The following is a 115,343-nucleotide window of genomic DNA, read 5'->3' as shown; positions in this document are numbered from 1 at the left end:
AGTGTCGAGGTGATCGAGCGGTTGAAGTTGAGTTGTGATTACCGATACGGTTAAATCGTCACCGTTATCTGCTTGAACACTGCTAATCGCAACCGTTAGCACCAAGCTTCCATCAGGCAAACGCGCTTCCAGCAAACCGCTGGCTTCATCAAATGTGACTGCCAATGGTTCACCAGCCGAACTCAGTACCGCTTGCAAATCAGCTATCACACCGGCAAGTTGAGCTGGGTCTATGGATATAGAATCTGGATCGAGACGATCAGAGCCAGCGACAATACCCAAGGTTGCCTCGATACTTTCCGGATAGTTACTGGGCTCAAGATCTGGCTCCACCATAGCAGCCACGGCACTTTCTCCGCCCGCGGGATCTGAGCCATCATTTAAGGTCAGGACAATTTGACTATCGTCAGTATCGCCATCATCATCCGTTGCTAGCACATTGATAGTCAGTTGGAGTTGATTGCTATCTAAAGGCTGATCAAGAGCATCACTTTGTTCAAGTGTATAGGTGCCATCATTGGCGATGGTTACGCTAAGAATAGCCTCACCTTGGCTATTGAGGAGCACCAACAGATTCTGATCAATTTGATAGCTAACCGGCGCGCCGTTACTGGTAAAGCCAGCAACCACACTCGCAAGTTCGGGGGTATCAACAAACACCACACTGGCTATAGCGTCACTGCCTACATCCAGCTCAATCGCGCCAGTTGCCGTATCCACCTGATCCGGAGGGGTGTTGTCAGGGTCGCTAATTTCAGCCCCAGAATCAGCGCCGAAGGAAGGAAAGTCCCCATCAATAATGGTGGTGGTTAATATTGCTGGGGTATCAAGGAAATCACCGTCAGTATCATTGGCTTGGATCGGCACCGTTACTACAATTTGTTCACCGCTTACAGACACGAACCCATCACTGTTTCCACTGGTAAGGTGATCGAGCGGCAGCAATTGGACTAAGTCAGCAGTAATAGTGATCCCCAACCCATCGGCGCTTTGCACGGAAGTCAGTGTTAACGTCATGGCGACTTCGCCATCAGGCCTTACGCCAGACAGCACATCGGTCGCATCGTCATAAGTAAAAGTAAGCGCTTCACCGCCCGAGCTTATCTCTTGCTCTAGTTCATTGATAAAATCTGCCAACACCCGTTCATCAATGGTGACAGTATCGGGATCTAACCTATCGACGCCTGGTGTCAGCTCAATGGTATCTTGCCCTGCTTCCGGATAATTGTTTGGAGCCAAGTCAGGCTCAACAAAAGTGATCTCACCTGTTTCCCCGCCAGGAGGGCTGTTACCATCAATACTGATCAGCACCACTAAACCATCGGTACTATCGCCATCAAAATCGGTTGCCGTTACTGCTAATTGCAATACCAAATCAGCACGGTCAAGCTCATCAAATGGCTGCATTTGATTGACTACATAGCTACCATCAGTGCTTATTGAAATAGTTAGTACTAACTCTCCACGACTATCCACCAGCTCCAGTTGGTTACCGTTTACTGATACGGTTGTCTCAAAGCCGTTGCTGGTAATACCGTCCAAATCAGGTTGAAGAGTGTCAAACACCAGAGTGTTGATTTCATCACTGCCCACATCCAAGGGGATTGCCCCTTCGATATCAATGCCAAGTGAATCTGCTTCATCAATGACGGTACCTGCATCGGTGCCAAACAATGGATTCTCGCCGTCAAAAATAACCGAGTTGACCTGCAGTGGAGCATCCAAAGGGTTACCAGCCAAGTCAGCCCCTTGCAATGGCAATAGCACCGATAGCGCATCATCAATATTGGTGACTCGGCCACCACTACCCTCCCCATCTGGAAGGTGGTCAACCGGTCGCTCCAACAAAGTCGTGACGGTTACAGTGACATCCCTTCCCCCGGTTTCGGCTGAAATCTGGAAAGTCACCACGGTATTACCGTTGCTCATGCCGATAATCGCATTACTGGCGGGATCAAACGTAAAGACAACAGGTAGTCCGCTAGACGTCACCTCGGTACTGAGCTCTGCCAACAAGTCAGCTAGCTGCGCTTGATCGAACGTAAATGAATCAGGATTTAACGGGAGTGAGCCGGCACTTACGATCACTTGGGTTGAGGACTCGGAAGGATAAGTATTGGGCGAGAAATCAGCTTCAGTTAACTGCATCTCACCAATTTCACCACCAGAGGGGGAAAACAACGGCGGAGTCTCATCCTCGGCAGCAATCTCGCCACGTTCAAACTGGGTATCAAAACCCGCTTCTGCCAACGTTGCATCGCCGTTGTAGTTGATAACAACAAAACCACCATTGGCCGTCTCGCCACTGCTGCCAACGCTTCCCGAACCACTAGCCCCTCCAGAAGAGCCAGCAGCTGGCGGTGCCAGAATATCGGTTGGATCGGCACCTGCCAGTATTTGTTCCTGTATAGCTTCCAGCTCTTGCTCGCTTAGCCCAAGCAGAGCAAAAGAAGCCTCATCCGTAAATTGCCCCAAAGGTTGAATAACCAAACCTTCGGGGAATATTTCCAAACTACGGTCAGTATCACTAGAAAGGGAGGCACTTCGAGAAGGAGCGACCAGAACGCAAGTTGGGCAGGGCCAATCAACTAAAACCGGCTCACCATTTTGCATGACCATGTAGTTCGCATTGCTATCAGCTAAAAGCATTTGGCCAGATGCTATCTTAATGGTTTCACTGGCACCAACTCGCTGGGTTGCTCCACCGGGTTGAACGATATAAACAACCCCCTGATTCACCGTCACTTCAATGCTATCAATAGCTTTTGTTCCACTGGGTTCTACACGCTTTGAAGACACATCTGATGAAGTGTTAAACGACGATGATTCAGCCATACGCACTACTCTTGACTGGTAATTTTGGGAGGTTAAGTCCTAATTCTAGTCTCGTATTGAAGTCAACCTTCACAAACCCTAAACGGTTCTCAGGTTTTAGAATTCCCAAACTCGTTACGACAGGGGGCTTGGTCGTGCCCTATGCTTTCATGATTCAGCGCCTGCCGATTTGAACGAAGAAACAACGAGCAGGTAAATTATTGTTTTCGTTACCACTATATGGATATGGGTTGGCTAACGTGTCTGTCAGTACGAGGTTAAGTACGAAGGCATGACAAATGAAAATCAGCGGATCAAACCACAACATCTCGACTATGTCCGAGAGTCTCATTATGCCTCATTGCTTGAGGCCTCTGGCCGCTCACGCCTGTTGCTGTGGCTTATCGCACTGTTCTTTGTCGCAGCCATAATATGGGCCGCCTATGCCCCGATAGAGCAAGTGACCCGTGGCGAAGGTAAGGTTATTCCGTCTTCGCAGCGGCAAATTGTCCAAAACCTCGAAGGTGGTATTGTCGAAGCCATTTTGGTGCGAGAAGGAGAGCAGGTTACCGTTGGCCAACCACTCATCCAGCTCGATGACACCCGTTTCAAAGCCGATTTTGATGAAAAAAATCAGGATTTACTTGGCATCAAAGCCGATAGTATTCGCTTGAATGCCTTACTAAACAGCATCACAACATCTCCACCGGACAAGTCACCCAGTCAGTTGTGGCGACAATCCGTGACGATCTCACCAGCCGAGCTCACTTTTCCAGATCACTTTCACCAGCAAAATGCTGGCTTAGTGAAAAGGCAACAAAACGAATACCGTGATCAACTGGCCAGTTTAGATAATCAACTCACCCTGATGGCCCAGCAAATTCAGCAAAAGCTCCGAGAACTGGAAGAAGCACGAGCGAGGCTTAAAAACCAGAAACAGAGCTATTACTTGGCCAATGAAGAATACCGAATCACCAAACCACTGGCCGATGAGGGAGTCGTACCCAAGATTGAGTTGCTCAAGCTACAACGGCAGGTCAATGAAACCCGTAAAGATATGACATCGACTGAATTGCAGATCCCGACGATGAAAGCGGCATTGAGCGAAGCGATATTCAAACGGCTCGATATTGCCCTTAATTTCCGATCCGAAACTCAGTCTGAACTCAACCAAACGTCCGATAAGCTCGATGCGTTAAGTCAATCCCATCTTGGCTTGCAAGACAAAGTCGTGCGCACCCTTGTCACCTCACCCGTTAACGGTACGGTGCAGAAAATTCATATTAATACCCTTGGTGGCGTTATCCAGCCCGGCATGGATCTCATCGAGGTGATCCCCACCGAAGATAGCTTATTAGTGGAGGCGCAGATATCGCCCAAGGATATAGGCTTTCTAAGGCCGGGATTAGCCGCAGTGGTGAAGTTTACCGCCTATGAGTTCACCCAGTATGGCGGTTTGACCGGCACGTTAGAACATATCAGCGCCGATACTCAGATTGATGAAGAGGGGCATAGCTACTATCAAATCCGGATACGAACCAATGAAACGGAATTTACCGATCCGGCAGGAAATAGACTGCCCATTATTCCAGGGATGAATGCGGTCGCCGACATTATTACAGGCGAGAAAACCGTCTTGCAGTATTTACTCAATCCAGTGCTGAAAGCACAGCAAACGGCACTCAGAGAGTGATTATTTTAGGGGCTGCTTTCTATGATTCTTTTACATAAACGATTCTTACAATCTTTTCGTCGACGCAGGATGAAGCTCACGCTGATAGCGAGTCTACTTTATGCTCCCTTAGCAACAGGACAATCGTTAGAGCAGGCGGTAGCTGATACATTGGCGACCAATCCTGAAATCAAGCGGGCTTACAATGAGTTCATGAGCCGAAACGAGTCTACCCGCTCTTCTGTCGGCGATTACTTACCGTCTGTCGATCTAGAAGCCACTGCGGGGTACGAGGACTACGACAACACAACCAACAGTACTGGGGACTATGAACCGCTCGATGCCACCATCAGTTTGCGCCAACTTATTTGGGATGGATCCATTACCTATCATGATATCCAGCGCAACAAAGCTGAAGCCGAAGCGCAACGCTACCAACTTCTGGCGGATGCCCAAGACAAAGCCCTTCGGGTCACTGAAATTTATCTCGACACCCTTGAAGCCCAGGAAGTACTGGCTTTGTCGCAAACAAACTTCGCAGTCCACCAGCGAATCTTTACCGACATCAAAAAGCGAACGGACTCTGGTATTGGCTCCACCGCCGACTTAGCCCAGATAGAAGGGCGACTAGCCCGGTCACGATCCAACCTCATTGCGGCTGAGAACAACCTGCAAGATAAGATCACCGAGTTCTATCGCGAGGTCGGCAGCCCCCCAGTAAATCTAGAAAAGCCAGAGGTTGATCAAAACTATATTCCTACCTCACTTGAAAATGCAATCAGCGAAGCCAAAGATAAAAACCCTGTATTGTACGTTGCCCGAAATGATATCGATGCGGCGAATTACCAATACAAACAAGCCAAAGGGGGTTTTTATCCCACCTTCTCTATCGAAGCGTCCCAAGAATGGGGAGAGGATATCGATGGAACACCGGGCCATACCGATGAATTCAAGGCCATGCTAAAGATGGAGTACAACCTGTACAACGGCGGCTCGGATTTGGCCGAAAGTCGCCGTGCCGCCTACCAGTTGAGCCAATCGAAAGATGTACGCGACCGTGCATACAGTTTACTGGAAGAAAGCACTCGGCTGGCCTGGAGCGGAATGGAGCTAGCATTAAACCAGATCCTTTACCTGCAAAAGCATGTCGATGCCTCGGCTCGCACAGTTATTGCCTATGAAAAACAATTCAGGATCGGTAAACGTACCCTGCTGGATGTCCTCAATACTGAAAATGAGTTATTTGAGGCGAGAAAGGCATACCTAGACGCACACTATGCCGGGATCCTAGCCAAATACCGGGTACTGAATTCAACCGGGCTGTTACTGGAAGAAATGCGGGTCGATGTACCTAATCAGTGGTCGGAATCGGTACGCTAGGGGGAACCATGATAAAACTCTGCACCAAACCGCTGTTGTGGTTACCGCTAGCCTGGGTGCTTGCATTGCTCACGTTATCAGGCTGCTCAACAGAAGCCGATGCACCTCCAATTGCCGACCAATCACGGGACTTATTAGATGATGATGCTGACGGCGTAATCAACGCCCGTGACAAATGTCCAGGCACCCCATATTCCGCCATTGTCGATAACAACGGCTGCCCAAGCTTTGTTGAGCGGTCTGAATCAAATGATTTGCATATCTTGTTCGCCAATGATTCCACCGTGATTCCTGATAACTTTTTATCGCAAATAAAACGCATGGCTGACTTTCTGGCGACTTACGCAGAGGCAAGGATCGAGCTTAAAGGCTACGCCAGCCAAGTAGGGGCATCTGAATACAACCTCGACTTATCAAAGCGCCGAGCCAAAGTGGTCCGCCAACAGCTTATCGACTACGGTGTCAGCCCGAGCCGAATTAAAACCCTTGGTTTTGGTGACACTGAACCTGTCGCAGCCAGCACAAAAGAGCAATCGAACGCATTAAGCCGACGGGTTACTGCCCGAGTACGGGGAGAAAAGGGGAACGTTTTGGAAGAGTGGACCATTTTTTCGCTACGCGCCGACTAGCTGTCTATGACACTTTCAACGAAGGAGATTCGGATGCTATTGATCTCGCTATTGCTTAGCACTGGTTGGTTTAACCCGCCAGATGTCGCTGCCGAGCAGTACCATATCGGTTCAGATCCGTTGAGTGCCGAAGAAAAAGAGATCGTGAAACGCATCGAACGTACATACAGCAAACAAGCGGCAATGAGAGTTACGGCTTGGTGGCAACTGTTGAAAATCCTTAAGCAACAAGACGAGCTTACCCAACTCAAACAAGTTAATGATTTCCTTAACCAAATGCAGTTTCTCGATGATATCGAGATCTGGGGAAAAGACGATTACTGGGCGACCCCCTTAGAATTCTTGGGAGCCGGAGCAGGTGACTGCGAAGAGTTCAGCATTGCCAAGTATATGTCGTTACGCGAGCTAGGGGTGAATGATGAAAAACTGCGCCTGATTTATGTCAAAGCGCTTACCCTGAACCAGTTCCACATGGTATTGGCTTATTATCCCACGCCCAATGCTGTGCCCTTATTGCTCGACAACCTCAGCCCAGACATTTTACAAGCTAGCCAACGGCCTGATCTCCAGCCTATCTATAGCTTTAACGGTAACAAACTATGGCTGATGAAACAGCGAGGACAAGGTCAACTGGTCGGTGATACCAGCCAAATCAAACACTGGCAGTCCTTGCAGCAGCGAGTACTGCACCATCAGTTTGCCAAGCCCGTTTTGCGGCTAGATGGCGAATAGGAGGCAATGAATGAATATGTCACTCTATCGCCAATTGTTTTTAGGGTTAAGCCTGTTGTTCTTGCTGTTGCTAGCAGGTACGGCCTTCAGCCAATTTACCACCACGCACGATTACTTGGTTGAACAACAGACCATAGAAATAGACAACGCTATCCATGCTGTCGGCCTGGCTATTTCCCCTTACGTTGAACAAGACGATACTGTCGCCATCGAGTCGGTGATCAACGCCATGTTCGACGGCAGCCTGTATCAAAAAGTCTCCCTGCAACTGCTGGAAAACAATACTCTCATTGAACGGGCCTACCCTGTCCAGCTAAGCGATGCTCCACACTGGTTTCAACATTGGGTCAATATCTCTCCCGTCACCCGTCAGGATACGTTGACGAGTGGCTGGCTACAGTATGGAAAAATCACGGTAACCAGTTCTCCGGCGTTGGCCTATAGCAAACTTTGGCAAAGCAGCTGGCAGCTACTGACAACCTTCATCATCGGCTTTGTTGTTGGTGTATTGACATTGAAGCTCTTGCTTGATCATTTGGTCAAAAAGCCTCTGAGTCAATTTCAGCAAAAAGCCCATGCCATTGCAGACAAACATTTTGGTCAGCCACTGCCAACGCCATCAACCAAGGAGTTCGTTCCTTTAGCCCATGCTTTCAACCAAATGTCGGCCAAAATAGAACAGCACTTCAATCAGCAAGCCCAGGAAGCCGACCTGCTACGAAAAAGAGCCTATCAAGATCCAGAGTCCGGACTCAATAATCGAAAGCGACTGCTGCTGCACATGGAAGATTGGCTGGAACAAGAGACTACTGGCGCTATTGTCATTGTTAAATTGGAAGCAATCAGCTGGTTAAGGGGAAAAAAAGAGTACCAACGGGCAGCCCAGTTAGCCGAAAAAGTGGGCCACCACTTAAAAAGTTCGGCTTCAGAATCAGAAAGGCTGGGGCGGTTGAGCCACAGTGAATTTATTATTATTCAGACAGAAAATGCGGCCCCTATCGATCAGGATCAAAGCAGCAGCGCAATGCGGAATCTACTTGATCAGCTTAACCACATCCAAGCCGGTTGCTCTCCTGACGGCCGCCACCCCGTCTATGGCGGCGTTATTATCAAACACGTCCAAAGTTCATTGAATGTATCCGCTCTATTGGCACAGTGTGATAACGTACTGTCCAAAGCCCAACACAACCCCTATCGGTTTACGGTTATTCACCATCAAAATGGCCAGTTGCACAAAGGTGCTCTCCTGCCTGATGCAGAACAGCAGCAACAAATGCATCAACCCGAACATCTACTGTGGGGAAAGCAACAATGGCGAGATCTTTGCCTGTCCGCGATTGAAAATGACAATATTACCTTGTCCTTTCAAATGGTCAGAGACAACCTGCAACACCCAGTTCACCAAGAAGTGTTCGCAGTACTCAAGCACCATGAGCATTGCTATTCAGCTCACCTGTTTATTCCAGCACTGAATGCCCTGAAGCAGACGGCAAAATTGGATCGCCATATTATCCAAAAAGCCGTTCACTATCTGTCATTGCACCAGACTTTTCTGGCGATCAATATCGCCCCAACCTCGATCGCCGATACTGAATTCATCCAATGGCTAGATAGCTTCTTGGCCGAACACCCGGTCGTCAGCCAGCAGCTGATCTTCGAACTACCAGAGATCGCCTTTATCGACAACAATGCACAAACTCGATTGCTGTGCATGGTTCTCGACAAACACTGTTTTACTTATGGCATTGATCATTTTGGCCACCATTTCGACTCAGTGGGCTATTTACGCCAATTCCAGCCCCTGTACGTCAAAATCGACACCGATTTTACCCGCCAGCCAGCCGATGATATCCAGCAAGATGCACTCCGCGCGCTGCTCCAAACAGCCCATCACCGCTCTATCAAAACCATTGCCACCCGGGTGGAGCATCAACCTCAATATCAGGCACTAAAAACGTTGGGAATTATGGGTTTCCAAGGGCACTACATTACCAATCAGAAGGAGGTAAACCATGGCTGATCCGCTTCTTAATGCCTTACACTACCTCTGCCAACATTACGGCCACCCCCGTTCAGTGAAAAGCCTGTTGGAGGGACTGCCGTTGCAAGACGGTCTGCTTTCACCACACTTACTACCAAGAGCGGCACACAATGCAGGTTTTCAAGCTGAAGAAGCGACCCTTAGCCTGCCCCAACTCTCGCCGCTTCTATTACCGGTAATAGCCCTGCTCGACAGCAATCAGGCCTGTGTGTTGCTCGATATCGATCAGGAGAAGCAACGGGCTGAAATTGCCCTTCCCTGCAATTTGATGAAAGATGCTAGCGCTACTGAGACTGAAACGACAGTCGCTGAAAGCACCGAAGCGGATAAAACCTGGGTCAGTTTTGATGAACTGGAGCAACAGTTTCTTAACCGAGTGTTTTTACTAAAACTCCCGTTTCAATTCGACGCCCGAAGCCAGCAAGCGGCAACGTCGGCCAGTGCGAACCCCAGCCAAACTTCAGGTCCAATCCCCCCCCGCAGTGTATCGGGTGCTAGCCAGGCATGGTTCTGGCAAACACTGTGGCAATCTAAATCCCTGTACCGTGACGTACTTATCGCCTCAGCCTTACTCAACATCTTTGCGTTGGCCATTCCGCTTTTTACGCGGCTGATTTACGACAAAGTCGTTCCCAATCAGGCTTTTGATACCTTGTGGGTGCTCACCAGCGGTATGGTCATTATTTTTGGCTTTGACGTAGTGCTGAAATACCTGCGCAGCTATTTTATCGATATCGCCAGCAAGAAATCAGACGTCCTGCTGTCTGCTGATATTTACCGCAAGGTCATGGGGCTGAAGCTCGCCGCACGACCGCCGTCTGTAGGCGCATTCACCCGCCACTTGCAGGAGTTTGAGTCGGTCAGGGAGTTCTTTACCTCCGCCACCATCGCTTCCTTGATTGATCTCCCCTTTGCACTGCTGTTTTTATTGGTGATCTACACCATTGCTGGCCCACTGGTCACCATTCCACTCATAGCCATAACCCTGCTAATACTCTACAGCTTACTGATACAACGACCACTGCGAAAAGCGATTGAGGAAGGCTCACAACTCGCGGCACAAAAACACGCTAACTTGGTCGAAAGTGTCGCAGGACTTGAGACCGTCAAACTGTTCAACAGCCAGCCTCAATATCAGCACCGTTGGGAGCAAGCCGTCGCCCATATGGCCAACTGGGGTGTTAAATCACGCCGCCTAACCGACTCGGTACATAATCTTGCTGGACTGACCCAACAGTGCGTATCGGTGGGGGTGATTATCTTCGGTGTTTACTTGATTGCGGCAGGACAGTTGACGGTCGGTGGCTTGATCGCCGTCTCCATGTTGACTAGCCGAGCTATCGGGCCAATGATCCAGTTGTCACAATTGTCCACCCGCTACCACCAGGCCAAATCAGCCATTGCTATCTTGAGTGATATTATGGCGATGCCAGATGAGACTCGGCCAAGCCAGCAAACAGATAATACCCAGCCTTTAAGTGGCAATATCACGTGTGACAACCTCACGTTCAGTTACCCAAATGCCGAGACGGCTGCACTGAAGTCCGTCTCCCTCACCATCAAGCCTGGGGAAAAAGTGGCGATTATCGGAAAAATAGGCTCGGGGAAAACCACGCTCCTACGCCTATTAATGGGATTATATCAACCTAGCTCGGGATCCATCCGCTTTGATAACACCAATATCAATCAATATCACCCCCATACGCTGCGCCAGCAAATCGGCTGTGTTCCTCAAGACAATGCCTTGTTTTTCGGTTCTATTCGCGACAACATAACTCTCGGTTCGCCACAGGCTAGCGACGATGAAATTAACCTCGCCTGCCACCAAGCCGGTGTCCACCTGTTTACCCAACAGGAGGCCTCAGGGCTTAACCGCCAAGTAGGGGAAGGAGGGCAATACTTATCAGATGGGCAAAAACAAACGATCACCATTGCCCGTGCACTGCTCAACCAACCCAAGCTACTTATCTTCGATGAGCCCACCAGCCAGATGGACAACCGCTCGGAGCAACATCTCAAGCAAACCCTAAAGTCATTAAATGACCAACATACTCTGATTTTGTTTACCCACAAAACCAGCATGCTGGAATGTATTGACCGGCTAATTGTGCTGGAGCATGGACATGTGATTGCCGATGGGGATAAAGAAGCGGTCTTGAACAAACTTAAGAGTGGGGGCGAATAGCATGTACCCCATTGATAACAATTTATATTGGCTCGGTCGAGATCCACCAAAGGCCGTTCACTTCAAAAATGTAAAACAAGTTCACTGCGTAGATGACCTGCCCGACATCTGGGGAGGTATATTGTGCGTCAATCTAGATGTTCCCGAAGAACAGAACCATACGTTAGTCTCTATATTCTCTCATCAAAAAGTATGGTCTTGGGCAATGTATGTCACCCACACCAACCACTATTCTGACTGTCTCTGCGATGGTGTTTTCAATGAACAGACAGCCTATAACTATTGGCTTGAAATTAACCACAAACTCAACAAACTCTCTAACATCGAGCAAATTGACCCGCTCACAGGTTGGTTGGGCATTCAACGCACACGACGAGTGACACCTTTTAAACAACTCAATTATTTGGGCATCTACCAATACCCTATTATCGAAGCCTTATACCCAGAACTTTACTCAACCTACCGTTATGTGCTTTCCGAAGTAAACCGAGAAATGCTTGAACCAGAAAAACTGGTTGACCGTATTCGGGTTTGTAAACAATGCAATAGCGGGCACCTCAACTACGTAGAAGTATGTCCAAACTGCAAAAGCATCGATATCGACGTACAAACCTCATTGCACTGCTTTACTTGTGGACACGTTGGCGACCAACAAAGCTTCCTGCGCAAAGGGAAACTAGAATGCCCTAATTGTTTAACCCAGCTACGGCATATTGGTGTGGACTACGATCGGCCATTAGAAACACACGTATGTCGCTCCTGCTTCCATTTGTTTGTTGAGCCAGAAACAATAAGCAACTGTTTGAATTGTGAAACGCAAACTGAAACGGCAGAGCTTATTGTCCAAAAAATTCACCAGCTTAAACTGGGGCAGCTCGGAGAGTATGTTTACCAGCATGGAAAAGTATTACAAGCACCAGAGTTATCCATCAAAGGAAAAGTCGATGCCGGCTATTTTGAAAACATCTTACTGTGGCTCAACAAGGTCGCACTGAGACACGATGAAGAGCACCTACTGCTAAGCATGTACCTGCCTAGGCTAGAGGAGTACAGCAGCCTGTATGGTGATAGCAAAATGTTTGCCTTACTCGACCAAATCACAGTCCGGCTTAACGGCCTATTTCGCGATACCGATATCTGCTGTCAATACAAACAAGATGTCCTACTGGTACTCATGCCCAAAACGAAAATGACCAGCATCTCCGTACTGCAAAAGAAAATAAAACAGCTCAGCAGCCTGATTGAAGAAGAACAATTCGTATTACATGTCTCTGCGGTAAAAATACCAAACCCAACCATCAACGAAGGCGTTAAGGTATGGCTGGCTGATACAATCGGTGACATTTATGCTTCAAGATAGCCTCGCCGTACTCGGCCAACTCTACTTGGTGATCATCCACAACCACGCAATATGGTTGCTCCTGTTCCCTATGCTGCTAATTTTCGAGTTGCCGTTATATCTTGTTGTGCTGACAGGAATATTCCGCTGGTCTTACCCAGCATCAGAAACACCGTTACATCACTACCCTTACCTCAGTTTTGTCATTACTTGCTACAGCGAAGGGGACGATATTGAAATCACCATCAATACCCTCATAGAGCAAGTTTACCCAGGACAAATAGAAATACTGGTGATCATCGATGGGGCAAGCCAAAACAGAGCGACTTACCTCGCAGCTCTACGCAGTAAACAGCAACATCAGGCAGCAAGACGACGGAAAGTTATTGTCGTTCCTAAATGGCAACGAGGAGGGCGGGTATCCAGCTGCAACGCCGGGCTATCGATGGCCAAAGGAGAGATCGTTTTTAGCCTTGATGGTGATACCTCGTTCGACAACGATATGGCATTCAATATGGCCAAACACTTTGCTGATCCCAACACTATGGCCTGCGGCGGTGCATTACGAGTTCGGAATCATGAAACCAATATCATCACCCAGATGCAAGCCATGGAATATATGTTGTCGATGCAGGCGGGGAAAACCGGCATGGCAAATTGGGGAGTACTCAATAACATTTCCGGCGCTTTTGGGGCATTTCGCACCGCCATTATCAGACAGGCTGGAGGATGGGATACCCATACCGCAGAAGATCTCGACATTACGATACGGCTCAAGCAATACAAAGGAAGATATTCCTCTTCCCATCTAGCATTTGCACCTCACGCTGTTGGCCATACCGATGTCCCTGATACGCTCAAAGACCTCGTTATGCAAAGGCTTAGGTGGGATGGTGATTTATATTTTCTCTTTCTACGCAAACACCGTAAAGGTTTAACCCCTGCCTTACTCGGCTGGGGGAATTTCGTGTTTACCTTGGCCTACGGTGTTATACAAAACATCCTCCTTCCTATTGTTGTGGCCGGGTACACATTTTATCTCTTTACCATGCTTCCGTTGAATCTCGCCTTTGCCTTAATGATGCTGCTTTATGTGGTTTACCTGTTTTTTTCTTTACTTCTATTCTTTGTGTATTACTTCCTTGTTTCTGAAAGAAAAGAGGATTGGAGAGCAGTAATCTGGCTACCGCTGTATCCGATGTACCAATACTTCATGCGCCTCGTGACTGCGTTTGCCATGATCAATGAAGTGGTCCGACGCAGCCATGAAGAGTCCAGTATGGCGCCTTGGTGGGTACTAAAACGGGGGAAAAAGTTCTAAACGATGAAGGTTAAATTTCACCTCGACAAGCAACAAAAACCGCAATCAGAAGGTGGCGTTAAAGTCGTCTACGGGCAGGCCAAACGTAGCGGCTATAAACTACGTTGGTATCTGATCCTTGCCTTGGTGATCAGCCCACTGCTCATCATGGGGTATTATCTGTTCCGCACCCAAGTATTGGTTATCGCTCCAGCAATTATTACGTCATACCCCGTCACTATCACCTCTGCTGAAAGTAGTCTCGTCGCGCCACTACCGACAGTGGTTGGCAATAGGGTTACTAAAGGCCAAGCTATCATTTTGCTATCTGATCCGGCGCTTGATGAAGAAACCCGTTTTATTGAACAAGAGTTACTTAAACTCTCCCCACCCACCCCAAAAATAGACAAGCTCTATCAGGCTGCTATTGCACAATCAGAGCAAAACTTGCAAAAATTCCAGAAAATTCAGCGAAACTACGACACCTTTAGAGCAAAAGGCCATGTCTCTGAAGTTGACTACGCTGCAATAATCAATATCAGCAGCTCACTCAACAATCAGCTAAATAACCAAAAATTGGCCTATATTGAGGCTCAACGCCATTTAAATGAAATAGCATTGGCAGGCCCTGTAAGCCAAGCCTATCGGGCGTTGATGCAGGAGTTGGTCGTCAAACGCGCCCAGCAAGATAACCTCACCATTCGTAGCCCCATTAATGGTCGAGTCATCGATATCCACGTACTGGAAGGCGAGAGGGTTACAGCCGATACGCCACTGATCACGGTGGCACGAAACACTACCCCAGACATTATCGCCTTCCTCAACCCCAAGTACCTGAAATACAGCGACATAGATACCAATGCAACAATCACCTTTCCTGATGGCAAAAAAATGAGTGCCACAGTAAGCAAACCGGTCGAAATCGTTAATAAATTACCGCAGGAGCTTCAGCGCCCGTTTGAGGGGCAGCCAGCTTACTTAAAAGTCACCCTACATTTCGAAGGAGCACTTGAGCAAAAATATTGGATAGAAGGAATGGAAGTAGAAGTGCAATTCTAGTCACTTATACCAACCTACATAAATATTTGATCAACGACTTATCCAGATTGGTATTAGTTACGTCGTTCTAACGTATTGAAATATTTCTGCAAACAAACAAGGGTAGCTTTTGCTTTCACTTTTAGGAAATAGATAGGGACATTACCGTGAAGCTCTCACCTCTCGTTGCAGCCATTCTCGTTTCAGTCAGTTCAACTAGCTACGCTTTCGACTTGCAACAACCGGCCAACAACAGTACAGATAATTTGGTCTGGACTGGACACCTCAGCCCTGATACCGACACCGTCGTTTCAGCCATGCTAGCGGCCCATATCTATGGTGGCACTGCTACCGTACCTGAGAAAATTAACCCTGAGTCAGAGTTTGTACTCAATTACTGTAACGCTGAAGCGCCACGCATCGAGTCTAATTATGCCGATTTCCAGGTAGGTCTTGTCGACTTTAACCAAGTAACTCAATTAGCCCCAACCATTGATCAAGGCTCTATTGTTGCTGTGATTGATCACCACGCCATTGGCGGTTCGCCTATCAACACACCACAACTTGTTGCGATGGATATCCGTGGCTGGGGCTCAGCAGCAACGATTTTGGCAGACAATGCCGAGAAGCTTGATGTTACCTTACCCAAACACCTGGCTTGTGCCGGTCTAGGTGCCATCCTGTCTGATACCGTGGTTTTCCAATCATCGACCACTACAGACTATGATCATCACTATGCTGAAAAGCTCGCAGCCATTGCTGGTATCAGCGATATAGAAGACTTCGGCCAGCAGATGCTAATTGCCAAATCTGATCTTAGCCACCTTTCTGCTGACACCATTTTGACCATGGACTACAAAAACTTTGAATATGGCGGCAAGAAAGTAGGTATTGGTGTGGCAGAAACGCTGACCGCCCAACAGTTGATTGACCGTAAGGAAGACTTGCTGGCAGCAATGAAAGCGCACAAGCAAGCCAATGAACTTGACCACTTGTTCTTCTCTATCACCGACACCAAAGATAAAAAAGCCAACTTACTGTGGGTGGATAACAACGACTTTACCGTCATTAAAGCCGCTTTCAATACTGACGTAGAGGGCGATATGCTAACGCTGGAAGGTGTCACTTCACGCAAGCGCCAGATTGGCCCTGCGATTCAAAGTGCGATTGAAAGCTTGTAACTATTCATACCAATCTGGATAAGTCGTTGATCAAGTATTTGCACTGGAAAAATCGTTGTTATCAAGGCAGAGATTGCAGTAACTAGTGGCTCTAATTACAAAATATCTAACGCAGAGAACAGCGATTTTAACCTGCAATACTGATCAAATATTTATGTAGGTTGGTATCACTAGTCATATAAAAAAGCCGCTGAATTCTCAGCGGCTACCAAGCTATAGATGCAAAAAAGCCAGCAATTAAGCTGGCTTTCTAAATTTGGCGGAGAGATAGGGATTTGAACCCTAGATACGCTACAAACGTATGCCGGTTTTCAAGACCGGTGCTTTCAACCACTCAGCCATCTCTCCTTTGTGCGGCGAATAATACGCAGTTCGATATTAGGTGTAAAGCAAAAATATCACTCAAATCGCCAAGCGCTCACTATCCAAGCAGTCCGCTCAAATACTCCACTTTCACCACAAGATATCAAGCAAACCGTGAGGATAATAAAGCAAATTTAGCTTTAGCATCATCTTCAATAATGTTTCCGTGTGTCACGATAATCTTGTCGAAGTCCCACTCTTGCACACTTTGGAGGAATCGATTAAAAGCCGGTTTATCTTTTAGTGTGAACCCCATTTTCAACGGCGGTGCGACGCAACACCCTTTGAAACCAATCGGTTCGAAGACGTACTTGGCCATCGCTCCTGCAAAACCCGCTTTATTCGGGTTTTCAGGGTAGTTTTGCACCAAGTCCGTCACAATCAACGAACTAGAGTGGCGATGATAGAAAACTGTTTCATTAAACAAAGGTACTGACGGCATGGTGTACCATTCCAAATCACCTTGCCAAACATTCTCCATTCCTCGCTGCAAAATATGATAACTCGATAGCGGTACTTTGCGGGGAATACCTGCACTGACATACACCTCAGCATCAGGATAAGCATCGATCCAATCTTGAAGCCATCGACTGTGATGGTTATTGGCTGCAACCAAATAGCTAACAGGACCTAACTCATTGATCGCTTGCTGCAGAGAGGATGACATGGCTGTCGGTGAATGTACCCACAGGCGACCATCCTGTAACCGGACAACCGTCATCCTCAGCCCAAGCTTTGTCCCCAGCATTTTCATTGAGTCTTCATGAACCCAAATGTCATCACCTATTTGTCGCATGCAATCCCCGCTCGTTATCTGTGTCCATTAAACCTCTGTTTCCACTCAAGTATAGTGCCAGAGGCTATAGCAATGACATGCTTTTAGATCACAGAATAGCCAATTAGCGATTCGCTGAAATTTAGAGGTATGACTTAACTTCCAGCAATGACTCACCAATTAATGCTGCTCTTGACACAACATCGCTCGCAGGCACTAACAAATCAGGGATCATAATCGCTTGGCAGCCCGCATCTAGCCCAGAGCGCATACCATTGTTTGAGTCTTCCAAAACTAAACAATTGACAGGAGCGATATCCAGTTGGGCGCTAGCCATCAGGTAGCAATCGGGTGCTGGCTTACCGTTTTTCACATCTTCAGCCGTGACAACAACGTCAAATTGCGAGAGATAATCGGTGCCGGCAAAGTGGTGTGCCACTTTCTTACGTGGGGATGAAGTTACAAGCGCACATTTCAGCCCTTTCCGTTTAATATCTGCAAACAACTCGCTGAACCCCGGCATGAATGGGATCCCTTTATCTTGCTCGGCATGAAACATCGCATCCCTGACTTGGCAAAAACGCTCAAGATCCAACGCCTCACCAAACTTAACGGTAATGCGACGCTCACACTCGACATCCTGAACCCCAATAAAGCACTGATAGTCTTCATCCGTTAAGTCTAATCCTTGCTCTTCAGCTGCATATTGCCAACAGGTCTTGTACAAACCTTCGGTATCAAAGATCAGGCCATCCATATCAAACAATACCGCTTTTACTTCTGTCATATCTTCCTCAACTTTGGGTTGTAAACGCTCGCTGGCGCTAAAGTTACCTTTTGGGCCTAAGACAATGCTTTCATAGTAACCATCACCAGTACGTCTTGGACCACCACCAAGTTATACCCGTCATTAGCTAAACGGGCGGTTAACGCATCAATAAGGCTGTTTGATGGCGAGTGTAAACCATTGATATATATTTTTTAGAAAGTGGAGAAATCGTTCAATCAAAGTCGATATGACTGAAGTGCGGATTATCTATTTGAACTTCGAGCTTGGAGACCACTTCTAGCAACACCAACTCAATAGTGTCACCTGTTTGGATCTCAATACACTCTTCTTTGCTTGTATTCCACTTGGTATCAAGTGCAGTTCCAAACACCTCTTGCCCTGACTTCAAGGTCAGCTTGACGGGATAGCGATACATACAAGCAATTTCGACATAATCAGTTTGATGACAAGAGACCATTTGGCGTTCCTTTAAGGAGATTACATCACTGATACTGGGCTGAGGTAATAAATTGACCGAAGGTTTCACACCACACAATTACCGTATTGTATCGGGCTATCTCAACGCTTTCGTCCAGCGGCAACATAAACTGATCGAACGTTTTAATATCGCCTATCCTCACCATAGACGATTTAAGGCGATTGAAATCAGCTTCTGTTTCAACAAATTCAGGTGATAGATAGAGCTTATAATCAGGTCCCGGCGCTAGCTCGCCGATAAAGCTGATACTATCTGCAGCCAGTGCAACGTTACCTTCACCCCAGTGAAGGAAATCACTGTCTTGGCGCTCTTTATCAAACGTGGCAGTAAACTGCGCTTTCGCCTCGACCAATTGAATGGTTGATACAGATGGTGCATCTGGCGCTATCAATATCGGCAGGGCATAAATGCCAAGAGCAAAGCCAATCCCTACCGCAATAATGTGAGTGAATATCAGTCCAATAATTCGTTTCATGTCAGCCTCCTTGCTAACGCTGAGTAAGTTCAAACCCGTACACTTGAACTATAGCAAAAACAGTGAGGTAGCTTAGATTTATAGCGCCGAAACTTACAGCCTCTGTTTGGAAGCGAGAGCCTTTTCTAAAATATGCAGTAAAGCTTGGCGTACTGGGCCCTCGGTATGACGGCGGGTTTGGATCACATCAACCGTTGTCAGCCAACCATCCGGTTCGAAAGCGAGATCCAATATATTCAATTTACCTTGTTCAACATAAGGTGCAGCCAAACGTTCAGGAACGATCACCCAGCCAAGCCCTTGAGCAGCCAATTCCAGTAAAAGCTGATGATTGTTGGCGTACCATACTTGAGTACTGATGGCATAACTAAACCACAACTCCTTGCCACTGGACGAACGCTGCACAACTTGTCGGTAGTTGCGCAAATCACTATCTTTTAGTGATGCCCTGCCAGCTAATGGATGCTGAGGCGCTGCAAGGGTCAAAAAACGGTTATACCCTACCGTTGCAAACTCGGTATCTTCCAGCATTTTTCCATCGGAATACACCACGCCTACATGCGCCCTTCCCTCACTGACCATTGCTTTGATATCGAAAGTTGATGCGGAGATTAACTCAATATTGGTCATCGGATGCTGCTCGCCAATAGCGACAATTTGGCTAAGCAATTCAGGTTCAAGCAGGCTTTCCTCAATCGCAACCACCAACTCATGCTCTTCATCGGCATCCAGAGCCATTACCTTTTGGTCCAGACGTTGCTGCTGTAACAGGATTGAGCGAGCAATGGGTAACAGCGCCTCACCTTGGGCTGTTAATCTCGGCATATTGCTCGAACGGTCAAACAAGGTTTGATTCAACGCGATTTCCAAATTCGACACCGATTGGCTGACCCCTGACTGTGCCCGTTTATACTTTCTTGCAGCAGCCGAAAATGACCCACACTCACAAACGGCGACAAACATTTTCAATTGCTCAAAGCTGTACATAACGGATTGCTCACTTCCAAATCATTAACCACAAACAAGCTATCACACATTGTGATAGCTGCTAACTTTCACCTGAAACATTCTTTGATACGCTGAGGCATCAATTAGCGCGGCGGAATGTTAGTACACCGAGCTACGAATTGACACCATCTCAACAATCAGAGTATCAGAATAAATGATAGATAAGCTCTGAACTTAACGACTAACGGAGCGACTATGAATATTGACCAAGCCCTTGCTCTCATTCACCGAGGAACAGAGCAAGTTACCCCAGAATCAGCTTTGATTGATAAATTAAAAAAAGACCGACCGCTCGTGGTCAAACTTGGTGCTGATCCTACGGCGCCGGATATTCACCTTGGTCACACAGTTATTCTTAATAAATTACGACAGTTTCAAGACTTGGGTCATAAAGTTGTCTTCTTGATCGGCGACTTTACCGGTAAAATCGGTGATCCAAGCGGAAAGAACACCACGCGTCCACCACTAACGACAGAGCAGGTTCTCGCCAATGCCGAGACCTACCAGCAGCAAGTATTCAAGATCCTCGACCCTAGCAAAACCGAGATCGTCTTTAACTCCCATTGGCTATCTCAACTGGGTGCCGAGGGCATATTAAAACTCACCGCCAGCCAGACAGTGGCCAGAATGCTTGAACGAGAGGATTTCAAAAAGCGTTTCGCCGAGCAACAATCGATTGGCATCCATGAATTCATCTACCCGCTGCTTCAGGGCTACGATTCTGTTGAACTAAAAGCCGATATTGAATTGGGTGGTACGGATCAGACCTTCAACCTGCTAATGGGCCGAGAGTTACAAAAGCAACACAACATGGAGCCACAGGTAGTGATCACCATGCCATTGCTGGTTGGCCTCGATGGCAGCAAGAAAATGTCAAAATCAGCGGCAAACTACATTGGTATCACTGAATCTTCTGAGGAAATGTTCGGCAAGCTGATGTCGATTTCTGACGAGTTGATGTGGAACTACTTTGAGCTATTATCGTTTCGCAGCATGGATGACATTGAACAGTTTAAGCGGGATATCAACACGGGACGTAACCCTAAAGAGATCAAGGTGCTGCTGGCCAAAGAGATCGTCGCCCGCTTCCATTCTGATGAAGCGGCCAATAGCGCCGAGTCGATGTTCAACCAACGTTTCGCGGCAAAGGTCCTGCCAGATAATCTAGAGACTATTGAAATGCAACACGGGTTAACCATCAGTCAGGTACTTAAACAAGCTGAACTAACCGCATCGACTTCTGAGGCGATTCGTTTGATCAAGCAAGGCGCCGTCAAAATTGATGGGATCAAGGTTGAGGAGACTTCATTTGAGCTTCCGGTAGGCGAAAGTATTTACCAAGTGGGTAAGCGGCGCGTTGCCAAGATCAATATCGTCTAATATAAAGACTATTATTCAAGATCATAGGGCCCTATTGGTGCCCTATCTTCCAACAACACATGACGGATATACTATACAGTCAAAGCCAGCTTAACCGCCGCCTCCGCATGGATGCTTGCCGTATCATAAAGCGGAACATCGGTATCTTTGGGCGAAATCAACAACGCAATTTCCGTACAACCTAGAATTACGGCTTCAGCGCCTTGTTCAGCCAGTTTTTCGGTAATTCGAACATATTCTGCCCGTGACTCTTCTTTGAGTACGCCTTTACAAAGCTCGTCATAAATAACCCGATGAATAATGTCCCTATCAGGTAAATCTGGCACCACTACCTCAATACCAAACTGCTCAGTTAAATGGCTGATATAAAAGTCTTGCTCTATGGTAAAACGCGTTCCCAATAGCCCCACTTTTTTGATGCCGTCGGATTTAAGTTGTTGTGCTGTTGCATCGGCAATGTGCAGCAAGGGGATTGACACAGCCTGCTCAATATCTTTAGCGACTTTGTGCATGGTATTAGTACAAATCAATAGAAAATCTGCACCAGCAACTTCCACCGATTTGGCTGCTTGTGACAAGATATTTGCGGTTGCAGTCCAGTCACCGGCATGCTGCAGCTTCTCAATTTCGTCGAAGTTTACACTGTAAAGAGCGATTTTGGCCGAATGTAGACCTCCGAGCTCGTGCTTAACCCCTTCATTAATTGCCTTGTAATAACTTGCTGTTGATTCCCAGCTCATACCGCCTAGCAAGCCAATGGTTTTCATGGTGTGCCTATCCGTGATTCTTCGCCAAACATTGTAAATTATTACCATTGTTAGACAGAAAAATACAGATAACACGCTAAGATATAAAACTTAACGCGAGCAAGGACAAGGAAGCAATAAAGTGATCCAACAAGCGACGTTTAGGGATACCGCTGACATTATTGCGGTTATAGGGCTAGCAATTAGGACCTGTATTGATGAGCCAGCTGATATCCAAGATGGGATTATTGCCAGCTGTGCCGACAGCGTGCTGTGGTGGCGACGTTACCCAGACAGCTCCGTGCATTATGTCTATCGCATTGACGGCAACATCGTCGGTACCATTCTGGTTAAGGAATATTGGAACCTATCCAATTTATTTGTAGACCCTCGGTTTCACCATCAAGGCATTGCTCGCCAGTTGATAACCAAAGCGCTCGAGGTTTGCAAAGAACGCTCGCCCAAACAAGCCGTTCACCTTAACGCTTCAGAATACGCCGTTAACTTTTATCAGAAACTGGGGTTTGTCCCGAATGGCGAGCCGAAGGACTTACCAGGTGGGTGCTTTCCTTTCATTTATATGTTCAATCAAACACCTTGAAGTATTAGAATCACAGACAACAGGGTTATTGAACTGTCCATTTTTAATCATCGACCACAGCTCTATGCCAGCGAGTGTGGCTTTAGCGCCTTCATCAGATTTCCATCCCAGACACTGATGCATCTTACCTTCACTTTCCGGTGGCTTTGTTCGACTAGGTAGTTTAAATACTTAACTTGAAGCACTTCAATCAAGTAGAGCACCCTCCCCATAAGCCAGAGTTGGACGTTAATATTATGCAGCGCTAACGCATTGGCACCACTCTTATCGAGCACCACCTTTTCAGGTAATCCGTTATGGCCTATTGCCTTAATGAAAAAGGCGCGAGCAGCTTTCTCATAACGGTGAGCGCAAAGTAAAAAATCAATGACCTTGCCGTACTTATCAACGGCTCGGTAGTAATATTTCCACTGACCTTTGACATTGATGTATGTCGCTTCCATCCGCCACAAAGAAGCGATTTGTGTCTATTTTTTTCAGTGATAGTTAACGCCGTGTGATCTTGTTCACGTTTTAGGTGGAAAGATGGGAAACGTTTGCTATTAACATAAATGCAGAATGTAATCGATAACTTGACGATATATATATCTTTATGTTTAAAAATAAACCACACCAATAATCTAAGCACTTGATGAAAGGTGTTTATTTAACAGTTAAGTAACTCCGGACAGGTATTATCCAACCGTGACATTATTTATCCTGCAACTTATAATTTTATTTCATTCTGTTTCATTTGATTTCGTTTGATTTCATTTGATTTCATTTTTTATACCGAATTTCCCTGGAAGTTAAATGAGTTTAAAAACGAAAAAATTGCTGCTGGCATCTTCAGTCGTAATATTGTTGGGCGGTTGTAATAGCGATAGTGGCAGTAATAATTATATTAGTATGGACCTACGTCTCATGGAGACCACGGATATTCATACGAATGTCATGCCTTATAACTATTTTGTCAACGCAGATGTTAATGCCAATTCAATGCCTGAGTGGGGTTTGGCTCGTACATCGCTCGTGATTCAAGAAACACGAGAAGAAGTTGACAACAGTATGTTGTTTGATAATGGTGATCTGGTTCAAGGTAGTCCAATGGGGGATTACATGGCAAATCTCGGAGTTGAACACCTTAAAAGGGATCTACACCCTGTTTACAAGGCAATGAATCATCTTAAATACGATGCAGCAAACTTAGGAAATCATGAGTTTAACTATGGCCTTGAGTATCTAGAAGAAGCACTGAAAGGTTCTGATTTCCCTTATGTATCTGCTAACATTTGGAAAGCTGACGACAGTCTTGAAAAAGTGAGCACTGACGCGGAAGAGTGTGAAATTCAGATTACTGAAGATTTCTATGAACAAGCAGAAAGCATGCACTCCCCATATGTTATCCTTGATCGAGATTTTCTTGGTGATGATGGTCAATACCACACCGTTAAAGTGGGTGTTATAGGCTTCACTCCACCTCAGATTATGGGGTGGGATAGTTCTCACTTGAAGTGTAATGTTCTAGTCTCTGATATTAAAAAAACTGCTGAACATTATGTTCCAATGATGAAGGCTGAAGGTGCTGATGTTATTGTTGCTATTCCGCACTCAGGGTTGGCTGACGAAGATGGTGAGTTTGCTGAAAATGCGACGCTTCAACTGGCTTATGTTGATGATGTTGATGCTATCATGTTTGGTCATGACCACCGTGAATTCCCAAATTCTACGGGTGAATATAGTGAAATCGAAGGGGTAAAATCAGAGAAAGGGCTTATTAATGGTATTCCGGCGGTTATGCCTGGCTTCTGGGGTGCTAAGTTGGGCGTCATTGATATCAAATTGAATTCTAAAGATGGTGGTGAGACTTGGCATGTTGATCATAGTCAGTCCACAGCTAAACTACGGTCATTGCTCCCAGAACAGTCTGATACTGTTATCGAAGCTCTTGTAGCAGAAGAGCATAAGGGTACAGTTGAGTATATGGCTGATACAATTGCAGAAATTGATGTTAACGTAAACAGCTTTTTCCCTCAGCTTGTACCAGATCTATCGATTCAAATTGTTAATGAAGCGCAGCTTCATCAATTGATGAAATGGAAAGATGAGGGGCAATTCCCTGATGCATCAGCCGATGCTTTCTTCTTGTCTGTTTCTGCACCATTTAAGTCTGGCCGTAACGGCGGTGAAGATTTTACTAATATCCAAGACGGTGAGTTTACTAATGCATCTGTTGCAGATATCTATGTATTTGACAACAATACACCCGCTGTTTTGAAAATGACTGGCGCAGATATGAAGCGCTGGATTGAGTGGGTTAACTCAAATGCTTACAACAACTTACCACTTCAAGATGGGGAAACATTCTTAGTCGAAGGGTTCCCTGGCTACAACTTTGATGCGTTTTATGGTGGTGTTGATAATGGCGGTGAAGGCCTTTTAAAATATGAAGTGAATGTTGTAAACAAGCCTCGTTTTACAAATATTAACGGCTTTAATTATGATGAAACAGCCAGCAATCAACAACTAACATCTTTGACATTTAAAGGTGAAGAAATTGATGATGATGCGGAAATTTATGTGATTACCAATAATTACCGAGCATCGAACGTTGATATGCCAGGAATTGATAAGGCTGAGCTTATTAAAGAAGAAGCTGCATTTAATAACCGTAATTTAGTACAGTACTACTTGAATGATCGTCTAGAAGAGCAAGATGATGATTTGAAGCTAGAATTTAAGAATGCTGAAGTGTTTACTCTAGTTGCGCCAGGCACAGATAAGGTTACATTTGCATCGGCGAAGCTTGAAGAGGCCTATCGTTGTGCGGATGAGTTAACCGGCCTTTCTACGACGCGTGTTGAGACGACAAAAGAAGGCTCTGAAGGGTTCGTTGAGTACTACTTTGATTTTGATTACAGTGGTGAATTTAACTGTTCGTTCAAAGGTCATTAATTCATTAGCTTAGATGAGTTAATCATAGAAGAACGCCCAGACCCACGCTATTACGTTACGTGATGCTAGTCGGTTAGACTGATAAATTAAGGCTAGATATCTAAAGATATTTAGCCTTTTTTCGTTACCCTGATAAACATTCGGTTATGTCGCAAAATTATGCCGAAGTACAACCGTACTGATTTCCATCCCAGACACTGATGCATCTTACCTTCACTTTTCGGTGGCTTTGTTCGACTAGGTAGTTTAAATACTTAACTCGAAGCACTTCAATCAAGTAGAGCACCCTCCCCGTCAGCCAGAGTTAGACGTTGATATTATGCAGCGCTAACACATTGGCACCACTCATATCGAGCACCACCTTTTCAGGTAATCCGTTATGGCCTATTGCCTTAATGAAGAAGGCGCGAGCAGCTTTCTCATCACGGTGAGCGCACAGTAAAAAATCAATGACCTTGCCGTACTTATCAACGGCTCGGTAGTAATATTTCCACTGATCTTTGACATTGATGTATGTCTCTTCCATCCGCCACAAAGAAGCGACAGGCTTCTTTCTTCGACGAGCCTGATGTTCCAGGAAGGGAGCATATTTGATGACCCACCGATTGATGGTTGAGTTATCAGCATGGATACCCCGCTCAGCCATAATCTCTTCGATTTCACGGTAGCTAATTTTTTATAAGAAACGTAATAGCGAACAACCTGAAGGATGATGCTGGAAGGAAAGTGGCGACCGGAAAAGTTGATAGTCATAATGCTAAAGGTAATGAGTACTATCAGGGATCTTAACTAAGCACCACTGTTTGCGACACAACTCCAAAGTGGATGATAACCCCCTATATCGCCACAGGAGAGCTGATCCATGTACTAACAGACTACCAACAGCAAACTGTTCCGCTCTATGCCGTTTACAAAGAAAGCCACAGCCAGCCAGTCAGGGTAAGAGCTTTTATAGATTTTATTGCTGAAAGGTTGAGTCAGTCCCAATAATAAACACGGTTGTAAAATGCTATTGAACACCGTATTAATAATGTGTGGTATAAGAACTGTTTTGGTTTAAAAGTCATTTGGTTTAAGAGGTGTGAGATGTTCAGATTTAGCCAGTTCTTCAAGCGAAGAGCTATCCGCCGATACATTAAGGTACTCGGCCCAATGCTGCTCAAGTCTTATGGCCCAAGAGAGAGCTACACAAACGGCCAGATTTCAGCAGTGCTGGATAGCTCGGCCTTAAACCAACGCTATCAGAAATATGCGTATGCACTCTTTGGAGAGTTATATCCTGACCAACACCAGGAATTATCCCAGGGCTTGTTTAATGGCAATGCCTTTAACGCCCTTCAGGTTATCGCCATTGCCAAACCAACGGGCTGGAAAGGAGGCACGAACACCGACAACCTGTCTAACCACTATGGACAAAACAGCAGGTACTAAGTAAAAATGGAACCGATAGCAAAATACCGCCTTATTGATCGCCCCTAACCTGAAACACACCGTTACCCTGGCGGGTCGCAAAATGCATAAGTATCAGCCCTAAAATACTCGCCACCAACGCAGCCACCACGATACCCAATTTATAGTGATCATTCCCCAAACCGGACAGTTCACCGATAAACAAAGAGAGTGTTAATCCGATACTGCAAAAAATGGACAGGGCGAATAACATACGCAAATTCGTCGCTTCAGGTAATTCAAAGATCTTCATCCGCACCCCCAGCCAGACTGAGCCGAATACACCCAATGGTTTACCAATGAGCATCGCTATAGCGATGTAAGCAGCAACAGGGTCGATAACATTTTCTAAGGTAAAAGTACCAGCGAGCGACACGCCAGCGTTTGACAAAGCAAACATAGGCAGTACCAGCAAAGTCACCCCCCACTGCAACCCAGACTCTGTCCGGTGGCTAAGTGCACAGCCGCTTTGACTCAATGCGAACCCGATAACCACACCAGCTAAAACGGGATGAATACCCGCTTTGAGAAGTACAAACCACAAAATTGTACCCAAGGCCAAATACAGCGACAAGCTCTTAGCCTGCCGGCGAGTCAACCAAAATATCAATACGGTAATGCCCACAGACAAGCACAGGTACAGCACCTCAAACGTCGTTGTATAGAAAACAGCAATGGTGATAATGGCTAGCATGTCATCAAAAATGGCGACAGCAAGCAAAAACATTTTTAAGCTCACAGGGACGCGACTGCACAGCGACAGCAAACCAAGCGCAAGGGCGATATCTGTAGCAGTAACAATTGCCCATCCGCTACTCATTGGCGAGGCAAATCCGCCGATAAGAGCAAGGTAGATAACCGCTGGACAGATAAAGCCCGCACAGGCAGAAATCAAAGGCAGGACAATTGCCCGTTTGGTCCTAAACACGCCATGCTTGGCTTCATTACTTAGCTCTAGACCAACCATCAAGAAGAAAAGGACCATAAGCAAATCATTGACAAAAAGTTGCCATGATATGCCCTCGGCAAGTGGGTAGAGTTTGAATGCAGAATAAGAGGTTGGGTGAAGCGTTGCCCATACAAAAGCGAGTAAGCAGCAGGCAACCAGCAGCAGGCCACCTAGCCGATCTTTGGCCATTACAATTGCAGCTTTTGGCTTTAGAGAAGGCATCATCCTTGCTCCCAATATCAACTGGGTGAATAAACAATATTTATGTATTTAACGTAACCGACTTTGCCATTTTAAACAACGAGATAGATCGGTTTTCAAGTAATAACTAAAATGTAAATCTTCGGGATATAGGCGACTACCGCTCGGCAAGCCCCGACCACCATAACCTTTACCGTCACGTAGGCACAGAAATGCCAGTAAACGTGATTTCCAGCCCAGATATTCACATAATCAATGAATTGGCATCACCTCTCGCTTATTGCCTGCTAATACTCACACTATCGTCTAACAAAGGAGGCAACGATGCGACTTTTCAAAGTGAGCCGGTGGTTATGGATTACCGTTCCCATCGCCCTATCAGCACCAAGCTACGCAACGCTAGAAATTCCCTCTGATATTCAACCTCCACGGGGCACCGTCGGCGACAAATACCGCTGGATAATACCTATAGACTACGACGGCGAAGGCTCCCTAACATGGTCAAGTGAAAACTTACCGGACTTCATTTGGGTCAATGCTAATGGTGTGTTCTGGGCAAAACCTAACGTAGATCGTATGCCGCCACTAGGATCTGAAGGCTATTACCCAGACGTCACCTTCACCGTGACTGATGGTATAGAGACCAGCACATTTGGCCCCTTTACCTGGGTAGTCGAACCCAGCGGAAATGTTTCTGGAGATCTCATTTACCCGCGAATAGATGTACAAACCTCGGCCCCAGACATTCCCGAGGTTGTCCTCGCTACCGAGCAGGCTGCAGCATCTTTGTTATTCCAAGCGACATTTGGTCCCTCCCCCTCAGATCCTGGCCAACTGAAATCACAAGGGTTTGAATCTTGGTTTTACGAGCAGGTCAACGCTGCACCGAGCTACCACTTACCCCGTTATGATGATTACCTGGCCTACGGCGAAGAAGATTCAGCCACAACCCGTTATCGGGTCTGGTGGGACCGAAGCATCAATGCGCCAGATCAGCTCCGTCAGCGTATGGCCTTTGCCCTCAGTCAGATCCTAGTTGTATCGGAGAAAGATGCCACCCTTAGCCTTCATCCCAAGCTTCTTACTGACTACTACGATCTTCTCATCAAGTATGCGCTGGGGAACTACCGGGACTTACTCCTCGATGTATCACGCCATCCGGCAATGGGGTACTACCTAACATCAATCGGCAGTCAGCAAGAAAACCCCTTCGAGGGGATCCGCCCCAATGAAAACTACCCAAGGGAATTGATGCAGTTATTCACCATCGGGCTCGATGAACTTAAACCAGATGGTTCGCCATTCTTGAATGCATCAGGCGACCCAATCGCCACCTACACCGAAGCCGATATCGGTGAATTTTCGCGGGCGCTGACCGGCTGGCACCTGGCAAACAATACTGACTGGGACGATCTGAGCAACGGTGAACTTTTTGCGTCGATGCAGCCCAATGAAAGCCGCCATGATAGTGGCAGTAAGCAAGTGATGGGTATCACTTTTTTCAGTGGGAAATCAGCAGAGCAAGACTTAAACCTTGCTATCGATATCTTGTTCAATCATCCCAACACCCCGGCTTTTGTTAGCCGAATCCTTATTCAACGCTTGGTGACGTCGAACCCTTCACCTGACTACATCACGCGGGTCGCTAATGTCTTTCGCAACAACGGGCAAGGAGTACGGGGGGATCTCGCCATGGTCGCAAAAGCCATCTTGAGTGATGAAGAAGCCCGAAATGGTGAAGCATTCAAAGTCAAAGAGCCACTGATTGTCATGACCAATCTGGCCCGGGCGATGTCGATGCGAGGAAACATCGATGGTATTTACCAGGATCTCGATACCGCCGACGCCTACGGCCAAATTCCTCTCGGTTCCCCATCGGTCTTCAATTATTACCGCCCCGAAGACGTACCTGACGGTAGCTTGAAAGATGAAGGCTTAGTCGCACCAGAGCTAACCGTACTTAATGCTTCATCTTTCAAGGTCTTAAGTAACATCCTACATTCGGTGATTAGCCAGAATAAAAACTTCGAAACACCAGAAATAAATGAAAAAAATAAAGTCGATATTTCCGGTTGCTATAACATCAGCCACGTTTCCAACTTCGAAGAACAAATGGCCTACCTCGAGCAGACCTTCTACCACCAACCTATCAGTAATACCATGCTTGCCACCTACCGCCAGTTCACCGATTCAATAGGCGCTAGCAACGGCCGTATTCGCTGCAAGGGGATGATCTGGCAAACTGTCACCTCGCCTGAATACCTGATCCAGGAGTAACGATAATGAAAAGACGTGAATTTCTCAAAAAATCCCTCGCGACCGCAGGCATGCTTTCATTATCGACCGGTATTGGCATGCGCAATTTGGCCATGGCCGCTGGCGGTGACTACAAGGCGTTAGTGTGTGTATTTCTTGCCGGTGGCAACGATTCACACAATATGCTTATCCCAACATTCTCTACTCGTTATGATGAATACAGCGCTGCCAAAGGTGCACTGGCAATCGACAAAAGCCAGCTAGTGAACTTAGCGATGGACGGGGAGCTTGCCTTGGGTGCCCACCCAGCACTTAGCCCCCTGTCTGATTTATTTAACCAAGGGAAAATGACTGCCATCATCAATACAGGCAACTTGATCGCCGCCGGAGACAGGTCAGCGTTCGAGGCCAAGAGCGTACCGTCAATTTCCCGCCTTGGTTCTCATGCTGATATGCAGGCAGCCAAACGCAGTGGGTTTGTTGGCGGGGAGATAGACACGGGATGGGCAGGACGCCTACTCGATACTCTGGCAAGTCCTGTCTATGATTTCAGTCCGGGCTACAGTACCGGCGAGGAAACCAACTTCCTGCTGTCAAACAGCTACCAGCAAATATTGTTGTCGGAAAGTGCCAATATCAACGCCTTTGGATTGGCTGAAGGCCTTGAGCAAGCTTTCAAAGATGATATGGTCGTGGAGCGTACCAATCTGTTCAGGCAACAAATTAATCTCATAAAACAGCAGATGTTGTCATCGGGGGCTCAGCTAGACCCATTGCTGGAAGCAGAACTGTCGACGAGTTTTCCAAAATCATCACTGGCTAATAACTTGTCTTTGGTCGCAAAAGTACTCAAAGGCAATGCCGCTCTAAACCAACAAAGACAAGTTTTCTATGTCGTTCAAGGCGGCTATGACACCCATAACAACCAACTGGTAGCCCAAGATCGTTTGTACCAAGAGCTCGCTGAAGCATTAGCGGCATTCCAGGGCGAGCTTGATGCTTCTGGTCTAGGTAGCAACGTGACCACCTTCACCATGTCGGATTTCGGGCGCTCGCAGCTCACCAACGGAACAGGAACCGCCCACGGCTGGGCAGGCCATGAGCTGGTCATGGGTGATGCCGTTATTGGCGGTCGGTATTACGGCGACATGCCCGACTTGATCCATGATGGCAACTGGTCAATCAACAATAATGGTCGCATGATCCCGACAACCTCCGCCGATCAAGTCGCCGCAACGCTTGCCCATTGGTTTGGGACACCGACAGACTCACTTGATAACCTCTTCCCAAATCTAGCAAACTTCAACCAGAAAACACTGGGATTTTTGAGCTAAGCCACCGATATTGCCGCTCCAAACGGGGCGGTAATACACCGAACTTAACAACCTAGTTCGTTTGGAGATAAGCCGTATTGCAAAAGAAGCTGAGGGCGATGTAATACCAATCTGGATAAGTCGTTGTTCAAATATTTATGTAGGTTGGTATAAGAACGCGTAAAGCGCTGCATTCTTTCTGAACGAAAAAACGGCCCAAATCAAGGACCGTTCATATGAGTAAGACTCATTATCCAGCTCGCTCCAAACACCTTAAGTGATAGGAGTTAGCTCATTGAGCAGGCTTTTCGTGTAAAGCGTGATTAAAACAATCGGTTTACTGCGACCAATCGTTAATACCCAAAGGCTAACCGGTCACGTTTTCAATAAACGTCGCCAGCTCATTTACCGCTTGCTGGTTAGTTGATTGCACGGTTACTTGCGTCCCCTGAACAAGCGCTAACGTCTGTAACTTGAATAGGTTTTTAGCTGTTGCTGTTTTGCCGTTAGAAACGATTTCAATTTCTTCAGCATACTTTTTAGCCGCTTTCACGAACTTGGCTGCTGGTCGGGTATGGAGGCCACTTTCTGCTGAAATCAGGACGTTTTTCTTAAACATATAACACTCTCCGTAGTTATCTATTTGTTTTTGTACCGATTATTTCTGACAGATTCTGGGATATCCACTCAAGATAGGAATAAAAAAGCCATGGAGATCTCCAAAGTGGGATCTAACCATGGCTCTATCATGCAAAAGCGGTAAATACGTTAATTATCGCTTGATAGCGCGCACGCGGAACGAACGGCCTTTCATCTTACCGTTTTCCAACTTCTTCAGTGCCACGCGAGCAACATCGCTTTTCACTGCAACATAGGCAACCATATCGAAGACATTGATCTTACCAACTTGATCACCACGGATACCGTTATCGCCCGTTAGTGCACCAAGAATGTCACCAGGACGAACTTTCTGCTTCTTACCACCAAGAATTTGTAACGTCGTCATCGCTGGACGGAAGGTCGGTTGGTTTAACAACGACTCTGAAGGCAATGCCTCACCAACAATGTCTCTCTCCAAATAGTCTTCCAGCAGAGCAACCTTATAGTGCTCTTTATCACTGATGAAAGAGCATGCAACACCCTTGCTACCCGCACGACCGGTACGGCCAATACGGTGAACGTGCACCTCAGTATCACGCGCAAGGTGATAGTTGATCACACAATCCAGCGCTTCGATATCCAAACCACGTGCAGCAACATCTGTTGCAACCAGCACAGAGGTACTCTTGTTAGCAAAACGTACCAAGGTTTGGTCACGCTCACGTTGCTCCAAATCGCCGTGCAACGCCATTGAACTGAAACCGTAATACTCCAGCTCATCAGACACTTCTTGTGCTTCACGCTTAGTATTACAGAACACGACGCTCGATTCTGGTTTGTGCAGGGACAGCAACAAGCGAAGCGCCGTCATACGGTCTTCGTTGGAGTCTACATGGTAGAAGTGCTGATCGATGGTGTTTTCATCATGGGTAGACTCCACCTTCACCATCACTGGCTTATGCATGATATCGCGAGCGATAGATTCAATCTGCTTAGGGTACGTTGCACTGAATAGCAAAGTCTGGCGATCAGCCGGCGCTGCATCGACAACAGCATCCAAAGCATCTTGGAAGCCCATCTCTAGCATGCGGTCAGCTTCATCAAGTACCAACAGATTCAGATCGTCAAGAGATAGGTAACCTTTACGTAGGTGCTCTTCCACACGGCCCGGAGTACCGACAATAATATGGGCACCGTGCTCAAGAGAGCCAATTTGCGGACCAAATGGCATACCACCACACAAAGTCAGCACTTTGATGTTGTGGATTGAGCGTGCCAGTTTACGGATTTCCTTTGCAACCTGATCTGCTAGCTCACGCGTTGGGCACAATACCAATGACTGGATACGGAAGCGCTTAACATTAAGATGGTCAAGCAAGCCCAGACCAAAAGCGGCCGTTTTACCCGAACCTGTTTTACCCTGAGCGATTACATCCTTGCCCGCCAAAATATGTGGCAGACTTTGGCTCTGGATAGGAGTCATCGATTCATAACCCATCGTTTCTAGGTTAGAGATCAGATCAGGTTTTAGATTCAAAGTTGAAAACGCGTTTTTGCTCACGGGTAATATCCTGTCATCGCCTGTACGTTGAAAGACTATTTCACAGGCTTAAGAAACACTGACAACACCAGCAAGACATTCATCTACCCCACCCTGTTGTCGCAAGGGATGCGACACTATCAGTCTTGGGTAAAAAAAGATAGAGTTCGACGGTTAAACTCGTCTCTTTTTCGCCAATCGACGCCTCCCTCCGATAGTTCCCACCAGTCATGTTGCACGGGTTACACCGGCGATAAATTCAACAATGAATAAAGCCGGTCCATCACTATTGAGTAAATGCCAGCACCATTTCGATGTAAGTACTTCGTAACTTTTTCGCTATCTCTCCTGGTTGACCGTCACCAATGGTCTTGCCATCTATTGCGACAACAGGCCAAACAAAGGTGGTAGCTGAGCTTACAAATGCCTCTTTTGCCTCGTACGCTTCTTCAATGGTGAAGGCACGCTGTTCAAGCTCTATTTGGCAATCCTCAGCCACTTTTAATAACGATGCTCGAGTTATTCCATGCAAAATGTCATTGCTTAAAGGCCGAGTAATGATCTTATTATCATGAGTAACGATGTAGGCATTGCTAGAGCCACCTTCGGTAACAAGCCCATTTTCAATTAACCAAGCGTCATCAGCACCCGCCTGATGCGCGAGATGTTTCGCCAAGCAAGCTGGCAGTAAGCTGGTCGTTTTGATATCTCGCCTGCGCCACCGGATATCCTCCATTGAGATCACTTTAATCCCTTCTTTAGCCGCCTGACTATCGAGCAAGGCACGCTGCTGGGTAAATAGCACCAAAGTAGGCTTTATATCATCACTATAACTAAAGTCACGATCCCCTTCGTTACCTCGGGTAAGCTGCAGGTATATCCCTCCTTCAGTAAGTTGATTCTTCTCGATGAGGGTCCTTTGAATCTGGGTAAGCTCATCAGCACTAACAGGCAGTTTCATACCTAATTCTTTACACGAGCGCTCAAGACGAGCAAGGTGGCCCTTGTTATCGACAAGCTTACCAGCCAGTACTGCAGTCACCTCATATACAGCGTCGGCAAATAAAAAACCACGGTCAAAGATAGAAACGGTGGCGTCACTCTCGGCGACATAGCTTCCGTTCATATACACAATTCGTTGCATCATGTTATCCCCATAACTCAGTGCCGAAAGGCAGCATTTGGTTGTCCTTAAATTCAAATCCATGTTCAATGTCTTGGCTTAATAGCAAAGGGCCATCTAGGTCGACAATATCGGCACCTTGCGCCGCAACAAATGCCGGCGCCATACTCAGCGATGAAGAGAGCATACATCCCACCATCACAGCCAAGCCCATTCTTTCGGCTTCTTGCTTGAGTGCCAACGCTTCGGTTAAGCCACCCGTTTTATCAATCTTGATATTAATCATATCGAAGCGGTCTACCAACATTGCTAGGCATGTTCTATCGTGGCACGACTCATCGGCGCAAATTGGAATAGGCCTTGCCACCTCATCAAGCCAATGATCTTTATCTGCAGGAAAAGGCTGCTCTATCATGGCCACTCCTAACTTAAACAACTCCGGCACTACGCGCTCATAACTCTCTATATCCCAAGCCTCATTCGCATCAATGATGAGCTTGCTTGAAGGCGCCCCTCGACGAACAGCCTTAACCCGCTGTAGATCGTCTTCTCCCCCCAGCTTCAGCTTCAATAAGGGACGAAACGCATTGTCTGCCGCCATCTGCTGCATTTTTTCTGGCGTGTCTAACGAAAGGGTGAATGCCGTTTCAAGTGCATCAGGGACACAACCTAAATTCTGCCAAATAGAACAATGTTGTTGCTTACACTCAAGGTCCCAAAACGCGCAGTCTATAGCGTTACGCGCCGCACCGGGCGGCAACAGTTTTTGCATATCGAGCCGACTTGCTCCCTCTTCGACCTGAGAAGCTATAGAGCGCAGTTGGGCCTCAACACTGTCAAGCGATTCACCATAACGAGCATAGGGAACGCATTCCCCCCGGCCTGTTGAGCCTTGGTGCTCTAATTCAACAATCAATGTATTGACTTCTGTTTTACTGCCACGAGATATGGTAAATGCTCCACGAATAGGCCAACGCTGCTTGACTATGTTCAACTTCATAACGATGTCACCATGTAATCAACAATACGGGCAACACCTTGGCGGAAAGGATCGACAACAGGAAGACCAATTTGAGCCTCAAGCTTCTCCATGTAGCCATAAGCGTCTTGCTCTTCCAGCCCAGAGGTATTAACCGATACACCAACAAATTCCGCGCTTGGGTTAGTGAGTTTGGCGGCCTCCAAGTTCACCTTCATACATTTTACAATATCCGGTAATGGGTAATCAGGTAAGCCACGCATATGGGTACGTGTTGGCTCGTGACACAATACTAACGCATCAGGTTGAGAGCCATGGATTAAGCCCATTGTTACCCCAGCGAAAGAAGCGTGGAACAATGAACCTTGCCCTTCAATCACATCCCAATGATCAGGGGTACTATCCGGTGTGATGGTTTCTATAGCGCCAGCAATAAAATCTGCAACCACACAATCCACGCTTACACCAGAGCCAGTAATCAAAATCCCGGTCTGCCCCGTGGCACGGAAATCGGCATCGATATTATGCCGTTTCATTTCTTGTTCTATAGCCAAAGATGTGTACATTTTTCCCACAGAACAGTCAGTCCCGACGGTTAACAGGCGTTTACCTGTACGCTTCTTGCCCGTCGCCACAGGGTAACTCTGGGTGGGATAACGTACATCAAACAGTGTACGATTATATCTCGCGGCACAATCAACCAGCTCAGGAATGTCGGTAAGCTTGTTGTGTAAACCAGAGGCTATATCCATCCCCGCTTGCAATGCATCTAGTAATACACTGAGCCACCGCTCGGAAATCACGCCACCACGATTTGCAACACCAATAACCAAGGTCTTAGCACCAGCATCCACTGCTTGTTCTATCGAAATATCATCGAGGCCCACATCAGCATAACAATTTTCTAGACGCAGTTGCCCAACACAGTATTCTGGACGCCATGTTTTAATCCCCTGTGCAACCTTAGCGGCAAGAGGGTCCGCGGCATCACCAAGAAACAATAAATACGGTTTATTAAGATCCATCTCTAACTCTTCCTTAAATTAAATTAATTTATCATTAACTATAAACATCGAGATTAAAGTCACACAGGAACAGTGCAAAAATCGTGACAGGTTTTCAAATGCAGTGATTTATAAACAGATTTTCCCACCAAAACCTCACCAAAAAGCCATAAGCGCATGATTTAAATCAAAATTAAATCATTAACTCAATTTTATATAACACTGAAATAATCAAGATAAACCAAATGTTATACTTCTACAAAGTTAAAGAAAGTAACATTCGTAACCATTTATTCTTTTTTAACGTCATTTACCTTTTATCCAATAAAATTGGGACCTTTTTAATTAAAACCCACCTCCAGCGGTTAACAATTTGTTAACGTTTTTTCTTGTGTTTCTCGTGAGTCATTTTTATTGTATCTTTTTGGTGCATATAAACCTTTTCAGTGCACATTAACTGTGCTCAATAATTAATCAACCAATATTTCAGCCTTAGTTAATTTTACCTACTTCCTTTGAAAGCCTTATTATTGCTAGCTAAGCCATTGTCAAAAATAATTATTCACCTTATTTTACAAATGGCACTTAAATTGCATTTAGTTCACCATTGTATCTATTAACCTGGACGCGTTGGAACGATATAAATCGTCGTGCAAACCATACTATGATCACAGCGGAAGCCCTTATCGATTTAAATGCAATTAAGTTAAACTACCAACAGTTAAGTCAACAAAATAATCATCAACCATTAATCGCAGTAATTAAGGGTGATGCCTATGGGCATGGCGCGATAAAAATAGCCAAGGCGTTACCTAACGCAAACAAGTTTGCCGTAGCGCGGCTAGAGGAGGCGCTACAATTACGCCATTCAGGAATAAACCAGCCTATATTGTTACTTGAAGGGTGCTTTAACGGGCAGGACTTACAGCTTGCCTCGCAGTTTCAACTCGATACCACTATCCACCACCACCAACAACTGATCGACTTAGAAAACTATCCCCTGGTTAATCCTGTTACAGTCTGGGTTAAGGTCGATACAGGGATGCACCGTCTCGGTTTCTCCCCCTACGAAATCAGTGATGTCGTTGCTCGCATTCGCAGAACAAATAAAATTAAAGGTGAAGTCTGTTTTATCAGTCACTTTAGCAATGCGGATGAGCCTGACAACCCAAAAACCGAGCAGCAGATAGCTAGCTTTACTAGAGCAACCCAAAGTTATGCCGGTAACAAGAGCATCGCTAATTCTGCAGGGTTACTGTTCTGGCCTCACGCCCATATGGATATAGCGAGAACGGGAATTGCCCTTTATGGTATTTCACCGAGTGCTGAGCATATAGGTACAGATCATAACCTCACCCCAGTCATGACATTAACAAGTCGGCTTATTGCCATTCGTAAACACGCAGCCAATGAGCCAGTAGGCTATGGTGAGGCATGGCGTTCACCGACCGATACCCACATAGGTGTTATCGCCTTTGGCTATGGTGATGGATACCCGAGGCTGGTCCCCACCAACACCCCGGTATATATAAACGGCCGCACTGTTCCCATCGTAGGGCGAGTTTCTATGGACATGATGACCGTAGATTTAGGTTCCGCACACCAAGATAAAGTGGGGGATACTGTGGAGTTATGGGGTCAACACCTCCCCATTGAGCATGTAGCGAAAAACTTGGGCACCATTCCTTATGAACTCACTATAAAACTAACAAGTCGAGTCCATCAACGATTTATCCCAGAGGAATAGACAACCATCAGCATTGGTGTTTTATTTACAATAAAAGAAGTTTTAACTCTCACTTTAACTTAACAAAGGAAAAACTTGCTATCTTTATATTGTTGGGATCATAACCTCATCAATGTTTCAGTTCACTAAAATAGTCGTATGGAATTGCTAACCGGTTTCAAGTTTATTTCACACCGAAATAGATGTCTTGATGAGAGCCCAAAGGTGAACTTACTTAAGGATAAGCATTAGATATCACGTACGACCAATGTATTCAACGTTTTAATACGTATTAAAGCAGTAATAGATAGTATATAAATTTGTTTAACCCGTAAAATAACACCCTATAAACCAGGTAACCCTAAATAATAATTCATTGCAGATTAATTACAGCAAATCACACTAAATTAAATAGCAGCCAGAATATCGGGTAATAACACTTGGAATCACTATCTCAATCAGAAATATTTCAGTAAGATAATATTTAGGACACGCACAAGGAATGTAGTCATGAAAATAGGAATTATTGGTGCTGGGGCTGTTGGCGTCGGAGTATGTAACTACCTCCTCACACTAGGTAGTGTTAGTGAGCTTGTTCTATTAGATAAAAACCGAGAAAGAGCCGAAGGTGAAATCCTCGACTTCAGTCATACTGAGGCCCTCACTTTCTCGAAGAATACCGCTCTCACGGCTAGCGATGATTATCATGATCTCATTGATGCTGAAATCGTTGTGATCACCGCAGGCGCACAGATCAAAGATGGACAATCTCGACTTGATCTTGCCGAAATAAATAGCAAGATTGGCGTTGATATCGCTCGGCAAATCGAAAAAGTCGCGCCAAATGCTATCCTCATTGTCGTAACCAACCCTTGCGATATCGTCGCTTACTTCATCGTTGCGAATACTGGTTTTAACGCCAGCAAGGTTCTAAGTGCTGGTTGCCTTGTCGATACAGCACGGCTTATGACCATTATCGGTAAACGGGTTAAACTCGACCCAAAGAATGTCTTTGGATATGTGCTTGGCGAGCACGGAAGTCACTGTTTCACGCCAAAAAGTTTGATCAGTATCGCTGGACAACCTGCCGATTATTACTGTGAAACCAACCACCTTCCCTCTATCGACCCTACGGAGTTATTAGAAGCGGTAAAACAAGCCGGATTTGAGATTTTCAAGCGTAAGCAAAATACTGCCCACGGCATTGCCGCCAGTGTATTTAGGATTATTCAAGCTATCTCAATAAATGAACACTCGGTTCTACCAATAGGCACGATGGTCCGTGGTGAGTATGGTTTACACGATGTTGTTTTAAGCTTACCAACGGTTGTTAATGCGCAGGGGGCCGAATCAATACTTACTCACCCATTTACCGATTTGGAGCTTAATGAACTTGTTCAAATCGCTGACAGCTTAAAGATTTGCATCAACGATGTTCGTAAAAAAACAGGGTTAATTGGTTAGCGCTCACAGCCTTAAATCTAAAAATCCATCACTTTATATTACTGTCACAGAGAAAACAGGGCTCATTAAAATAATTTAGACCGCTCTCTATTCATATGAGCTTGAGTATTGAAGAGAGCCTGACTCTCTCGCTTCGAACGGAGAGCCTAATACCAATCTGGATAAGTAGTTGATCAAGTATTTATACCAATCTGGATAAGTCATTGATCAAGTATTTGCACTGGAAAAATCGTTGTTATCAAGGCAGATATTGCAGTAACTAGTGGCTCTAATTACAAAATATCTAACGCAGAGAACAGCGATTTTAACCTGCAAGACTGATCAAATACTTATGTAGGTTGGTATTATGTAGGTTGGTATAATACCACCCTAAATAAAAAAGGGATCTGATTGCTCAGATCCCTGTCACTTATAATCGAATTACCTTCCGCTTACTCACCTTTCGGCGTCAGCATCCCTTCGGTAATGATAAAGTCGATGATTGTTTCAAGCCCTTGGGACTCTTTAAGGTTGGTAAAGACATAAGGGCGATTAGGCCGCATCCGCTTAGTGTCTTCTTCCATTACCTCCAGTGACGCTCCTACATAGGGCGCAAGGTCAATTTTGTTGATCACCAGCAGATCAGAACGGGTAATACCCGGGCCACCCTTGCGGGGGATCTTCTCACCTTCAGCGACATCAATCACATAGATGGTGAGATCAGCAAGCTCAGGACTAAAAGTTGCACTGAGGTTATCGCCGCCACTTTCAACAAACACCACATCAAGGTTACGGTGCAGCTTGGCTAACTCTTCTACCGCAGCCAGATTCATCGAGGCATCTTCACGAATTGCGGTATGAGGGCACCCACCGGTTTCCACGCCAATGATCCGATCAGGATCAAGGGCCTCGGCCCTTGTCAGGATCTTGGCATCTTCCTGGGTATAGATATCATTCGTCACCACCGCGATATTCAGCTTATCGCGTATCGCTTTACACAAAACCTCAAGTAATGCGGTTTTACCGGAACCAACCGGACCACCAATCCCAATACGAAGTGGCTGCTTATATGTTTCCATAACATTCCTTATTATCTTATTGCCCACAAAGCACATCAGGCTTATGAACGGAACAAACGGGTATATTGTGTTTCATGCAGGCTGCTGGCTAGCGACACAATCGGTGTAAAACTGCCGATCATCACCTCATCGATCTGTGTCGAGATAGAAACCATCTCAGGAAACTGCAGGGTCAATTCCATCAAAGCCCGCTGACCATCGGTTTGCCCCAGCGGCACCAACTTTACACCTGCCATCACTAAATTTTCAGCCCAGCTCCAGAGGTACCCCTGCTTCATGGCTTCAGGGCTTATCCCCCATAAATAGCCTGCGACACACAGACCGACCAACTGATTAGGATCAGTATTGCTACCAAGGTAATCGTCAACAGGAATATCCAACTGCTTCAGCAGCACATTCAGCGCTTTCCCCCGCTGAATTTCTTCGGCCCGCAACTCCTTGGTTTCCCGACTTGAACAAAGCAAGTTACTCAATGCTTCGATGCTCGGTATATCGCGAGTTTCAATCGCTTGGTAGAACCTATCAATAAGGGGAAGCTCAAGAGTTGCCACGCTATAGCGCAATATGTTCTCCAACCACAGGACCATGGATACCCTGTTTTTTACCCACCCCGCCTCGACAGCCCACTCCAACCCTTGCGAATAGGTGAACCCACCAATTGGCAGCGAGGGGCTTATTAACTGAAACAAACGGTAGGTGGCAATGGGATCATCACCTCGTTCGACTTCCTTTATTCTCAGCTCCTCGGCCGCCATATTAAGCCACCAGCAAATAAACAAGGCTGGCAGAAGCAACACCAGCAGAAACCCAGCGGCTTGATGCAAATGCCGCTAACCGGTGTCCCAACAACATCAATGCCGATGCCGATATTGCCATCGCAACAGCAAACTGCGAAACACTACCGGTGGCCTCGACACCATGGGCATAACCATGACAAAAGATGAGGGCAACACACAGCGCCACTGCCATTCGAGTTACCACTTGGCTACCAGAAAACACTTGCCAAAGTGCAGCACTAACAACAAGTAACGACGCTGCAATCGCGCCCTCAATACCGCTTACCTCCCCCAAATTGAGTCCAACCACCATTCCGGTCACTAATGCGACTAACGCGACGGCCAATAAACTCAATTGGGTCGTGGTTTTCTTAACGGCAAAGAAAGCCAATGCGCCAAATGCGAGTAGCATAATGAGGTGATCGACACCGGTAATAGGATGCACAAGCCCGCTAAAGAATGAAGAATGCTCATGTCCGGGATGCGCCTGTACCGAAACCGGAATCACAAGGCTAAGCGCTGCCAACGATGAGGTAATACGGGTTGTTTTCATTGTCATATCCTTTTGCAAAAAAACGTTAGCTCTTTATTAGTGGTGGTGATGATGTCCGCCAGAGCGACCACCATAAGCACCGCCTTCTGGCTCTATCGGTGCCTTTTCAACCGTGACTTTAGCGCCTAGACCTACGACCATGTCGTCCAGTACGTGATCATGTTGGTAACGCACCCAACCAGCTTCAACCTGAAGCGGGACATGGCGATTTCCTAAGTGGTAGGCAACACGCGTCAAAAGGTAAGGATCATCACAATATATTGTTGATACCTGCTCATCGGCCGCTTTAACTTCCACTAAAGTGCCACAGCGACTCTTCAGCTGTTCGCCACCGCGCAGGATATGACCTCTAGGCAGAAATAGGCCTGCATCACGGCCATCATCTAGCACTACCTTCAACCGGCTTTTGATCCGACTATCAATCGGCAGACTCAAATACGCATCGGGCTGCACTGCCGCCTCTGTACTTACTTCAACCAACTCAATCATTTACAATTCCTTTGTTATTATTTGAACCGCATTAAAACAAAAAGTAGCGCTGGGCCATCGGAAGAACTTCTGCTGGTTCACACACTAAAAGCTCACCATCAGCACGCACCTGATAGGTCTGAGAATCTACCTCTATACGAGGCTGCCAATCGTTAAGCTTCATATCTGACTTGCTAATATTCCGGCAATTTTTGACGATACCAATCTGGCTGCCAAGCTGGAGTTGCTCGGCCACGCCAGCGTCACTCGCCGCCGACGAGATAAACAGCATCGAAGTATTCATAGCCGCTTTGCCATAACTGCCAAACATCGCGCGATAATGAACAGGCTGTGGGGTTGGAATAGACGCATTAGGATCCCCCATCGGGGCCATGGCTATCATGCCGCCCTTGACGACAGTACTTGGTTTAACCCCAAAGAAGGCCGGCTTCCATAACACCAAATCCGCCAGTTTTCCCACTTCAATCGATCCAATTTCATGCGCCATGCCATGGGTAATAGCCGGATTGATTGTGTATTTGGCGATATAGCGCTTCAGACGGAAGTTATCGCTGAAGCTGGAATCTTGCGCCAAGCTGCCACGTTGAACCTTCATTTTATGGGCTGTCTGCCAGGTTCGGGTGATCACCTCACCCACCCGCCCCATAGCTTGAGAGTCCGAGGCAATCATCGAAAAGGCCCCAAGGTCATGCAAGATATCCTCAGCAGCGATGGTCTCCCTGCGGATACGAGATTCAGCAAACGCCACATCTTCTGCAATAGCGGGAGACAAGTGATGGCATACCATCAACATATCCAAATGCTCATCAACGGTATTGACCGTATAAGGTCGAGTCGGATTGGTCGATGACGGCAAGACATTCGATTCACCAGCAGCACGGATAATATCGGGCGCATGCCCGCCGCCAGCGCCTTCGGTATGATAGGTATGTATCACCCGATCACCGATAGCCGCCAAGGTCGATTCAACAAAGCCTGATTCATTCAGGGTGTCGGTATGAATGGCAACCTGAACATCCATCTCGTCGGCAACCGACAAGCAAGTATCAATAGATGCAGGCGTAGTACCCCAGTCTTCATGAAGCTTTAGCCCCACCGCCCCAGCCGCTACCTGCTCACGCAGCGCTTCTGGTTGGCTGGCATTCCCTTTACCCAGCAAGCCGAAGTTCATTGGAAAGCCATCGAGCGCTTGAAGCATTTGTGCCATGTTCCATGGCCCAGGTGTACAGGTGGTCGCATTGGTACCCGTCGCAGGGCCGGTACCACCACCAATCATGGTCGTCACCCCAGACGCCAACGCTTCTTCAATTTGCTGCGGACAAATAAAATGGATATGGGAATCAATACCACCAGCGGTTAAGATCGCACCTTCACCCGCCAAGATTTCGGTTCCCGGGCCAATGATGATATCGACACCCGGTTGAATATCGGGATTCCCAGCTTTCCCGATGCCGCTAATCCGCCCATTTTTTACCGCCACATCTGCCTTAACGATGCCCCAGTAATCGAGCACGATGGCATTGGTGATCACCAAATCAGGTGTTTCAGCACTTGGTCGTTGGCTCTGACCCATACCGTCGCGGATCACCTTACCGCCGCCAAATTTCACCTCATCCCCATAGATAGTGAAATCTTTTTCAACCTCAAGCCACAACTCGGTATCGGCAAGACGCACACGATCACCCACTGTTGGGCCAAACATTTCGGCATAAGCCTGACGTGAAATGTTTGCCATAACTATTCCTTGTATTAATGATTAGAGAAGGAAAGAACTAGAGCTTGCCCATCACTTTGCCTTGGAATCCGTAAACTTCCCGTTTACCAGATAAATCAACCAGCTCTACTGTCCGGGACTGACCCGGCTCGAAACGGGTAGCCGTCCCTGCTGGTATATTGAGGCGAAAGCCCTTGCAGGCTTGCCGATCAAATTTGAGGGCATCATTGACTTCAAAAAAGTGATAATGCGAGCCTATCTGAATTGGCCGATCCCCTACGTTTTCAACTTTAACGGTAAGGGTTGTCCTGCCAGCATTGAGTTCGATCTCCCCGCTTGCGGTCTCGATTTGACCGGGCACAAACGCGGAGGTATTGAATGCACCACTCCCTGCCATTTTTTCTCCTTATTTATCTGCGAGATACTATGCCGCTATACCATCAAACAACTACACAATCGGCTCATGCACAGTCACTAATTTGGTGCCATCGGGAAAGGTAGCTTCTACCTGGACATCCGGGATCATGGACGCAATCCCTTCCATCACATCCGTCACAGAGAGCAGAGTACGGCCATAGTCCATGAGCTCTGCGACACTCTTTCCTTCTCTCGCCCCTTCAAGAATGGCGCTGCTGATGTAAGCAATGGATTCAGGGTAATTGAGCTTGAGGCCCCTTTCCTTGCGTTGTTTGGCCAACATCCCGGCACAAAAAATCAGTAGCTTGTCCTTCTCTCTTGGTGTCAACTCCATGTCACTCTCCAATGTCACTAAATCGCCAAAACTCTAAGTCGCCAAAACTCTAACTCGCTGAGTAACCGACTAACTACGTGGCCCAGATGCGCGGGGGGTGAGGGGCAATGCCCGTCATCTGACTTCGCGCTTGCTGCCATATTTGGGTAAAGCAGTGCAGGATATCTTCACTCCAATACCCCAACGCCCTAACAACAATGAGCCCCTCGACCTGTGTTGCAGCCACGATTAGCTTCTTGCTACCTAGCTCACTCTGTATATTTATTTCGCTCTGAATATCTAATAGCAAAGCCTGTACCAACTGATAGAAATCTTGCCCCATTTCGGACAAGTACAGGGTCCCCATCATGGGGAATCTCTGCATTCCTATATTAATCAGTACCTTATCACCACCAGACATGTTCAAACCTTCAGTCAGCACCCGGCGCCCATCGACATAAACCTCTGTTTTTCCAATCAATTTACCGCTATCAAAGCACTCTTTTAGTGCAGGGCGACCAAAACAGTGCAACTCCCAGCCCACAAACTGTGCACCTTTCTCGAGGTGGACAACGGTATTGAGCTGAGCATGGGCATCAGGAAAAAAGATATTCTCCTGAGGCAGCCATTCCAGCCGGCCTCCTTCGGCGACTGACAAATGCTGGGCTTGCTTGGCAAAACGGCGCTCAGAGCGATAAAATTTTGTGGCTCCAGGGGTTGTCACCAACACCTTGGCACCCGCGCCAACATCGACGCGAATATCAAGTGTATCGCCACCCGCGACACCGCCAGGCGGATGAAGCAGATAACTATGGCAAACCTCCCCTTCGGGGTAGAGCGCTTGCTGTACCGTTAACGGGCCTTTTTGCTCTCGGTGCTTAAGTACGGTTTTATCGCCCCTATCTCGGTAGGACAGGCTCAATTCAGCCTGCCAGCCATGGTGGGTATGCTGGGCGATTTGACTTGCGGTCGGGTTGGTCGCAACAGGCGATAAATACTCTGTCATACGGTGAGGTACTCCTTAACCAAGGCATCATCGAGCTCGGCCATCTCACCACTGGCAACATGGCGTCCTCGGTCAAGAATGCAAAATTGATCGCCCACCCGACGAGCAAAAGGTAACTTCTGCTCAACCAGCAACACAGTAAGTCCCATTTTTTCGTTAAGCATCCTGATAATATCGCCAATTTCTTGCACGATATTGGGTTGGATCCCTTCCGTCGGCTCATCCAAAATCAATAGCTTAGGGTTCACCACCAACGCCCGGCCTATCGCCAATTGCTGTTGTTGACCACCCGATAAATCGCCACCACGGCGGTGACGCATTTCCTTTAGAACCGGAAACAGATCAAAAATGAAGTCAGGCACTTTACGATCGCCCCGAGCACGGATAGGCAAACCTATCTCTAGGTTCTCCTGGACCGTCAACATCGGAAAAATCTGACGCCCTTGCGGCACATACCCTATTCCCCACCGTGGCCGGGATTCTGCCGATTCCGCGAGAATTGAGCGCCCATTAAATGTAATATCGCCACTTTTTGGCCCCACCAACCCCATGATGCACTGCAATAACGTCGTTTTACCCACACCATTACGGCCCATCAACACCGTGCATTTACCTTCGGGGATCTGCATATCCAAATCCCACAATGTATGGCTTTCACCGTAATATTGGTTGAGTGACTTGATCTCTAACATGCTATTCCCCTAGATAAACCCGCTTCACTTCAGGATGGTTTTGTACTTGGTCCATGGTGCCTTCAGCCAATACATGGCCTTGGTGAAGAACTGTCACATCACTGGCAATCGAACGGACAAAGTCCATATCATGCTCAACGACAACCACGGAATGCTTACCTGCCAACGAATTCAATAACTCCGAGGTTTTATCCATCTCTTGGTGGGTCATCCCCGCGACAGGCTCATCGACCAGCAACAGCTTGGGGTTCTGCATTAGCAGCATGCCAATTTCCAACCATTGCTTTTGGCCATGGGACAAATTTCCGGCCAATAAGGCGGCGTGATCTGCCAAGTTAATTAACACCAGAACAGACTCGATCTTATCCTTCTGCTCTGCGGTCAGCTTGGCTCTGAATGTCGCCCAAACCGTCCGAACTCCCGACATCGCCAGCTCTAGGTTCTGCCAAACCGTCAGGCACTCAATCACTGTTGGTTTTTGGAACTTCCGGCCCACGCCGGCATTGGCAATCTGCGATTCATTCATAGCCAACAAATTGATGTTTGACCCAAGCCACACTTGGCCGGAATCCGGTGTCGTCTTACCGGTAATAATATCCATCATGGTGGTCTTTCCGGCGCCATTTGGCCCAATAATGCAGCGAAGCTCGCCCTCGCGGATATACAGGTTGAGATCGTTAATGGCTTTAAAACCATCAAAGCTCTTATTGACGCCCTCGACATAGAGCAAAATGTTATGTCTGGTATCAATCAAGGGGTGCTCATCGGGGACAAGAAATGAAAACGTTTCTTCCCGTTTGGTCATCTCTTGGGCAAATGTACCTAGCTTCTTTGCCGTCTCTAATACTGTCATGACACCACCTCATTAACGCCGCACTCTTGTTGAGGTTTTCCTGATTGCGAGGAGCCCCCTGACTGCTGAGAAGACTTTCCCTTTTTCCCCTTACCCAGTCGAGCCGTTATGTCGGATATAAACCCAATCACCCCTTTCGGGAAATACATGGTGGAAAGCACAAATAAGCCCCCCAGAGCAAACAGCCACACTTCTGGGAATTCAACCGTAAACCAGCTTTTGGCATAGTTGATAATCAGAGCCCCGATGATGGCGCCGAACAACGTTGCCCGACCGCCAAGAGCAACCCACACCACAACCTCAATCGAATTGAGCGGTGCAAACTCCCCCGGATTAATAATGCCAACTTGCGGCACATACAAGGCACCGGCAATGCCCGCGATGACGGCAGACAACACAAAGAGCCACAGTTTAATGCCATCGACGTCGTAGCCCATGAAACGTGTCCGCGACTCGGTATCACGGATAGCCAAAGCGGCACGTCCCAACCGACTACTGACAATGGTTCGGCACACCACGTAACTCAAAGCCAACGCCAACCCAGTGCAGACAAACAGCGCCACTTTGGTTGTATCTTGTTGCAAGCTGTAGCCGAGAATATCTTTAAAATCGGTTAACCCGTTGTTCCCGCCAAAGCCCATTTCGTTGCGGAAGAACGCCAGTAACAGGGCATAAGTCAGTGCCTGGGTCATGATCGACAGGTATACTCCTGACACCCGTGAACGGAAGGCTAGATAACCAAAAACATAAGCCAAAGCACCGGGGACCAACACTACCATCAGGCAAGCCAGCCAGAATTGATCAAAGCCCTGCCAGAACCATGGCAACTCCTGCCAATTTAGAAACACCATAAAATCGGGCAACACGGGATTGGCGTATACCCCCCGGTCACCAATTTGGCGCATCAAATACATCCCCATGGCATAGCCGCCCAGGGCAAAGAACGCCCCATGGCCCAAACTCAGGATCCCGAGATAGCCCCATACCAAATCGACCGCAAGCGCGAGCATGGCATAGCTGAGGTATTTACCCATCAGAGAAATAGTGAAGGTTTCGATATGTAGCGGGTGACCGATCGGCAATAACAGGTTTGCCATCGGGACCAAAATGACGGCAGAGATCAGCAACGCGAGGACGATTTTGCCGCCCCGATCTTGCCCCAAGGCCGAAAGAATAATTGATTTAGACTGCATCAAGCGCTCCTTAGCTTTCAGCCGCACGGCCACGCTGCGGGAATAACCCACGAGGACGTTTCTGGATAAACAGGATAATAAAGACCAGCATCAAGATCTTGGCCAGTACCGCACCCGCCCAAGGTTCCAGTAACTTGTTGAACAGCCCAAGTCCTAAACCAGCAACCAAGGTACCCCACAGGTTTCCGACCCCACCAAACACCACCACCATAAATGAATCAATGATGTAGGCTTGACCCATATTTGGCCCTACATTCGTCAGCTGTGACAACGCGACACCCGCGACACCAGCCACGCCAGAGCCCAGCCCAAACGTCAGGGCATCAACCCGCTCTGAGCGGATCCCCATCGCCCTTGCCATTGCCCTATTTTGAGAAACCGCCCGCACCTGCAGGCCCAGAGGCGTACGCTTCAAGATCATAACCATAGAAATGAACACCAAGGCACAAAACAAAATGATATATAAGCGGTTGTATGTCAGAGACAGCATTGGGTTCAGCTCCCAAGCCCCCGCCATCCAGTCGGGCGTACTGACAGAACGGTTAAGCGGAGAGAAAATCGATCGTACCGCTTGCTGGAGGATCAAACTGATCCCGAATGTCGCCAATAATGTTTCAAGTGGCCGACCGTAGAGGTGCCTGATCACACTGCGTTCAATCGCTATCCCTACCAGCCCAGAAATAATGAAAGCCATCGGAATAGACAGCAGCAATGCGGTACCGCTTTGCTGAGGAAGAAGTTGCTGCATCACATAGGTAGTGTATGCACCAATCATGATGAGCTCACCATGGGCCATATTAATGACCCCCATCACCCCAAATGTAATGGCCAAGCCTATTCCGGCCAGTACCAATACAGAGCCTAAACTGAGGCCGAAAAAGATTGTCTCGACACCGGAATAAAGCCGTTGGCTCTGATGATATTTGTCCAAGCCTCTTTCGACAGCTGCCGAAAGTTCAGGATCCAATGATTGTGGCTGTAATTTATTGAAGGTTTGCAACACGATTGCTTGTTTGTATTCAGACAAGGTGTTGACGGCTGCAGTTCGCACTGACGTTGATGCACTGTTATCTAACGCCGTACTGACCGACAACGCCAACTGCAGCCTATCCTGTACCTTGCCGTCCTGTTCAACGTTCAACTGCGCGGCAAGCCTTTCAATGATTTCATCATCGGTTTGCCCTAGCAGACCATCGACAGCCTGTAAGCGGGTTGCCGCATCAGGCGAGTTCAGCCCTATAGAGGCCAACTGTACCCGAATAAGACTGCGCAATTTGTTATTCACCCGAATCTTGCCAAAGTCGCGAGAGCGCGAAACAACTAACTGTGTTGAATCCCAAATGCCATCAGCTTGCTTACCGTTTCTACCGGCGATAATAAAGAGCTGCTGGAAATCCTCACTATTTTTGTTCTTGTAATAAAACAGGTTGCCTTCCAACCAAGCCCGAAGAATAGGCTTTGCCTTTTCGGCAGGCTGATTATCGACTAGCCACTCAATGGCGATTTCCTTATCGTTGTTATTTTTCCCAATCAATACCTGATCAAATTCATCTGTCGAACTGACCGAAGCAAACGCCATGGGAGTACACAACAAGAGAACAATGAGCGCTTTAACAAACTTCATTAAAGGTGTCATTTCTTGTGTCCTTACTGACAATTAACCACTTCCAACGCGGGTAAATGTAATACCCACCGAAAATAGCGCTTCAGCCTAAACCTGAAGCGCCATCAATAAGAGGCAAAGGCCCCTAAAACAAGGCGTTAATTAGCACCTGAACACTTCTTGGTTTCTGTATTGAAGGCCCCGCAAGAGAAAGGCTTTGACCAGCTGGAATATAGCTTGGCTGATTCAGGTAGGTACTTAGACCACGCATCTCCCGCCACTAGCCCCGTGGTTTCCCATACCACATCGAACTGACCATCATCTTGAATTTCGCCGATTAAGACCGGCTTAGTGATATGGTGGTTTGGCAGCATAGTCGAGTAGCCACCAGAAAGGTTCGGTACTGCAATACCAATAAGGGCATCCTGTACCGCTTCAGGCTCGGTGGTACCGGCATTATTTACCGCCTGTACCCACATGTTAAACCCAATGTAGTGAGCTTCCATTGGGTCGTTAGTCACACGCTTGTCACTTTTGATGAACGACTGCCAACCATCAATGAACTCTTCATTCTGATCGGTATCGACACTCATGAAGTAGTTCCAAGCCGCCAAGTGGCCAACAAGCGGAGAGGTATCCATACCTGATAGTTCTTCTTCACCCACCGAGAACGCGACAACAGGGATATCTTCAGAGGAGACACCTTGGGCACCTAGCTCTTTATAAAAGGGAACGTTCGCATCACCGTTAATGGTAGAAACCACGGCAGTTTTCTTGCCCGCAGAACCAAACTTCTTAATATCAGACACAATCGACTGCCAATCAGAATGGCCAAACGGGGTGTAACTGATCATGATGTCTTCATCGGCAACACCCTGCGCTTTCAAATAAGACTCGAGGATCTTGTTGGTGGTACGTGGGTAAACATAATCAGTTCCCGCCAGTACCCAGCGTTCAACCTCCAGTTCATCCATCAAGTATTCAACGGCAGGAATCGCTTGCTGATTAGGCGCAGCGCCAGTGTAGAAGACATTTTTCGATGACTCTTCACCTTCGTACTGCACCGGGTAGAACAAAATACTGTTGAGCTCTTCAAATACTGGCAGCATTGATTTTCGTGAAACCGACGTCCAACCACCAAAAACCACATCCACTTTTTCTTTTTCGATAAGCTCACGGGCTTTTTCAGCAAATAGCGGCCAATTAGAGGCAGGGTCGACAACAACAGCTTCCAGTTTCTTGCCAAGCAATCCCCCTTTTTTATTTTGCTCATCAACCAGCATCAATACTGTATCTTTCAGCGTGGTTTCACTGATCGCCATGGTGCCAGACAGTGAGTGGAGAACCCCTACTTTTATCGTCTCTTCTGCTGATGCAACAGCAGAAACTAACGATAGACTCAGGCCAAGTGCGGCTAGATTCAGTTTGGACTTCATGGTCATACTTAACATCTCCGTTGTAATAAACATTCATAAACAACCAATCAAAATTGGTGCCAAAACGAATAACCGAACAAAAATAAATATAAACAACTGATTTTAAACAAGATAAATCATCGTAAAGCTTAAGGTGATTAAGTCTGGAATAATACCCTGAGCACATAATGGTGCAAAAAAAACGACACTTGCCCTGTAACAGTGATGAGCGATTATGTTTTGAATCAAATCGGGGCAACAAAGTGAATTAAATGGTTTTTTCGAGGAATACAAACACAAATAACCACCCTTGAGCCATTAAGCCCTAGCTTGTAAGTTTGTTTGCATTTAAGTGGGTGTTTAATTTCGAAAAATAATAACCCTAATCGCTTTAACACTGATAGAACAATCACGACAGGGAGTTGTATTGTAAGTACTGGCGTTTAACCCAAATCACCAGAGACACTATGACGGGTATCCATTTCTGCTTTGCTTAGGTCTCCTTTCATTTTCAGGCCAAACTTCATGTGGTTGCAACTCCGGAAACTGAACTGACGCACCCGATTAGCAGACAATATTCCCTCCGAGACTTATTGATTAACAACTAAACTAATGAAAAGTAATCACTCTTCACTAAACGCTCTCTTCATCTTGAATAAGAATTGTTATACCAATAACAAAAGATAGTTATACCCACTGGTTTTTCTTGTTGGTGCAGATTAAAATCCATGCAGCCAGTAAGGAATAGAAACGCCTGAGGTATAAAGTCAATAAAACAGACACACCTCAAGATATACCCAAGTAGCTTGAAGGTCATACCTTGAAAGCAGTACCTTGAAGACACTTGGATCGACTCAACAACGTAGTTATTTCTATTATTAGCAGCTTTACCAAGGGCGCAGAAGCAATGAATACATACAATTCTATTAATGATGTTCTCAAAGTGAAGGGAGCACAATGGAAAAACGATGCAACAAACTCAATCGCCAACGATATCGAAAAACTGATCCTAGCTATTGAGCCTTATGTGAATGGTAACAAGAACGCATCTCACATGAGCTTTTTATTGAAGGACTTACTCGAAGTGCTATCGATTGACTTTAAATGCCAAGAGGATCAGAAATCTGCCTCTTTGCTGCTGATTGAAGAAATCATGCAAGCATCTCTTATGGAAGAGACTCCCGAGCCAAGTTACTGCCTTTGATGCATCAACTAACTCTCGACTGTGCCAAAGTGGCTCCTAACCACCAGGCACAGTCGACAACTTTCAGCAAACAATCAACATTGACAGACAAAGTGATGGCTGGAAATAACAAAGTCTTCTTTTAAATAGAATTTATGCGCGCCATAGCGGTGTACACCAGAGTCAAGGTGGATCTGCTCTATCTGGTTGATGTGGGCGTAGTCTTTAAACCACTCAATTAAATACTGGCCTGCACCAGTTGAGCGCTGGGCTTCATCGGTCACTAAGTCATCAATGTACAAATAAGCTCCCCACCCTAACTTGTGCCCCGTGACAAAACCAGCGACACACAAGATGTTGTTATCTTCCTTAACATAAACAAGCTTATAACCGGCTTTGCACTGCTGGTTCAGTAAATCACTTATCTTCTCCAATGTGTATTTTGGCCGAAGTTGCTGCATGATAGGTGCAATTTCAATGATCTCTTCGTTCGTCGTAGCCAGAATGACTTCCATGTTTCCCCCACATCAATTCCACTAAATCTAAAACAGGGGCCTATATTACCCACCAATTATGACAACATACCGACATAGCCAAGGTAATCGCAATCGGGCCTGACTACATATAATAAAAAAGCTGAGGCGTTTAACCCTCAGCTTTTTTATTCATTACCACATTCCGTTTTTAGTCTCGCTGATAAACCGCACTGGCAATCAATACCGTTAGCGGCACAGTCATGATCAACCCAATACTGCCCGCCAAACCATGGATCATGGCCAGAGACAGCGCCGGAATGTTCATAAACTGCATCAGCGGCATTTGGAACCCCCATACCATCATGATGGTAGTAAGGGCGCTACCTGCAAACGCCAATACCAAGGTATTAGTCATGGTACCGAGAATATCGCGGCCGATTCGGATCGTCGCCAACAAGCGATCTTTTTCAGGTTGCTGCGGCGACATTTCACGAAGCTCGTGGTAAGAAGATGCCATAGAGATCGCCACATCCATCACTGCGCCAAGAGCCGAAATCATAATGGCAACAAACAACAGCCAGCGTACCTGCACCTGAGCCTCACCGCCGAGATAAAGAATATCTTCGCCTTTCTCAAGATAAAGGCCATTAAGTTGAGCCATCTCGCCAAAAAACTGGGCCATCAGGCCCGCCATAACCACACCCGCCAGTGTGCCTAACATGGACACCAATGACTTTTTGTTCCAACCTGCGACCAGCAGGAAATTGACCACAATCTTCACGGCCATCAACCCGATAGTGACAAGAATTGGATTCCAGCCAGCAAACAGAGCCGGAACCAGCACGCCAATTAACAGCGCACCAGTAAAATACAAGGAGACCACCGAATTCACCCCTTGCAAGCCTGCGAAGAGAACAGTCAGCAGCACAATGATCCCAACCATCCAATACACGGCCGAGGAACGATCATGATTATACGGCCAATAAATAGTACGCTCGCCTTGTTCACGGATCAGCAGAATGAAGTTATCACCCTCGGTGACATACACATTATGTAAGCGGCTAAGTTGGTTCTCGACTTCGACCTGCTTACCTTTATCTTCCCCTTCGCGTAATTCCACCAATAAGCGTTGACGTCCTGTCTTAACTGAAGGCACTAAAGGATCTGACTGAGTACTCTCAGCTAAAACGTCGATCACACTCGCGCGGACAAATTCCTGATTGCTATAGGCCTTGGGGCGGAATGATTCACTCACCGATGGCGAATACCACAAAATGGCCGTCGATATAAGAAAGACCACAAAAGGAAATAATAATCGTTTTAACATTTTCATTATCCAAAACAAGAAGGCGCCGTAGCGCCTTCTTTATCTTATTTCAATAAATTCAATTACTCAGACTTTGGCTGATTTGCGTAAGTACAGCCTTCGTACGGGTTACTCGCGTTCATGTTATCGAACCAAGTATCGTTGTCGTCTACGTTCACAGAAACATTGATAGCATCACGAGCACCAGGGCCAGAGCGCATTACACAGATTTCTTTTTCCTGCAGGCGGTTCCAAAGAGCTTCACCTTTATCGCCATCCTCACGCAAACGAAGGATGTCACCCTTGTCTTCGTCAGCAACATTACCTTGAGCATCTGATGGGCCGTACTGCGTGATATACCAGTTCACGTTCTCGAACTCAGAGCGATCAAGCACTTTGTGATCAGCAACATATTCCGTCAGCATGTCACGAATAGCATAAACCTGCTCAGCAGAAGATTCCCAAATGACATCCTCATCGGTCACCCAACCTTTTTCTTTCATTGGCGAACCAAAGCGATAATCATTGATTGCTAATACATAATCACCGTCATCTTCTAACTCTACACCACGGATAGTGATGTTTTGGATACGGTCCCCAATGAAGATCACAGTACCATCTTCTTCTTCTTCACGGCCACGTTTGCTCAAGTCAACCACGTACTCAATGTCACCATCAAAGATATCGTAGTTAAACGAAGCAACTGTTGGGTCAAATGACACCGTAATATCACCAGGTTTGTAAGTATTAAAGTAGCTGTAAGCCCACTCCATATACTCTTTCAGCTTCTCACCTTTGATGCTTACCGCAACCAGTTGGTTGTCGTACATGTACAGGTTGGCACTGTCTTTCTTACGGTATTCCCGACCATCAAACAAGTTTGATGCATCAGAGAAAAGAGCGGCCGCTGAAACGTCAACCTTGATTTGCTCCCCAATCACCTCACTACCTTTCGATTCTACGTTCATGATCTGGATCTGATTAATCAGATCAGTCAAAGGCATGTCTGACAGTTTTGCACTGTGGATTGTAGAGTACAGGCGCTGGCCTTCGCTATTTAATACTTGCTCTTCAAGTACCGCTTCATCAGCAAAACCACCTTCTGTGTTAGTAAAGTTACCGCGAATGACACCAATTTCGATGTTGGCATCTTCTACAGATTCATCATGGATGTGACGCATTTCGTTCTGCAGAGCTGCATCTTCTTCAACATCAGCAACCGTGCGGTTAGACAATGTTGTATCAAAGATCTTCCAGTTGCCATCTTGGTCTTTTACAAGATCAACTTCAGCTTTCGCCAACGCCCAACCCCAGTTGCCCGGCTCGATAACTTTCACTTTTGAGTCACGGTTACGCCAGTTGTAAGTGCCAGATTTCGCCTTGTCTTCTACTTGGTTAGCTTTATCACCTGAAACAGAAATGTCGTCCATACCGTTTTCGAAAGGTGCACCAAGATCGATTTGTTCGATGAAACGAGCATGTTCGTGACCCATGAAGATCACATCGAACTTGTCAGCCATCTTAGAGGCAATTTCGTTCACACCGCGGGCGTGCGACTCGCTACGACCATGGTGAAGAGCACCGATAACCACATCTGGCTGGTACTGAGCGATCACTTGGTCAACCGTATTTTCTAGAGATTCAAATTCTTCTTTGAAATCTAAGTTACGGAAGTTCTGTGGGTTTGAAGCGTTCCAAACTTTCACGTAAGAAGGTGTTAGACCGATAACGGCAACTTTTGCACCGTTGTAATCAAAGATCTGGTAACCACGTAAGAATGGTGTTTCCTGACCAGTATTCTTACAACCATCAGCATTTTTGTCCCAAATGATGTTCGATGAAATTACCGCACCATTGAAACCTTCAAGACTGCGCTCTAGGAAAGCACGCTCAAAATCAAACTCGTGGTTACCCGGAACCCATACGTCGTAATTCATGAAGTTCATGGTTTCAACAACAGGGTGAACCGGTAGATCGTTGAACAACTCTGCAGAGTTACCCTGAACGGTATCACCCAGGTCAATCATCAAGAAATTGTCGTTAGCCGCACGCTCTTCGTTCAGCAACGTGGCAATCTTTGTAAAGCCCGCATTTACATCCACACCATCCAATGCGTAGTCATACGCAAAGATACGGCCGTGCATATCACCTGTTGCACCGATAGTAATCGTTTGGAAGTTAAGGTTCTCATTATCACCTTTAACGATCACTGGCTGTGTTGGTTCGTAGGTTTTACATTCAGCAATTGATGGACGTGATGGTTGTGTCTTTTCATCACTGCTACTGCTGTTACACCCGGCTAGGGCGGTAACAATCGCTGCACTCAGCGTTGCAACCTTAATAGTATTCTTAGTCATATATAGGCAATCAAAATAATTAAAAATAAAAATAGAAAATGTAATCGTGAGCAAATATACGCCTTAGCAATAGAATAAAAACTCGAAAACCACCGAGAGAGTTTCAAAATGTAAATTCAGTAAATTTGATAAATGAGTCGTTAATTGTAAACCTTTGCATGCTGCGCAAACGTTAATTCCCAACAATCACACAACACAAAAACGTTCAAAAAAAGCACAGGCAAACGTTTGCTAACGTGATATTAATCTCAAAAAAAACCTACAACACAAATAGCAAAAACAAATGAAACGTGATGGGAATCACAAATATAGAAGCATTAGCCAAGACCCAATGACGGCACAAGTTAATAGCGTGATGATTTACAAATTGAAAAACCTCTGCTCGTTTGTTGGCCATGAAGGGTGGCATTCAACCTCCCCTGTTGCTTCCCTAGGTAAAAATCAACGACAAAACCAACGATTGTAACTCCTCGTAAAATAATAAGTTATTCACAAAATAAGTCTGATGCCATTCCGTTTACCTCTACTGTAAACACCAGAGGATACTCGAGACTCTTCTGAGCTCATGGCGACGAGTCGTCACTCAATGAATGCTTCCCCTCCAAGAGGAAAAATAATATACGAAATAATGAGACACGCAGAGCACCTCATCGGCATATTGGTTGGTTTAGGCTGATAACTAAGACTAATAACAAAAAGGCCGTACAGAGATGATGGATAGCGAAATGGCGAAGAAGAAATAATAGAAATTGATTTATAAAAACAAAAAACACGGCAGATATAAATATCTGCCGTGTTTTATATTTGAGTTATAAAACTAAGAATTAGCTTTATAAGGCAAAGGGATTAGATACCCAGAGCCTGACCACCACCGATCTGTAGCGTTTCAGCTGTGATGAATGATGCGTCTTTGCTTACTAGGAAAGAGATTGCAGAAGCAACTTCTTCTGGCTGACCAAGACGACCAAGCATGATGCTGTTAGCCCAAGAAGCAAATACTTCTGGCTTAGTTTCTTTGATTTGTGCGTGGAACGGCGTATCGATAGTACCAGGAGATACCGCGTTAACACGGATGTTCGCTGGAGCCAGTTCTTTAGCAAGTGCACGCGTTAGCGTGTGAACAGCGGCTTTAGATGTACCGTAGATACCCGCGCCTGGGCCACCTGCGTTCCAAGCTGCGTTAGAAGTAAAGTTGATGATTGACGCATTGTCAGACTTCTTCAGGAACGGAATTGCAGCACGAGAAACAAAGAATGCACTATCAAGGTTAAGCGCCATAACTTTGCGGAAGAAATCAGTTTCCATGCCTTCGATTGGGCTACGGCCACCTAGACCACCAGCGTTGTTAACAACAACATCGATTTGACCGTATTTTTCACCGATAGCATTGATGTTTTCAGTTACTGCATGCTCATCAGTAACGTCAAAGCCACGGTATTCCGCTTCGATGCCTTCACCTGTAAGTTCAGCAACACAGCTTGCACCTTTAGCGTCTTCGATACCGTTCAGAATCACAGTGTAACCATCTTTACCAAGACGTTTAGCAACTTGGAAACCGATACCACCTGTAGCACCAGAGATAAAAGCAACTTTATTAGACATATCAATGTTCTCTTTGAGTTAGTTAATGGCTATGCCAAAGGGATCTATGAAGAGAGGCTCTTCGACATCTAGCAATCAATAATATTGTATTACAATAACACCTTTCATGAGAATTTCAAACAAAGTGAAAGGTTCAATAGTGATCTTCGTCTTGTTTAGGCACAAAAAAAGCCTTGGTACTATCACCAAGGCTCTTCGTTGTTGCTAATTCAATACTTACTTTCTAGGCCGCTGAGGCAGTTCATTGCGAGTTAAATAGCCGTCGCGATTGGTATCTAACTTATCGAAGTCACGCTTTAATGGCCCACGAACTTCATCACGAGAGAGTTTGCCGTCGTTATTTGTATCCATTTGGGTAAATGGGTCATGACCTTGGCGTTGCCCTTCTTGTCTATCCTTTGTTTTACTGTCTTGCTGATTGCGAGGCTTATGTGAATCTATTGACGCCTCAGAGCCATTAAGAATGTACTGTTTAGTGGAACGCTCAATCGCTTCAGGCTGAGCCACAAACACTGTAGCGTTGTCAGTCACACAGCGTACGTTATTGCTATAACGGATAGCATCCCCTTGTGGGCCATGGCCCTGAGGATAATCAATCCCCTCATAGACTTTTGGGTCACTTCGCTGGGCACCTGCACCATGAACATCAACCCACTCACCATTCATATTACCGAGTGAACGACCAAACGCCATATATGCCGCATTTTTGCCATTTTTCAGGTTTTGGTGAGTCGTGCTGCTCCAGTAACTCGGATAGTCCAGCGTTTCTCCCTCATTAAAAATAGGAGTCACCTCGAACACATTGTCGATAGCGGCGCTGTTAGTGGTACCTGGCGACTTGGTATAATCGACAATGGACTGTAATTCCTTAATGTTCGGCAGTCTCCAGTTACTGTTACCCGCCAATTCAAGATTTTCACAGTATTCCAGTGCTGCTGGCCAATCCATCCCAGCACCGCTATCAGCCTGCTGCCAAGTCAATCCCGTTGCATTATCAGTCACAGTCCCATTGTTGTTATTTGAAAAATCGTTAATGCCGTAATCGGTGTTGCCACGAACAACCATGACATAAAAGGTTTTCTCCCCTCCATGCGGAGACTTCATACCATAACCTTTTATACGACCATCGATAAAATTCACGCCAAATACGGTCTCATCACCATTCATCGTGGTTGACACATATTTAGTGCTACTGACATATTGAGAATCAATCAATCGCTCGCCAGCACTAAGATCACCGGACTCGAAGCCGAAGTACTCGTGATCAAGGAATGGACGAATAGAATACGTACCAGCGCCGTTTAAACCACTCGGATCCTCACCATCGAACATCATCAATGAATACAGTTCTTTGATGGTCGGTACACGCCAATCACTGTGGCCTGCCAACTGCAAGTTTGAAGCATAGGCAACCGCTTCATCATAAGTCATCTTATCGGCTGCTGTTATTTTCCCATCACCATTGGTATCCGTGGTTTGTGCCCAAATAAGACCGGTATGGTTATCTGTTACTGTGCCATCATTATTACGGGTATAGCTTGGGGCACTGCCTTGGTACTGGGCATCCTGACCAAAGCCCGTTTTACCTTTCTCGGTTGGGCATTCATCTAAAACGTTCTGCGCATCAGTACAAACTGACTGGTTGGTATCGACGATGCTATAGCTGTATTGCGGTGACTGGTTGGTCGCTGCGACTGTTGAGAAAGCGGTCATGCCAGTGATTGCTAACGCAACGGTTAATTTCGAAATGCGGAGAAAAGCGCGTTTAAACTCAGTCTTTTTCATGGTTACCCCAATCAAGCTTTAATGTGTTGATGGGGTAACTATGCGCTGTAATTGTGTATGAAATATGGAGTAATTTAGGAGATTGCTTCAAGTTCAAACCGGTAACCTACCCCATAGACCGACTTTATCCAGTCACTCTCACTATCGATGGCTAGGATCTTCTTACGGAGATTTTTTATATGGCTGTCAATGGTACGATCAGTCACCACCCGGTCGTCAAAATAAATTTTATCCATCAACTGATTACGGCTAAACACCTGGCCGCTATGCTGAGAGAAATACGCCAACAAACGAAACTCCGCCGGCGTGAGATTGAGTGCTTTGCTATGCACCCAAGCTTGCATTTTAACCTCATCAATCCTTAACGTAGATTCGGTTTTTTCCGTCGACGTTGACTGAGTTCGCCGCAGTATATTCTTAACCCTAACCACCAACTCCCTTGGGCTGTAGGGCTTGCAAACATAGTCATCAGCGCCCAACTCCAGTCCCAACAAGCGGTCAATCTCATCCACTTTTGCCGTCGCCATAATGACAGGCACATCGCTAAACGTGCGCAATTCACGGTAGATATCTAAACCATCGCGGTTTGGCAGCATAAGATCCAAGATCACCAACTCGGGGGAGTGCATTTTTATCCATTCTATCACTTGGTTACCATCTTCAATGATATGACTCTCATAGCCACTATGCGACAGGTACTCTCCCAGTACATTGGCCAATGCAGGTTCATCTTCGACAATCAAAATCACGTTGCACTCTCCTCTACCTTCATCCTTGCCTTGGTAAGGTCACCACCATCTTAATCCCCCCCCGTTCTGAGGGAGCTGCATGTATATGTCCTTTATGGGCTTCAAGAATACTCTTGCAGATAGCTAAGCCCAGCCCGGAGCCGCCATGTTCCCTGCTGCGTGATTGGTCAACCCGGTATAGTCGGTCAAACAACTTAGGTAACGCCTCATTATTGACTCCCGGCGCACTATCTTCAATCGTGAGCACCACTTCCGCCCCCTTTTGAGCCAGTGAAACCCAAACATTACCACCAACATCGGTATAGCGGTAACTGTTCTCAAGCAGGTTTGATACAACCTGCTCGATTTTCTTTTGCTCCCCTGTCACCATCATTGGTTGACAATCCGCTTTAGGCCGATGCAAAACTATCTGCTTCTCCTTAAGCCTCCTTTCATAACGATCCAAGCAAGGCTTCAGCAAATGATTGAGCTCAAGGGGTTCAGCGACTATGGCACTATTTCCTGCCATATCTGCCAGCGATAGTACGCGTAACTCTTCCACCAATTTCGACAAATTAAGCACTTGGTGGTGCAAGGATTCCATATAACGGGGTTCTGGCTGGCGAATACCATCAACCAAAGCCTCCAACTCACTACGCAGAACAGCCAAAGGGGTACGTAGCTCATGAGAAATATCAGACAACCATTGCTCGCGCATTTTCTCTTGCTGTTTCAGACTCGCGACAAGATGATTAAACGCCTGTATCACATCGGTCACCTCATCATTACCCCGGATATGAATGTGGAAATCGAGATCGCCCCGCTGGACCGATTCCGCTCCCCGATGCAGTGCCCTGAGAGGTTTAAGCAGGTAACCGACTAAGCCACTAGCAAAGACTAAGCTGACAACCAAGGTCACCAATGAAATAAAAACAATATTGCGGGTTTGGGAGCGCAAGAAGCTTTCAGCCAACTCATTAGACAGCGACTGGCTTTGGAGCACCGTTATCCACCCAACTGGCCGCCCTTCATAATTCACAGCCACTTTTTCCAACCGTAAATCATTGGGAAGCGACTGTAAGTTCTGCGGAGCCCCCAACAAAGGCTCGTTCTCGAGCGAAACGAGGTTAACCCGCACCCCTAACGGTACAAAAACAGACGAGGGTTTATCTAAGGGCAATGCCTGCCCAACGTCGTCTGGGGGGAGGCCTATCCCTGGGTTAGAAGCTGGGTTAGAGACTGGGGCTGGGTGATGCCCTCGAGGGGGCGGAATTTCACCAATCTGCCGCAGCATCGATGCAAAAATATGAGGCGACTCGACCAGCCGTTTCCAACCGTATTGTTTAGAGTAATAGGCGGTCAGTTTTTCTGCCAGTGCCTCTACTTTCAGTATTTCTTCCTGATTAATAAATCGCTGAAAGCCCTCTTTGAAGCTGGAGTTGATCAGCAGGCCCATGCCAATAGCCACCAGCACACTACTGAAAAAAAGACAAAAAAAGAGTTTTCGAAATAAAGAAACCCGCATCGGCAATCCTACGTTGAAGTCACTCAATAAGCCTACAGGAAAAAATGGGAGAAAATATGAAGAACGCCCAAAGATAAGACACTCATGGCTCTAATTACAAAATATCTAACGCAGAAAACAGCGATTTTAACCTGCAAGACTGAGCAAATATTTATGTAGGTTGGTATTATGCTAGCGAAACCAAACACCTTGACGTTTGGGGTATACGAAAAGCAAAAAAGGCGCCGAAGCGCCTTTTATCATTCAACCGAGAAGTCGATTACTTTGGCTGGTTGCTGTACGCACAACCTTCATACAGGGCTTCCTGAGTCGCCTCTGCAGAGTAGTTAGGGTTAGCAAACCATGTACTTTCATCGGCAAGGTTCACTGACACATTGATAGAGTCACGTGCACCTGGGCCTGAACGCATCACACAGATTTCTTTGTTCTGCAGCTTGTTCCACAACTCGGCACCCGCGCCTTCACGCAGCAACAGAATATCACCTTGCTCAGATACAGCACCGGCAGCATTCGCTGGACCGTATTGCTTAATGTACCAGTTCACATTTTCGAACTTGCTACGATCCAATACACCTTCGTTCTCAACGTATTCGGTGATCATGTCACGTACCGCATAAACAGGCTCGTTCGATGAGTCCCAAATCACTTGCTCACCGGTGATCCACTCTTCGCCAAGCAAAGTACCTAAACGATAATCATTGATCGCCAATACATAATCAGCGTCAGGATTAAATTCACCGCCACGGATCTCGGTGATATCAATACGCTCACCCACCGCATTACTCAGATCCACGGTATATTGGATAGAACCATCAAAGATGTCGTAGTTATAGGCAGGGATAGCTGAGTTGAAAGAAACCGTAATATCGTTGGCTTGGTAAGTATTGAAGTAACCGTAAGACCACTCCATGTACGCTTTCAGTTGCTCACCCTTGATGCTAACCGCAACCAATTGGTTGTCATACATGTATAGGTTGGCACTGTCTTTCTTACGGTATTCCTGACCATCAAACAGGTTCGAGCCGTCGGAGAACAGCGCTGCGGCTGATACGTCGACTTTGATCTCATTGCCTTCAGAGTCAGAGCCTTTTTGCTCAATGTTCATGATTTGGATCTGGTTGATCAAATCCGTGATCGGCATATCCGACAACTTGCCAGTATGGATTGAGCTGTAAAGGCGTAAACCTTCGCTGTTTAGCACTTGCTCTTCAAGTACCGCTTCGTCAGCAAAACCACCTTGAGAGTTGGTGAAGTTACCTTTTACTTCACCAATTTTGATGTTGGCATCGGTAACAGAGGCATCATGGATATGCTGCATTTGCTCTTGCAGTGTATTGTCTTCTTGTACATTCTCAACCTTGCGGTTAGACAATGTAGTATCAACAATCTGCCACTTGCCTTGCGGATCTTTTTCCAGTTCGATCTCTGCTTTAGCCAGTGCCCAACCCCAGTTACCCGGCTCGATGATCTTCACTTTTTCATGGCGGTTTTCAGCATTGTAAACGCCCGATTTAGCCTTGTCTTCCTGCTCGCTGTTACCACCGACAGAAATTTCTGGCATTTCCGCACTAATATCTGCGCCTTTCTCAACTTGCTCAATGAAGCGAGCGTGCTCGTGACCCATGAAGATCACATCAAACTTATCAGCAAGCTTAGAGGCAATCTCATGAACACCGCGACCGTGCTCTTTACGGCCATGGTGAAGGGCACCAATCACCACATCAGGCTGGTACTGTTCGATAACGTTATTTACGGTATCAGTAACCGCTTCTAACTCATCTTTGAAATCCAAGTTACGGAAATTCTCTGGGTTAGAGGCATTCCACACTTTAACGTAAGACGGTGTTAAACCAACAACAGCTACTTTGGCACCATTGTAATTGAAGATCTGGTAGCCACGTAGGAACGGGACTTCTTCTTCGTTGGCTTTACAGTCAACCGAGTTTTTATCCCAAATAACATTGGAAGAAACCACTGAACCGTTGAAGTTTTCAAGGCTACGCTCAAGAAAAGCGCGCTCGAAGTCAAACTCGTGGTTACCCGGCACCCACAAGTCGTAGTTTAGGGTGTTCATGGTTTCAACAACTGGGTGGACAGGATCGTTGTTGAATAGCTCTGCCGAGTTGCCCTGAACGGTATCGCCTAAGTCGATCAGCAAGAAGTTGTCATTGCTGGAGCGCTCGTCACGTAGCAGGGTGGCAATTTTTGAGAAACCCGCATTTCTGTCTACGCCATCAAGCGCGTAATCATAAGCGAAAATACGACCATGCATGTCACCGGTCGCACCAATAGTGATCGTCTGGCTTGTTAATTCGTTATTGGTGCCTTTCACGATTACCGATGGGGTCGGTTCAAAGGTTTTACATTCAGCGATGGATGCTGGCGCTTGATCATTGGCATAACTGGCAGTAGAAACCAGTAGGATAGCGGCACTTAACGTCGCAAGTTTAAAGGTTTTATTTTTCATCTCACAGAGCCTAATGTCTTGGAATAAACGTAGGCAATATAAGGAGAAATAATAGAATAAGTACTTAAAATTCAACCTATCTGTTTCAATTTGTAAATTCGGTAAGTTGGATAAATACCGCGTTAAATGTAAACCGTTGCATGCTACTCAATTGTAAACATGCAACATGTTAAGCACAGTTTTATGGATACATCTCGAACAAGCAATACTTCGCTCATCATTCTTTTCATCTGCAATTGACTAATACCAATCTGGATAAGTCGTTGATCAAGTATTTGCACTGGAAAAATCGTTGTTATCAAGGCAGATATTGCAGTAACTAGTGGCTCTAATTACAAAATATCTAACGCAGAGAACAGCGGTTTAAACCAGCAAGACTGATCAAATATTTATATGTAGGTTGGTATAATAACCTGCATTGTTGAACTCATGGTCGTGGGATCGTAAATCCCCAGCCAATCACTCGGCTAGGGATTTTTTAGTTACACCAATCAAAGAAAGCTAGATAGCACTTTCGATCTTATGCCCTTTCGGCAATTGGTGGGCGATCCCCTTATGGCAGTCAATACAGGTATTGCCGTCTTCGATTGCCCGGCTATGAATACCGGCAGCGACCGACTTCTGGGTGCTAAAATCCATATACTCAAAGTTATGGCAGTTGCGACACTCTTGCGAATCATTGGCTTTCATGCGATCCCATTCACGGGAGGCCATTTCAAACCGGTGATCCTCGAACTTCTGCGGTGTATCGACAATGCCTAGCGCTTTGGCATAAAGCTCTTTCGAAGCTTGGATCTTACGCACCATTTTCGGCGCCCACTCTTTTGGTACATGGCAATCCGGACAGGTCGCCCTAACACCACTGCTATTGTTGTAATGAACCGTCCCAACGTATTCTTGATAGACGTTGTTCTCCATCTCATGACAACCGATACAGAAGCTTTCCGTGTTGCTGTACTCCATTGCAGTGTTAAACCCGCCCCACAGGATAACACCTGCAACCACACCCACGGTCAGGACTGTGCCAATTGCAAAATGGCTGGGCTTTCTGAACCACTGCCAAAAACGCCGGATGATACCAGGTCGTTGACTCTCCATAGCCCCTCCTATTGGCCGAACTTACCAGCCGGTTTAAAGGTATTCTCCACTAGCGGTGCGGCATCAGATTGCGATACATGACACTGCAGACAGAAGTAACGGCGTGGTGCAACATCACTCAGGACCTTGTTATTGCTATCCATGTAGTGAGTTGGGCTAACCCTCGGGGCACCCGTCCTGCGGTATTTATCGACATCATGGCATTGCAAACAGCCATTGTTACTCGGGTTGATCTGCACCATATCCGTTGAGTGCGGGATCAAAGGGGGTTGATGAACATATTCCAAGGCCAGCTTATCTTGCATTTTTGGCACCGGCTTAATTGGCGCAACGGTATTAGTATCCGCTATTTCCTGCGCGCCACGTAACGAGGTAACTTCTGCAAATGCGGCAAGGCTCACGACAGCCGCCAGCAGCGCAGACACAACATACTTACCCTTCATCTTTATTGGCTCCAATTCTTATTTTAAATTCCAACACTTCCTCGGAACAGACATCGATACAGCGTCCACAACTGATACAGTCTTGGCTCATCACCTTGCGATCCCCACCTTTAAGCGGCTGTCTCAGCACTTCTGGCTCGGGGCACACGTTGAAGCAATCCATGCATTTGTTGCAGGCTTCGCTGTTGGTCGCGGTGATACGAACCAGGCTTTTGCGACCGATAACCCCATATGTCGCGCCAAGCGGACATAAATGGCCACACCAACCATGTTCAACCAATACCACGTCCAGCAAGAACACCAGCAAGATCAGCACCCAACCCGCCCCCATTCCGAACACCAAACCACGGTGCAGCGCTGCCACAGGGTCAATCCAGCTCCACAGCACCGTGCCAGAGATAGCACTGCCAAGCAGCAACACAGGCAACAACCAGTAGCGCAAGCTTGATGGCCAGCGATAACTGAGCTTGATACCCAATTTACGGCGCAACCATGCTGCCAGGTCCGTCACCATATTGAGCGGGCAAACCCATGCGCAGAACACCCGTGGTGCCAACAAGGCATAGAATCCCACCACAATGGCGCCGCCCAGCAGGGCTGCCAGTTCTGGCCAGTGACCTGCTGCGATGGTCTGCAGCAAGATCAGCGGGTCGGTCAATGGAATCGTATCGAACAAGGTGCTTGCCGACAGGTTACCCCGTAGCACGCCCAGTGCCGGGCCGATCATGAACAACGCGACGATCAGCAACTGACAACTGCGACGTAGCAGCAAAAAGCGATGTGCTTTCCACCAGCCCAGTGAAGCGGTAGCCGCTTTACCAGCATCTTTTGCCAAATGCTTAGCCATTACTGACCTCCTCCGCTGTTACCCGGCTTATAAGCAGGCAAAGTCAGATCGTCAGGGACCAAACTTTCCCCTTTCTTGGCCTTCTCTTCCCAGCCCAAACGGTAATGATGACCCAATTCACCTTTTGCTAATACCGTGGGAACTACCTTGATGGCGGCTTCATCCAGCACACAAGCTTGCTCGCATTTACCGCAACCGGTGCAGACATCCGAATGCACCGTCGGGATAAACTTGGCGTGGTAGCCGGTACGTTGGTTACGGATTGGCACTAGGGTGATGGCTTCATCAATCAGCGGGCAGACTCGGTGACATACATCGCAGCGTAAGCCCAGCCAGTTGAGACAGGTTTCATGGTCAATCAATACCGCAGTCCCCATTCGGGCATCATCGATATCGGTCAGGCCATGATCCAGCGCGCCACTCGGACAGGCTTCCACACAGGGAATGTCTTCACACATCTCACACGGTATCGTTCGGGCGGTAAAATACGGGGTACCCGATGCCACTGGCGACAATAAGCTTGCCAGTTTCAAGGTGTCATAAGGGCAGGCTTGAACGCACAAACCACAACGCAAACAGGCCTGTAAAAACTCTGGCTCAGGCAATGCGCCGGGCGGCCTTATCGGCACCCCGCTGCTGTCAGCCTGGCTCTGTTTGCTTTGTAATCCAAGTACGGTCGCAGCCGCTCCCACACCCACAGCCGTTCGCGCAGCATCCCGAAGGAAGCGACGACGGCTTTCCGATGATTTGAGAGGTGAACGCTTCATCAGTCTGTTTCCAATAGTTAGGCTTTAACCACCTTCACCGCACATTTCTTGAAGTCCGTTTCTTTCGAAATAGGATCGGTCGCATCAAGCGTGAGTTTGTTGGTCAGCTGCCCAGCATCAAAGAAAGGCATGTACACCAAGCCTTGCGGTACTCGGTTTCGCCCTCGGGTTTCTACATGAGTGAGCACTTCGCCCCGACGCGAAACAATCTTCACTGCATCGCCACGACGTAACCCACGCTCTTTGGCATCCAGAGGGTGCATATATAACACCGCATCAGGGAAAGAGCGGTATAGCTCAGGTACCCGTCGAGTCATCGAACCAGTATGCCAATGTTCCAATACCCGCCCGGTCGACAGCCATAGGTCATAGTCTTTGTCTGGAGATTCTGCTGCTGGCTCATATGGCAGGGCAAAAATGACCGCTTTCTTGTCAGGCTTACCGTAGAAAGCGTACTCTTCACCTTTCTTCACATACGGGTCATAACCTTCTGAATACCGCCAGACGGTTTCCTTGCCATCAACCACAGGCCAGCGCAAACCACGAGACTGGTGATACATCTCGAACGGTGCCAAGTCATGGGCATGGCCGCGACCAAAATATGCGTACTCTTCGAACAAGCCTTTTTGGACGTAGAAGCCAAAGTCACGAGACTCATCATTGAGTTGATCAGCGGCAATTTCATCGAGATTGAACTTGTCGACCTTGCCGTTTTTGAACAACACTTCGAATAAGGTTTTGCCTTTGAGCTCAGGTTTCTTGGCGATCAACTCCTGTGGCCACACTTCTTCTACCTTGAAGCGCTTGGAGAACTCCATCAGCTGCCACAAATCCGATTTAGCTTCGCCCGGCGGAGAGATCTGCTGGTACCAGAACTGGGTACGGCGTTCGGCATTACCATACGCCCCTTCTTTTTCTACCCACATAGCCGTAGGCAAAATCAAATCTGATGCCATGGCGGTAACAGTTGGGTAAGGGTCGGAGGTAACAATGAAGTTGGCCGGATCGCGATAGCCAGGCAGACGCTCTTCGTTGATATTCGGACCTGCCTGCATGTTGTTGTTACACATTACCCAGTAGGCATTGAGCTTGCGATCTTTGAGCATCCGATCTTGCAGGATAGCGTGATAGCCCGGTTTCGGCGGAATCGTGCCTTCAGGTATATCCCAATGGGTTTCACACATTTCGCGGTGTTTAGGGTTCGTCACCACCATATCGGCAGGCAGACGGTGGGCAAAGGTGCCGACTTCACGGGCTGTACCACAGGCAGAAGGCTGGCCAGTCAACGAGAACGGCCCACAGCCCGGCTTGGAGATCTTACCGGTCAATAAATGGATGTTATAAATCAGGTTATTGGCCCACACACCACGGGTATGTTGGTTGAAACCCATGGTCCAGTAAGACACCACTTTGGTCTCAGGATTGGCATACATCTCAGCCAATTCATTAAGCTGATCGACCGGTACCCCAGTCAACTCAGAAGTATATTCCGCCGTATAGGTCGAGACGAACTTGGCATAATCTTCAAAGCTCATCGGCGTTGAATCACCACTGCCCGGGTTTTTGGCCGCTTTCTCCAATGGGTGAGTAGGTCGCAAACCATAGCCGATATCCGTCACACCCTTGCGGATGTTAACGTGCTTGTCCATAAAGTCCTGATTCACTTTGTCGTTGGAGATAATGTAATGGGCAACAAAGTTAAGGATGGCCAAGTCAGTCTGTGGCTTGAAGATGATTGGATTATCCGCCAGCTCATAGCTACGGTGGGTAAAGGTTGATAATACGGCTACTTTCACCTTGTCGGAAGACAAACGGCGATCGGTCAGACGGGTCCATAGGATCGGGTGCATCTCTGCCATGTTGGATCCCCAAAGCACGAAAGCATCGGCATGTTCGAGATCGTCATAGCTCCCCATAGGTTCATCCATACCGAAAGTACGGGCAAAACCGACAACCGCAGAGGCCATACAGTGGCGGGCATTCGGGTCAATGTTGTTAGAGCGGAAACCCGCTTTATACAATTTGGCGGCGGCATAGCCTTCCCAGACTGTCCACTGACCAGAGCCAAACATCCCAACAGACGATGGGCCTTTGTCTTTCAGGGCTTGCTTGAATTTATCAGCCATTACATCAAAGGCTTCATCCCAACTGACAGGGGTAAATTCCCCTTCCTTGTGGTACTTCCCATCCCTTTTTCTCAACATCGGTTGAGTCAGGCGATCTTTTCCATACATGATCTTAGGCAAGAAGTAGCCTTTGATACAGTTGAGGCCCTTATTTACCGGCGCATCTGGATCACCTTGCGAGGCAACCACTCGGCCATTTTTAGTCCCGACCAGTACACTACAGCCCGTACCACAGAAACGACAGGGGGCCTTATCCCACTTCACTTCCTGATCGTCGCCTGCCGCATTGGCCACCGACACAGGAATGGTTAACCCTGCGGCACTGGCTGCGGCTATTGCTGCATTGGCCTTTAAGAAACTACGTCTAGTAACTGTCATGTTACGCTTCCTTTAGCTCAGATTGTTCTTCCATTTGGTGGTAAACCAGCGTGGTATCGAGTACTCCAGGCAATTGCTTGATCAAATCAAAATGACCAACAATATTGTTCTGCTGCTCCCCCTCAAGCACGACAACCAATTTTCCTGATTCACCAAAAATCGGCACTTCAGCCCCCGGTAGGCTTTCTATCGTTTTTTTAATTGATTCAAGCTGCTCAGCCACAACGTAAACAATCAAGCTGCAGACATGGAAATCACTCACAACAAAGCCCCCCTTTAAGGCACACCACCGAATTCATCCTAAATAAGCAAGTGATAAATTTAGCCTCAAATTACACTTATTTATTTAGTGGTTATTGTTTAATTTAGGCTTAATGCGAATAGAGTGGATACCCACAAAGGGGTATTGGGATGGATAGTTGCTTTAGATCAATTAAGCAGCAATGCCGAGATCACATTACTGTAAAACAGTAAGTTATCAGCAGATGCGGTGAGTAAAGAGAAGAGAGATAAACATCAAAGCATGCGGCACCAATTGGCAAGATGAGCAGCAAACTTGGTCGCCTCTTTTTCTACAGGCATGGCATGGCCCATCGGGCTGAAAAACACCGGCTCAACACCATAAAAATCCGCAGTGGCTTGTACTTGGGAAGCGGGTACTAGCTTATCTTCTTTACCACCAACAACAAGTACAGGCAGATTTAGAGAGAAATCCTCTGCAATAGGATGTGGCTGTAAAAACAATCGGAGATCTTCAGCCTTCAACTCTGAGAGCAAGGAGTCCAGTTGCTGCTGGCTAGGCTTAGTCGCAAATAACGCATCCATTAACACATGACGATAATACGGGTTAAGCAGCGCCAAGTTGGGCATTGCCATCACTTGACCCAGCACCATTGATAGCGCGGGATGATCAAACCACATGGCCCTATTGAGTTGACCAAAACCTTGCGGTGGCACCGAGGCCATCAAGGCTAAGCCGGCTAATTTAGAACTCAGTGCTTCTTTTTGGCAAACATGCTGGGCAATCAATCCTCCCAACGAATATCCCACCACAACAACGGGCTTTTTCTCTTGCAAAGAGACAAACTCAATAAAGGCAGCCACATCATCAATATGATCTTGAAAGGGCTGTGATGACAGCTTGCCGGAATGAGTTCCATGACCACGAAGAGTCAGTGAATAAACCGGAAACCCTTCAGCAACCATAAAAGGCATCAACTCATGAGTAAAAAGCTGACCGCTACTAAGAATACCGTGAATAAATAATACAGGAGGATTGCTTGAGTCTTGCTGTGTGTTTGAATAATAGTATTCAAATACCCGATCAAAATAGCTGACGCTTTGACTTTGCATGCTTCATCTTCTTACCTGGATTTTTATCCATTTTAAAGTTACACCAATATTTTTATTGGACGAAAGTAACAAAAACAATAAATAAAAAATCCAAGGGCAGATCACTCTGCCTTTTTTCGTACTTGTGTATTACTCGTAATTTACGATGATGAGAACATTTGCGTCGATGTCCCCATTATTGATATATCGGTGCTTTTCCGACGAATCAAATGAGAGGGAGCAGCCTGCGGTAATACGATAGGTATTTTGACCAACGATCATTTCTAACTCCCCTTCAGTGACAAACAGTTGCTCGGTCGTACTGTTAGTGTGATTGTCGTCGGAGTAATTACATCCCGGCTTAAAAACGCCGTAGAACACTTCATAACCACTGATTGGAGAGAAAGGAAAAATACTATGGATGATCATACGGCCATCATCATCTTTGATAGCAAGTTTGTCATCAATACTTTTGACTTCGTACAACTGACTTGAATCATCCAACAAGGTTTCAAGCTTAATTTTTAATCCATTCGCGATTTTCCAAACAGTGGCGATCGTTGGCATCGATTCCGAACGCTCAATCTGACTGAGCATTGTCTTACTCACACCGGTTTTAGCCGACATATCGCTCAGACTCAATCCCATTTTGTTTCGGGTCGCCTTTAGTTTTTCACCTAGCGCAGAAAAATCACCCATATATCATTACCTTGTATTTATTCTTTTGATGAGATTACCGTCATTAAAATGCTCATCAACCTTCATGCCGCACACCTTACCAAATACAACTCTAAAGATCATAAAAATTGATCCGTCACATAACACCATCCGTTCGCTATAGCGTACAATAACTTTCGCTATAACGTCCAAACGAACGTGATAAAGAATAAATGCATGATTTCTTTACACACAATGAGTCGACATAGAGGCTACCACCAACTTTTCGTCTGGACGCAAAGACAAAAACAAAAAAGGAAAAGGGTCAACAGCTTCATTGATGCGTTTGCTTACGCTGAAGCCTGTTCGATAAACCAAATTTCCAATACGATGTGTTGGGCCATTACCCCAACGTAAAGCACCGATACAAGATCAATTCACATTGGATAGCTTATGAAAAACTGGATGCAAAATACGATTCTGTCACCGATTCGGCGCAGAACATTCATGAAGTGGGGAGCGGCAGTGGGCGGAGCCACAGCAGCTGGAGGACTTCCATTTAAATCTATCGCAAGCACACCCGACACCACGGCAAACCCTAATGACAAGCAAACATTTTGGTCGGCGTGCTTAGTAAACTGTGGTAGCCGCTGCGCCTTACGCGTTCACACCGAAAATGGAGTGATCACCCAGATAGAAACGGATAATCGCGGTGATGATACTGAATTTGGCCAACACCAAATTCGTGCATGTCTCCGTGGGCGATCAATCAAACATCGGGTTTACAACCCAGATCGCCTTAAATACCCGATGAAGCGTGTCGGAAAACGAGGTGAAGGCCGCTTTGAACGCATTAGTTGGGATGAAGCGCTTGATCTTATGGCAGATAAGCTCAAGTACACCCTGAAAGAATATGGCAATGACGCGGTACACATTACCTATGGCTCAGGTACTCAAGGTATCCGTACCGATGGTAAAGATTGCTTCAAACGTTTAATGAACCTCACCGGTGGTTTTCTGGATTACTACGGTAACTACAGCTGGGGTCAGATCCAATTTGCCTTGCCATTTACATACGGCAATAAAAAAGCAGCAGCTTATGGATCATATACCACAGAGATAGAAAACGCAGAGCTACTTGTCATGTTTGGTTATAACCCAGCAGAGACACGTATGAGTGGTGGTGGTGAGATCCATGAACACATTAGTGCTCAGAGAAAACGTAACATCCGTACCATTATTATCGATCCTCGTTACACCGATACCATGCTGGGTAAAGAAGAACAGTGGATCCCTATCCGTCCTGGTACTGATGCCGCATTGGTAGAAGGTATTGCACACGTCCTGATCACTGAAAACTTGGTCGACCAAGCGTTCCTTGATGCCTACTGTCAAGGCTATGACGAGAAAACCCTCCCAGCAAGCGCACCAGAAAACGGCCATTACAAAGCACATATCTTAGGTTTGGGTCCAGACGGTATTGAAAAAACACCTAAATGGGCATCACAAATTACCGGGATACAGGAAAAGCAAATTATTCAACTTGCCCGTGAAATTGGTACTGCCAAACCGTGTTTCATTACCCAGGGTACAGGGATTCAACGCCAATCCAACGGTGAACAAACATCGCGTGCCATCGTAATGCTTCCTATATTGACCGGTAATATTGGCCTTTCTGGAACCAACACCGGGGATATGCCTGCTAACTATGGTTACCCAGCCCCACGTTTGCCTGTCGGCGATAATCCGATCAAAACCCGTGTTACCTTTTTTAACTGGGTTGAGGCGATTTGGCGTCATGAAGAGATGACGGATAAAACGGCTGGCTTGCTAGGTGGTGAAAAGCTAAATAACCCCATTAAGTTCATCATCTCCTGCGCCAGTAATGTGTTGATGAACCAACATGCCGAACTAAAACGCCAAGCCGAAATCATTGGTGATGAATCACTTTGCGAGTTCATAGTTGTATGTGATAACCACATGACCGCGTCTGCACGTTATGCTGACTTATTATTACCTGATGTCACTAACCTAGAAAATACCGAAGTTAGCTCAGACGGCTACTCTTCAGGCTCAATGGGGGCACTGTTCCCTCTAGAACGTGCAATTCAGCCGTTATACGAAACAAAAAGTGTTTATGAAATGTGTTCTGAACTTTCGAAGCGCTTTGATCTGTATGATGAATTCACCGAAGGCCGTACTCACGATGAATGGCTAGAGTATCTGTACGCAGAGCGAATGAAACAGGATCCAAATATCCCTTCATTGGCTGAACTACGAGAACAAGGGCCGTATCAAGTTGTCGCCCCCAAAGAGGGACGTATTGCCCTTGAGGATTTCCGCAAAGATCCAAATGCGAACCCTGTTGGCACACCTTCTGGTCGTATCGAGATCTACTCCACCAAACTGGAAACAATTGCCAAAGAGTGGGAGTTGGTCGAAGGCGATATCATCACTCCACTGCCACAATACGTCGTGTCTTGGGACAGCCATTTAGATCCTCGCGCAAAAGACTATCCGCTGCAAATTTGTGGCTACCACACCAAAGGACGCACCCACTCTACTTACCACAATATACCGTGGCTACGTGAAGTCGTATTCGATGGCTTATGGATGAACCCTATCGATGCCGCGAAACGAGGGTTAACCAGTGGTGACTCCATCAAGGTATGGAATGATCGCGGAGAGCTACGAATGGCAGTAAAAGTCACACCACGCATCATGCCTGGTGTTGCGGCTCTAGGACAAGGGGCTTGGTACAGTCCTGATAAGAAAGGGATTGACCAAGGAGGGTGTGTTAACACACTCACATCCCAACGTTCCACACCACTGTCAAAAGGGAATGGTCAGCATTCCATCTTAGTTGAAGTCGCCAAGGCATAAGGAGTGCATAAATGATTCAATATGGTTTCCACGTTGATACAAGTAAATGCACGGGTTGTAAAACGTGCCAAGTGTCTTGTAAAGATAGAAAAGATCTCCCCGTTGGTGTGAACTGGCGCCGTGTTTACGAGTATGCGGGCGGTGACTGGGTAATGAACAGTGATGGCACCTACTCTAATGACGTTTTTGCTTACTATATGTCTATTGGTTGCAACCACTGTAATAACCCTGCTTGCGTAAAAGCCTGCCCGACAGGTGCAATGCATAAGCGTTCTGAAGATGGCTTAGTGGTCGTTCAAGAAGATGTTTGTGTGGGGTGCCGCTATTGTGAAATGGCGTGCCCTTATGGTGCTCCTCAATATGATCCAGCCAAGAAAAACATGACGAAGTGCGATGGTTGTTATGACCGAATTGCGGATGGGATGAAACCTGTTTGTGTCGAGTCATGCCCACTGCGCGCTCTCGACTTTGGACCGATGCATGAGTTAGTTGAGAAATATGGTTCACGAGCGGATATTGCTCCACTGCCAGATCCACGATTGACAAGCCCTAACCTTATCATCACCACGAGCAAAGGAAGCAAACTCACGGGCGATAAGAAAGGTAGTATTCAAAACCCAACGGAGGTCGGAGTATGAGCCAGTTATCTCTCGTTTTCTTTACCGTATTAGCCCAAAGTGCTGTTGGCATGTTTATCGCACTTGGTCTCGTAGAGCTTCTGTATAAGCCAGATCGAAAAATAATGACCCGCAGCTTTATGGTTGCATTGGTACTATTAGCAATCGGGGCAACGGCTTCAATAACGCACCTTGGACAACCTTTTCGGATGTTCAATGTTGCGTTTGGCCTAGCCCATGGAAGTGCGCTCAGCCTTGAAATCGTCGCGTTAAGTCTGTTCGGAGGTAGTGCCGCGCTTTACACGGGCATGCGATTTATTGACTACAAACCTCGCCTGCAAAAGCTGTTATTACCGGTAGCCATGGGGCTTGGTATCGTGTTTGTCCTCGCCATTGCCAATGTTTATACGCTAGCGACGGTTCCGACCTGGAGCACTGGCTTTACCCCATTCCAGTTCTTAATGACAGCAGCCGTTGTTGGTCCAGTTGCAGCGGCGTTTATTTTGCGCGCCCAATCAGCGTTAGATCATGAAGCACCTGCGCAAACTGAACGCGGTCTTGCATTATCAGCAGCGCTTTTCACACTGATTGCACTCACAGGTTATGCGGCTTACCTCGTTTGGCTTGGACGTCTCGATGTGTCGTTTAACCCCTTTGACGTTGTGAGCAATTCGGTCAGCTTAATCGCTGCTCGTATCGGCCTGTTATTTGCCGGGTTAGCCCTTTGGCTCATGAGTAGTGCAAAAGTAAAAGCCCAAAGTACATCCTTTTTGTTTTTGAGCTTCGCTTTGATCCTAAGCTCTGAGCTTGTCGGCCGAATATTTTTCTACGATGTCTACATCAGCGCAAGTAGCGGTATGTAACAACCACTAATCACCGCTATGTGATGATTATAATTAACAAGTAATTTAGAGGGCTGAGTATTCAGCCCTCTCATTTTCGGAAGAGTTATGCTAGAAAAAAACAGCCAAACCTTCATCGGCTTATCGCTGGTATCGCGATTTTTGTATCGCTCATTGCATCAAGCCCCGACCCAAGAATTTTTAAACTCGATCTACGATGATAAAATCGTCAATGATTGGCCTGTTGAGGTAACGAACTCAACACTCTCTGACGGAATCTCTCTGATCACGTCAAAAGCACAGTTAACTGATATTAACGCTGACTTTGCAAACCTCTTTGTTGGGCCAAACACGCTGGGTGCGGCACCTTGGGCATCAGTGTACCTTAATGAAGAACAAACCACCTTTGGCATTCAAACACTCGACATCCGCTTTTTCTACGCCCAGTTCGGTGTAGAAGTGGATACCGGAGAACGTGAGCCCGATGACCATATCGGGTTAATATTCTCTTTTATTGCTCATCTGTGTGAATGCATTGCCGAACAATTAGAGAGCGATGAAACGCTGGAAGTAATGCCGTTAACAACATTCCTTAGTGAACATGTTCTTACATGGGCACCTCGCATGTTGCAGTTAATGAGCAAAAACGCTGAAACGGAATTTTACCAAGGCATTGCACTTATCGCTGAAGGGACACTCCGCCAGCTAGCCCAATTAGCACAAGCCAAGTACCTTATCGTTCCCTTGTACCGCTGATAAAAAAAGCCTTTAGAGCCTTCTCGCTTAGCTCAACATAAACGATTGAGTGAAGTGCAGTACGACATGGAAAGCGAGATTAACTTCATATTTAAGGGCAGATTTTCCTGCCCTTTTTTCTTAACTTGGTCATAGGCGAATATAAACAGCATCTCCGCTTATTCAGTAATTATTGATTTATGCTTTATATTTACAAGTTGGACACCAACAAAGGGGGGAACTGATGAGCCATGAGGAGAACCATCGCTCGAACCGGGTCGGCTGGCTGCGCGCTGCCGTTTTAGGTGCCAACGATGGCATTGTATCAACCGCCAGCCTCATTATTGGTGTTACCGCAGCCAATGCAACCCAACACAATATCCTGTTGGCTGGCATTGCCGGTTTAGTGGCTGGTGCAATGTCCATGGCCGCAGGCGAATATGTCTCAGTCAGCTCGCAGTTAGATACCATTAAGGCAGACTTAGCACTTGAAAAGCGTTCGCTTGAAGAAGATTACGAAGATGAGGTCGATGAACTCGCACAAATCTACGAGAACCGAGGGCTCGATTCTATCATGGCCAGACAAGTGGCTGAAAAATTGATGGAGCATGATGCACTCGGGGCACATGCCCGCGATGAGATAGGGTTATCAGACAGCAACGGAGCTAATCCTATTCAGGCAGCAATGTTTTCTGCTGCAACTTTCACCATTGGCGCCGCTCTCCCTTTACTCGTCGCATGGCTTGTACCGTTGCCAATGCTAATCGCGATGGTTGCAGGATCCTCTCTATTATTCTTGGCCTCTCTCGGTGCTATTGCCGCACGAGCAGGAGGAGCATCAATGTCTATCGGCGCAATACGGGTCACTTTCTGGGGTGCTTTAGCGATGGCTTTAACCGCGATGGTTGGTCAGTTTTTTGGCATTGTCACCTGAGGTGGAATAAACAAACACATGCGAGGAATAAGCAACAATGACCTGTCACTCAGCCATCATTATCATCGAATTGTCTTTGTTGCCACATCATCGCAAAGGCTAGGCGCCTTTTGGTGTTTTCGCTGTCAAAGTTAAATCATCAACAACGAAAATGTATCGTTAATATGGCCAAACCACACATACTGATTCGACTCCTACTTTGGCTTTTTATTACGACATCCCCAGCTTTTTCTACGATATCGAATACCCCCCCTGACTACTTCGAATATTACGAGAACCGTTAGGACCTAGCTTGATAGCCTACCCAAGATGCCACAACTTAATCAGTTGTGGCATTTTTGAGTACTAAAAGCGGCTCATACAACTGTCGTCATCTTTTAGTCATTTTATTCAATACCTCCACAACAAGCACATCCGCAGAGTCGGCGACAAACAGAGGTTAAGGCCGCTTGATGAAAACATTGTATTAGTCCAACTCTACCACCAGCTTCTTGTAAGCTTCGTGTTGTGTTTTTACCGTCTCTTGTGGCTCGTCTGTGATTAAGCTAAACAGAATAATTGCAAGAGTGGAAAGAATAAATCCTGGTACGATTTCATACACATCAAACCAACCGCCAGACAATTGCTTCCAAAGTACAACCGTCACCCCACCGGTAATAATGCCGGCAAGGGCCCCGTTGCGGTTCATCCTCGCCCAGTAAAGACTGAATACAATTACAGGACCGAACGCTGCGCCAAACCCTGCCCAAGCATAAGATACCAGCCCTAAGACTGAGCTGTCTGGGCTTAGTGCAAGCAGCAATGCCAACAATGATATTCCGACAACAGCAAAACGTCCCACTTTGACTACGTCTTCTGAGGTCGCATTGGGCCTAAATACTTGCTTATAAAAATCTTCGGCTAAAGCAGATGAAGAAACTAATAGTTGAGAGTCTGCCGTACTCATCACCGCGGCTAAAATAGCGGCCAGAAGAATACCCGCAATCACTGGGTGAAATATGACATTCACCAACACCATGAAGATCGTTTCAGCATCAGCTAAAGGAGTACCAATGGTATTTGTTTGATACAACAGGCCAACTAAACCAACCAATATTGCGCCCGCCATGGACAAAAAACTCCAGATCACAGCAATACGGCGTGCCGTTGTCAGATCACGGTTAGTCCGTGATGCTTTAAAGCGTGCCAGAATATGCGGTTGACCAAAATAACCTAACCCCCATGCAACTAGAGAGATGATAGCGATTAAACTCAAGGGTTCACCACTGGTGTTCCTCAACATGGTAAGTAGCTCGGGGTTAAGGGTACCCAACTCATGCCTTAGCTCGGAGAAAGTCCCGTTCATTGCCAACATAGGTACAATCATCAGCGCTGCTGCCATCAATAACCCCTGAACTAAATCAGTCCAAGATACCGCTAAGAATCCCCCAAACAGCGTATAGGAGATCACACAAGCAGCGCCGAGTGTTACCGCAATGGAATAGTCGAGGCCAAAGACTGTTTCAAACAGTTTTCCGCCGGCAACAAGCCCTGAACTCGTATAGAAAAGGAAAAATAAGAGTATAAAAAACGCTGAAATCGTTTGGATCAATTTAGATTCATCGTTAAAGCGGCAAGCGAGAAAATCCGGAATAGTGAGTGAGTCAGTGGTAATGGTGTAAGTTCTCAACCTTTTCGAACTGATCAACCAGTTAGCCCAAGTTCCGACTAAAAGACCGCCAGCTAACCAAATGGCCTCAAAACCAGCGGCATAGGCGTAACCCGGTAAGCCAAGTAAAAGCCAACCACTCATATCAGAGGCTCCCGCAGAAAGCGCTGCAGGCCAAGGCCCCAAGGAACGCCCACCAAGAAAGTAGTCGCTGGCACTTGATGTTCGCATATACGCGATATAGCCAATAAGAAGCATAGTGAGCAGATAAGCAACAAATGTTGCCGTAATTACATAATTGCCATCCATCATAGTTATTATCCTCCATGATATTTATTTTTGCCTCTGGTCTCCTCCCAGAGGCACTCAATTAATGTGCTGAGCTTCCTAGCTCAAGCAACATTGCATTCCCCCCTACCGCAGTAACATTGATCGTTCTGACTTTTTCGGTAATGAACCGTAATACCAGCATTGGATCCTTAGATAGAGGTAGGTTTTCAAGATCAGTCTCCGCAACCATTGCTGTTATCGCGTTACTACGCGTGGCCAACTCGGTACTGAGCTCTACCGTTTTGGCTTGATCGCCAATATAAACAAAGTTTCGGATATCGAACTTAAGCAATGCGGCATACTGCTCTTTGGGGACAAATTGCACTAGATTTGCGATTGATTGGTGCTGAGATTTGAACGGTTCGAACAAGGCTTCAATCTCGTTGTCGTTAGTGCAAATGATGGCACTATTCCCCGCCGAAAGCAGAGCTGCCAGCATGGCAACCAACGCACGGCTACAATTTGGCGCGCCGGAGTCAACCAGAACAATACTTACCCCTCTTCCCTGTGTGTACAGTTCGTTAGTTTCACCGGTAGGGCTGGTTAATGACTGAGGCTCCGCCACTACCGCTTCGGCATGATTAAACTGGTACTGAAATACATTGGCTAACGCTGCTGGAAGTTGGTTGCCTAACTGGTGCAGTGCCTGCTTTTTATCTGAAAAGTCTGTCAGATTCCAACTCTCAAATGCAGTGAAAGAGTCGTTATAGCGGTCTAGAATTGATGTCATTGTCTGACTCCTTAAATGTGTGATGCCGGGGTGTCGTCATATTTCACCTGAGTGAAGCGATAGAGGTAATGAGGGCCTCCAGCTTTAGGCCCGGTGCCGGAAAGCCCTTGACCACCAAATGGCTGCACACCCACGACAGCACCAACCTGATCGCGATTAATATAGCTGTTGCCCACCTTGGCCTGTTTTTCAATCCACCGATACGTCGTTTCATTACGACTGTGAATGCCAAGCGTTAGCCCGTAACCGGTTGCATTGATATCATCGACCAATTGCGGTAATTCCCGCGCATTGAATCGGACGATATGAAGGATCGGGCCGAAGTTTTCTTCTTCTAGTACCGATAAACCAGCTATTTCGAACGCGATCGGTGCGATAAACATGCCGTTGTCGCAACAGGCATCCAGCTCAACCTCTTTGATTAGACGCTGCGTTCGTTTCATTTGATTAATATGGCGTCCCAGTTTTTCTTTGGCTGCCGTATCAATAACAGGACCGACGTCAGTCTTATGTAAATACGGCAGACCAACAACTAGCTCATCCATCGCACCAGAAATTAACTCGATGATATGGTCAGCAATATCTTCCTGTATACACAGTACACGTAAGGCTGAGCAGCGCTGACCCGCTGAGGCGAATGCCGAGCGAAGCACATCCCTGACCACTTGCTCTGGTAACGCGGTACTGTCGACGATCATCGTATTCTGACCACCGGTTTCAGCAATAAACGGAACGGGTTCACCCTGACGTCCTGCTAACGTTTGGTTAATCCTCATCGCTGTCTGCGTAGAACCAGTGAAAGCGACCCCAGCGACTAAAGGGTGAGAGGTGAGGTAATGGCCCACTTCAGACCCAGTGCCCGGAACAAGCTGGAAGACACCGTCTGGAAAACCGGCTTCTTTCATTAACGATGCCGCTCTTGCTGCGATCAGCGATGTTTGCTGGGCAGGCTTGCATACAACCGTATTCCCCGCCATTAAAGCAGCAGTGACTTGACCAAGGAAAATGGCCAGTGGGAAGTTCCAAGGGCTAATGCAAACAAAAACCCCACGCCCTTGACGGCTGAAAGAGACTGGCTCACCATCAAAACTGCGGGTCTTTTGAGATATAAACACTTGGTCCTGTCTCGCATAATAGCGGCAGAAATCGACGGCTTCGCGTATTTCGTCTATCGCATCGTGGATCGTTTTTCCCGCTTCTTTGTGGCATAGCGCAACCAGCTCCGCCATATTTGACTCAAGTAAGTCGGCCAGCGTATTTAGGCAATTGCCCCTTGTTGCAATAGGTGTTTCACGCCATAGTGGCCAAGCTTGATGCGATGACTCAATGGCTTGTTCAACATGCTCTCGATCGCCAAATATTACATCGCCAACCGTCACGGAACTGTCGTAAGGCGCAGTCACCTTATGCTGTACTCCTCCAGACTCTTTTAGCTCCGAATAGAGGGACTTTCCATTAATTACTGGTGCTGCAGTCCAGGCCATATCCATAAAGGCATTCACTTCCGCTTCAAACGGTTCACGTTCACTGTCGATATCAACATTGATGCCAGCAGAGTTTGGTCTATCTGGGAAGATAGCAGGAGGAAGCGAGATAGCCTTGTTATCCAGTGTCGACATATTGAGAAGTTGTTCAACAGGGTGTTGGGTCAGTAGCTCAGGTGGACAGCTAGCATCCACAAGCCTGTGTACAAACGAGCTATTTGCCCCATTTTCCAGCAACCGTCGAACAAGGTATGGCAGCAAGTCTTTATGGCTACCAACAGGGGCGTAAATGCGAACATTTGCGCCATATTTTTTCATCACATGGTTATACAGCGCCTCACCCATACCGTGTAAACGCTGGAATTCGTAATAACTCTCTTTACCCATCACGGCAATGGCTGTAACCGTCTGCGCATTATGACTGGCAAATTGGGGATATAGATTACGGTTAACATCCTTGCTGAGTACATAGCGAGCACATGCAAGATAAGAAACATCAGTGCCTTCCTTGCGAGTAAATACAGGGTAATTTTCGTAACCTCCCTGCTGCGCTAGTTTTATCTCACTGTCCCAATATGCACCTTTAACCAACCTGACAGGGATCATATCGCCCTGCTCTTCTGCCAATCGGTTTAGCCAAGCAAAAACTGGCAGAGCCCGTTTAGCATAAGTTTGCACAACAAGGCCAAATTTTCCCCAGCCTTTAATCACAGGATGACGATACAGCTTTTTAAACAAGCGCAAGGACAGTTCCAAGCGGTCCATCTCTTCAGCATCAATGGTCAGCGGAACATTCAGCTCTCGTGCTCGTTTGGCCAATGCAAGCACCGAGGTAAAAAGCTCAGTCATGACTCGATCTTCGTTTGCAACATTGTAGCGAGGATGCAAAGCAGACAGTTTCATTGAGATAGAAGGAATAGTGGCTGAATTTTGATTTTTATCTGCACCAATAATCTCAATAGCCGACATATAGTCATTAAAATACTTTTGAGCATCTTTCTTGGTTAGGGCTGCCTCACCCAGCATATCGAACGAGAAGTCATACCCCATCACCTTCTGAGGACGGCCATTTTTCTGTGCCTCACGAATATTACGCCCCAAAACAAACTGGCGGCCAATAATTGCCATGGCCTGATTCATTACCTGACGGATAACCGGCTCAGACAACTTAGTGACCAATTTAGATATCGCATTCGTCGGACTTGTGGGCTCAGTGGACTCAATGCCGCAAACCTTTCCTGTTAACATCAGTCCCCAGGTGGATGCATTAACAAATACAGAGTTCTTTCCTTTAAGGTGCGATTTCCAATCAGCGACAGTCAGTTTGTCGCGGATCAGCGCATCGGCAGTTGCAGCATCGGGAATACGCATCAACGCTTCAGCCAGACACATCAACAAGATACCTTCTTGGGTATCCAAGCTATATTCAAGCAACAAGGCATCAATCATCTGGATTGATTTTTTATCTGCGCGTATAGCGAGAATCAGCTCATTTGCCTGCAGTTCCATCTCAGCTTTTTCTGCCTTTGACGGTGTAGCCAGCGGCAGTAACTCTTGCAAAATTTTCGTTTCATCAACCATGTATAGCGATGAAGTAAGCGCCTCTAGCTCATCGATAGACTGTTTAGTAATATCCGGGCCCAACAGTTCAATCTTTTTCAACATGTAGCTACCTCGTCCTTAATCATTAGCACCCATTCCTAAAACCTTAACCTTTGAAAGGCCTTAGCTTTAATCTGTGATAACCAGTGTATTTTTGATTAAGATTAAAACTTGCTGAAAACTATTGAAAATTTGTCAAAAACTGGGAAAGTGAGGTGATTAGATGTACAAATTAGCTGCAAACATCCACAATAAAAGGTTGCTTTTAGAGCAACGTTGTTAGCTTTGCATCAGCGTTCAGATTAAGAAAAGTATTGTTTTCTATATCGAGATGGGGACGTTCCAAGATGTTTGGAAAACGCGTGGGTAAGAGAGCTATGACCCGAGAAACCAGACAAGTGTGCTACATGACTGAGCGTAAGCCCACCTTGTTCGATAAGCTGTTTTGCATATTGAACCCTCTTAGATAAGACATACTGGTGAGGTGTTAGCCCTGTGTGTGCTTTAAACTGATAGTGAAATTGACTCTCACTTAAATATACACAACCAGCTAACTGAGCAACCGTGATCTTATGATTGATATGCTTTTCGACATATTTTTCTATCGCTTTGATATCCAATCGGTACGAGCGAGGCTCTGATTGGAATATTTGCATATGCTTGTTTAGCAGCGCAATAATTGTATTACTGCAGCTTTTCCCCAGCCAAAGATCATCCGGGCTTGACGCTATTTCCACTACCAATCTATTGATGATTTCTTGAATTTGACTATCCAGCTGAAAGTAGTAATCATCATAGGCTTTATCATTGAACTGTTGTAAAACATATTGGTTAAACTCACAGTCAGCAACTAGGTTCAAAACTAAAATATCGGAAGAAAAATTAACACCACCAAAGGAGTGCTTAGAAAGCTCCGTAATAATACAGCCTTGTCCAGGGACGATATAATTGCCCCTACCATTGATATCAAACTCTACGATTCCCTGCAGACCGATGACTATCTGCAAATGATCATGAGCATGATCATCTATATGAGTAGAAAGTGTCACTAGTTCAGCGGGTTTCGGCTGTTTACTAGAATTACTATATGACAACATCACAAAAGCACTCCATTGCCTTTAGTCATAAACTTTAGTTTAAGTTATTGCTATAAACATACCACAATACCATGACAAAACCATTAACCTCAGGTTATTGATTATTAAGAACAATACTTAATGATCTCACTAAAATTAATAACCTTTAAACAATGAGAGCCCAATAACGGAACAACCACGCACCAATATAGAGCATCAGTCATAGCATAATTGATTCGTTGCCAATCAATCATGATCCAACAAAGGAAGGTAGAGTGACCTGAATAAAAAGTATCCAGCCCAAACTTATCTGCTGTATGCGAACGAACATCACATCAAATTAGAACCCAGTAAAACTCATTACAGCAAAGCACCACCCTGCCCGCACTTTGCATGTTCCATGATTGTTTATCACACAGGGTATGCATAACCTGCCTTTCTTCTGACGCTGGAAGGTATTTATACAATGGCAATGCCCCATTTCCCCTTCGTGAGTTCACTTGGGATGTTGCTCCTACTTGGATTGCTAATACCGTTCGCTTCGAGCCACACAAAGCATCCCCCTTCGAGACCATTAATGATTACCTCCTGGAACCTCAATTGGCTCTCAGACGCGAAACCCAAGGTAAAGCGCCACTCCAATATTCCAACGAGAAGGACCAGCGACTATCGAGCATTTGCAAACATCATCAATGATATTTCACCTGATGTTTTGGCTTTTCAAGAAGTGGCTAACCACCAATCGATAAAAAAGATAATCTCGCTCGATAAGTATCAGGTTGCGTTCTCAAGTCGGCAAGTAATAAGTAACGACGAAATTTGGCCGCAGTTTGTCGGGTTTGCCATTCGCAAAGGCCTGAATTACCATCGCCACCCTGATCTCCATCAGCTCGATATATGGAATAACCAATACCTGCGCTATGGTGTCGATGTTACTTTGTATCAAGATGGTAAACCGTCATTGAGACTATTGAATGTACACCTTAAAAGCGGCTGTTACAGCAACCGTCACCGGAATAAAAGCTGTACGGTACTGCGCGAGCAATTCAAGGTGTTGGCTCAGTGGATGTCGCAACGCCAAGCAGAGCAACAACCATTTATTATCCTAGGGGACTTTAATCGCCGACTGGCACAAAAAGGGGATACGTATTGGCAGGGACTAACGTCTAAAGTGTCGACACCCGCTCCGATATTGATGACGGAGGGTATAAAGAGCCAGTGCCGCTCGCAGGTCTATAACAAGCGCAAGCGACGCTGGGAGGTAAGACAATACCCCGGGTTTATCGATCACTTCATTATTGATGGCCGAATAACAGAAAAAGATACCGAGGTATCCTTTTCTGAATATCTCTTCTCAGACCAACAGCTAAAACAGTTTCAACTCAGTGACCACTGCCCACTATCAATCTCTGTGCAGCTCTAAAGGGGCTTCTTTCAAGGTATAACTCACTTGACCACATTGACACTGGCCAGTAATGGGATAGGTTTGTTGAGTCCTTTTGCATCCTTTCTAGCATTAATTCTGCATCTATCATGACGTTAATTGATTATTACAATAAGCCCTAGTCACTTGGCGGATTATCTTTTTCCTGCTTCACATCACGCACATGAATATCCATTTGCGGGAAGGCTATTTCGATATCATTTTGCCGGAACCAACCACTGATAGCATCATAACAGCTTCACGTTGTTTGAAGGTGATAACTGACAAATGAAATATGAAGGGAGTTGGACGAAGTCACTGACCAATCGTGGATTACGGCTAAACTTAAGATCAGCACAAAGCAAAGAGCGGGGAAAAACACGATGAGCTATAAGCATATCTTAGTTGCTGTTGATTTATCTCAATCCAGCCAAACCGTGATTGATAAAGCCGTCTCATTAGCTAAAGGGACTAACTGCAAACTGTCCTTTGTATATGTCGGTGTTGATAAAGTCGTTTTGGAACAAAAAGAAAAACGCACCATACAAGAAAAACTACAAACACTCGCGGATCAATGTGATTACCCGATTACAGACACCTTGGTGGTGGTTGGCGATCTCCATATAAAACTATCTGGGGTCGTTAAAGAAATGGATATCGATTTAGTGGTTTGCGGCCATCATCATAAATTCTTCAGCCGACTATTCTCATCGGTCCCCAAACTGGCTAATGCCATTGAAGCCGACTTGTTAGTGGTTTATCTCAATCAGTGATGTTTTCTCTCATCTTCATTCCCACCGCTCTATTCGTCAATATACCGATCAACCGGTGAGTGACGATGCACTTAACGAGAGCGTACTTCAAGACCTTGAGCAACAAGGTTTCATGAATCACTCAAAATAAAATTGCGTGTTGATTTAAGAAAGGCGTTAAAAAGACGATTATTATAATCAGCGAATGATCAACGCTAACAAACAATCGTCTTCTGCTTGCACTTCAGGTGAAATTAGAAGTGGAAGACCAATTGAGCTGATGCACCGTAGTTATCTTCATTACCATAAATGGCCGCAATATCTAACCCAAATTTACCAAAGGGTTTCAAGCCAATACCAGCGGTAAACAGGTCATCGGAAAAATCAGTCATACTATGGATGTAGCCCAAACGCAGCTGAGCCACACGCCATGCATCCGCTTCTATACCAATACGGGCAAACTGAGTTTTATACGCTTGCTCTTTGAACGGCTTGTTACTGTTCAAATCGACATCTGCAGCAACCGTGAAGCGGGGATGGTTATAAGCAAACGCTGTAGTGTATTGCGCCTCAACCTCATAAGTCACTTGATTACCAGAGCTCTCATTTGACGTCAATGATTGGGAAAAGACATTTTGCACAGATAAACCTAGCATCACATTACGACTCAGCGCGTAGGCTGCCCCGATATCGGCATTAAACGCCGACTTATCGACATAGTCAGAACCGATGTCGATATCGTCATCATCGAAGGTGTCGATACCCTGCTTGTAGTTAAATGCCATTAATTGCTGGAATTTAGGGGAAACCCCTAAGCTTAGGTCGCGATCTAAGAAAATAAATTCTTTGGCAAAGGTAAAGCCAATATCAACCGTACCACCAGCAACTGCCTGCCCAGTTGAGTTAATGACTTCATGGTTGGCAATATCATCCTCGTCGATATCAGTAAGAACCAACGCGGTCACATTGCTAGAAATGAAGAAGTTTGTGCTAACCATTCGATTGGGAATAGCGATAACCATACCGACATTTACATCACCATCGATACGACCATCATCCAAATCTTTCAGCGCTGCCGTCCACTCATCTTCAAGATTAGGATTACCCGCTAATTGATCATTCAAATCTTGAAACGCATCCACCCGATCATGTAGATCATTGCCATCATAAACTTGGGCGCCGATAACCGGTAAGATCATACCAAAACTGTCATGACGTTTATTCTGTGTTGCCAATGCCGGGTTATGAAAGCTCGCCGTCAGGTAGTTAGCTGATGCAACACCAACGCCACCCATACCAACACTGCGTGTATCAGAGAGCGTGTTTGAAGCCGCTGCCGAGTACGACAAAAAAGCCATTGCTATCCCTGCTGCTGCTCTTTTCACTGTCACCATGTTAGTCCCTGAAGTCTATTATCATATTTCTTTTGAATATTGTGCAATTAAAACATGGCTGTGAACACTGAGCTAGTCACATTTTTGTTTCAAGTTGATAAAGAGTGATGGGGGTAACGAAAGCCTTCAAAATTCGGCTTCCTAATCGTCTAGAGGGCACGCTTGATAAGCAACGAGATGAAACAACCCCCTATTTATTGATCGCAATCATAAAAGCCGCCTATACCTAGCTAGTTAAAAAAAATGAAATAAATATGAATCAATTCTGAAACAGAAGATAAATATTTTATACGTTTTTAAAAACGAGAATAAAAAATGTTTAGTAAAAAAAATGTTTCCCGCCGATCTTTTATGGGCGGAATGGCTAAAGTTGGCACAGTTGCAGCTTCGACATCAATCCTAACAGCATGTAATAGCAGTAGCTCCTCAGAAGAGAAAACCAGTATCGCCGGAGTGAAAGTCGCAATGCTTGCAGATGTTCATTTCCATGATGTATTTGGTCATTACGAATTTTCAAAATTCAACAGCGAAGTAACAATACGAAGCATGCAGGACTCGTGCGAATCTACTCGTATGTTCAACGAAAACTACTTTGCCTTTATTGAGGCACTTGAAGAGTTAGGCCAACAAGGTATTAAATATATCTGTTTACTAGGCGACTTCTCTGATGATGGCCAAGTCGACACCTTAAAAGGGTTTAACCGTGTTGTAGAACCATATATTGAAAAGTACGGTTTTGAATTCTTTTTGACTAATGGCAACCATGATCCTGTTCGGCCATATGGTGCCCACCAAACAAAGAACTTCTTGCATCACACCGGGGCCAGCATCGCGGTAACCAGTGATGAGGACCGCAACTTCACGCCAGGTAATGTACTGATTGGCCAACACATTACGAAAGGAATGTGGGCTACGGGCTATCAGGAAATGTTTGACGTGTTGGGGCAATACGGTTTTCAGAATAAACCAAGCTATGTCAGCTACGAAACCCCCTGGGGCAGCGATAAGTTTGAAGATCGCGGTCTTATGATCAGCAAGGAAGACGGTGGTAATACGTTCTGGTGTCCAGATGCCACCTATCTGGCCGAGCCAGTTGAAGGCCTATGGATTGTCTCTGTCGACATGAATATCTACCTGCCTAGCGACGACGGTACCAGCTGGAGCCACGCCTCTATCGGCTGGGAAGAAGGCAAGAAGTACAAGCCCCAGGTAATGGATTGGCTAGCCAATGTAACGGCACGTGCTGAAGCTGAAGGCAAAACGCTGATTGTATTTAGCCATTACCCAGCAACCGAGTACCTCAACTCGAGCGCAAACGATTTTTACTATGTATTCAATGACGGCTCTTACAACAACACCCGCGTACCTTCCAGCGATACTGCTGAGCAGGTCATTAACGCCGGTGTAAAGATGCAGTTTGGCGGCCATATTCATGTTAATGATACAGCTGTTCATCAAGGCGAAAACGGTACCCTCATTAATATTCAAGCACCGTCTCTGGCAGCCTACACACCATCGTACAAAGTCGTCACCTGTCATTCACCAACATTGTTCGAGATAGAGACCAAGACCTTACAAGATGTTCGTGACTTTGATGCTCTCTTCCCTTATTACCAGCTTGAAAAAGAACATCGCGAATGGGTTGGTGCAGATGTACAGTGGGAAACCATGTTGGAAGCCACTGACTACCGTGATTTCATGTTCCGCCATTTGGATGTACTAATGCACATGCGACTAAAAAATGGCTGGGGAGGGGATATTACGGCACTTTTTGAGGCGGCCACACCACTCTACTGGCTAATGATGTTGTCATGTTATGAGGGAACACTCGATAACCAACAAACATTGGCTTTGATAGAAGCAATGACAATCGAGGCAAACAATAGCGACATATTGACTATTTTTGCCGAGTGGGGACTTGAAGATAAAGCTATTGACGCTCTGGCCATGGTAGACGGTCACTGCAGCACTTTCCTGATGAATCGTGATCAAATGATGGCCGTGAGCTTTAAACAATTGTGCCTTGCCACTTTGTATCAGCGCAACGGTGACGAGCTAGCACTACAAGATCTGAATTACCAACTGCTTGTACCAATCCGGGTTGCAATGGAAATGTTCAAGCACAACGATGCAGATGGCGATCTGGAAAACATTGATTGGGACACCGACTACATTAATCAAAACCCAGCCAGTGGTGGCAGCGTACAAAAAGATCAAATTGACTTGTTACTGCTTCGGACTCGTTTTGCATCATTTGCTCGCATTTATCATCAACTAGGCAAAGCCAAACCCGCAGATCACTTCTTTGTTGATCTCACCACGGGCTATGTTGAAGATTTGGCAGGCAATAAGCAGTTTTAAGTCAATACAATAAAGTCCTTTGACATTGAATGCCGCTTACTTAAAGTGAGCGGCATAAACCTCTGGTATTTTTACCTTAATTACAGTTACCCTGCCTACATAAAGATAACTCATACTGGCAGTTTCCAATGAAAGACCAAACCTACATCGACCATGATTTTTCAGAGCAAGACTTTGAATATAGCCACTTCGAAAACTGCACCTTCATTCGTTGTAACTTCAACCGAGCCAATTTGAACGAATCCGCGTTCATCAACTGCCAATTTATCGAGCGTGGTGACGTCGAAGGGTGCCGTTTTGAATATACCAAACTCAAAGAGGCCAGCTTCAAAGACTGTAACCTCAGCATGGCAAACTTCCGAGGCGCACAATGTTTTGGCATCGAAATACGTGCCTGCAATTTAAAAGGGGCTAACTTTTCCCTAGCTAGCTTTGCCAACTACCTGACTCAAAATAACTACTTTTGCTCAGCCTATATCTCGGCAAGCAATTTAGCCTTTGCCAATTTGGAAGACCAGCGACTGGAGCAGTGTGAGTTGTTCGAAAACCGCTGGACTGGGGCTAGCTTGACGGGAGCGTCATTCAAAGGTTCTGATCTCAGCCGAGGTGAATTCTCACCTGATAGCTGGGGACAGTTTGTGATAGAAGAGTGCAATCTCTGCCATGTCGATTTAACCGGGCTTGACCCAAGAAGGGTTAACCTCAAAGGTGTCATGATCTGCGATTGGCAGCAAGAACAGCTACTCGAACCGTTGGGCCTGATTGTGACGGCGGATTAATCACTAGGCCCCCTCAGGGGGCCTAATTAAATCACAATCACCACAGCAAAACTGATATCAAACTCACTACCACCTTCTAAAGAAAGCCAAGGTTGCGGTGAAAGCGCAAAATCATGAAACTTAATCACACTTTTCTCAATTTTTAAGAAGGAAGTCAGGTCACTATAATCAAAGCTGCTATCCTTGTAGGTGAAATTGGCCAGAGATACATTATTTTTCAGGTTGCTTTAGGAGGTCGTATGTTAGGAGAAGATCACTCTCTGCTTCATGAATTCCCGCAATACAAAGACAAAATCGCCGCTTTATCCGCAAACAACGAGGCATTTGCCCAGGATGCCAAACAATATAATCAGTTAGATAAAGAAATCCGTGTGCTTGAACTCAGAGGCTCCCCGATTGAAGATGATGCCATGCTTCAACTCAAGCACCAGAGGGCTGAACTAAAGGACTCGCTTCACCGCCGTTTGCTTAACGGAAGTTAACTCTGAAACACTTTAGGCCACCGCTTGGTGGCCTCTGACGTCAAATGAAAGTGACTAGAAGCCATAATCCGATCCACACCTCATATTATGCCTTGTAAATGCGCTTTTCTGTTAACAAACATGAACCACGCAGGCAATCGAAAAGCAACCGATATACACTGAAACTAAAAGCCATGTGTGTTATGTGTGTTTAAGGAGGCCGTATGAAACTCAATCGACTATTGGTTACCATTGCTCCTGAGCAACCTCTCAATGATTCCTTTCATCAGGCATTTGGATTTGCTAATCAATGCTCTGCACAAGTTACCCTATTAGCTGTTATTGAAGAATTATGTGAATTAAAAGAGGTCGCCGAGCATTCAGATACTGCCGTCAATATCATTGATGAAGCGAAAAAGTTTTACCATAAACAGCTTAATCATCATGTTGAAGTACTCAACGCTCAATACCCCAACATTACCTTCAACACCCTTGTTCGTATCGGCATCCCGCACATAGAAATAATTAAAGAAGCCAAAGCATCACAAGCCAGCATGGTGGTTATTGATTCCACAAGAGATGACAAGAAGTTAGCCTGTCAACGTGGACGAAATACCTTAAGCATCATCCGTAAATCGGAAGTACCTATCTGGTCTATCAGCTCTTATTCCAAACCGATTGATCACGTTGTAGCAGCCATTGATCTTAGCAATATTGAATATCAGGGTTTTAATACCAAACTCATTGAGCTAGCGATGGAATATTGCGAAATAACTGGTGCAGACTTAACGCTATGCCATGCATGGCGACTTGACTCCGAAGGCTACCTGAGAAAATGGAGTGGCTATGATGATAACGATATTGAGCAACTCTCGCAAAAAATGAAAGCAGAGAGGATCGAGCGCCTGAAATCTTTGTTAGCACCGCACCAAAATAGCGTTGTTAATACCAAAATAGAAATTGTCGAGGGGGAAGCGAGGGAAGTACTACCGCTCTATGCCTCAGCTAAAGGCGTCGATGTCGTCATTCTAGGCTCACTCTCACGTACTGGTATCGCAGGCTTCCTCATGGGCAACACCGCAGAGTCTATGATCAACCAGCTTAGTTGCTCTGTCTTAACCCTCAAGCCTGACTCCTTCAAATCACCAGTGTAATACTGATAGAGCACAACAAACAAACAACAAAAAGCCAACACCTCTCGGTGCTGGCTTTTCAGTATAAATAGAGTATCAGAGCTATATTATACCAACCTACATAAATATTTGATCAGTCTTGCAAGTTAAAACCGCTGTTCTCTGCGTTAGATATTTTGTAATTAGAGCCACTAGTTACTGCAAAATCTGCCTTGATAACAACGATTTTTCCAGTGCAAATACCTGATCAACTACTTATCCAGATTGGTATTAGCGCATGATCATCTGTTCGCGACCAGGGCCGACAGATACCATTTTCACCGGTACACCCATTAGCTCTTCGATACGCAGTACGTAATTTTGTGCTGCTTTTGGCAACTCTTCAAACTTGCGGCAACCAGTGATGTCTTCGCTCCAGCCTTCCATTTTCTCATAAACAGGCGCTAGAGACGCGGTTTGAGGCCAAATTGGGTTTTCGCTATGATCGCCATCGTAAGCGACGCAAATTTTCAGGTCGCTAAGGCCACTTAGGCAATCCACCTTCGTCAGGGCGATTTCAGTCGCCGCCTGAAGCTCAACACCGTTTTTGGTCGCTACCGCATCAAAGTAACCCATGTCACGTGGACGACCCGTTGTCGCACCGAACTCACCCGCGGCTTCACGGAAAGCATCTTGCTCTTCCATCGCGGTGATCAGCGTGCCTGTACCCACTGATGAACTGAACGCTTTAGCAACAGCAATCACTCGCTCAGGACGAAGGGCTGGCAAACCACTACCAATACCCGCATACATTGACACAACATTAGAAGATGTTGTCCATGGGTATTCACCGTACGTCAAGTCACGGCCAGCACCCAACTGTGCTTCGAATAGTAGGTTCTTATCTTCAGCCTGCAGTGCTTTAAGCGGCAAGGTCACATTGCAAATCGCATCACGCCATGGCGCCGACACTTCTAGCAACCACTCAGTCATCTCTTGTGCTGTTTGGCTAAACTCGAAGCTTGGGTATAGGGCTTTAAGCTGTGGCAGTTTCCAGTCCATCCAGAACTGAATACGCTCACACAATACTTCAGGCTGCTTTAACCAACCAACCAGAATACCTTTCTTCATAACGCGGTCGCCGTAAGCAGGTGCTATGCCCTGACGGGTTGAACCGTAGGCTGCATCACCCAAGCGCACTTCTTCTAGGGTATCTTCAAGAGCGTGGAGTGGAAGACACAAGGTAGCTCGATCAGAGATACAAAGGTTAACGTTAACCCCTGCAGCTGCAACTTCTGCTAACTCGGTAGTAAGAGGCTCAGGGCTGATCACCATACCAGGGCCTAGCACCGCAAGACAGTCAGGGTTAAATACGCCGCTTGGTAGCTGGTGCAGTTTGAATGTTCCCAAATCATTAACCACAGTGTGGCCAGCATTGTTACCACCTTGGAAACGAATACTCGCAGAGGCTTGTTCAGCAAGGAAATCAACGATTCGGCCCTTACCTTCATCACCCCAGTTAGCACCAACAACAACGATAGACGACATAATTAACTCTCCCAAACAATGATGAGATTATGCTAAGGCGACTCGGCCAATAAGAAAAATTAATAATCGTTATAACTCCGATAAGGATTTCATATGGGAATTTGTGACAAAGGGCGTAGAATAAACACACTCATCGTTAGCGGTTCAATAAGCGAGCCTTTATGTTAGATCTCAACTGGCTGAATACCTTTGTCACTCTGGCTCAATTAGAGCATTTTGGTAAAACGGCGTCAGAGCTGCACATGACCCAACCCAATGTAAGCTTGCATATCAAGCAGTTGGAGAAGACTACCCGGGTCAAGCTGGTTGAGCGTAATCCGTTCCGCCTGACCCAAGCTGGAGAGCGCTTATTGCAAAGTGCGCAGTCAACATTGCAAGAACTGCAGGTATGCCAGTCAGACCTCAATGCGATTAACGATCTATCCCAAGGTACTCTTTCTATTGCAGCCAGTGACATTATCTCTCGCTTGCTACTGATTAAACCCTTCCAGTCATTCAAGCATGAGTTCCCGGGCATCGATCTCTCTCTGTTCAACACCACCTCAACCCAAGCGGCCGAGCTGGTCAAAAGTGCCAAAGCAGATTTAGGCTTTGTGATAGCCCAAAAAGAAAGCCAGCCACTACACTTTACCGAACTGCGTCAAATTCGCTGGTGCGCACTGGGTAATGGTTTGAGTGATTGGCAGCAGCAGGCACTGGATGAAAAGATCACCGGTTCGGAAGAAGAACCGACACTGATCCTATTGGGTCACGATACCCGTACCCGTGATCTGATTGATCTCGCTTTGCCTAGCCTTCACTTACCTAAATACCGGGTAATGGAAGTCGGCAGTGTCGATGCCCAAATTGACTGGGCCGAAGCGGGGTTTGGTATTGCCATCGTGCCAGCGTTTTCGCTCCACCCAAAACTCAACCTGAAAAGTGCCATCACCCCACTTCCTAATTTCCCAACCACCAGCTTGGGCTATATTGTGCGCCAGAACCAAGTGCTATCGCGGGCAATCAAACAGCTATTGCAATGGGTAAGTGAAGAGATCGCCAATTCCCCTCACAGTAATCCTACAAACTAGCCTTCAACCTTCGAAAGCCGAGGATAATGTAATGATATTTAATAATCAGGAAGTGATTCATAAAGAAATGCGAAGACATTACTATTGGCTTGTCTACGGCCCACAGGTGGTGTTATTAACAGTTATTAATTAACCACTGAACGCTACTGATTTAGGGACAACAATATGAAATACACCGTATATTTATCAGGTGAAATACATACCGACTGGCGAGAGAAAATAATAGCCGGAGCCCAAGCCCAAAACCTTCCTGTGACATTTACCTCCGCTGTGACAGATCATGATGCGAGTGACGCAGCAGGTGATGTTTTAGGCAAAGAAACAGACAGCTTTTGGCGCGATCACAAGTCGTCTAAAGTTAATGCGATACGAACAAAGCTGATGATTGAACAATGCGATATTGCAGTCATTAGATTTGGCGACAAATACAAGCAATGGAACGCGGCTTTTGATGCCGGCTACTGCGCAGCGCTAGGTAAATCTTATATCACCTTACATAGCGAAGAAATTATCCACCCATTAAAAGAAGTCGACGCCGCTGCAATGGCTTGGGCTAAAACGCCAGAACAAATCGTCGAGATCCTCACCTATGTCATCAGCACCAAATAGCCCGATATAGGCATACCGGTAAATATGACTGTTATCATAAGAGATCTAGCGGAGAGCTGAGTGTCGTACACGTCGGGCAGGCCTCCCTGCGGGACTCATTCGACCGAAGGGCGAACACCTAACTCAACGCATACAAAAAAGCCTCAGTCTTTCGACTGAGGCTTCGTTGTAGTGGCGGAGCGGACGGGACTCGAACCCGCGACCCCCGGCGTGACAGGCCGGTATTCTAACCAACTGAACTACCGCTCCAATTCTGTATGAAACTCGATGGTAACCATCCAATTTCTAGAATGTGGCGGAGAGATAGGGATTTGAACCCTAGATACGCTACAAACGTATGCCGGTTTTCAAGACCGGTGCTTTCAACCACTCAGCCATCTCTCCGTTATGCGGCGTATATTAATTCGCTTGAGATCCATTGTAAACCCCCAAACCATCCAACCGGTCACTTATTCAGCACTCTGTGCCAAATAATCACTTTTCGTTCACGCCCCTGTCTAGAACACCAGCAAATACTTTAGATTAGAGCCATAACTTCCACAAAGGCCTCGCCCCCCAAAGCAGCCAAAACACCATTGATGGCATAAACTTTTTCTTTCGCCATAAGAACTGGGCTTGGTGTTTAAGAAAAGCGGCTTTCAAAAAGGCATCGGCTAACTGCTGAGACTCATCGGCATTCACCTTCCGAAGCTCATCGATCTCACTTCCAGCTAAAAGCTCTCGTTGTTTCCCTTCTTCAAGCCATTGTCGAACAATATAATCGGCCCTCTCCATCAGCTCTGTTTGCGGAGCGACATCTTGAATTAACCCGATAGCTAGGGCTTGTTGAGCATCAGGTTTCCATCCCTCAGCCCCAAGCATTCGCTGAGCACTTTTTTCTCCAATCAAGCGAGGTAAATGCACACTGGAACAGCCTTCAGGAGTAACCCCTAATGCCGCAAAGGGCGTCGAAAATGTTGCATTATCAGCCGCAATGATGCCATTGGCGAGTGTCGCTGATGTGACGCTGGCACCGATTGCTGGGCCATTTATTGCAATCAACAATGGCTTGGTGCAACCAAGGAAAACCTCGAACAACGCTTGGTTATTTTCAGCAATTAACTCTCGCAACTTACGCGGTGGCATTAACTTTAAGGTACCACTGAGGTTCACCCCGGCAGAATAATAGTTTCCCGCACCGGTTAAGATAACAGCTTTAACGCTATCCTCGCCGTTTGCCTTTTCAAAAACCTCTTTGAGGGCATTCATCATCGCCATGGTCCAGCCATTTAACTTGCCTGGACGATTCATAGTAATGGTCAAAACGCCCTGCTCCCGCCGGGTCATTAAATGGCCTGCAGATACCGGTGTTAAATTCATATCGTTCAAAATGGCGCCTCCCTTCAGTGATACTCATTTTAGTTATGTATCCAAATGAATAATCCGCTACTCCAGTCAACTTTTCTCTGTAACCCTCTACAACAATAGCTACCGATGTTTAACCTAGATCTAATCCTTATTCAAAGCCGTTTAGAAAACCAGCAACTGCGGTATCGATCACGCTAATGCAAGACAGCAACAGCTAGGGTATAGATAAAAGTTAGAACAAAGAAACTAAGATTCATCACTGCCTACAATTGGCTTGATTCAGGGATATATTGAGCCTTGATAAAGCCTAAATTGAAAAGTTTGCTGGCCTAACACCTTTGCTCGGCAACCAATGATTTGAGCACAGTTAACTTTGCAATTTAGTATTGCGGAGTTAGGCAGATGGAAAAACTTAAATTAGCTAAGGAATTGTTTACCAGACCATTAACCCTTGATGAGTTATATATGCTGGATCAGCTCGAGCGACAATCAAAAGGGCAGGAAAAACTGTACATTGCCTCGTTATGGGATGCTGCCTACGCACTTGTTGACCCAGCAGTACTCCACCAAGCTCGTGAAGCTGGGCTACTATAGCCATTGTTTTTATGGTGGTTTTATTTATGGGGAAAGGATAAGCGATATTTCCCCAACCTCAACTCTCTTTTATTAAACAAAATTTAAATTCACTAAATTTTTTTTAATTTTTTATTTATCCCTACTCTTAATTAATGATTCCACCTTCATAATACATTGTTAAGTCACAATAATTTAATAATACAAATAAATCAACAAAGGCATAAAACCGCTAACGTGATTAATATCACCTTAATTCCGCCAAGAAACATTAATTTAGTGATCAAAATCATGAAGATATATTTTCAATAGTGATGAGTTTATCATTTTCAAAAAAGCGCCTTTGATTAGCATAAAATAATACAATAAGTTAAGCGTGTATCGAGAACATTAAGGTGTAAGGATGAACACGCATAAAAAAATTGCTCTAGATGCAATTGAACTCGTTAGGCCAGCCATTGAGCGCCTATTCTCAAGAACCAACCGACAAGAACTGCATATCGTTGTTATGGATCCCCGCATTAAGCCGTGGGAGGCCAGCTTTGAAGAAGCCATTTTAGTTGAAACCTCTATTGGCCAACCGGATACATGGACGATTCCTTTTGACCAACTTGCTCGTAAAAAAGCCCAGCAGGCTTGGCGTGATTCTCAGGCCAACATCAATCATCAAACGAGCCACCCATCATCATTGCGCGATGACGATGTGCTGTTTTACGGCTCCTTTGTCTACGGCAATGTCGTCGTGGCCTGCAGCGGCGTTCAACAGTGGTATGACATGCTGATCAGTGGATGGATCGCCCTCGCCATTGAGCAACTGACTATCAACGACTACCAAACTCAAAAAATTGAAAATCCAACTCAAACTTACCGATGTGAAAAATAACAATAGGTATTAATAATATGAATAAATTACTAAAAGCAGTCATGGTTACCGCAGGTGTATTGGCTTCAGCAACAGCAATGGCTGCTGATTATCCAACAAAGAATATCCGCTTGGTTGTGCCTTTTGGTGCCGGTGGTGGTACAGATGCGGTGGGCCGTACGTTGGCCAATAGCGCCAAAGATGTTCTGGGCCAAAATATTGCCGTCATGAACCGTACCGGTGGTGCAGGTGCAGTAGGGATGAGCTTTGGTGCCCAGCAACGTGCCGATGGTTATACCCTGACTGTTGTTACACGTGAAATAGCCTCACTGCCACAAATGGGCTTAATGCGCCATACGGCTGATGATTTCAAGCTGATCCGCATGGTTAACCTAGACCCAGCCGTTGTTCTAGTTGCAGCCGATAGCCCGTACAACAGCATCAACGATTTGATTGAAGAAGCCAAAAAAGAGCCGGGTAAAGTGAAGTTTGCTTCAACCGCTGCGCCAAACTTCTACCTAATGGCACTTGAGAAAGACCAAGATATTAAACTAAACGCGATTCCTTATAACGGTGCGTCTGAAGCAATCCCAGCGGTTCTTGGCAACCACACTGATGTCACCATGGTGACACCAGGCGAGGCGATTGCCCAACTTCGTTCAGGCCAGCTAAAAGCCCTTGGTGTGATGTCCGATGAACGTATCTCGTTTATTAAAGACGTTCCAACACTGAAAGAGCAAGGTGTAGATGTCGTGACAGGTACATGGCGCGGTATCGGTGCACCTAAAGACACTCCTGACCACATTATTGAAAAACTGGGTGCAGCATTTGACGAAGCGATGGCTAGCGAAGAGTTCAAGTCATTCATGGCTACTGGCGCGATGACCATTCACAATCTCAACGCCGAAGAGTTTACTAAGTTTGTTTACGAAGATACTCAAGCCCTAGGCACGCTAATTAACTAATTTTGTAAGGAGCCAGCCCGTGCTGGCTCTATTTTTTTGTACTCGTTCACCACAAGGATGGATTCTATGCTGAATAGAAACTTTCTTTTCCCGTCCCTGATCATTTTATTAGGTGCCGCCTCCCTCTTTATTATTAGCCAATTCGACAAACCCATGTTTCAAGATGCCAGTGTCGATGCCGCTTTTTTTCCAACTGTGGTGGTCATCGCCATGATGGTTATCTCGACAGTATTAATTTTCCAACACTGGCAACAAACGAAACTCAAGAAAAACGCACAAATAGATCATGAAGAGCCACTTTTCTCTAAACTCTCTATTTTTGGTGTCACTTACCTGATTGGCTATGCTTTCTTAATTCACATTCTCGGCTATCTGTTTGCAAGCCTTATTGCCTTCACCCTGTATCTTATTTACTTCAAGGTGAAGAAACCTCTCTATTATGTGATTGCAGCCGTTTTTGTTTTTTCTGTTTATTACTTATTCGGCGAAGTGTTTGTAATCGCACTTCCTGATGGCATCATTTTGTAAGAGTCTGCTTATGTTAGAACATCTATTTTCAGGCCTTCTAACGGCCTTTAGCCCAAGCGTCTTTCCCGTCCTGGTCTTCGGCGTGCTGGGTGGTATTATCCTTGGTGCCCTACCTGGCTTAACAGCTACCATGGGGGTTGCTATCCTACTGCCTTTTACCTTCGGTATGGAGCCTACTGCAGCACTTGTTATGCTGATCGGTGTGTATATCGGTGGTATTTACGGCGGTTCAATAGCAGCTATTTTGCTCAAAACACCGGGAACACCAGCCTCAGCCGCGACTGTGCTTGACGGACATACTTTGGCAGCTAAAGGCCAGGCAGCTCGAGCCCTGAGTATTTCTGCAGTAGCGTCTTTTATCGGCGGGTTGATCAGTACCATTGTATTGATTGCCATTGCTCCGCTTTTGGCTGATTTTGCTCTTAAATTCAATGCCCCAGAATACTTCGCACTTGCTCTGTTCGGTTTAACCATTATTGCCAGTGTGTCATCGAAAAACATACTGAAAGGATTATTAGCCGGTAGCATTGGTTTGCTGATTTCCACCGTTGGCCTTGATCCAATCAGCAGTGTGCCGCGCTTTACCTTTGATGTGATGGACTTGTATAGCGGCATCAATGTCATTCCGGTTCTGATTGGCTTATTTGCTATCTCAGAAGGCCTCAACCAGCTTGAGAAATTACATACTCAGAAGAAAAGCGCACCACCTAAATTTGACCATAAGCTACTGAGTAAAAACGACCTAAAAACCATGCTGCCAACAGCGATCAAAAGTGGCTTGATGGGAACGTCTATTGGCTCAGTACCAGGAGCCGGTGCCGATATTTCGGCGTTCGTTTGCTACAACGAAGCCAAACGCTCAGCCAAGAACCCTGATGAATTTGGTAAAGGTTCGGTACATGGTTTAGCCGCTGCAGAAGCCGGTAATAACGGTGTTACTGGCGGTTCATTGGTCCCACTGCTTACACTGGGTGTTCCGGGGGATGCCGTTGCGGCAGTCTTACTTGGCGCTTTGATTGTACAAGGTTTGACACCAGGGCCATTACTGTTCAGCCAGAACCCTGAAGTGGTCTACGGTGTATTCAGCTCAATGTTGGTTGCCAACATTATCATGTTGCTCATCGGCCTACTGGGTATCCGCTTTTTCTGTCGGATCATTGAAGTACCGAAGATCATCATGATCCCTATTATCATCTTCTTGTCAGTAATAGGTGCCTACGCCATTAACAACTCGATGTTTGATGTGGGTATCGCAATTGGCTTTGGTTTATTCGGCTTTATCCTCAATAAGATGGAGATCCCTTCATCCCCAATCTTGTTGGCCATCATTCTCGGGCCGATGGCAGAGACAAACCTGAGGAAATCGCTATTGATGTTTGATGGCAGCTGGTCATTCTTGTATGAACGTCCTATTGCCCTTGCATTCATTGTGTTGGCTGTATTCTCGGTTTACTCGACGATGAAGCTCAAGAAGAAGCAGGAACAGAATGCTGTGACGCCATAATCATTTAACTAGCGCAAATACGAAAAAAGCCGCTGATTTCTCAGCGGCTTTTTCAAATGTGGCGGAGAGATAGGGATTTGAACCCTAGATACGCTACAAACGTATGCCGGTTTTCAAGACCGGTGCTTTCAACCACTCAGCCATCTCTCCGTAAGTGCGGCGCATAATATAAAGCTTGCTGTCGTCTGTAAACCCCTAAAATGCTTGTTTGCTCAAACATCATACAAACAGAGCGAATACACCCAGATTAAATACAAAAAACCGCAAAAAATTGGCCATCACGCTGATTTTAGTGGGATTCACCAAGCTCGATATGTCCACCGGGCAAAAATGTCATGTTATCCCCTTATCAAAGCTCTGTAACAGTTATTTGCTTCAGAAAGGCTATAGTTATTGCTAACCTCTTTTCACCTCAACAAACATAAGATTGATAACAATGAAAATTTTCAGCAATTTCGAAAGTGGTAACATCCATATCGTCAGTGCCGATTCGCCAGACAACATTCAACTGACGATCCCAGCGGATAACCAATCCGACATCTCGCAGTGGTTCCATTTCCGTCTAGAAAGCCAGCCCCAGCTTCATCATCAATTTTCAATCTTAAACTTGACAAAATCAGCCTATCCCGAAGGTTGGCAAGACTATGATGTGGTTGCCTCTTATGATCGAGAAGAGTGGTTCCGTATTCCAGCCGAGTTTGATGGCGATACCCTGACCTTCAAGGTGGTTCCGGAATACGGCTCGATGTATTTCGCTTACTTCGCCCCATTCAGTTATGACCGCCACCAAGATTTACTGCACCAAGCCCAAACCCAGTTCAACTGTAAACTGGAAACCCTTGGTTCAACCTTGGATGGCAATGACATGAGCTTGCTCAACATTGGTGAGCCGTCGGAAGAAAAGAAAAACATCTGGATCATTGGCCGACAACACCCAGGTGAAACCATGGCGGAGTGGTTTATCGAAGGTCTATTGCAACGCCTACTCGACGATACCGATACTGTCGCCAAAGCTCTGCTCGATAAAGCGGTGTTCCATATCGTACCGAATATGAACCCTGATGGCAGTATCCGTGGTCACCTTCGTACCAATGCCATTGGTGTTAACCTCAACCGCGAGTGGCAAACGCCGTCGATGGAGAAAAGCCCTGAGGTTTTCCTTGTGCGTGAGCGCATGCTTAAAACTGGCGTAGATATGTTCCTCGACATCCATGGTGACGAGGCTATTCCCTATAACTTCGTTGCAGGTAGCGAGGGGATCCCGTCTTACAATGAACGCCATGCCGCATTGGAAAATGCTTTCAAGGCCGCCTTGCTGACCATCACGCCTGAATTTCAGGTCGCGCACGGCTACGATAAAGATGAGCCGGGCAAGGCCAACCTAACCATTGGCTCTAACTGGGTCGCCGAGCAATTCAAGTGCCTGTCTTATACTATCGAGATGCCATTTAAGGATCACATCAGTCATCCTGATGAGTTTTATGGCTGGTCGCCAGAGCGTAGCGTGGCCTTTGGCCAAGATGTGTTAGCAGCGGTTAGAGCAATCATCGATCAAATCTAATACCGGTGTTCTTAGATAAAAATGCCGAGTCGTAATGACTCGGCATAATCGTTCGGTAATTTGGAGCCAAACAGCGTCAAACCGGCATCGCTTTATTTCATTGGAGCCCAAACGGCGTGATCAACGCCAACATCATCCTGAGCATAAATAACTAAAGGAAGCTTTGAGTTATAACGCAACAAATCACTGTGGAACTGCAAATTTTGATCTGATGCTTCTTCTTCACATGCCAACATGGTAGAGGCATAGTCAGTTTGCTTCTCCAATACGTAATATGAGTATCCCCAGCCTTCCAATGAACGTCGCTCAATATCCATAGGAAGTGCTTTAATATTACAATCAACATTCATAACGCTATTGGCAATAATTTGCACTCGGCGGTTTTGGCTTTCGTTTTCAGTCGCTTCAAGTTGAATAACATGCTTGGTAAAACCAGGCATTTCAGGAAACATATCAGCATTCTCGCTTGCAAAAACATGCGGAGTTGCCAGCAATAGTGTCGCGGTCAGAAGTGCTTTTTTCATTGTTATACCTACTAATCTGAGATTGCTTAGTTTTACCATTATACCCTGAACCCCCGCTGTTCAAAGCCAAGGAGAGCTTAGAAACGTTAGGTAACCGGTAAACCACGAGCCATCATCGACTGATCAAAATTAAGCTTGTTGCTCGACCATCGCTTCAAGACGGCGTCGCATCAGTTCATCAAACACCTTACGCGCTTCCTGTGCTTCTTCCGAAGCCGCTAGTTTATTCTCTTTTGCTGATATGGCGTCGTCCATCAACTGCTGAAGTTGATCCAGTCGCTCTTGTGGCGCCTCGCTAAGTTCAAAAGCAGACTCGCCATTCGCCATAGCTTCTGCACGCATCTTTTTCTTCAGCTTCCACACTTTATACAAGGCTTCACGTTCAGCTTCGGCTGCGGCCATCGCGATGTCTTTCAGCTCGTCAAACTTGGTCAACGCCATCCCTTCTTTCGACCAAGGGTCAACATCTGGCAACTCCTCGATGTTAATTACCGGATCTTCATAGCCTTCCTGGTGAGTCAGGTCGAGCTTCGCCGCTTTCACTGCCGATATCATCAACATCACCGCAATCACCAACAGCGGTAAACCACCGACAATGGCTGCGGTCTGTAGGGTCGACAAGCCGCCCATAAACAGCAATACCGAAGGCATAAATGACAATGCAAAAGCCCAGAACAAACGGTTCCACCGCATTGGGTCTTCCGTCACATTGTTCTGTACCACCGATGCCAAAATATAAGAGATCGAGTCAAACGTGGTCGCTGTAAAGATCAAACACAATAGCGTAAACGCGGCAATAACAACGGTACTGTAAGGCAGTTGCTCAAGAATTGAGAAAATGGCTTTGGTCGCCCCTTCACTGTTAAGGATACCAACGACATCCAGCGCTCCAGACAGCTGCAGCGATAGACCGTAGTTACCCAAGATCATGAAGAACAAAAAGCAGCCCATCGACCCAAAGAAGATCGACCCCGTTACCATTTGCTTGATAGTACGGCCACGGGAGATCCTCGCAACAAACAACCCCATGCTCGGTGCAAACACCAACCACCACGCCCAGTAGAAAATGGTCCAGTCCTGTGGGAAATGGGTATTCTCAAACGAGCCATAGCCGCCGAACGGCTCGGCCCATGTTGCCATCACAAAGAAATTCGACAGCATACGGCCCAGTGAATCGAGCCCAGTTTCCAGCATGAAAATGGTTGGGCCGGAAATCAGCACAAAGGCCAATAAACCCAGTGCTCCCCAGAAGTTGACATTACTGAGGAACTTGATCCCTTTTTCCATCCCGGCATAGGCCGAGTATGCAAAGATCGCAGTACAGAGCATCAACACAATAATCTGAGTCTCTGTGTCTTTTGGTACGCCAAACAAGTAGTTGGCACCTTCGGTGATCAATGGGGCAGCAAGGCCTAGCGTTGTCGCACCACCACCGAGAAGACCAAAGATAAACAGCACGTCAATGACCTTACCCAGCCAACCATAGCTGCGGGCTTCACCAATGACCGGCATCAAAGCCGCAGATACCTTTAACACAGGTTGCTTACGAACATAAAAGAAATACGCAATTGGCAAAGCTGGAACCAAGTAGATAGACCAAGCTATCGGTCCCCAATGGAATAAGCCATAAGTTGCTGCCCAGCGCACCGCCTCTTCACTACCCGGTTCAAGCTGAAACGGCGGAGCTTGATAATAATAAGCCCACTCAATCGTCCCCCAGTACAGGATACTGGCACCGATACCGCCACAGAACAGCATCGCTGCCCAGGAAGCCGTGGTAAATTCGGGCTTTTCATCAGGATCACCCAGCTTGATTTGGCCGATGTCAGAAAAAACGATGTAGATCATAAAGAAAAAAGCAGCGACACCGAGCGACAAATAAAGAAAACCGAGTTTGTCGGTCATAAAGGTTTTGGCAATAGCAATCCATTCCGCACCTTGCACTGGAAACAGCAGCAAGGGCACCACAACCGAGATCAACATGCCCAGCGCCCCGAAGAACGTCGGTTTGTCGATCAATTCAAAGTGTTTACGAGAAAACACGGTAGCTCCTTAAAATATAAACCCAGATATGGGTAAGTAAGATAATCAGAGAAAAGGGGCTAACTGTACAAACCAAGATTCTAATGAACACGATGAAAAAAGCTGATTATTAGCTGACATAATTATTCAGCCGTATATAATGTCAGCCTTATCGCCGAAAACCAGTAGGATTGACGGCGATAATCCCTAAATCAGTAGAGGCGCGCTGCCTAACAGTAACCGAGCAGAGGGTGATACCTGTGAAGCCGGAGAAAGGAGTCAGCGCCGAAGTGACTGCAGTCATCAACTTCAGTCGCTGGGTCTGTGTCGAATAGGCACAGAACTGCCATAGTTTTGACCTATGGAGCGCTACCTGAGGGGGTAACAAGTCATACCTTTCTGCGTCTTAGTTACACTTCCTTTCGGTAGATCTCCACCTTTAAGTTGTAGGTGTGATGAGATCATGAACCTTGTAGATTTTTCGGACTCACTAATGTCCGTTGTCCCAGCCATGCTGGCTGTTATCCTAGCAGTCACTACCAGGCGGGTTTTGCTTTCCCTTGGCTCAGGTATCTTTGCCGGTGCCATGATGCTAAACCAATACTCACCATTAGAGTCACTGCAGTACCTAGTTGCAAAGATACTGGCGATTGTCTGGGTTGATGATGCACTCAACGGTGACAACGTTAACATGATCATCTTCATGTTACTGCTTGGTGCACTGATCAGCCTGATGAGTGTCTCCGGTGCAACGCAAGCATTTGCCGACTGGGCAGCAGTACGCTGTAAAGATCGCCGCAGTGCCAAGTCACTAACCGGCCTGATGGTCTTTATCTTCTTCATTGATGACTTCTTCCACAGCCTATCTGTAGGTGCCATCTGCCGTCCGGTAACCGACCGTTTCAATATCTCTCGAGCAAAACTGGCCTACCTGCTTGATTCAACCGCAGCACCGGTTTGTGTACTGATGCCTATCTCGTCATGGGGTGCCTATATCATCGCCCTCGTTGGCGGCATCATGATGGCACACGGTGTGACAGATCAGAGCCCTATCTCAGCCTTTGTCGAGATGATGCCAATGAACCTGTATGCGGTATTCACCTTGGTCATGGTACTGTGCGTTATTGCCTTCCAACTTGATATCGGCCCAATGCGTAAGCATGAAAAATGGGCACTAGAAGGCAAACTGTGGGATGAGTCCAAGGGCAAACCTGCTGGTTTGGAGGTTGAGGTACCAGAATCTGCCAAAGGCGGCATGATCGATATGGTATTGCCTATCCTGACCCTGACGATGGCAACAGTCTTTTTCATGGTGCAATCAGGCGCAGATGTACTAGCAGCCAATGGTGAAGCCTTCAGTGTGATCGGCTCTTTTGAAAACACCGATGTTGGATCATCTCTGGTATACGGTGCGATTTGTAGCCTAGTGGTTTCTATTGCGCTAGCGCTTCGTCTTAACCTTGGCGTGAACACTTGGGTAAAAGCAGCACCACAAGGCATTTCAGCCATGATGCCCGCTATTGTAATCTTGTTCTTTGCCTGGACTATCGGTTCAGTTGTCCGTGATATGCAAACCGGTATTTACCTCGCTTCCATGTCAAACGGCAACCTGCCTGTTGAACTGCTTCCAGCGGTTGTCTTCCTGCTATCTTGTGCAATGGCTTTTGCTACCGGCACCAGCTGGGGCACCTTCGGGATCATGTTACCACTAGCCGGTGATATTGCTGCTGCCAGTGACATTGCACTGCTACTTCCTATGCTATCGGCTGTATTGGCTGGCGCAGTATTTGGTGATCACAGCTCGCCAATTTCAAGCACCAGTATCCTATCGGCAACCGGTGCAGGTTGTCACCACATGGACCATGTTATGACCCAGCTACCGTACGCATGTTCGGTTGCTTTCGGTGCCCTATTGGGTTACCTCGCTATCGGATACACTCATTCTGCTTGGGCGGGTGTTGCTGTAAGTGGTCTTTGGTTCCTGGCCTTCTGTGCCTTTGCTGTTCGCAAAAGCAAACCTATTATGGCTGCTGAGCCGGTGACTGGCTAACAATAGAGTTATGATAACGGCCCAGTTTCATTGTTTATGATACTGGGCTTAATTGTACATGACTTTTTATATGCCAATAAAACAAATCACTTCTGATAAAAAAAACAGTCAATAAAATTATTCATACTTATTAGTACATAAATTAATACTATATGGTATATGACCTTCAGATCCCCTAACAAAGAAAAACATTATCAACTTATGGATATTGTCACACATACAAAAACAAGAAATACAAATCAACATTTCAACAATTAAATCAGTTATTTAAAAACACGATAAAATTAACATGAAATATCCGCCGAATAGAATTAATATTAAACAATACCACACTTAACCATTAAGTTAATTTATACCTATGTCAGGACGTTTTATCAAAAAGCGTTAAATAATAGCTAGAAGAAAAATTTCTCCTATTTCTCAGTAACGTTGACTTATAACACTTCAGATTATCTGCTGTGATATAAAACAACTAAGGAATTTTTATGTTTTTAAAATGGCTAAGAAGCTACTTTATATCACTATTATTTACTTTAGGACTTATAAGTCTTGGAGCTTCAGCGACACCAACAATCTGTGGAGAACCAACAGAAGTAACTCTTTTTGCAGGACAAACTATAGATGCTGGTACGGTTACCATATCTAATGATGAAAATAATTTATATGTCACCTTTAGCACAGCTAATGATTGGTTATTAAAAACCACGCACCTGCATGTTTCAACTTCTCTTGCTGGTATTCCCACCAACAAAAAAGGCAACCCTAAAATAGGTAACTTTGATTATCAAACGGAGCATAGCCCATACGCCACAACCTTCACCTATACGATATTAAAAACAGACCTCAATTTAGGTTCAAATAATTCCCTCGTTATAGCGGCTCATGCTGAGGTTGTTAAAATCAATGAAAACAATGAGGTTATTGAAAGTGAAACCGGCTGGGGAGATGGAAAACCATTCGTAGATAGAGGAAGCTGGGCTACATACATAGAATATACATGGCAAGATTGTAACAGTAACCCACCAACAACCAAAACTGAAACTGCATTTGCATATGGTGCGAATCTAGCTAAGTGTTTCCTAGATATCACCGATGAAGAAAGCAACTTCAACCGCTGGGGGTGGACTAACGGCCCACTTACAGAAGGTACCTATTACTTTGATATTTATGCTGCCGCAGGCCAATGTGACTTAAGCAAAGGAACCAAAGTGGGTACCTTGACTGTCGACTATGATGGCTCACAAGCAAAAGTTACATATCAAATGACCGAAACAGATGGGGCAACCGGTATGCCTTATACCCTAACAGAGACACAACTTTATGTTGGGGGTGAAATTTTGCCTAGAAACGAGGGGGACTTCACCGTCGCACCAGGTCAATATCCAGAAAATGACAGCCCACACAGCAACATACTATTTTACCAATATACTATAACTGGCTTGAGTGGAGGCATCTATGTAGTCGCTCATGCAACAGTTGATGGTTTCCCTGCTTCTGACTGAGACTACGACAAAAAGAGCAAGGCCACGGCCTTGCTCTTTTATTATGACCAACCACCAAAGCTTTACTGACTGTGCTTGATTTGCAAACTAGAGAAATAAGCATCATTTCCGGGTTGGGTGATGAACCCAATGACCCCTTTGTGCTCTGAGCCATGGAACAACCTCTCAACCACCAGTGCTTTTTCGCCATCAATATAGAAAATCGCTTGGTTAATGTTTATTTCAGCCGTCAATTTAAACCACTGGTCAGGATAAGAAAAATACTGAATTGTTAACTCACGCTGAGCTTCATCTTCAGACACCGCATTAACAGGACGTAAGTAAACCCCTTCGTACTTTGACTTATCTTCACTCACCCGAAAGACAATACCCACAAAACCGTTGGCCAGCACTCCATTTACCATTTCAGACGCTTCTTGCTGTGGCTCACCCGCCATCAGCAACTCAATGGTGCCATCGCGAAATGGAAGCGTCTGCAAAGCGAGATAAGTGCAATTGTCGCAACCACCTTGTGCCACTGATTTATGGTCCGGTAACACCGACACATGTATTCCTTTTTGGCCATGGTAATCAACGACTTTGGCCTTAACACCTTTCGCGACAGTATTATCCAAGGTGTCCAACGGGAAATCTTCAAAATCCAATGCCGTCGCAGCATTAGCAAGCAGTCCGATGCATAGCATGATTACCCACATACCAATTGGTTTGATCAAACTTTTCTGTCTGTTCATAGCGGTTACCAAGCAGGATGTTTCTTTCAAGTTAGCTGAAAAGAAATTCATCCCTTATTCAAAAATAAGGCAACATCCTCTGTGACAAAAAAACAGGAACAATGCCATGCTTTCAATACACAAAAGCCCAGTATAAAATGCATAACGTCACAATAAGCTACAGAACACTGTACAAGCAATTTTATATTACTATTTTTGCCATTATTTCAGAGCAAACACGTTTTTATTGCTCCTTTTATAGATATTTTTTAAAGCAAAGCTTAATCGGAACCAAAACCATGAGAATTGGAATATTATACGGCGGTGAGTCTAGCGAGCGCGCAGTCTCATTAAAATCTGGCAACTGCATTGCCGGTGCCGTCGAATCGCTGGGCCACGAAGCTATCAAGATTGATCCCCGCCATATTGATATCACCTTGCAGGGCTTCTTTAACCTCGACAAAGTGTTCATTGCTCTTCATGGCGGCATGGGAGAAAGCGGGCATATTCAAGCCTTGTTAGATTTACTAAAAATCCCCTATACCGGCAGTGGGTTGCTAGCTTCATCGATCTCACTCAACAAATTAAAAACCAAAGAAATTTGGCGTTCAAACGGCCTGCTAACGGCTGATTGGATCAAGGTAAACAAACACATTCCAACCGACACCATCAAAGCGACGCTGGAAGATCTTTCCTACCCTGTGGTCGTCAAGCCATTGAACCAAGGTTGTAGTATCGGTGTGTCAAAAGCGTCCTCCCCGGAGGAGCTTTACAGCGCTTTAATTGATGCCTTTGAGTATGACGATGACATCCTGGTCGAGCAATTCATCACCGGCCGCGAATACACCTGTGCCATCCTTGACGAGAAAGCACTACCAGTTGTTCAAATCAAGTCAGATACGTTTTTTGACTGGGATGCGAAATTCGGCGATCAAAGCGCGACATATCACTGCCCGTCAGATTTAACCGATGAGCAGGAACAACAGATGCGTGAAGCCGCACTGACCGCCTATAAAACGTTGGGATGCCGAGGTTGGGGCCGAGTCGATACCTTCTTGGATGACAGCGGGAAAATCTGGCTGATTGAGATGAACACCGTGCCGGGTATGACCACCCGCAGCGTGTTTCCAATGGCAGCCAAAGAAGCAGGAATAAGCTTCGAAGATACTATCGCCACGCTACTCGATAGTGCGACATTCGATGACGTGAAATAGCGCATAAAAAAGCCGGTAACCCATGACAAACAGGGTCTTACCGGCAAACTGTCAGAGTTTCCCCTCAGACAACAGAACACATTATTTCATTCGAAATTAATCTAGATCTTCGCCATTGCTCGCAATAACTTTCTTATACCAGTAAAAGGATTTCTTGGGGGTACGATCCAAGCTACCGTTGCCTTCGTTATCGCGATCAACATAGATAAAGCCATAACGTTTGCTCATTTCACCGGTTGAGGCAGCCACAAGATCAATACAGCCCCATGGGGTATAACCCATCAACGGCACACCATCAGCAATCGCGTCTTTCATCGCTTCAACGTGAGAGCGTAGATAATCAATGCGGTAGTCATCATTGATCTCACCCTTCTCATCCATGGTGTCTTTGGCACCCAAACCGTTTTCCACCAAGAACAATGGCTTTTGGTAACGGTCAAACAATGAGTTCATGGTGATACGAAGGCCAAGCGGGTCAATTACCCACCCCCAGTCGCTGGCTTCCAAGTGCGGGTTCTTGATCGATTTCACCACGTTTGCCGCGCTGGTATTGCCTTCGTTCATATCGGCAGATGCGCAGCGCGAGGCGTAATAGCTAAACGAGATGAAATCGACAGTATTTTTCAGGATTTCATCGTCTTCTTCATGAATCTCCAACTTCACGCCTTTTTCATCAAACACCTTCTGGGCGTAAGACGGGTAATAACCGCGTGACTGCACATCAATGAAGAACAAATTCTCGCGATCTTTTTGCATTGCCGTAAATACATCTTCCGGCTTGCATGAATAAGGGTAGAACTGACCACCCGCTAGCATACAACCGACTTGGTTTTCCGGGTTAATCTCATGGGCAATTTTGGTCACCAAGGCACTCGCAACCAACTCATGGTGAGCAGCTTGGTATTTCACTTGATCGTGGTTTTCGCCTTCCTGGAAAAGAATACCTGCACCTGAAAATGGACTGGCCAGCAAAATGTTAATTTCGTTGAAGGTCAGCCAATATTTCACCAAGCCATCAAACGCTTCGAAACAAGTTCGGGCATAGCGTTCAAAGAATGCGATCATCTTGCGGTTGCGCCAAGAGCCATATTCATTGACCAGGTGCATAGGCACGTCAAAGTGGCAAAGGGTTACCAGCGGTTCGATACCGTATTTCTTACACTCTTCAAAAACAGCGCGATAGAAGTCGATACCCGCTTGGTTTGGGGTTTCCTCATCACCATTCGGGAAGATACGCGCCCATGCAATCGACATGCGGAAAACCTTGAAGCCCATCTCAGCCAGCATCGCGATATCTTCTTTGTAACGGTGATAGAAATCAATAGCCTGATGGCTTGGGTAGAACTCGTCCGAATCAAGTTCAACCGAATCAACCTGACCCAGTTTTACCGGCATCCGGTTTTCACCGTAAGGGATCATATCTACAGTCGTTAGTCCCTTGCCGCCTTCGCGGTAAGCACCTTCAGATTGGTTAGCCGCAATCGCGCCGCCCCACAGAAACCCTTCCGGGAATGTAATATCAGACATGGTTTGCCTCTTGTATTTTGCTAATTGCCGTACGTACCGCGAATTGTTACAAAGCCACCTCGGTAAGAGGTGGCTCATTTTTATGCGTTAGAGAACACTAAGCCGTAGCTGGTTTTGTGGGGGCCTGTGCATCAAGTTCTTTTGCTTGTTCTTTCGCCGACTCTTTTGCAGTTGTTGGGTTTGATTCATCCTCATCGTTAGGGATATCTTCAAAACCAAGAACAAGTGTCAGTACAAAAGAAAGAACAACAGACAGTGCCATCAGACCCAGCACCCACACTAGGCTCATCGGATCATTCACATCAATGAACTGGACGCTAGTGAACAGGCTCGGTGCTGCCATTGAGTGGCTCGCTATTCCGGCCATCCCCGCAAGGCCACCAACGATAAAGCCAGTGATCAGCGTTGCAATCAAAGGACGTTTCAGGCGAACCAGAACA

96 protein-coding genes, 4 tRNA genes, 2 pseudogenes and 1 riboswitch (2 of these 103 running past the window's edge) are annotated in these 115,343 nt (G+C 46.3%); of the genes and pseudogenes, 42 read left to right on the top strand and 60 right to left on the bottom strand.

From position 1 onward, the window contains the following. On the bottom strand, positions 1-2,835 hold the start of the coding sequence (locus tag ACVA53_RS01450; protein ID WP_446504352.1) for a retention module-containing protein. The gene continues 8,646 nt to the left of window position 1, outside the view; the window shows 2,835 of its 11,481 coding nt (coding positions 1-2,835); its start codon is at positions 2,833-2,835; its stop codon lies beyond the left edge, outside the window. A 271-nt stretch (positions 2,836-3,106) separates the two neighbouring features. Between ACVA53_RS01450 and ACVA53_RS01445 the strand changes: the two genes are divergently transcribed. From ACVA53_RS01445 to ACVA53_RS01400, 10 genes are all read left to right on the top strand, one after another. Beyond that, positions 3,107-4,507 carry an HlyD family type I secretion periplasmic adaptor subunit gene (locus tag ACVA53_RS01445; protein WP_446504351.1) on the top strand — a complete coding sequence of 467 codons (1,401 nt, stop codon included), beginning with the start codon at positions 3,107-3,109 and terminating at the stop codon, positions 4,505-4,507. Positions 4,508-4,576: 69 nt separating this feature from the next. After that, on the top strand, positions 4,577-5,866 hold the full coding sequence (locus ACVA53_RS01440; RefSeq protein ID WP_446504350.1) for a TolC family outer membrane protein: 1,290 nt from the start codon (positions 4,577-4,579) through the stop codon (positions 5,864-5,866). 8 nt (positions 5,867-5,874) lie between these two features. Further along, a complete protein-coding gene (locus ACVA53_RS01435) occupies positions 5,875-6,495 on the top strand; it encodes an OmpA family protein (protein ID WP_255042695.1) in 621 nt (206 codons plus the stop codon). A 33-nt stretch (positions 6,496-6,528) separates the two neighbouring features. Beyond that, positions 6,529-7,227: a transglutaminase-like cysteine peptidase gene (locus ACVA53_RS01430; RefSeq protein ID WP_446504349.1), complete on the top strand. Its 699-nt coding sequence runs from the start codon at positions 6,529-6,531 to the stop codon at positions 7,225-7,227. A 10-nt stretch (positions 7,228-7,237) separates the two neighbouring features. Beyond that, entirely contained in the window at positions 7,238-9,247 is a 2,010-nt protein-coding gene (locus tag ACVA53_RS01425) for a bifunctional diguanylate cyclase/phosphodiesterase (RefSeq protein WP_446504348.1), read from the top strand. Further along, positions 9,240-11,453, top strand: coding sequence for a type I secretion system permease/ATPase (locus tag ACVA53_RS01420; protein WP_446504347.1), 2,214 nt, complete (start codon positions 9,240-9,242; stop codon positions 11,451-11,453). Before ACVA53_RS01425 ends, ACVA53_RS01420 begins: the two co-directional genes overlap by 8 nt. 1 nt (position 11,454) lies before the next feature. Next, the gene (locus tag ACVA53_RS01415; RefSeq protein WP_446504346.1) at positions 11,455-12,813 is read left to right on the top strand and encodes a TackOD1 domain-containing metal-binding protein; all 1,359 of its coding nucleotides are present in this window, start codon (positions 11,455-11,457) and stop codon (positions 12,811-12,813) included. Next, complete coding sequence (locus tag ACVA53_RS01410) at positions 12,800-14,113, top strand: glycosyltransferase family 2 protein (RefSeq protein WP_446504345.1); 1,314 nt, start codon at positions 12,800-12,802, stop codon at positions 14,111-14,113. The genes ACVA53_RS01415 and ACVA53_RS01410 overlap by 14 nt, the downstream gene beginning before the upstream one ends. 3 nt (positions 14,114-14,116) lie before the next feature. Further along, positions 14,117-15,151 carry an HlyD family secretion protein gene (locus tag ACVA53_RS01405; RefSeq protein ID WP_446504344.1) on the top strand — a complete coding sequence of 345 codons (1,035 nt, stop codon included), beginning with the start codon at positions 14,117-14,119 and terminating at the stop codon, positions 15,149-15,151. 146 nt (positions 15,152-15,297) lie between these two features. Continuing rightward, entirely contained in the window at positions 15,298-16,311 is a 1,014-nt protein-coding gene (locus tag ACVA53_RS01400; protein ID WP_255042682.1) for a manganese-dependent inorganic pyrophosphatase, read from the top strand. Between the two features lie 257 nt (positions 16,312-16,568). Here ACVA53_RS01400 and ACVA53_RS01395 read toward each other — a convergent pair. From ACVA53_RS01395 to ACVA53_RS01370, 6 genes are all read right to left on the bottom strand, one after another. Then, a tRNA-Ser gene (locus tag ACVA53_RS01395) sits at positions 16,569-16,659 on the bottom strand. Positions 16,660-16,777: 118 nt separating this feature from the next. Continuing rightward, on the bottom strand, positions 16,778-17,470 hold the full coding sequence (locus ACVA53_RS01390) for a DUF4336 domain-containing protein (protein WP_446504343.1): 693 nt from the start codon (positions 17,468-17,470) through the stop codon (positions 16,778-16,780). Positions 17,471-17,591: 121 nt separating this feature from the next. Continuing rightward, positions 17,592-18,236, bottom strand: a complete 645-nt coding sequence (locus ACVA53_RS01385) for an HAD family hydrolase (protein WP_255042680.1) — start codon at positions 18,234-18,236, stop codon at positions 17,592-17,594. A gap of 214 nt (positions 18,237-18,450) precedes the next feature. Continuing rightward, positions 18,451-18,696: a Rho-binding antiterminator gene (locus ACVA53_RS01380; protein WP_446504342.1), complete on the bottom strand. Its 246-nt coding sequence runs from the start codon at positions 18,694-18,696 to the stop codon at positions 18,451-18,453. A gap of 25 nt (positions 18,697-18,721) precedes the next feature. Beyond that, positions 18,722-19,192, bottom strand: a complete 471-nt coding sequence (locus tag ACVA53_RS01375; RefSeq protein ID WP_446504341.1) for a DM13 domain-containing protein — start codon at positions 19,190-19,192, stop codon at positions 18,722-18,724. A gap of 93 nt (positions 19,193-19,285) precedes the next feature. Then, the gene (locus tag ACVA53_RS01370; protein ID WP_446504340.1) at positions 19,286-20,179 is read right to left on the bottom strand and encodes a LysR family transcriptional regulator; all 894 of its coding nucleotides are present in this window, start codon (positions 20,177-20,179) and stop codon (positions 19,286-19,288) included. 216 nt (positions 20,180-20,395) lie between these two features. Between ACVA53_RS01370 and tyrS the strand changes: the two genes are divergently transcribed. Then, on the top strand, positions 20,396-21,580 hold the full coding sequence (gene tyrS, locus ACVA53_RS01365; protein WP_446504339.1) for a tyrosine--tRNA ligase: 1,185 nt from the start codon (positions 20,396-20,398) through the stop codon (positions 21,578-21,580). Between the two features lie 71 nt (positions 21,581-21,651). On the opposite strand, the gene ACVA53_RS01360 is transcribed toward tyrS, so the two are convergent. Next, on the bottom strand, positions 21,652-22,347 hold the full coding sequence (locus tag ACVA53_RS01360; RefSeq protein WP_446504338.1) for an aspartate/glutamate racemase family protein: 696 nt from the start codon (positions 22,345-22,347) through the stop codon (positions 21,652-21,654). 121 nt (positions 22,348-22,468) lie between these two features. Here ACVA53_RS01360 and ACVA53_RS01355 point away from each other — a divergent pair, with 121 nt between their 5' ends. Next, positions 22,469-22,927, top strand: coding sequence for a GNAT family N-acetyltransferase (locus ACVA53_RS01355; protein ID WP_255042672.1), 459 nt, complete (start codon positions 22,469-22,471; stop codon positions 22,925-22,927). Here the strand turns inward: ACVA53_RS01355 and ACVA53_RS01350 are convergent. Continuing rightward, positions 22,877-23,379, bottom strand: a pseudogene (locus ACVA53_RS01350) (IS6 family transposase); the annotation flags it as partial. The gene ACVA53_RS01355 and the pseudogene ACVA53_RS01350 overlap by 51 nt on opposite strands. A gap of 340 nt (positions 23,380-23,719) precedes the next feature. Between ACVA53_RS01350 and ACVA53_RS01345 the strand changes: the two are divergent. After that, the gene (locus ACVA53_RS01345; RefSeq protein WP_446504337.1) at positions 23,720-25,861 is read left to right on the top strand and encodes a bifunctional 2',3'-cyclic-nucleotide 2'-phosphodiesterase/3'-nucleotidase; all 2,142 of its coding nucleotides are present in this window, start codon (positions 23,720-23,722) and stop codon (positions 25,859-25,861) included. A 157-nt stretch (positions 25,862-26,018) separates the two neighbouring features. Here the strand turns inward: ACVA53_RS01345 and ACVA53_RS01340 are convergent. Further along, positions 26,019-26,614 (bottom strand): annotated as a pseudogene (locus tag ACVA53_RS01340) (IS6 family transposase). Positions 26,615-26,686: 72 nt separating this feature from the next. Here ACVA53_RS01340 and ACVA53_RS01335 point away from each other — a divergent pair. Beyond that, positions 26,687-26,851: a hypothetical protein gene (locus ACVA53_RS01335; RefSeq protein WP_446504336.1), complete on the top strand. Its 165-nt coding sequence runs from the start codon at positions 26,687-26,689 to the stop codon at positions 26,849-26,851. Between the two features lie 96 nt (positions 26,852-26,947). Beyond that, the gene (locus ACVA53_RS01330) at positions 26,948-27,292 is read left to right on the top strand and encodes a DUF6559 family protein (protein ID WP_255042666.1); all 345 of its coding nucleotides are present in this window, start codon (positions 26,948-26,950) and stop codon (positions 27,290-27,292) included. A 31-nt stretch (positions 27,293-27,323) separates the two neighbouring features. On the opposite strand, the gene ACVA53_RS01325 is transcribed toward ACVA53_RS01330, so the two are convergent. After that, on the bottom strand, positions 27,324-28,484 hold the full coding sequence (locus ACVA53_RS01325; protein ID WP_255042665.1) for a Na+/H+ antiporter NhaA: 1,161 nt from the start codon (positions 28,482-28,484) through the stop codon (positions 27,324-27,326). 300 nt (positions 28,485-28,784) lie between these two features. On the opposite strand from ACVA53_RS01325, the gene ACVA53_RS01320 reads away from it, so the two are divergent. Together ACVA53_RS01320 and ACVA53_RS01315 are read left to right on the top strand one after the other, a co-directional pair. Beyond that, entirely contained in the window at positions 28,785-30,737 is a 1,953-nt protein-coding gene (locus ACVA53_RS01320; RefSeq protein WP_446504335.1) for a DUF1800 domain-containing protein, read from the top strand. 5 nt (positions 30,738-30,742) lie between these two features. Next, positions 30,743-32,050, top strand: a complete 1,308-nt coding sequence (locus tag ACVA53_RS01315) for a DUF1501 domain-containing protein (RefSeq protein ID WP_255042663.1) — start codon at positions 30,743-30,745, stop codon at positions 32,048-32,050. A 346-nt stretch (positions 32,051-32,396) separates the two neighbouring features. Here the strand turns inward: ACVA53_RS01315 and ACVA53_RS01310 are convergent, their stop codons facing one another. The 5 genes from ACVA53_RS01310 to dgcN form a co-directional block, all read right to left on the bottom strand. Then, the gene (locus ACVA53_RS01310; RefSeq protein ID WP_255042662.1) at positions 32,397-32,648 is read right to left on the bottom strand and encodes an HPr family phosphocarrier protein; all 252 of its coding nucleotides are present in this window, start codon (positions 32,646-32,648) and stop codon (positions 32,397-32,399) included. 153 nt (positions 32,649-32,801) lie between these two features. Beyond that, positions 32,802-34,190 carry an ATP-dependent RNA helicase DbpA gene (dbpA, locus tag ACVA53_RS01305; protein ID WP_255042660.1) on the bottom strand — a complete coding sequence of 463 codons (1,389 nt, stop codon included), beginning with the start codon at positions 34,188-34,190 and terminating at the stop codon, positions 32,802-32,804. Positions 34,191-34,455: 265 nt separating this feature from the next. Next, entirely contained in the window at positions 34,456-35,316 is an 861-nt protein-coding gene (locus ACVA53_RS01300; RefSeq protein WP_255042659.1) for a D-amino-acid transaminase, read from the bottom strand. 1 nt (position 35,317) lies between these two features. Beyond that, positions 35,318-36,292, bottom strand: a complete 975-nt coding sequence (gene dgcA / locus ACVA53_RS01295) for an N-acetyl-D-Glu racemase DgcA (protein ID WP_446504334.1) — start codon at positions 36,290-36,292, stop codon at positions 35,318-35,320. Beyond that, a complete protein-coding gene (gene dgcN / locus ACVA53_RS01290) occupies positions 36,289-37,296 on the bottom strand; it encodes an N-acetyltransferase DgcN (RefSeq protein ID WP_446504333.1) in 1,008 nt (335 codons plus the stop codon). The genes dgcA and dgcN overlap by 4 nt, the downstream gene beginning before the upstream one ends. 643 nt (positions 37,297-37,939) lie before the next feature. Between dgcN and alr the strand changes: the two genes are divergently transcribed. Together alr and ACVA53_RS01280 are read left to right on the top strand one after the other, a co-directional pair. Further along, positions 37,940-39,022, top strand: a complete 1,083-nt coding sequence (gene alr / locus ACVA53_RS01285; protein WP_446504332.1) for an alanine racemase — start codon at positions 37,940-37,942, stop codon at positions 39,020-39,022. A gap of 489 nt (positions 39,023-39,511) precedes the next feature. Further along, entirely contained in the window at positions 39,512-40,465 is a 954-nt protein-coding gene (locus tag ACVA53_RS01280; RefSeq protein ID WP_446504331.1) for a lactate/malate family dehydrogenase, read from the top strand. Between the two features lie 431 nt (positions 40,466-40,896). Here ACVA53_RS01280 and ureG read toward each other — a convergent pair whose 3' ends face one another. The 13 genes from ureG to urtA form a co-directional block, all read right to left on the bottom strand. Continuing rightward, on the bottom strand, positions 40,897-41,523 hold the full coding sequence (gene ureG / locus ACVA53_RS01275; protein ID WP_446504330.1) for an urease accessory protein UreG: 627 nt from the start codon (positions 41,521-41,523) through the stop codon (positions 40,897-40,899). Positions 41,524-41,564: 41 nt separating this feature from the next. Continuing rightward, positions 41,565-42,278, bottom strand: a complete 714-nt coding sequence (locus ACVA53_RS01270) for an urease accessory protein UreF (protein ID WP_255042644.1) — start codon at positions 42,276-42,278, stop codon at positions 41,565-41,567. A gap of 1 nt (position 42,279) precedes the next feature. Further along, positions 42,280-42,852 (bottom strand): HupE/UreJ family protein, encoded by a 573-nt coding sequence (locus ACVA53_RS01265; protein WP_446504329.1) that lies wholly within the window; start codon positions 42,850-42,852, stop codon positions 42,280-42,282. Positions 42,853-42,888: 36 nt separating this feature from the next. Continuing rightward, positions 42,889-43,341, bottom strand: a complete 453-nt coding sequence (gene ureE / locus ACVA53_RS01260) for an urease accessory protein UreE (RefSeq protein WP_446504328.1) — start codon at positions 43,339-43,341, stop codon at positions 42,889-42,891. Positions 43,342-43,372: 31 nt separating this feature from the next. Further along, complete coding sequence (gene ureC / locus ACVA53_RS01255; RefSeq protein ID WP_446504327.1) at positions 43,373-45,076, bottom strand: urease subunit alpha; 1,704 nt, start codon at positions 45,074-45,076, stop codon at positions 43,373-43,375. A gap of 37 nt (positions 45,077-45,113) precedes the next feature. Further along, a complete protein-coding gene (locus ACVA53_RS01250) occupies positions 45,114-45,452 on the bottom strand; it encodes an urease subunit beta (protein ID WP_255042638.1) in 339 nt (112 codons plus the stop codon). Between the two features lie 51 nt (positions 45,453-45,503). After that, positions 45,504-45,806: an urease subunit gamma gene (ureA, locus tag ACVA53_RS01245; RefSeq protein WP_255042637.1), complete on the bottom strand. Its 303-nt coding sequence runs from the start codon at positions 45,804-45,806 to the stop codon at positions 45,504-45,506. Between the two features lie 73 nt (positions 45,807-45,879). Then, entirely contained in the window at positions 45,880-46,791 is a 912-nt protein-coding gene (locus ACVA53_RS01240) for an urease accessory protein UreD (RefSeq protein ID WP_446504326.1), read from the bottom strand. Then, positions 46,788-47,483, bottom strand: coding sequence for an urea ABC transporter ATP-binding subunit UrtE (gene urtE / locus ACVA53_RS01235; protein ID WP_107346892.1), 696 nt, complete (start codon positions 47,481-47,483; stop codon positions 46,788-46,790). The genes ACVA53_RS01240 and urtE overlap by 4 nt, the downstream gene beginning before the upstream one ends. 1 nt (position 47,484) lies before the next feature. Next, a complete protein-coding gene (gene urtD, locus ACVA53_RS01230) occupies positions 47,485-48,336 on the bottom strand; it encodes an urea ABC transporter ATP-binding protein UrtD (protein WP_107346891.1) in 852 nt (283 codons plus the stop codon). Further along, positions 48,333-49,529: an urea ABC transporter permease subunit UrtC gene (urtC, locus tag ACVA53_RS01225; protein WP_446504325.1), complete on the bottom strand. Its 1,197-nt coding sequence runs from the start codon at positions 49,527-49,529 to the stop codon at positions 48,333-48,335. Before urtC ends, urtD begins: the two co-directional genes overlap by 4 nt. A gap of 10 nt (positions 49,530-49,539) precedes the next feature. Then, positions 49,540-51,165, bottom strand: coding sequence for an urea ABC transporter permease subunit UrtB (gene urtB, locus ACVA53_RS01220; protein ID WP_446504324.1), 1,626 nt, complete (start codon positions 51,163-51,165; stop codon positions 49,540-49,542). A gap of 125 nt (positions 51,166-51,290) precedes the next feature. Further along, the gene (urtA, locus tag ACVA53_RS01215) at positions 51,291-52,574 is read right to left on the bottom strand and encodes an urea ABC transporter substrate-binding protein (protein WP_255042623.1); all 1,284 of its coding nucleotides are present in this window, start codon (positions 52,572-52,574) and stop codon (positions 51,291-51,293) included. 880 nt (positions 52,575-53,454) lie between these two features. Between urtA and ACVA53_RS01210 the strand changes: the two genes are divergently transcribed. Next, on the top strand, positions 53,455-53,751 hold the full coding sequence (locus tag ACVA53_RS01210; RefSeq protein ID WP_446504323.1) for a hypothetical protein: 297 nt from the start codon (positions 53,455-53,457) through the stop codon (positions 53,749-53,751). A 74-nt stretch (positions 53,752-53,825) separates the two neighbouring features. Here the strand turns inward: ACVA53_RS01210 and ACVA53_RS01205 are convergent, their stop codons facing one another. The 16 genes from ACVA53_RS01205 to ACVA53_RS01130 all read right to left on the bottom strand — a co-directional run bounded on the left by ACVA53_RS01205 (position 53,826) and on the right by ACVA53_RS01130 (position 73,666). After that, on the bottom strand, positions 53,826-54,245 hold the full coding sequence (locus ACVA53_RS01205; protein ID WP_446504322.1) for a GNAT family N-acetyltransferase: 420 nt from the start codon (positions 54,243-54,245) through the stop codon (positions 53,826-53,828). 169 nt (positions 54,246-54,414) lie between these two features. Then, on the bottom strand, positions 54,415-55,533 hold the full coding sequence (locus tag ACVA53_RS01200; protein ID WP_446504321.1) for a YibE/F family protein: 1,119 nt from the start codon (positions 55,531-55,533) through the stop codon (positions 54,415-54,417). A gap of 62 nt (positions 55,534-55,595) precedes the next feature. Then, a complete protein-coding gene (locus ACVA53_RS01195) occupies positions 55,596-57,869 on the bottom strand; it encodes a bifunctional metallophosphatase/5'-nucleotidase (RefSeq protein WP_446504320.1) in 2,274 nt (757 codons plus the stop codon). Positions 57,870-58,715: 846 nt separating this feature from the next. Continuing rightward, the gene (locus ACVA53_RS01190) at positions 58,716-59,471 is read right to left on the bottom strand and encodes an SDR family NAD(P)-dependent oxidoreductase (RefSeq protein WP_255043385.1); all 756 of its coding nucleotides are present in this window, start codon (positions 59,469-59,471) and stop codon (positions 58,716-58,718) included. A gap of 216 nt (positions 59,472-59,687) precedes the next feature. Beyond that, positions 59,688-61,256, bottom strand: coding sequence for an Lcl domain-containing protein (locus tag ACVA53_RS01185; RefSeq protein WP_446504319.1), 1,569 nt, complete (start codon positions 61,254-61,256; stop codon positions 59,688-59,690). Positions 61,257-61,330: 74 nt separating this feature from the next. Continuing rightward, entirely contained in the window at positions 61,331-62,005 is a 675-nt protein-coding gene (locus ACVA53_RS01180) for a response regulator (protein WP_255043383.1), read from the bottom strand. Positions 62,006-62,024: 19 nt separating this feature from the next. Beyond that, positions 62,025-63,452: an ATP-binding protein gene (locus ACVA53_RS01175; protein ID WP_255043382.1), complete on the bottom strand. Its 1,428-nt coding sequence runs from the start codon at positions 63,450-63,452 to the stop codon at positions 62,025-62,027. A gap of 316 nt (positions 63,453-63,768) precedes the next feature. Beyond that, complete coding sequence (locus ACVA53_RS01170) at positions 63,769-65,976, bottom strand: bifunctional metallophosphatase/5'-nucleotidase (protein WP_446504318.1); 2,208 nt, start codon at positions 65,974-65,976, stop codon at positions 63,769-63,771. Between the two features lie 501 nt (positions 65,977-66,477). After that, entirely contained in the window at positions 66,478-67,074 is a 597-nt protein-coding gene (napC, locus tag ACVA53_RS01165) for a cytochrome c-type protein NapC (RefSeq protein WP_255043380.1), read from the bottom strand. An 8-nt stretch (positions 67,075-67,082) separates the two neighbouring features. Beyond that, a complete protein-coding gene (locus ACVA53_RS01160) occupies positions 67,083-67,517 on the bottom strand; it encodes a nitrate reductase cytochrome c-type subunit (RefSeq protein ID WP_255043379.1) in 435 nt (144 codons plus the stop codon). Further along, on the bottom strand, positions 67,507-68,364 hold the full coding sequence (gene napH / locus ACVA53_RS01155) for a quinol dehydrogenase ferredoxin subunit NapH (RefSeq protein ID WP_446504317.1): 858 nt from the start codon (positions 68,362-68,364) through the stop codon (positions 67,507-67,509). The genes ACVA53_RS01160 and napH overlap by 11 nt, the downstream gene beginning before the upstream one ends. Further along, positions 68,364-69,131 (bottom strand): ferredoxin-type protein NapG, encoded by a 768-nt coding sequence (napG, locus tag ACVA53_RS01150; protein ID WP_446504316.1) that lies wholly within the window; start codon positions 69,129-69,131, stop codon positions 68,364-68,366. Before napG ends, napH begins: the two co-directional genes overlap by 1 nt. A gap of 17 nt (positions 69,132-69,148) precedes the next feature. Further along, complete coding sequence (napA, locus tag ACVA53_RS01145) at positions 69,149-71,635, bottom strand: nitrate reductase catalytic subunit NapA (RefSeq protein ID WP_446504315.1); 2,487 nt, start codon at positions 71,633-71,635, stop codon at positions 69,149-69,151. A gap of 1 nt (position 71,636) precedes the next feature. Next, on the bottom strand, positions 71,637-71,897 hold the full coding sequence (locus ACVA53_RS01140) for a chaperone NapD (protein ID WP_255043375.1): 261 nt from the start codon (positions 71,895-71,897) through the stop codon (positions 71,637-71,639). Between the two features lie 254 nt (positions 71,898-72,151). Next, positions 72,152-72,988 carry an alpha/beta hydrolase gene (locus ACVA53_RS01135; protein WP_446504314.1) on the bottom strand — a complete coding sequence of 279 codons (837 nt, stop codon included), beginning with the start codon at positions 72,986-72,988 and terminating at the stop codon, positions 72,152-72,154. 129 nt (positions 72,989-73,117) lie between these two features. Then, entirely contained in the window at positions 73,118-73,666 is a 549-nt protein-coding gene (locus ACVA53_RS01130; protein WP_446504313.1) for a helix-turn-helix domain-containing protein, read from the bottom strand. Positions 73,667-74,077: 411 nt separating this feature from the next. On the opposite strand from ACVA53_RS01130, the gene ACVA53_RS01125 reads away from it, so the two are divergent. The 5 genes from ACVA53_RS01125 (at position 74,078) to ACVA53_RS01105 (ending at position 79,635) form a co-directional block, all read left to right on the top strand. Continuing rightward, complete coding sequence (locus tag ACVA53_RS01125) at positions 74,078-76,507, top strand: DMSO/selenate family reductase complex A subunit (protein WP_446504312.1); 2,430 nt, start codon at positions 74,078-74,080, stop codon at positions 76,505-76,507. Between the two features lie 11 nt (positions 76,508-76,518). After that, complete coding sequence (locus ACVA53_RS01120) at positions 76,519-77,145, top strand: DMSO/selenate family reductase complex B subunit (protein ID WP_255043371.1); 627 nt, start codon at positions 76,519-76,521, stop codon at positions 77,143-77,145. Beyond that, complete coding sequence (locus ACVA53_RS01115) at positions 77,142-77,987, top strand: dimethyl sulfoxide reductase anchor subunit family protein (protein ID WP_255043370.1); 846 nt, start codon at positions 77,142-77,144, stop codon at positions 77,985-77,987. Before ACVA53_RS01120 ends, ACVA53_RS01115 begins: the two co-directional genes overlap by 4 nt. Before the next feature lie 87 nt (positions 77,988-78,074). Continuing rightward, the gene (locus ACVA53_RS01110) at positions 78,075-78,722 is read left to right on the top strand and encodes a TorD/DmsD family molecular chaperone (RefSeq protein WP_446504311.1); all 648 of its coding nucleotides are present in this window, start codon (positions 78,075-78,077) and stop codon (positions 78,720-78,722) included. Positions 78,723-78,945: 223 nt separating this feature from the next. After that, a complete protein-coding gene (locus ACVA53_RS01105) occupies positions 78,946-79,635 on the top strand; it encodes a VIT1/CCC1 transporter family protein (RefSeq protein WP_446504310.1) in 690 nt (229 codons plus the stop codon). Positions 79,636-80,101: 466 nt separating this feature from the next. Here the strand turns inward: ACVA53_RS01105 and putP are convergent, their stop codons facing one another. From putP to ACVA53_RS01085, 4 genes are all read right to left on the bottom strand, one after another. After that, entirely contained in the window at positions 80,102-81,592 is a 1,491-nt protein-coding gene (putP, locus tag ACVA53_RS01100) for a sodium/proline symporter PutP (RefSeq protein WP_255043386.1), read from the bottom strand. Between the two features lie 61 nt (positions 81,593-81,653). Next, entirely contained in the window at positions 81,654-82,343 is a 690-nt protein-coding gene (locus ACVA53_RS01095; RefSeq protein WP_255043367.1) for a 1-pyrroline-5-carboxylate dehydrogenase, read from the bottom strand. 11 nt (positions 82,344-82,354) lie between these two features. After that, on the bottom strand, positions 82,355-85,492 hold the full coding sequence (gene putA / locus ACVA53_RS01090; protein ID WP_446504309.1) for a bifunctional proline dehydrogenase/L-glutamate gamma-semialdehyde dehydrogenase PutA: 3,138 nt from the start codon (positions 85,490-85,492) through the stop codon (positions 82,355-82,357). 239 nt (positions 85,493-85,731) lie between these two features. Continuing rightward, positions 85,732-86,526 (bottom strand): AraC family transcriptional regulator, encoded by a 795-nt coding sequence (locus ACVA53_RS01085; RefSeq protein ID WP_255043364.1) that lies wholly within the window; start codon positions 86,524-86,526, stop codon positions 85,732-85,734. A gap of 556 nt (positions 86,527-87,082) precedes the next feature. Here ACVA53_RS01085 and ACVA53_RS01080 point away from each other — a divergent pair. Both ACVA53_RS01080 and ACVA53_RS01075 read left to right on the top strand, forming a co-directional pair. Beyond that, a complete protein-coding gene (locus ACVA53_RS01080) occupies positions 87,083-87,928 on the top strand; it encodes an endonuclease/exonuclease/phosphatase family protein (RefSeq protein WP_446504308.1) in 846 nt (281 codons plus the stop codon). Between the two features lie 383 nt (positions 87,929-88,311). Next, positions 88,312-88,701, top strand: a complete 390-nt coding sequence (locus ACVA53_RS01075) for a universal stress protein (RefSeq protein WP_255043361.1) — start codon at positions 88,312-88,314, stop codon at positions 88,699-88,701. Between the two features lie 233 nt (positions 88,702-88,934). Here the strand turns inward: ACVA53_RS01075 and traF are convergent, their stop codons facing one another. Further along, positions 88,935-90,074, bottom strand: a complete 1,140-nt coding sequence (traF, locus tag ACVA53_RS01070) for a conjugal transfer protein TraF (RefSeq protein ID WP_446504307.1) — start codon at positions 90,072-90,074, stop codon at positions 88,935-88,937. Between the two features lie 315 nt (positions 90,075-90,389). Here traF and ACVA53_RS01065 point away from each other — a divergent pair, with 315 nt between their 5' ends. The 4 genes from ACVA53_RS01065 (at position 90,390) to ACVA53_RS01050 (ending at position 94,829) form a co-directional block, all read left to right on the top strand. Beyond that, entirely contained in the window at positions 90,390-92,435 is a 2,046-nt protein-coding gene (locus ACVA53_RS01065; protein ID WP_446504306.1) for a metallophosphoesterase, read from the top strand. 128 nt (positions 92,436-92,563) lie between these two features. Next, positions 92,564-93,214 carry a Qnr family pentapeptide repeat protein gene (locus tag ACVA53_RS01060; RefSeq protein WP_446504305.1) on the top strand — a complete coding sequence of 217 codons (651 nt, stop codon included), beginning with the start codon at positions 92,564-92,566 and terminating at the stop codon, positions 93,212-93,214. 239 nt (positions 93,215-93,453) lie between these two features. Next, positions 93,454-93,696 (top strand): YdcH family protein, encoded by a 243-nt coding sequence (locus tag ACVA53_RS01055; RefSeq protein ID WP_446504304.1) that lies wholly within the window; start codon positions 93,454-93,456, stop codon positions 93,694-93,696. A gap of 203 nt (positions 93,697-93,899) precedes the next feature. After that, the gene (locus ACVA53_RS01050; RefSeq protein ID WP_446504303.1) at positions 93,900-94,829 is read left to right on the top strand and encodes a universal stress protein; all 930 of its coding nucleotides are present in this window, start codon (positions 93,900-93,902) and stop codon (positions 94,827-94,829) included. Positions 94,830-95,078: 249 nt separating this feature from the next. On the opposite strand, the gene ACVA53_RS01045 is transcribed toward ACVA53_RS01050, so the two are convergent. Beyond that, the gene (locus tag ACVA53_RS01045) at positions 95,079-96,335 is read right to left on the bottom strand and encodes an adenylosuccinate synthase (protein ID WP_255043355.1); all 1,257 of its coding nucleotides are present in this window, start codon (positions 96,333-96,335) and stop codon (positions 95,079-95,081) included. 161 nt (positions 96,336-96,496) lie between these two features. Here ACVA53_RS01045 and ACVA53_RS01040 point away from each other — a divergent pair, with 161 nt between their 5' ends. Beyond that, a complete protein-coding gene (locus ACVA53_RS01040) occupies positions 96,497-97,405 on the top strand; it encodes a LysR family transcriptional regulator (protein WP_255043354.1) in 909 nt (302 codons plus the stop codon). A gap of 165 nt (positions 97,406-97,570) precedes the next feature. Further along, positions 97,571-98,014, top strand: coding sequence for a YtoQ family protein (locus ACVA53_RS01035; RefSeq protein ID WP_255043353.1), 444 nt, complete (start codon positions 97,571-97,573; stop codon positions 98,012-98,014). A 172-nt stretch (positions 98,015-98,186) separates the two neighbouring features. On the opposite strand, the gene ACVA53_RS01030 is transcribed toward ACVA53_RS01035, so the two are convergent. The 3 genes from ACVA53_RS01030 to ACVA53_RS01020 all read right to left on the bottom strand — a co-directional run bounded on the left by ACVA53_RS01030 (position 98,187) and on the right by ACVA53_RS01020 (position 99,373). After that, positions 98,187-98,263 (bottom strand) — tRNA-Asp (locus tag ACVA53_RS01030). 44 nt (positions 98,264-98,307) lie between these two features. Next, a tRNA-Ser gene (locus ACVA53_RS01025) sits at positions 98,308-98,398 on the bottom strand. A gap of 138 nt (positions 98,399-98,536) precedes the next feature. Then, on the bottom strand, positions 98,537-99,373 hold the full coding sequence (locus ACVA53_RS01020; RefSeq protein WP_446504392.1) for an enoyl-CoA hydratase/isomerase family protein: 837 nt from the start codon (positions 99,371-99,373) through the stop codon (positions 98,537-98,539). Between the two features lie 390 nt (positions 99,374-99,763). Between ACVA53_RS01020 and ACVA53_RS01015 the strand changes: the two genes are divergently transcribed. The 5 genes from ACVA53_RS01015 (at position 99,764) to ACVA53_RS00995 (ending at position 103,793) form a co-directional block, all read left to right on the top strand. Beyond that, complete coding sequence (locus tag ACVA53_RS01015) at positions 99,764-99,955, top strand: hypothetical protein (protein WP_255042564.1); 192 nt, start codon at positions 99,764-99,766, stop codon at positions 99,953-99,955. 382 nt (positions 99,956-100,337) lie between these two features. Continuing rightward, entirely contained in the window at positions 100,338-100,817 is a 480-nt protein-coding gene (locus ACVA53_RS01010; RefSeq protein ID WP_255042563.1) for a hypothetical protein, read from the top strand. A gap of 17 nt (positions 100,818-100,834) precedes the next feature. Further along, on the top strand, positions 100,835-101,761 hold the full coding sequence (locus ACVA53_RS01005) for a tripartite tricarboxylate transporter substrate binding protein (RefSeq protein WP_255042562.1): 927 nt from the start codon (positions 100,835-100,837) through the stop codon (positions 101,759-101,761). A 66-nt stretch (positions 101,762-101,827) separates the two neighbouring features. Continuing rightward, positions 101,828-102,289 carry a tripartite tricarboxylate transporter TctB family protein gene (locus ACVA53_RS01000; protein ID WP_255042561.1) on the top strand — a complete coding sequence of 154 codons (462 nt, stop codon included), beginning with the start codon at positions 101,828-101,830 and terminating at the stop codon, positions 102,287-102,289. 10 nt (positions 102,290-102,299) lie between these two features. Then, complete coding sequence (locus ACVA53_RS00995; RefSeq protein ID WP_255042559.1) at positions 102,300-103,793, top strand: tripartite tricarboxylate transporter permease; 1,494 nt, start codon at positions 102,300-102,302, stop codon at positions 103,791-103,793. 59 nt (positions 103,794-103,852) lie between these two features. Here ACVA53_RS00995 and ACVA53_RS00990 read toward each other — a convergent pair. Next, a tRNA-Ser gene (locus tag ACVA53_RS00990) sits at positions 103,853-103,943 on the bottom strand. 286 nt (positions 103,944-104,229) lie between these two features. Between ACVA53_RS00990 and ACVA53_RS00985 the strand changes: the two genes are divergently transcribed. Then, the gene (locus ACVA53_RS00985) at positions 104,230-105,354 is read left to right on the top strand and encodes a M14 family metallopeptidase (RefSeq protein ID WP_446504302.1); all 1,125 of its coding nucleotides are present in this window, start codon (positions 104,230-104,232) and stop codon (positions 105,352-105,354) included. Between the two features lie 92 nt (positions 105,355-105,446). Here the strand turns inward: ACVA53_RS00985 and ACVA53_RS00980 are convergent, their stop codons facing one another. After that, positions 105,447-105,878 carry an ecotin family protein gene (locus ACVA53_RS00980; RefSeq protein ID WP_446504301.1) on the bottom strand — a complete coding sequence of 144 codons (432 nt, stop codon included), beginning with the start codon at positions 105,876-105,878 and terminating at the stop codon, positions 105,447-105,449. 129 nt (positions 105,879-106,007) lie between these two features. Continuing rightward, positions 106,008-107,861 carry a BCCT family transporter gene (locus ACVA53_RS00975; RefSeq protein WP_446504391.1) on the bottom strand — a complete coding sequence of 618 codons (1,854 nt, stop codon included), beginning with the start codon at positions 107,859-107,861 and terminating at the stop codon, positions 106,008-106,010. Positions 107,862-108,108: 247 nt separating this feature from the next. Continuing rightward, positions 108,109-108,280: riboswitch (Lysine riboswitch) on the top strand. Positions 108,281-108,363: 83 nt separating this feature from the next. Between ACVA53_RS00975 and ACVA53_RS00970 the strand changes: the two genes are divergently transcribed. Both ACVA53_RS00970 and ACVA53_RS00965 read left to right on the top strand, forming a co-directional pair. Further along, a complete protein-coding gene (locus ACVA53_RS00970) occupies positions 108,364-109,950 on the top strand; it encodes a Na+/H+ antiporter NhaC family protein (RefSeq protein ID WP_446504300.1) in 1,587 nt (528 codons plus the stop codon). 485 nt (positions 109,951-110,435) lie between these two features. Further along, positions 110,436-111,452, top strand: a complete 1,017-nt coding sequence (locus ACVA53_RS00965) for a hypothetical protein (protein ID WP_446504299.1) — start codon at positions 110,436-110,438, stop codon at positions 111,450-111,452. 62 nt (positions 111,453-111,514) lie between these two features. On the opposite strand, the gene ACVA53_RS00960 is transcribed toward ACVA53_RS00965, so the two are convergent. Further along, on the bottom strand, positions 111,515-112,183 hold the full coding sequence (locus ACVA53_RS00960) for a hypothetical protein (RefSeq protein WP_446504298.1): 669 nt from the start codon (positions 112,181-112,183) through the stop codon (positions 111,515-111,517). 278 nt (positions 112,184-112,461) lie between these two features. On the opposite strand from ACVA53_RS00960, the gene ACVA53_RS00955 reads away from it, so the two are divergent. Continuing rightward, positions 112,462-113,376 carry a D-alanine--D-alanine ligase family protein gene (locus tag ACVA53_RS00955; protein ID WP_446504297.1) on the top strand — a complete coding sequence of 305 codons (915 nt, stop codon included), beginning with the start codon at positions 112,462-112,464 and terminating at the stop codon, positions 113,374-113,376. A 96-nt stretch (positions 113,377-113,472) separates the two neighbouring features. On the opposite strand, the gene ACVA53_RS00950 is transcribed toward ACVA53_RS00955, so the two are convergent. Next, the gene (locus ACVA53_RS00950; protein ID WP_446504296.1) at positions 113,473-114,903 is read right to left on the bottom strand and encodes a 6-phospho-beta-glucosidase; all 1,431 of its coding nucleotides are present in this window, start codon (positions 114,901-114,903) and stop codon (positions 113,473-113,475) included. A 97-nt stretch (positions 114,904-115,000) separates the two neighbouring features. Continuing rightward, positions 115,001-115,343, bottom strand: partial view of a PTS cellobiose/arbutin/salicin transporter subunit IIBC gene (ascF, locus tag ACVA53_RS00945; protein WP_446504295.1) — the 3' end only. It continues 1,145 nt past the right edge of the window; only the last 343 of its 1,488 coding nucleotides appear in the window; the start codon falls outside the window, past its right edge — the gene reads right to left on this strand; it ends in the stop codon at positions 115,001-115,003.

The sequence above is a fragment of the Photobacterium sp. DNB23_23_1 genome, from assembly GCF_052873815.1.
This window is presented reverse-complemented; position numbering and strand designations above follow the sequence as displayed.

What these genes read in the sequence shown, in the direction of transcription:
- ACVA53_RS01445 (WP_446504351.1), top strand. Translation starts at nt 3,107, where the DNA reads ATGACAAATGAAAATCAGCGGATCAAACCACAACATCTCGACTATGTC.
- ACVA53_RS01440 (WP_446504350.1), top strand. Translation starts at nt 4,577, where the DNA reads ATGAAGCTCACGCTGATAGCGAGTCTACTTTATGCTCCCTTAGCAACA.
- ACVA53_RS01435 (WP_255042695.1), top strand. Translation starts at nt 5,875, where the DNA reads ATGATAAAACTCTGCACCAAACCGCTGTTGTGGTTACCGCTAGCCTGG.
- ACVA53_RS01430 (WP_446504349.1), top strand. Translation starts at nt 6,529, where the DNA reads ATGCTATTGATCTCGCTATTGCTTAGCACTGGTTGGTTTAACCCGCCA.
- ACVA53_RS01425 (WP_446504348.1), top strand. Translation starts at nt 7,238, where the DNA reads ATGAATATGTCACTCTATCGCCAATTGTTTTTAGGGTTAAGCCTGTTG.
- ACVA53_RS01420 (WP_446504347.1), top strand. Translation starts at nt 9,240, where the DNA reads ATGGCTGATCCGCTTCTTAATGCCTTACACTACCTCTGCCAACATTAC.
- ACVA53_RS01415 (WP_446504346.1), top strand. Translation starts at nt 11,455, where the DNA reads ATGTACCCCATTGATAACAATTTATATTGGCTCGGTCGAGATCCACCA.
- ACVA53_RS01410 (WP_446504345.1), top strand. Translation starts at nt 12,800, where the DNA reads ATGCTTCAAGATAGCCTCGCCGTACTCGGCCAACTCTACTTGGTGATC.
- ACVA53_RS01405 (WP_446504344.1), top strand. Translation starts at nt 14,117, where the DNA reads ATGAAGGTTAAATTTCACCTCGACAAGCAACAAAAACCGCAATCAGAA.
- ACVA53_RS01390 (WP_446504343.1), bottom strand. Translation starts at nt 17,470, where the DNA reads ATGCGACAAATAGGTGATGACATTTGGGTTCATGAAGACTCAATGAAA.
- ACVA53_RS01385 (WP_255042680.1), bottom strand. Translation starts at nt 18,236, where the DNA reads ATGACAGAAGTAAAAGCGGTATTGTTTGATATGGATGGCCTGATCTTT.
- ACVA53_RS01380 (WP_446504342.1), bottom strand. Translation starts at nt 18,696, where the DNA reads ATGGTCTCTTGTCATCAAACTGATTATGTCGAAATTGCTTGTATGTAT.
- ACVA53_RS01375 (WP_446504341.1), bottom strand. Translation starts at nt 19,192, where the DNA reads ATGAAACGAATTATTGGACTGATATTCACTCACATTATTGCGGTAGGG.
- ACVA53_RS01370 (WP_446504340.1), bottom strand. Translation starts at nt 20,179, where the DNA reads ATGTACAGCTTTGAGCAATTGAAAATGTTTGTCGCCGTTTGTGAGTGT.
- tyrS (WP_446504339.1), top strand. Translation starts at nt 20,396, where the DNA reads ATGAATATTGACCAAGCCCTTGCTCTCATTCACCGAGGAACAGAGCAA.
- ACVA53_RS01360 (WP_446504338.1), bottom strand. Translation starts at nt 22,347, where the DNA reads ATGAAAACCATTGGCTTGCTAGGCGGTATGAGCTGGGAATCAACAGCA.
- ACVA53_RS01345 (WP_446504337.1), top strand. Translation starts at nt 23,720, where the DNA reads ATGAGTTTAAAAACGAAAAAATTGCTGCTGGCATCTTCAGTCGTAATA.
- ACVA53_RS01335 (WP_446504336.1), top strand. Translation starts at nt 26,687, where the DNA reads ATGATAACCCCCTATATCGCCACAGGAGAGCTGATCCATGTACTAACA.
- ACVA53_RS01330 (WP_255042666.1), top strand. Translation starts at nt 26,948, where the DNA reads ATGTTCAGATTTAGCCAGTTCTTCAAGCGAAGAGCTATCCGCCGATAC.
- ACVA53_RS01325 (WP_255042665.1), bottom strand. Translation starts at nt 28,484, where the DNA reads ATGATGCCTTCTCTAAAGCCAAAAGCTGCAATTGTAATGGCCAAAGAT.
- ACVA53_RS01320 (WP_446504335.1), top strand. Translation starts at nt 28,785, where the DNA reads ATGCGACTTTTCAAAGTGAGCCGGTGGTTATGGATTACCGTTCCCATC.
- ACVA53_RS01315 (WP_255042663.1), top strand. Translation starts at nt 30,743, where the DNA reads ATGAAAAGACGTGAATTTCTCAAAAAATCCCTCGCGACCGCAGGCATG.
- ACVA53_RS01310 (WP_255042662.1), bottom strand. Translation starts at nt 32,648, where the DNA reads ATGTTTAAGAAAAACGTCCTGATTTCAGCAGAAAGTGGCCTCCATACC.
- ACVA53_RS01300 (WP_255042659.1), bottom strand. Translation starts at nt 35,316, where the DNA reads ATGATGCAACGAATTGTGTATATGAACGGAAGCTATGTCGCCGAGAGT.
- dgcA (WP_446504334.1), bottom strand. Translation starts at nt 36,292, where the DNA reads ATGAAGTTGAACATAGTCAAGCAGCGTTGGCCTATTCGTGGAGCATTT.
- dgcN (WP_446504333.1), bottom strand. Translation starts at nt 37,296, where the DNA reads ATGGATCTTAATAAACCGTATTTATTGTTTCTTGGTGATGCCGCGGAC.
- alr (WP_446504332.1), top strand. Translation starts at nt 37,940, where the DNA reads ATGATCACAGCGGAAGCCCTTATCGATTTAAATGCAATTAAGTTAAAC.
- ACVA53_RS01280 (WP_446504331.1), top strand. Translation starts at nt 39,512, where the DNA reads ATGAAAATAGGAATTATTGGTGCTGGGGCTGTTGGCGTCGGAGTATGT.
- ureG (WP_446504330.1), bottom strand. Translation starts at nt 41,523, where the DNA reads ATGGAAACATATAAGCAGCCACTTCGTATTGGGATTGGTGGTCCGGTT.
- ACVA53_RS01270 (WP_255042644.1), bottom strand. Translation starts at nt 42,278, where the DNA reads ATGGCGGCCGAGGAGCTGAGAATAAAGGAAGTCGAACGAGGTGATGAT.
- ACVA53_RS01265 (WP_446504329.1), bottom strand. Translation starts at nt 42,852, where the DNA reads ATGAAAACAACCCGTATTACCTCATCGTTGGCAGCGCTTAGCCTTGTG.
- ureE (WP_446504328.1), bottom strand. Translation starts at nt 43,341, where the DNA reads ATGATTGAGTTGGTTGAAGTAAGTACAGAGGCGGCAGTGCAGCCCGAT.
- ureC (WP_446504327.1), bottom strand. Translation starts at nt 45,076, where the DNA reads ATGGCAAACATTTCACGTCAGGCTTATGCCGAAATGTTTGGCCCAACA.
- ACVA53_RS01250 (WP_255042638.1), bottom strand. Translation starts at nt 45,452, where the DNA reads ATGGCAGGGAGTGGTGCATTCAATACCTCCGCGTTTGTGCCCGGTCAA.
- ureA (WP_255042637.1), bottom strand. Translation starts at nt 45,806, where the DNA reads ATGGAGTTGACACCAAGAGAGAAGGACAAGCTACTGATTTTTTGTGCC.
- ACVA53_RS01240 (WP_446504326.1), bottom strand. Translation starts at nt 46,791, where the DNA reads ATGACAGAGTATTTATCGCCTGTTGCGACCAACCCGACCGCAAGTCAA.
- urtE (WP_107346892.1), bottom strand. Translation starts at nt 47,483, where the DNA reads ATGTTAGAGATCAAGTCACTCAACCAATATTACGGTGAAAGCCATACA.
- urtD (WP_107346891.1), bottom strand. Translation starts at nt 48,336, where the DNA reads ATGACAGTATTAGAGACGGCAAAGAAGCTAGGTACATTTGCCCAAGAG.
- urtC (WP_446504325.1), bottom strand. Translation starts at nt 49,529, where the DNA reads ATGCAGTCTAAATCAATTATTCTTTCGGCCTTGGGGCAAGATCGGGGC.
- urtB (WP_446504324.1), bottom strand. Translation starts at nt 51,165, where the DNA reads ATGACACCTTTAATGAAGTTTGTTAAAGCGCTCATTGTTCTCTTGTTG.
- urtA (WP_255042623.1), bottom strand. Translation starts at nt 52,574, where the DNA reads ATGACCATGAAGTCCAAACTGAATCTAGCCGCACTTGGCCTGAGTCTA.
- ACVA53_RS01210 (WP_446504323.1), top strand. Translation starts at nt 53,455, where the DNA reads ATGAATACATACAATTCTATTAATGATGTTCTCAAAGTGAAGGGAGCA.
- ACVA53_RS01205 (WP_446504322.1), bottom strand. Translation starts at nt 54,245, where the DNA reads ATGGAAGTCATTCTGGCTACGACGAACGAAGAGATCATTGAAATTGCA.
- ACVA53_RS01200 (WP_446504321.1), bottom strand. Translation starts at nt 55,533, where the DNA reads ATGTTAAAACGATTATTATTTCCTTTTGTGGTCTTTCTTATATCGACG.
- ACVA53_RS01195 (WP_446504320.1), bottom strand. Translation starts at nt 57,869, where the DNA reads ATGACTAAGAATACTATTAAGGTTGCAACGCTGAGTGCAGCGATTGTT.
- ACVA53_RS01190 (WP_255043385.1), bottom strand. Translation starts at nt 59,471, where the DNA reads ATGTCTAATAAAGTTGCTTTTATCTCTGGTGCTACAGGTGGTATCGGT.
- ACVA53_RS01185 (WP_446504319.1), bottom strand. Translation starts at nt 61,256, where the DNA reads ATGAAAAAGACTGAGTTTAAACGCGCTTTTCTCCGCATTTCGAAATTA.
- ACVA53_RS01170 (WP_446504318.1), bottom strand. Translation starts at nt 65,976, where the DNA reads ATGAAAAATAAAACCTTTAAACTTGCGACGTTAAGTGCCGCTATCCTA.
- napC (WP_255043380.1), bottom strand. Translation starts at nt 67,074, where the DNA reads ATGGAGAGTCAACGACCTGGTATCATCCGGCGTTTTTGGCAGTGGTTC.
- ACVA53_RS01160 (WP_255043379.1), bottom strand. Translation starts at nt 67,517, where the DNA reads ATGAAGGGTAAGTATGTTGTGTCTGCGCTGCTGGCGGCTGTCGTGAGC.
- napH (WP_446504317.1), bottom strand. Translation starts at nt 68,364, where the DNA reads ATGGCTAAGCATTTGGCAAAAGATGCTGGTAAAGCGGCTACCGCTTCA.
- napG (WP_446504316.1), bottom strand. Translation starts at nt 69,131, where the DNA reads ATGAAGCGTTCACCTCTCAAATCATCGGAAAGCCGTCGTCGCTTCCTT.
- napA (WP_446504315.1), bottom strand. Translation starts at nt 71,635, where the DNA reads ATGACAGTTACTAGACGTAGTTTCTTAAAGGCCAATGCAGCAATAGCC.
- ACVA53_RS01135 (WP_446504314.1), bottom strand. Translation starts at nt 72,988, where the DNA reads ATGCAAAGTCAAAGCGTCAGCTATTTTGATCGGGTATTTGAATACTAT.
- ACVA53_RS01130 (WP_446504313.1), bottom strand. Translation starts at nt 73,666, where the DNA reads ATGGGTGATTTTTCTGCGCTAGGTGAAAAACTAAAGGCGACCCGAAAC.
- ACVA53_RS01125 (WP_446504312.1), top strand. Translation starts at nt 74,078, where the DNA reads ATGAAAAACTGGATGCAAAATACGATTCTGTCACCGATTCGGCGCAGA.
- ACVA53_RS01120 (WP_255043371.1), top strand. Translation starts at nt 76,519, where the DNA reads ATGATTCAATATGGTTTCCACGTTGATACAAGTAAATGCACGGGTTGT.
- ACVA53_RS01115 (WP_255043370.1), top strand. Translation starts at nt 77,142, where the DNA reads ATGAGCCAGTTATCTCTCGTTTTCTTTACCGTATTAGCCCAAAGTGCT.
- ACVA53_RS01110 (WP_446504311.1), top strand. Translation starts at nt 78,075, where the DNA reads ATGCTAGAAAAAAACAGCCAAACCTTCATCGGCTTATCGCTGGTATCG.
- ACVA53_RS01105 (WP_446504310.1), top strand. Translation starts at nt 78,946, where the DNA reads ATGAGCCATGAGGAGAACCATCGCTCGAACCGGGTCGGCTGGCTGCGC.
- putP (WP_255043386.1), bottom strand. Translation starts at nt 81,592, where the DNA reads ATGGATGGCAATTATGTAATTACGGCAACATTTGTTGCTTATCTGCTC.
- ACVA53_RS01095 (WP_255043367.1), bottom strand. Translation starts at nt 82,343, where the DNA reads ATGACATCAATTCTAGACCGCTATAACGACTCTTTCACTGCATTTGAG.
- putA (WP_446504309.1), bottom strand. Translation starts at nt 85,492, where the DNA reads ATGTTGAAAAAGATTGAACTGTTGGGCCCGGATATTACTAAACAGTCT.
- ACVA53_RS01085 (WP_255043364.1), bottom strand. Translation starts at nt 86,526, where the DNA reads ATGTTGTCATATAGTAATTCTAGTAAACAGCCGAAACCCGCTGAACTA.
- ACVA53_RS01080 (WP_446504308.1), top strand. Translation starts at nt 87,083, where the DNA reads ATGATTACCTCCTGGAACCTCAATTGGCTCTCAGACGCGAAACCCAAG.
- ACVA53_RS01075 (WP_255043361.1), top strand. Translation starts at nt 88,312, where the DNA reads ATGAGCTATAAGCATATCTTAGTTGCTGTTGATTTATCTCAATCCAGC.
- traF (WP_446504307.1), bottom strand. Translation starts at nt 90,074, where the DNA reads ATGGTGACAGTGAAAAGAGCAGCAGCAGGGATAGCAATGGCTTTTTTG.
- ACVA53_RS01065 (WP_446504306.1), top strand. Translation starts at nt 90,390, where the DNA reads ATGTTTAGTAAAAAAAATGTTTCCCGCCGATCTTTTATGGGCGGAATG.
- ACVA53_RS01060 (WP_446504305.1), top strand. Translation starts at nt 92,564, where the DNA reads ATGAAAGACCAAACCTACATCGACCATGATTTTTCAGAGCAAGACTTT.
- ACVA53_RS01055 (WP_446504304.1), top strand. Translation starts at nt 93,454, where the DNA reads ATGTTAGGAGAAGATCACTCTCTGCTTCATGAATTCCCGCAATACAAA.
- ACVA53_RS01050 (WP_446504303.1), top strand. Translation starts at nt 93,900, where the DNA reads ATGAAACTCAATCGACTATTGGTTACCATTGCTCCTGAGCAACCTCTC.
- ACVA53_RS01045 (WP_255043355.1), bottom strand. Translation starts at nt 96,335, where the DNA reads ATGTCGTCTATCGTTGTTGTTGGTGCTAACTGGGGTGATGAAGGTAAG.
- ACVA53_RS01040 (WP_255043354.1), top strand. Translation starts at nt 96,497, where the DNA reads ATGTTAGATCTCAACTGGCTGAATACCTTTGTCACTCTGGCTCAATTA.
- ACVA53_RS01035 (WP_255043353.1), top strand. Translation starts at nt 97,571, where the DNA reads ATGAAATACACCGTATATTTATCAGGTGAAATACATACCGACTGGCGA.
- ACVA53_RS01020 (WP_446504392.1), bottom strand. Translation starts at nt 99,373, where the DNA reads ATGAATTTAACACCGGTATCTGCAGGCCATTTAATGACCCGGCGGGAG.
- ACVA53_RS01015 (WP_255042564.1), top strand. Translation starts at nt 99,764, where the DNA reads ATGGAAAAACTTAAATTAGCTAAGGAATTGTTTACCAGACCATTAACC.
- ACVA53_RS01010 (WP_255042563.1), top strand. Translation starts at nt 100,338, where the DNA reads ATGAACACGCATAAAAAAATTGCTCTAGATGCAATTGAACTCGTTAGG.
- ACVA53_RS01005 (WP_255042562.1), top strand. Translation starts at nt 100,835, where the DNA reads ATGAATAAATTACTAAAAGCAGTCATGGTTACCGCAGGTGTATTGGCT.
- ACVA53_RS01000 (WP_255042561.1), top strand. Translation starts at nt 101,828, where the DNA reads ATGCTGAATAGAAACTTTCTTTTCCCGTCCCTGATCATTTTATTAGGT.
- ACVA53_RS00995 (WP_255042559.1), top strand. Translation starts at nt 102,300, where the DNA reads ATGTTAGAACATCTATTTTCAGGCCTTCTAACGGCCTTTAGCCCAAGC.
- ACVA53_RS00985 (WP_446504302.1), top strand. Translation starts at nt 104,230, where the DNA reads ATGAAAATTTTCAGCAATTTCGAAAGTGGTAACATCCATATCGTCAGT.
- ACVA53_RS00980 (WP_446504301.1), bottom strand. Translation starts at nt 105,878, where the DNA reads ATGAAAAAAGCACTTCTGACCGCGACACTATTGCTGGCAACTCCGCAT.
- ACVA53_RS00975 (WP_446504391.1), bottom strand. Translation starts at nt 107,861, where the DNA reads ATGTTGATCTCGGTTGTGGTGCCCTTGCTGCTGTTTCCAGTGCAAGGT.
- ACVA53_RS00970 (WP_446504300.1), top strand. Translation starts at nt 108,364, where the DNA reads ATGAACCTTGTAGATTTTTCGGACTCACTAATGTCCGTTGTCCCAGCC.
- ACVA53_RS00965 (WP_446504299.1), top strand. Translation starts at nt 110,436, where the DNA reads ATGTTTTTAAAATGGCTAAGAAGCTACTTTATATCACTATTATTTACT.
- ACVA53_RS00960 (WP_446504298.1), bottom strand. Translation starts at nt 112,183, where the DNA reads ATGAACAGACAGAAAAGTTTGATCAAACCAATTGGTATGTGGGTAATC.
- ACVA53_RS00955 (WP_446504297.1), top strand. Translation starts at nt 112,462, where the DNA reads ATGAGAATTGGAATATTATACGGCGGTGAGTCTAGCGAGCGCGCAGTC.
- ACVA53_RS00950 (WP_446504296.1), bottom strand. Translation starts at nt 114,903, where the DNA reads ATGTCTGATATTACATTCCCGGAAGGGTTTCTGTGGGGCGGCGCGATT.